Here is a 96,022-nt window from a genome sequence, read left to right on the forward strand (position 1 = left end):
AAGCCCTTGATGGTAGGGCAGCTTGGTCGGACTACGATGATTGGTTTTCCCGGCAACCCGGTCAGTTCCGCTGTCTGCGCCATTCTGTTCCTGCGCGCAGCACTGCGGACGATGCTTGCCATGGATCCGCTCCTGCCTGTCAGGTCGCTGCCGCTGGCAGGTGGGCTCGGGCAGAATGACCGCCGGCAGGACTATCTTCGGGCGCGCCTCGAAGCTATGCCGGATGGGCGGCTTGGGGTGCGCGCCACCAGCCGTCAGGACAGCTCCATGTTCGCGACGATGGCCAGTGCCGACGCCTTGGTCATCCGCCCGCCCCAAGCACCGCCGGCCGCCAATGGCGAGCTGGTCGAGGTAATGCTGCTGGCCGAAGTCCTCAGCGGCCTCGACCGCTTTCCTCTATAGTCTCTGCAGGATGCCATGGTCTGGATCAACCGGCCGCCCCGACGATTAATGAGACAGATCCGTTCATGAAATGTGCGCCCGCCGTTGACGCCTTTCTGGAACGTACATAGAACATGCATGACGGCCGCTGCCCAGGCGGACCGCACCACATCGAGGTCCTCGCCTGTGCTCACCGGCCGCCAGCGTCAGCTCGTGCTGTTCATCCAGGACTACCACCAGAAGAACGGCATCTACCCGTCTTATGACGAGATGCGTGAAGCGCTGAAGCTGCAGTCGAAGTCGGGGATCCACCGCCTGGTGTCGGGGCTTGAGGAGCGCGGCTACATCAAGCGCTTGGCCTATCGGGCACGTGCCATCGAACTGGTGCGCGATCCGAGCCAAGAAGCGGCTGCGCCAGCGCAGACGCCAGTCAATGTCGTGCGCGGCCAGTTCCGGCGGGAGGAACGGCCATCCGCTCCAAGCCGGCAGCAGCCACCGCCGCCTGCATCGAACGGGTTTGACCTGCCGCTCTATGGCAAGATCGCTGCCGGCACCCCGATCGAGGCGCTCGCCGATACGACCACGACCATCGACGTGCCTCAGTTCATGGTCGGTGACGGCGAGCACTACGTGCTGCAGGTCAAGGGCGACTCCATGGTCGATGCAGGCATCGCCGATGGCGACTTGGTCGTGATCCAGCGCTGCGAGACGGCCGAAAGCGGTGCCATCGTCGTGGCGCTGATCGAGGATCGCGAGGTCACGCTGAAGCGCCTGCGCAAGCGTGGTGCGTCCATAGCGCTGGAGGCGGCCAACCCGACCTACGAGACCCGGATCTTTGGGCCCCATCAGGTCAAGGTTCAGGGTCGCCTGGTCGGCCTGATGCGACGCTACTGAAGCCGCGTGCGGTCACCCGGCGTCGAGTGCCGCCTGAATGCGGCCGGGCGCGTCGGTGATGACCGCCGCCACGTTCGCGGCCTTCAACGCTCGTGCACGGTCCGGCTCGTTCACCGTGTAGACCAGGACCGGCACACCGTCAGCGGCGAGTTCAGCCAGGCGCGCCGGCTCGGCATATTTCTGGCTCATGTGCAGTGTCGCACATTCCAGTCGTTCCATCGCCACCCGCCAGTCGCGCGGCAGCCGCTCGACGAGGAGGCCGCGCGGGCAGTACGGCGCCACCCTGCGGGCGGCGTCCAGGGACGGCCGTGCGAATGACGAGAGGAGCGGCGGCGCCTTGGACTCGGGCCAGTGAAGCTTCAGTTCGCCACAGATCACCTCCGCAGTCTCAAGCTCCCGGCCGGGGCAAGGCTTGATCTCGATATTTGCTTGGAGGTCAAGTTCGACCAGCAGGCTGATCACTTCCTCCAGGGATGGCGGATGCTCGCCGGCAAACTCGGCCCCGAACCAGGACCCGGCATCCAGCCCGCGGATTTCCGACCAGTCGCGCTTGGCAGCCCAGCCTCGGCCGTTCGTTGTCCGCGACAGAGCCGAGTCGTGCATCAGGAACGGAACGCGGTCGCGGGTGAGCTTCACGTCGAACTCGACCATGCGGCAGCCCAGCTCGCCCGCCCGCCGTATCGACGCCAGCGTGTTCTCAGGTGCGTCGGCGGCCGAACCCCGGTGGCCTACCACGAAGGGTACCGGGACCGACGGCACTGCCGTGCGTCCCGGCTTCCAGGCCGGCCATCGTCCGTCCGTCATCTGCCGAATCTCCTACGCACGTCCGTCGACGATGGTAAGTAGCGGGCAGGCGCCGCAGCGCGCAACCTTCAAGAACGCCGAGGACGTGAGCCGACAGGCATGAGCGGAACGGAACCGGTGGCGGCCCAGCGCGAACTTCTGGGAACCGTCGACCGCATCGTCTTCCACAATGCCGAGACCGGCTGGACCGTCCTTCGTCTGACCACGGACGGTGGCGACACCGTCATTCTGGTCGGTACGGGGCTGGCACTCCAGGAGGGTGACGCGATCAAGGCGCTGGGCGCCTTCGAGGACGATCCCAGCTGGGGGCGTCGCTTCCGCGCGGCCGTGGTGCATGCCGCGGCACCGTCCACCAGGGAAGGCATGATCACATTTTTGGGATCCGGCCGGATCAAGGGCCTGGGACCGGTCCTCGCCCATCGGCTGGTGCGTGTATTCGGCGACCGTCTGGCCGACGTCATCGAGCAGCGGCCGCAGGAACTGGCCGCGGTGGAGGGAGTAGGCTCGATGCTGGCGGAGCGGATCGCCGAGACCTGGCGGTCGCTCGCAGGGGAGCGCGATGCGATCCTGTTCCTGAACAGTCATGGCCTTGGCGGGGCGAAGGCGGCCCGGATCCTGAAAGCCTACGGACCTCGCACCGTCAGCCAACTCGCGGCGAACCCTTGGTCGCTGGCAAGAGACGTCAACGGCATCGGCTTCATGACGGCTGATCGGTTCGCCCTTGCGATGGGGCGGCCGCACGAGGATCCTGACCGTGTCGCGGCGGCACTCCGTCATGTGCTGGAGGAAATTGCCCAGGGACAGGGTGACACCCAGGCAAGGCGTGCGTTCCTGCGCGGCCGCTTGATCGCTCTGCTCGATGTCTCGGAAGACTTGGCCGATCAGGGGATCGCCCGTGCGCTGGAAGCCGGGCATGTCGTCAGGCATGGCGGCGACGTGCTGGCGCTGGAGGAGTTGCACCGGGCCGAGCAGGCGATCGCGGAAAGGCTGGCGGCACTGGCGCACGGCATTCCGTCCTGGCGTACGGGAGATGCCGAGGCGGTGGTCGCCAGCGCCGCAAAGCACCTGCAGCTCGATCTGGCGGGCTCGCAGGCCGTGGCCGTGCAGACAGCACTCGTCAGCCGGTTGATGGTGGTGACGGGCGGGCCTGGTACCGGCAAGACCACCATCGTGCGCGCCATCCTAGCGGCCGTCGAACGCTGTGGCGGACGGGTCGTGCTGGCAGCGCCTACAGGCCGGGCCGCCCGGCGCCTGTCGGAAAGCACCGGTCACGAAGCCTCGACGATCCATCGCCTGCTGGAAGCGGAGCCTGGCCACGGATTCCGGCGCGATGCGGACCGTCCCCTGGAGGGCGACCTGTTCGTGATCGACGAAGCGTCGATGGTGGACACCGAACTGATGGCAGCCTTGGTCGATGCGCTGCCGGACCATGCCGCCCTTCTGATGGTGGGCGACGTCGACCAGCTGCCCTCGGTTGGTCCGGGCCGGATCCTCGGCGACCTGATCGAGTGCGGTTACATCACCGTTGTTCGGCTGGTCGAGATCTTCCGGCAAGCTGCTGAGTCCAAGATCGTCGCGAACGCCCATCGGATCGTGAACGGCCAGCCACCGGAAACCAGCCGCGGCGAGGGACTGGGCGACTTCTATGCCATCCGCGCCAGCGGTCCGGACGAGTTCCGGCAGAAACTTCGCCAGTTACTGATCGAGCGGATCCCGCGGGCATTTCACATGGACCCGGTCGAGGACGTGCAGATCCTGGTTCCTACCAATCGTGGCGCCGTCGGGACGATCGAGCTCAACCGCTTCCTGCAGGCACTCCTGAACCCGGAACCGGCAGGCGTGCTGCAGCGGGGCGAGCAGCGGTTCGCCGTGGGCGACCGGATCATGCAGATCGAGAACGACTACGAGCGGGAGGTGTCGAACGGCGATGTCGGGCGGGTCGTCAGCGTCGACAGCGAACGGAGCGTTCTGCAGGCGGCCTTCGACGACCGGCTACTGACCTATGAAGGGTCGGACCTGGAAGCGCTCACCCCGGCCTATGCCGTCACCGTGCACAAGGCTCAGGGGTCCGAGTATCCGGCGGTCGTCGTGCTTCTGTCACGCGAGCATGGTCGCATGTTGCGGCGCGATCTGCTTTACACCGCCGTGACCCGAGCGCGGCGGCTGGTGGTCCTCCTGGGCGAGCCCGAGGCTATCGGCAGGGCCGTCGAGAACGCTGACACCCGACACCGTCAGACCGGCCTGATCGCGCGCATCGAAGAAGCCTTCCAGGAGTACCCCTCGTCATGAGCTCGACCGAGCGCCGCCTTCAAGCTGGCATCGAAGCTGTCCGCAAGGGCGGCGCCCATGCGCTCGGCCTGTTCAACCGCCGCGACGAGCTGGTGATCGAGAAGAAGGGCCGCCAGGACCTCGTGTCGCGCGCGGACCGAGAAACCGAGACGATCATCCGCGACGTCATCTCCGCGCAGTTCCCCGAGGACGGGTTCCTGGGCGAGGAGTACGGCTCGACGGGCGGGACCGACCGCCTGTGGATCATCGACCCGATCGACGGCACCTCCAACTACCTGCAAGGGATCCCCTACTGGGGGATCCTGCTTGCCTATGTCGAGAACGGTCGCCCTCTCCTTTCCTTCACCTACGACGCCTGCCGTGACGAACTCTGGACAGCCGAGGCCGGCAAGGGTGCCAAGCGCAACGAGAAGCCGATCCACTGTGCTGGCACGGACAAGGCAGACGAGGCGATCATGGCGCTCTCGTTCAACTTCAAGACCGACCCGGAGGTCTACACCACCATGCTGGCTGCGGCCATCCGCAAGGGCATCGACCACCGTCGGATCGGCTCCACCGCGCTCAAGCTCGCCTATGTCGCGGATGGCCGCTTTGACGCCAGCGTGTCGATGCTAACCAATGCGTGGGACGTGGTGCCGGGCCTGCTGCTCGTGAAGGAAGCCGGCGGCTGCATCACCGACTTCACTGCAGGCGGCCATCCACTGACCAAGCCGGCGCCGGCTGCCGCCTGCGCGCCGGGTATCCGGGGTGTGATCGAGGAGATCACCGGGCTCACGCTCGACGGCTAATTGGGCCTCCGCGCGTCCGGGCCATTTTCATCGGCACGGAAACCACATCCTGAGTTTGTTGAGGACGGGCCAGAACGATCGCGTCGTTGCCCCGTTACGCCCTTGGTAGGGGCTTTCAGGCGGAATCCGCTCGCTAGAATCGATCGGGCTCCACTGCCAGCCAGCGGAGGGCTAGATGGACGCCGTGATCGATCTCCTGAACGAGATCTTCTGGGGGTATGTCCTCGTCTACGGCCTGCTGGCTGTCGGAATCTACTTCACGATCCGGCTGGCATTCATCCAGATCGTTCATTTCCCTGAGATGTTCCGCTCCGTTCTGGGCGCCAAGGTGGCGGACAAATCGGGTATCACGCCGTTCCAGGCTCTGTGCACCAGCCTTGCATCCCGGGTCGGCACCGGCAACATCGCCGGCGTGGCGGTGGCACTCTATCTCGGGGGTCCCGGTGCGATCTTCTGGATGTGGATGGTGGCAGCCGTGGGCATGGCCACCGCCTTCTCCGAGAGCACGCTGGCGCAGGTCTACAAGATCCGCGACGGCGAGGGCCGCTATCGTGGCGGACCCGCCTTCTATATCGCCAAGGGCCTGAACGCACCTTGGGCGGGAGCCATCTTCTCCGTCTGCTTGATCCTGTCCTTCGGGCTGATCTTCAACGCCGTGCAGGCCAATTCCATCGCGGATGCGATGGAGGGCGCTTTCGGCCTGCCCAAGCTGGCGACGGGTGTGGTCGTCGCCGCCCTCGCGGCCGTGATCATCTTCGGCGGCATTCAGACCATCGCCCGCTCAGCCGAGATCATCGTGCCGTTCATGGCGCTGGGCTACGTGCTGGTCGCGCTGTACGTGCTGATCATCAATATCGTGGACGTGCCGGGCATGCTGCTGCTGATCGTGCGCAGCGCCTTCGGGCTTGAGGAGGCAGTCGGCGGCGTAACAGGCGGGATGGCCGCCGCCATGATGAACGGCGTCCGAAGGGGTCTGTTCTCCAATGAGGCGGGCATGGGCAGTGCACCCAACATCGCAGCCGTGGCCACCCCGGACCCGCACCATCCCGTCAGCCAGGGCTTCGTGCAGGCGCTGGGGGTGTTCATCGACACAATCGTGATCTGCACGGCCACTGCGCTGCTGATCCTCCTGTCGGAAACGCTCGTGCCCGGCTCCGGCCTGACCGGTACCCAGCTGACGCAGGAAGCGGTCAGCGCGCATATCGGTGGCGCCGGCCACTATTTCATCGCCGTTGCCATCTTCTTCTTCGCGTTCACGTCGATCATCGGCAACTACGCCTATGCGGAGAACGCCATGACGTTTCTTGGCATGGGCAGCCGCACGGGCCTTCTCATCCTGCGCCTGGCCGTCCTGCTGATGGTCGTCTGGGGCGCCTATGAAAGCGTGGCCACGGTCTTCAACGCGGCCGATGCCTCCATGGGACTGATGGCCACGATCAACCTGATCGCCATCCTCCTTCTGTCGGGCCTCGTGGTGCGACTCGCCCGCCACTTCATCGCCCAGCGCAAAGCCGGGCTGCATCCGATCTTCCTCGCTGGTGACATGCCGGAACTGGCTGGACGGATCGACGCGGATATCTGGCGGCAACGCTAGGGGCATCTGGAGGGCTATGCCCATTGCAAGGTGCCTGCACCCTGTTATCGATCCGCCGGCATCTCCGTGCCTTGTTCGGCCGCCTTCTCCGCATCCCTGATCCGTTTGGTGTTGTCCAACGCGTAGGGCCAGACAAGGCCGATCAGAACCGCAATCACCACGACGGCCAGGATGATCATGCGGTTGCGGGTTTGCGTGCTCATCGCTCGTCCTTCCTCGTCAGATCAGCCGCATCCCGGCATGGGCCGCCTCATGGTCCAGCAGCCAGCGCTTGCGCGGGAGGCCTCCGCCATAACCACCCAGTTTGCCGTCATGGGCGATCACGCGGTGGCAGGGGACGATGATGGAGATCGGGTTGCGGCCGTTGGCGGCACCGACCGCGCGAAAGCCGGCTATGCTGCCGACCTGATCGGCCAACTGCTTGTAGGAGATGGTCTGGCCGTAGGGGATCGTCAGGAGCGTGTCCCAGACCCGGCGCTGGAACGGCGTGCCGTCCAGGCGCATCGGCAGGTCGAAATCCTGGAGGCGACCGATGAAGAAGGCGTCGACCTGCTCCGCGGTCGCGCTCAGGAGCGGCGTCTCCGCTGGCTCAGCCGTGATCCCCTGCTCCTCGCCTGTATAGAGCCCGACCAGCACGTCGCCGTCGCCGATCAGGCGGATCGGGCCGATCGGCGTCACGATGGTCTTCATCTGCATCATGGGCTGTTGATCCCGAGCGCCAGGGCGACCCGATCGGCAATGGCTGGGCTTGCGGTAAGGCCTGGGCTTTCGATGCCCAGCAGGTTGACCAAGCCAGAGATCCCATGCTCCGCGGGACCCTGGATCTCGAAATCCTCGGCGACCGATCCGGCGGGCGACAGCTTTGGGCGGATCCCCGCATAGCCCGGCTCCAGCGAGCCGTCCGGAAGGCCCGGCCAATAGCGACGGATGGCGTCGTAGAAGACCTCGGCGCGGCTTGGGTCCACCTGGTAGTCCAGGCTCTCGATCCATTCTGTGTCGGGACCAAAGCGGGCGCGGCCGCCCAGGTCGAGCGTGATGTGGACGCCCAGTCCAGCCTTTTCGGGCATGGGGTAGATCAGGGTCGAGAACGGCGCCTTGGCGGCCAGAACGTAGTAGTTGCCCTTGCAGAGGTAGCCGGTGCGCTGCCGTGCTTCAGGCAGCCCCCTGGTGACCCTGGTAAGGGCGGGCGCGTCCAGGCCGGCGGCGTTGACCACGATCGACGCCTCCAGCGTCATCGGTTCAGCGCCGCCGGTCTCGACGACGATGCCGCTTTCTCCCGCTTGCAGGCCGACGACCGGTGTCTCAAAGCAGAGCATGGCGCCCTCGTTCTCGGCGTCGCCCTGGTAAGCCAACATCAGCGAGTGACTGTCGATGATGCCCGTGGTCGGCGACCACAGGGCTGCGGTGGCGAACAGCTCGGGCTCCTGGGACATCGCCTCCTCGCCCGTTCGCCATTCGAGCTCGACGCCGTTGGCAGCGGCCTTGAGCTGGAGGTCCTTGAGCTTGGCTTCCTCGACCTCGTTGGTCGCCACGATCAGCTTGCCGCAACGGCGATACGGCACCCCGCGTTCGTCGCAGTAGCGGTAGAGGAACTCCTTGCCCTCGACGCAGGTCTGGGCCTTCAGGCTGCCGGTCGGATAATAGATGCCTGCGTGGATGACCTCGCTGTTGCGTGAGCTGGTCTCGGTTCCGATGGCATCGGCCTTCTCCAGGACGAGCACCTCGCGACCCGCCAGGGCCAGGCGCCGTGCCACGGCCAGCCCCACCACTCCGGCACCGATGACGACGGCATCCACCCTTTCCATGATGCCTCAGCCTTCGACGATCTGGCGAAGTTCCGCCTCGGTAAGCCCGACCGAGACACCGGCCGCGATGATGTCGCCGAGCGACTTGGGATCAATCGGGATGCCGTCGCGGCTACGTTGCGCGCGCGCATGGCTTTCCGGCTCGCCCGGCATCAGCACAGCCTCGAAGCCCGGTGCCGGCGGCGACGCTTTGATCCAGTCGATCACCGCCTGCACCTCCTGACGCATGGTATCGAGGTCGCCGAACACGGCAGGATCGACGATCAGCGAGAACATCGAGTTGACGATGCCGTCCAACCGCTCGTGGTGCGGTGCGATCGTCTGGCCGCCGATCATGGCACCACCCAGAATCTCGCAGAAGATCGCGAGGCCGCTGCCTTTGTGCAGGCCGAACGACAGGAGCGCCCCCTTGCGGGTATCGACATAGGTGGTGGGATCCGTGGTGGGCGTGCCATCTGCATCGATCAGCACGCCGACCGGCACCGGAAGACCCTTGTTGCGCGCGACCCGTGCCTTGCCGAAGGCGATCGCCGAGGTCGCCATGTCCAGGAGCAGCATCGGCTTGCCGTCCGCGCCCGGAATGCCGATGCAGAAAGGGTTGGTGCCGAGCCGGGCGCTGGAGCAGCCAAACGGCGCCTGCAACGGATCGTGGTCGGCGACGTTGACGAAATGGAGCGACATCAGACCTTCGGCGGCACACTGTTCCGCCCAAAAGCCGATACGGCCGACATGGCTGGAATTGCGCAGGCCCACCACCGCACAACCCAGCTGGCGGGCACGCTCCGCGCCCAGCTTCATGGCGTCCCGCGCCATGGTCTGACCGTAGCCGCGGCCTGCATCGAGCACCAGCACCGCGCCGACATCCCGCACGACCTTCAGCGTCTGGTTCGGGACAAGGACCTTGATCCGGGAGTTCTTCACATAGTCCGGCAGCATGCCGACGCCGTGGCTGTCGTGACCAGTTAGGTTGGCAACCACCAGATGGTCCGCCACGGCCTTGGCTTCGTCTTCGTTGGAACCAGCGGCCCTGACAATCGTCGATGCCAGTCGATGCAGCCGTTCGGCGGCGATATTGGGCAAGATGACACTCCCTGCGCCTGTCGGACGCTGCCTAGCACGGCAGTCAGCGGGCCGGAAACGTTCCCGCGATGCGCTCGACCAGCCTCTGGCGCAAGAGCCGAGGTGCCGCGATCAGGCCCTGATGCGACGGCCGCTCGTTGTCGTAGCGGATCCGCTCCCCCGACGGGTTCACCATCTCGATCCCGGCCTCCTGCAGGATGATGTCGGCCGCTGCGATGTCCCAGTCGTTGGTCCGGCGCAGGGTAACGTAGGCGTCGAACCGGCGGGCGGCTACGAAGACTAGCTTGAGCGCCAGCGAGCCCAGCATGGTCCAGGTCGCCTCGGGGGCGAGCCAGGCCAGTGGACGCTTCTTTACCTCGCCACGGCTGGCAGCGATCCGCGGTTTCTCCACGTCGACGTCACCCAGCGGCGCAAGCAGCCCTCCATTCAGGCGAGCGCCCTGCCCCAGCGTCGCCTCGAACGTCTCACCCGAGGCCGGGTTGACGACGAGGCCGAACACAGGCCGGTTCCGGATCATGTAGCCGATGCAGATCGAGAATTCGGGCGTTCCCTCCGCGAACGATCGGGTGCCGTCGATCGGGTCGACTACCCAGCAGGTCGGCAAGGCCAGCCGCGAGCCGTCATCGGCCGTCTCTTCCGACAGCCAAGCCTCGCCAGGCCGCTGCAGGTGGGAGCGGAGCAGCCGGTCGATCGTGATGTCGGCCTCCGTGACGATCTGGCCGGGTCCTTTCTCCCAGCCACCGGCCGCCAGACGGAAATGGTGCATGGCGATGGCCGAGGCTTCCGGCATGATCGCCAGGGCACGCTCGCGGATCTCCGTCAGGTTCACGGTCATTTCCATATCGGCTTGCCACTGCCCGGCAGGCCGTAGCTCGCCCATTTGCGCGTCACCTCGTCCACCACGTCCGCATCCATGCGGATTTCCTGGCCCCACTCGCGCTTGGTCTCGGGCGGCAGCTTGTCGGTCGCGTCGATGCCGAGCTTGCCGCCCAGGCCCGATTCCGGCGACGCGAAATCCAGATAATCGATCGGCGTATGCCCCAGCACGGTTAGGTCACGCGACGGATCGCACTTGGTAGAGATCGCCCAGATCACGTCCTTCCAGTCCCGGGCGTTGATGTCCTCGCCGACCACGATCACGAACTTCGTGTACATGAACTGGCGCAAGTAGGACCAAACACCCATCATGATCCGCTTCGCATGGCCAGGATAGGACTTGCGGATCGACACGACCGCAACCCGGTACGAGCAGCCTTCGGGTGGGAGCCAGAAGTCGACGACCTCCGGGAACTGGAGCTGGAAGAGCGGCAGGAATACGTCGTTCAGCGCCTCGCCCAGCACGGACGGCTCGTCCGGCGGACGGCCGGTAAAGGTCGACAGGTAAATGGGATCGCGCCGCATGGTGATGGCGCTGACATGGAACACCGGGAACTGCTCGACCGAGTTGTAGTAGCCGGTATGGTCGCCATAGGGCCCCTCGTCGGCCTGCTCGTCGAGCGAAACATGACCCTCGATCACGATCTCGGCCTGGGCCGGCACCTTCAGGGGCACGCTCACGCAGTCGACGAGTTCGACGCGCGAGCCGCGCAGGAGACCCGCGAACTGGTACTCGGACATCGTGTCCGGCACCGGCGTCACCGCTGCCAGGATGACGCCTGGATCTGCTCCGATCACCGCGGCGGCTGGCAGCGGCTCGCGCTTGGACTGCTTCCAGCGGCGATGGTGTTGGGCGCCGCCGCGATGCTTGAGCCAGCGCATGATCGTCGTCCGCGGTCCCGTCACCTGCATACGGTAGATACCGAGGTTGAACGCGTCCTCGCGCGTGTCCGACGGGCCCTTGGTCACCACGAGCGGCCAGGTGATCAGCGGCGCCGGCTCGCCGGGCCAGCAAGTCTGGACCGGCAGGCGGCCAAGGTCGATCCGGTCGCCCTGGAGTACCACCTCCTGGCAGGGCGCCCGGCTGGTGGTCTTCGGCCGCATCGACAAGGCGGCCTTGGCCAGCGGCATCATCTGCAGCGCCTCGCGGATGCCCTTGGGCGGCTCCGGCTGCTTGAAGAAGGCGAGCATCCTGCCGAGCTCGACCAGTTCATCCGGCTGCTTGCCCATCCCCCAGGCCACCCGCTCGACCGTGCCGAACAGGTTGACCAAGACCGGCATCGAGTGGTCCACCACGTTCTCGAACAGCACGGCCGGCCCGCCCTCAGCGAGCAGACGGGTCTGGATCTCGGTCATCTCCAGGACGGTGGAGACAGGTGTCTTTACCCGCACCAGCCTGCCCTGCCTTTCCAGATGAGCGATGAAGTCGCGAAGGCTTTCGAAGGCCAAGCCGATCAGTCCTCCCGCCACTTGATCGAGCAGCCCATGGACGGGATCTGCTCGGCTAGCGCCTCGCCGGTTTCCGCCACCTGCTTCATGGCGAGGTACAGTTCCCGCTTCGCGTCGGGAGCACCTGCCTGCCTGCCCGAACTGTCGAGACGCCCGCGGTAGCGCAGCGCCAGCTTGCCGTCGAAGCCGAAGAAGTCCGGCGTACATACCGCACCATAGGCACGAGCCACCTCCTGCGACTCGTCGTGAAGGTAGGGAAAGGTGAAGCCGTGCTCCTTGGCAAAACGCTGCATGCTCGGAAAGTCATCGTCCGGGTAGCGCTTGCCGTCGTTGGAGCAGATCGCGACCGTCGAGATCCCGATCTTGGCGAGGTCGCCCGCATCCCGGACCATGCGGTCGACGATCGCCTTCACGTAGGGGCAGTGATTGCAGATGAAGGCGACCAGCGTGCCATTCTGGCCGGCGAGTTCTGCCAAGCTCTTGGCCCTGCCGTCCACGTCGCGCAGGGTAAAGGGAGGCGCGGCGAAGCCGAGTTCGCCGGGTGGGGTAGTCAAGGATGGCATGGCGTTGCTCCACTGCGTGGTCGGCTGGAGCCTGATATGGATGCCACCCACCGGCCAGGGCAACGGGATACGAAATGACACGGGCGGCAGCACCGCGGACGCGTGAGCTTTGGGCCTGGGCTCTGTTCGACTGGGCGACCTCGCCCTTCGCGGCGATCGTCGTGACCTTCGTGGTCGCGACCTATGTGGCGAAGGCGGTGGCGGCGTCGGAGGTTGAGGGCCAGGCGGCCTGGGGCTGGGCGATGAGCGCCTCGTCGCTGGTGGCCGCCGTCCTGGGCATCATTCTGGGTGCCATCACCGACGTGGGCGGCCCACGCAAGCCCTGGCTCTTCCTTTGCGTCATGCTGCAGGCCGCCGGCACCGCCGCCATCTGGTTCATCCTGCCGGAGCCCTCGCTTCTGCTGTTCGCCCTGGTGGTCGTGGCGATCGCGAATGTTGGCAGCGAGCTTGGCAGCGTCTTCAACAACGCGATCCTGGCCGACCTGGCGCCCAGGGATAGCCTCGGCCGCTGGTCCGGCTTTGGCTGGGGCCTGGGCTATATTGGCGGGCTCGTCTGCCTCGTGGTGGCACTGGTCGTGTTCCTGCAGCCAGAGGTGCCCCTGTTCGGGCTTGACAAGAGCAGCATGGAGCAGGTCCGGATCGTGGGACCGCTGGTGGCTCTATGGCTGGTCACCTTCTCGCTGCCGCTGTTCCTGGTCGTGTGCGACCGCCCGGGGATTGTACTGCCGAACCGCCGGATCATCGGCACGAGCATCCGCAACCTTCGAACAACGCTCCGCGACGTGCTGCGCGACAGGATCCTCGCCCTCTTCCTCCTGGCCGCCATGCTATCGGCCGACGGCCTCGGCACACTGTTCGCCCTGGGCGGGATCTATGCGGCCGGCACGTTCGGGATGAGCCTTGCCGAAGTGCTACGGTTCGGGATCCTCCTGAACCTGACGGCCGGGATCGGTGCGTGGATGTTCGCCAAGGTGGACGACCGGCTGGGCGCCAGGACGACCATCCTGATCGGCCTGAGCGGGCTGCTCGTCTGCGGGCTGGCGACGCTGTTGGCGCCCAACCGTCTGGCCTTCGAGGTCATCGGCGGAGCGCTCGGCCTGTTCGTGGGGCCGGTGCAGAGTGCCATCCGCTCCCTGATGGCGCGGCTGGCACCGCCCGACCGGCGGGCGGAAATGTTCGGCGTACTGGCACTGACGGGCCGGGCGACCTCATTCCTGGGGCCGATGCTGGTGGCGATCGTGACTACAGTCAGCGGCAGCCAGCGGATCGGCATGGCGCCGATCCTCCTGTTCTGGCTTCTGGCGATGTCGATCTTCTGGCGGTTGCCGGCTAGTGCCGGAAGTGTCGGACCCCCGTCGTGACCATGGCGATCCCGGCCTGATCGGCTGCCGCCACGACTTCCTGATCCTTGACCGAGCCGCCCGGGTGGATGGCGGCCGTAGCACCGGCCTCGACCGCGATCATCAGGGCATCGGGGAACGGGAAGAAGGCGTCGGAGGCAACCACTGTCCCCTCGGCACCGCCGCCGGCCTTGGCCCGCTCCACGGCGATCCTGGCGGCATCCACGCGGGACGTCTGACCCCCGCCGATCCCGACGGTGGCGCCGTTCCTGGCCAGGACGATCGCGTTCGACTTCACGTGCTTGGCGATAGCGAAGGCGAACAAGAGATCGGCCCGTTCCTGCTCGCCGGGCGCGCGGGCGGTGACCGAGGTGAGCCTGGCCGCCGCGATCGGACTGATGTCCTCCTCCTGGATCAGGAAGCCGCCATCCACGGAGCGGAAGCTGCGGCGGGGCCGGTCCGGGGCCGGCAAGCCCGCGGTCAAGAGCAGGCGCAGGTTCTTCTTGCGGGCAAAGATCTCTCTGGCCGCCTCGTCGGCACCGGGTGCGATCACGACCTCGGTGAAGATGCCGGTCACGGCTTCCGCCGTGGCGGCGTCAATGGGGCGGTTGAACGCGACGATGCCGCCAAACGCGCTGGTGGGATCGGAAGCCAGGGCCTTGCGGTAGGCGTCGAGCGGATCGGTGCCGAGCGCTGCGCCACAAGGGTTCGCGTGCTTGACGATTACGCAGGCTGGCTCGCCGAACTCAGCGACGCAGGCCAGGGCGGCATCGGTGTCGGCGATGTTGTTGTAGCCGAGTTCCTTGCCCTGGACCTGCTCCGCGGAACCCACACCCGGCACGCGCAGATCCGAGACGTAGAAGGCCGCCTTCTGGTGAGGGTTCTCGCCGTAGCGCAGGGTCTGCTTCAACCGGCCGCCGAGCGGAAGGCTCGGCAGGAAGGTCTCGGCCTCAATTTGCCCAGCCAGCCAGGCAGAGATCGCGGCGTCATAAGCCCCCGTGCTGGCATAGGCTTGCAGCGCCAGCTGCCGGCGGGTCGCGAGGCTGGTGCCCCGATGAACCGCCAGTTCGCCGGCCACGCGCTCATACTGGGCCGGATCGGTCACCACCGCCACGGCTTCATGGTTCTTCGCAGCGGCGCGCACCATGGCAGGACCGCCGATGTCGATGTTCTCGATGCACTCCGCGTAGCCGGCGCCCGAGGCGACTGTGGCCTCGAACGGGTAGAGGTTCACGACCAGAAGGTCGATCGGCTGGATGCCGTGCGCTGCCATCTGGCGGCGGTGCTCGTCGTCCTCGCGCAATCCCAGCAGGCCGCCATGGATCTTGGGGTGGAGCGTCTTCACCCGGCCGTCCAGGATCTCCGGATGGCCGGTCACCTCGGCGACATCGGTCACGGCAAGCCCGGCCTCACGTAGCGTCCGAGCGGTTCCGCCGGTCGAGAGCAGGCGGACGCCGGCATTGGCCAGGGCGGTGGCGAACTCCACCAAACCGGTCTTGTCGCTCACGGACAAGAGGGCGGTGCGGATCGGCACGATGTCCATCGAAGGATTCCCGAGGGTTAGCTGGTTCGGCGCAAGCGGGCGGCGAAGAAGCCATCCATGCCGCCCTGCTCGATCAGGTGGCATGGCAGGGTGCGCAGGTTGCCCTCGGCGCTGATGCACATCTCAAGGCCCGGCATCTCGTCGGCGGTGACCGGCACGCGCTCGAACTCGGGGTGCCTGGCGAGGAAGCGCTCCAGCTGGACCGGCCCTTCCTCGGGCTGCAGCGAGCAGACGGCGTAGACCAGGAGGCCGCCGGGCTCGACGACGCGGGCTGCACCGTCGAACAGGCGGGCCTGCAGGTCCATGGTGCGGGTCACGTCGAAGGCGCGCTTGTGCCAGATGACGTCCGGATGGCGGCGGATCGTGCCGGTGGCCGTGCAGGGAGCGTCCAGGAGGACCCGCGACCAGGTGCGGCCGGGCGGCAGGAGGGCGGCATCCGACACGATGACCTCGGCCTGCAGCCGCAAACGCTGCAGGTTCTGCTTCAAGCGCTCGGCCCGGTTCGGGTCCTGCTCCACCGCAGTGACGATCCCCTGGCCGGCAGCGAGCTGGGCCGTCTTGCCTCCCGGTGCCGCGCACAGGTCTACGACCGTCTGCTTGCGCACGTCGCCCAGCAGCCTGACCGGCAGGCTCGCCGCCAGGTCCTGCACCCAGAACCGCCCCTCGCTGAAGCCCTTCAGCCGGTCGATCTGGCCGCCGGCCGTCAGGCGGACGGTGCCGTTCGGCATGGGCTGGCCGCCCAGGATCTCGGCCAGCGAGGCGGCATCGTCGCGGGCCGTCAGGTCGAGCGGTGGCTCGACCTGGTGCGCCTCGCCGATCGCCCTGGCCATAGGCTCGCCATAGGCATCGACCCAGGCGAACCACATCCACTCGGCGCTGTTGAGCCTCGCGGCATCCTGTTCGGCCACGATGGCCGGGCCTTCCTCGGCGACCTTGCGCAGGATGGCGTTGATCATGCCGCGCTCGCGGTCGAGCGGCCCGTGGGCCAGTTGCACGGTGGCGGACAGGGCGGCATGGGCGGGCGTGCCCAGGAACAGGAGCTGGGCCGCACCCAGGCGCAGCAGGTTGAGGGCGCGGGCCTTCTGCGGCGGGAAGCGCCAGAAGCGGGCCAGCGCGTCGTCGATCTGCCCCTTGTGGCGCAGGACCGTGGCCACCAGCGCGCGAGCGAACGCACGATCGCGCGGCTCCAGGCGCTGGAGGCCGCGATGGCTGGCCAGCGCGTCGTCCATCGTCCGCCAGCTCTGCCCGAGCACGGCGTCCAGGATGTCGAGCGCCATCATCCGGGCGTCCGGCCCGCCCGAGCGGGAACGGCCGGCCGTGGTCCGGTCGTCCGGTTTGGTCCAGGCGTTGCGGCGGGCGGGATCGACGTAGTGGGGGCGTTCAGCCACGGGGCAGACCTGCGAGCGATTGGGAGATCAGGGAGCGCGTTGCTCCAACACCATAGAGGGCCGCGAAGTTGCCAAAGCGCGGGCCCTGCGCCTGGCCGAGCAGGACCTCGTAGAGGGCGGTGAACCAGGTGCGCAGCGGCTCGAACCCGTGCTTCTTGCCGATGGCGTAGACCTCGTTCTGGATCGTCTCGCCCTCGGCACCTTCCGGCATGGAAGCGAGCACGTCGTGCAGCTCCTGAAGGGCGGCGCGCTCCTGCTCGGTCGGCTGGCGGTACTTCTTCTGGGGCTTCACGAAGTCCTGGTGGTAGGCCACCGCATGCTCGACCAGCTTGGCCAGCTGCGGCGCGCTGGCGGCGGTCGTGCCCGGTGCGTACTGGCTGATATAGCCCCAGATCACCTGCGGCTCCTCGGCGTTCACGACGCTGGCGAGGTTGAGCAGCATGGCAAACGAGAGCGGGAGCTTCGTCACCATCGGGTCGCCGGCATGGATGTGCCAGACCGGATTGCCGAGCTTCTCCTTGTCGTCCTGGCCGGGATAGGCCTCCAGCAGCTGCTGGTACTCGTCGACATGCTTGGGGATCACGTCGAAATAAAGGCGCTTGGCAGCCTTCGGGTCGCGGTAGAGGAAGAGCTGCAGGCTCTCCGGGGTGGCGTAGCGCAGCCACTCGTCGATGGTCAGGCCATTGCCCTTGGACTTGCTGATCTTCTGGCCCTGCTCGTCCAAGAACAGCTCGTAGGTGAGGTTCTCCGGCGGCAGGCCGCCAAGGGCCCGGCAGATCTGCGAGCCCAGCTTCACCGAATCGATCAGGTCCTTGCCGGACATCTCGTAATCGACATCGAGCGCATACCAGCGCATCGCCCAGTCGGCCCGCCACTGCAGCTTGCAGTGGCCGCCGGTCACCGGGACCTCGGTCAGCGTGCCGTCCTCGTCGCGGAACACGACCGTGCCGTCCTGCGGCTTCAGCTCCTCGATCCGCACCTGCAGGACCTTGCCGGTCTTCGGGGAGATCGGGAGGAAGGGGCTGTAGGTGGCGGCGCGCTCGGCACCCAAGATCGGCGTGACGATCTTCACGAGCTGGTCGTGGACTTCCAGTGCCCGCAGCAGGGCCTGATCGAAGCGGCCGGCGCGGTAGTGGTCGGTTGCGGACTGGAAGCTGTAGGCGAAGCCGAACCGGTCCAAAAACGCGCGCAGGCGGGCGTTCATGTGGTGGCCGAAGCTCTCATGCGTGCCGAACGGGTCGGGAATCGCGGTAAGCGGCTTGCCAAGGTATTCCCGGACCATGTCGCCGTTCGGGACGTTGTCCGGCACCTTGCGCAGGCCGTCCATGTCGTCGGAAAAGGCATAGAGTTCCGTCGGAACATCCGGCCGCAACAGCTTGAATGCATTGCGGATCAGGGTCGTGCGGAACACCTCGGCGAAGGTGCCGATATGCGGCAGGCCGGAGGGACCGTAGCCGGTCTCGAACAGCACGAAGCCTTTGGCCGGCGGACGCTTGGCGATGCGCTCGACAAGGCGGCGCGCCTCGACGAACGGCCAGGCTTTCGCCGACTGATAGAGCTCCTGCATGGGATGGACCTGCCATTTGACGCAACGGACGAGCAGCGGCCGGACTTGGCATCCGGCCGCTGGCGCGCGACGTCTAGCAGACTTGCCGCCTCCAGGTCACACCCTGCGTGCCGCAAACCCCTCATGCGTCAGGCACCGATCCGGCCGAACAGGTCGCCGGTGCCAAGTTGGACCGGAAAGTCCAGCACCTCCACCAGCGCTCTCTCGCTGCGGATTCCCGTGACGACCACCTCGACGCCGCAGCGCTGCATGGCCCGGATGTCGCGGATCAGGTCGCTGTCGTAGGCGCCGAGCGAAGCCTGGTGCAGTTCGTCGGCGGGAAGGCACACGAGGCTCAGCTTGCGCGCCGCGACCGCTTCCGGCGAGAGATGAGGCCGCTCAGCCAGCTCCAGGCCGATGCCCACCTGCGCCCTGCGCAGGATCGCGACCAGCTCCAGGCCGAAGCGTTCGGTGGGCCAGGCGTCCAGCACCAGATGCAGGGCGCAGGCCTGCGGCGGGCGCCGCCCCAGCAGGGTGGCAAGGGCCGTGCGCGCCTCCTCGGCGGCAAAGGACGCGGTGGACAATCTGGCTACGACCGGCAGGTTCTCCGCACCGGGCACCGGACGCTCCGCGTTCCTGGCCGCTGCCCGTACCATTTCCAGATCAAGGGCCGCACGCAGCTCGTCCGCCTCGCTGCCCAGGAGCCGGTGAGCGTCGGAGAGAGCGCCGTCGTGACGGCATTGCTGGTGGATCGCGACCATCCGGCGGCGGCGCTGCGGCAGGCTCACCACCGGCACCCGGACGACCGTCAGTGCATCCTCCTGCACGGCACGCGCCACGGCCTGCCGCCCGGCCGCTTCCTCGTCCGCGATCACGTCGCGACGGAACGGCTGGTTGATGGTGAGCCCGAGCCCGGCATGTGGCGCGCTGGCAGGGCGAGACGGTGCCGTTTGCCGGGACCGCTCAGGAAGCTCGTCCATTGCAGGGTCGGGAGCGCCGTCCAGCATGTCCGGTCCGTCCGGGGCCGGGCCGATGGACGCGGCCACCGGCGGCTCGGGTTCGTTCCTGCGTTCATTCGCTGCCTGGTTCCTGCGGAACAGGGTGAACGCGCCAAATTGCACCTTGGCCTCGGGTTCGTTCGTGTCGGCGCCGGCTGCCGCCAGGCCGGGGAGCAACTCCGGAGTGGGCGCGGTGCCGGACGCGTCTGCCGACATCTCGTCGGGAGGGATGAGGTCGACAGGCGAGAGGACGAGGTCGGGTTCGTTCGTGCCATCTGCCGGTTGGACCGCCACCTTGCGGTCCTTGCGCCGCCATGCACCGAAACCGGCTGCCGCTGCATGGCCGAGCAGGGTCCGCACGCCAGGGCCACGCTCGGCGGGATCGGCTGCGCTTGCCACCGGCGGCAGGTCGGGCTCGGGTTCGTTCGTGCCATCCGCCGCTGGCGGTGCGGGCGGGGCGTCGGCCGGCATTCGCCCTTGCCGGCGCTCGGTTCGTTTGTGCGAATCCATGGTGCGGTGCCGCCGGCCAGCAGGCGCTCGCGGCGTACCAGCAGCGTCGAGCCACCCAGGAGCAGGAGGAAGGTCAGGAGGCCAGGTGCCAGAGTCAGGCGCAGCGCCGGGTCCGGGACAGCCAGCAGGCCGCTGGCACCCGCGACCAGCGCGCTCGCCACCGCTAGGAAGTAGAAGAAACCGGACACCTTCCAGCTCCCGGATGTTGATCTACCCAGGGTTGTTAAACCATCCGCATACTTAATTGAAGCGAGAGAAACAGGTGAGACAGCGGGTTCCCCGACCGAGCAAGCAGCGCGTCGCCGACGTGCTACCGGTGGCTCGCGACCGCCTGCTCCGGCACGAGCCGGCGAACGACCCCACGGTGCTGCCGGCAGCGGTAGTGCCACCGTCCGAGAAGGGCGGGACGCCGTCCGGCGGCCTCCTGCCGGCGGCCCTGGAAGGCTGGTTCACCCAGCGGAACTGGACGCTGCGCCGGCACCAGGTCGAGATGATCCAGGCCGCCGAGCGGCAGCAGGACGCGCTGCTGATCGCGCCTACCGGCGGCGGCAAGACGCTGGGCGGGTTCCTGCCGAGCCTGATCGCGCTGGCCGGGCGCGGGCCGCGCCCGGTGGCGCGGCTCCACACGCTCTATGTCTCGCCGCTCAAGGCGCTGACCGCGGACGTGCAGCGCAACCTGATGCGTCCGGTCGAGGAGGCGGGCCTGCCGGTCACGGTGGAGAGCCGCACCGGCGACACGCCGCAGAACCGCCGGGCCCGCCAGAAGCGGACCCCGCCCGACATCCTGCTGACGACGCCCGAATCCCTGGCGCTGATGCTCTCGTGGACGGATGCCGCCGAGCGGTTCGCCCATCTGGATGCCGTCATCATCGACGAACTGCACGCGCTGGCCGATACCAAGCGTGGCCAGATGCTGGCGCTGTGCCTGGCCAGGCTGCGTGGCCTGGCGCCGCAGGCCCGCTTCTGCGGCCTGTCCGCCACGGTGGCCGACCCGCCTGCCCTGCTGCGATTCCTGTCGCCGGATCCTGAGCGGGCGGTGATCGTGAGGGGCGATCCCGGTGCCGACCCGGACGTCGCGATGCTGGTGCCGGACGCCTATGTGCCCTGGTCCGGCCATTTCGGGCTGTTCGCGGTCGACGCGGTCTACCGGCTGATCAAGACCGCGCGGACCTGCCTTTTGTTCGTCAACACCCGCTCGGCCTCGGAGGTGCTGTTCGCCCATCTCTGGCGGGCGAACGAGGACGGGCTGCCGATCGCACTCCATCACGGCTCCTTGTCGGTGGAGCAGCGCAAGCGGGTGGAGGCGGCGATGATCGCCGGGCAACTGCGCGCGGTGGTCTGCACAAGTTCGCTCGACCTCGGCATCGACTGGGGCGATGTCGACCTGGTCGTCCAGATCGGCGCGCCCAAGGGGGTCGCCCGCCTAGTCCAGCGGATCGGCCGCTCCAACCACCGCATGGACGAGCCGTCGCGCGCCGTGCTGGTGCCGGCCAACCGGTTCGAGTTCCTGGAGTGCATGGCCGCCCAGGAAGCGGTCCATGCCGGTGACCTCGATACCGGGATCGTCCTCCTGCCGGGCCTGGACGTGCTGGCCCAGCATGTGCTGGGGGTGGCCTGCTCCGGCCCGTTCGGTCCGGACGAACTCTATGCCGAGGTAATCCGGGCGCAGCCGTTCAACGACCTCAGCCGGAAGGACTTCGACGACGTCGTGCAGTTCTGCGCCAATGGCGGCTACGCGCTGGGCGAGTACGAGCGCTACCGGCGCCTCGAGCGGCTGCCGGACGGGCGCTGGAAGCTGGCCGATCCGCGCTTTGCCCGGCAGTGGCGGATGAACGTGGGCGTGATCGTCGAGGCACCCGTGCTCAGGGTGAAGCTCGGGCGGCGCACGCTGGGCGAGGTCGAGGAATTCTTCATCCAGACGCTCTCTCCCGGCGACAGCTTCATGTTCGCAGGCCAGACGCTGGAGTTCCTGGGGATTCGCGAGCACGAGGTGATGACGCGGATCGCCAAGGACAGCTCGAAGGCCGAGATCCCGCTCTATGGCGGCTCCAAGTTCCCGGTGAGCACCTTCCTGGCCAAGCGCGTCCGCCGGCTCCTGGGCGATCGGCAAAGCTGGAGCCGGTTTCCCGAGCCTGTCCAGGAATGGCTGGAGCACCAGCTGCGCCGGTCCTCCCTCCCGCCCGAGGAGGGCATGCTGGTCGAGACCTTCCCTTATCGCGGCCGCTGGTTCCTGGTGGCCTACGGGTTTGCCGGAAGAAATGCCCACCAGACGCTCGGCATGCTGGTGACGCGTCGCATGTCGCGCGCCGGCCTGGCACCGTTCGGCTTCGTGGCGTCGGACTATGCGATCTCGATCTGGTCCGGCGAGGAGGTGCGGGACGTCGACACGCTGTTCGACGTGGACATGCTGGGCGACGATCTGGAAGCCTGGATGGGCGACAGCTCCATGCTCAAGCGGACCTTCCGCAACGTCGCCGTCGTGGCAGGGCTGATCGAGCGCCGCCACCCCGGCCAGGAGAAGACCGGGCGGCAGGTCACCTTCAACGCCGATCTGATCTACGACGTCCTGCGTAAGTACGAGCCGAGCCACGTGCTGCTGCGGGCCACGCGTAACGAGGCGGCCGGCGGCCTCACGGACATCCGGCGCCTCGCCGACATGCTGGTCGAGGTGCAGGAGAAGATCCTGCATCGCCGCCTGCCGCGGGTGAGCCCGCTCGCCGTGCCGGTCATGCTGCAGATCGGCCGGGAGCGGGTGGGGCAGGACAGCATCGACATGCTGCTCGACCGGCATGCGACGGAACTGATCGACGAGGCGATGGCCGAGGATGACGGCGAGGCAACCGGGAAGCTCGAAGCCGACTGACGCTGCCCCTTTTGCGCCGCGCATTCGTAGTTTCGGGCGCGGCCCGGAAGCTCTAAGGGGTGGCTTCACGCGGCGCCGTGAACGAACTGGCAACGGGCCGAGGCAACGGCGGAGCGGGTGGTTGCGGCCGGCAGAGATCTTGTTCCATGGGCAGCGCCTGCTGCTGGACCCGGCCGGCGTACTGTTCTGGCCGGAACGGCGCGTCTTGGTCGTGGCCGACCTTCATCTCGAAAAGGGGGCCGCGTTCGCGCGCCGGGGCGCCATGCTGCCGCCCCACGATACGCTGGCCACGATCGAGCGCCTGGAACAGGTGACCCATCGGCTGCGGCCAGAGACGGTGGTCAGCCTGGGCGATGGCTTCCACGACCGGCACGGGCCGGGCCAGCTGCCCTCCCGCCTGGCCGACCGCCTGCGCGGCCTCACCGCCGGCTGCCGGTGGATCTGGGTGACCGGCAACCACGATCCCGAACCGCCGCAAGGGCTGGGTGGCACGGGGATGCCCTCGGTCGAGCTGGACGGCGTCATGCTCCGCCACGAGCCGGAGGATGGTGCTGGAGGCGGCGAGGTCGTCGGCCATCTCCATCCTTGCGCGAAGGTGCGGCTGGGACCGCGGACCACGCGCCTGGACTGCTTCGTGACCGACGGCAGCCGGCTGGTCCTGCCGGCGTTCGGCGCGTTCACGGGCGGGCTGAACGTGCTGGACGAGGCCGTTGCCGGCCTGTTCGGCCAGGGCTTCACGACCTACGTGCTGGGCGAGGCCAGCTGCCGGCCGGTGCCGCACCGGCTGCTGGTGGCGGATGTGGCCGGGCGGCAGCGCGCCAGGCAGCCGGTTCTGGGCGGAGCCGGCAAATGAGCGCCACGGGGCTGTGCTGGTTCCGCTGGGACCTGCGCCTCCTCGACCAACCGGCGCTGCTGGCGGCAGCGGAGGGGGCGGACCGGCTGGTCTGCGTCCATCTGCTGGACGAGCGGATGGGTGGCGCGCAACGCTGGTGGCTGCATCACAGCCTGACCCGGCTGCAGGCGGACCTTCAGGCGAAGGGGCAGCGCCTCGTTCTCCGCCGCGGTGATCCGGCGACCGTGCTGCGCGACTTGGTGGAGCGCCACAGGATTCAGCGAGTTGCCTGGAATCGCGCCTACGGGCCCGAGGACCGTGCCCGCGACCAGGCGCTGGCAGAAGATCTGGAAGGCAGGGGCGTCGAGGTCGCAACGTTCAACGGTTCGCTCGGCCGCGAGCCGCACGAGGTCACCCAGCCCAAGGGCCAGCCCTACAAGGTCTACACTCCCTATGCGAAGGCCTGGTTCAAGCAGGGCGAGCTACCGGCACCCCACCCTGCCCCGGACCGCCTGCCGCCACCGCCTGATAGCCTTAAGGCTGGCGACAAACTGGCCAGCTGGGCGCTCCTGCCGACCAGGCCGGACTGGGTCAAAGGCTTTCGGAAACGCTGGGGGAACGAGGTCGGCGAGGCAGCCGCGCACACGGCGCTGGACCTGTTCGTCGAGCAGTCTGCCGCCGGCTATGGGCGCGGGCGCGACCTGCCCGGAACCCGCGGGACGTCCAGGATGTCGGCGCATCTGCGCTTTGGCGAGATCTCGCCCCGGCAGGTCGTCCATGCCGCTCGTGCCGCTGCGGAAAGCGGCCAGGTCGGCCACGACCAGCTGTTCCCTTATCTGCGCCAGATCGTCTGGCGCGACTTCGCCTACGCCAATCTTTTCCATTTCCCGCAGCTGCCGACCGAGCCGCTGCGGCCAGCATTTAGGAGGCTGGTCCATGCCGAGGATCCGGGCGGGAGGCTGCTGCGTGCCTGGCAGACGGGGCGGACCGGGTATCCCATCGTGGACGCCGGGATGCGCGAGCTCTGGCACACCGGCTGGATGCACAACCGGGCGCGGCTGATCGCCGGCTCCTTCCTGGTCAAGGACCTCCTCCTGCCCTGGCAGGCGGGCCTTGCCTGGTTCGACGACACGCTGGTGGACGCCGATCCGGCGAACAACGCGATGGGCTGGCAATGGCTGGCCGGGTGCGGGATCGACGCCACCCCGTTCTTCCGGGTGTTCAGCCCCGTGCTGCAGGGCCGGAAGTTCGATCCCGACGGCGCCTATGTGCGCCGCTGGGTGCCCGAACTGGCCGAGCTGCCCGACCGCCATCTGCACGCCCCGTTCGAGGCGCCCGAGCAGGTGCTGCACGAGGCCGGTGTGACGCTGGGCAAGACCTATCCCCGGCCGGTCGTGGACCATGGCCTGGCGCGCGATCGGGCCCTTCGGGCGTTCCGGGCGATGCGCGCTGCCGCCTGACGATGACGCTTCCGTGATCCTAGTTCCTGGAAGCTGCCCGGACACCGCGATAAGCATGCGGCAGCGGGAAAGCTGAAACGGGGAAACGAACCGGTGATAGCTCAGGTCGGCGGCAAGGGCGGCATCAAGCTCCTGCTGGGCATGGCGGCGCAACTCCAGGCGGGCAAGCTCACCCTGGTCCTGCCGGACGGGTCGCGACATGCGTTCGAAGGCCGCCTTCCCGGCCCTGCGGCCGAGATGGTCCTGCATCGCGCCCGGGTCGTCCGGCGCTTTCTCACCGGCGGTGCCAACGGCTTTGCCGATTCCTACCTGGACGGCGACTGGGACAGCCCGGACCTGGCCGCCCTGCTCAAGCTGCTGGCGCAGAACGAGCAGCCCTTTGCCGACCGCTACTACGGCAGGTCATGGGTCCGCGTCGCTGCCAGGCTCACCCACCTGTTCCGCCCGAATACCAGGCGCGGCAGCCGGAAGAACATCCATGCCCATTACGACCTGGGCAACAGCTTCTACCAGCGCTGGCTGGACCCCTCGATGACCTATTCCGCCGGGGTCTACGAGCGGCCGGACGCCACGCTGGAAGAGGCCCAGCTCGCCAAGCTGCGCCGGATCGCCGAGCTCACCGGCATCCGGCCGGGTGCCCATGTGCTGGAGATCGGCTGCGGCTGGGGAAGCTTCGCCGAGCTGGCCGCCAAGGAGTTCGGCGCCAAGGTGACCGGCCTCACCATCAGCCAGGCCCAGGCCGAGTTCGCCCGCCAGCGCATCTTCGAGGCCGGCTTGGCCGACCGGGTGAAGATCGAGATCCGCGACTATCGCGACGTCGAGGGCCGCTTCGACGCGGTCACCTCCATCGAGATGTTTGAGGCAGTCGGCGAGCGTTTCTGGCCCACCTATTTCGCCAAGCTCCGCGACGTTCTGAAAGACGGCGGCAGAGCTGCGCTGCAGGTCATCACCATCCACGAGCGCAACTGGGAGAACTACCGCAAGAGCGCCGATTTCATCCAGCGCTACGTGTTCCCGGGCGGCATGCTGCCGACCAAGACCGTGCTGGACCGTCTGGCCAGCGCCGCAGGCCTGACCTGCCAGACGATGACTGGCCATGCCGAGGCCTATGCCGACACGCTGGCCGAGTGGAACCGGCGCTTCCAGGCGGCCTGGCCGGAGCTGGCGCCGATGGGCTTCGACCGGCGGTTCAAGCGGATCTGGGAGTTCTACCTGGCCTATTGCGAGGCAGGGTTCCGGACCGACAATATCGACGTGGTGCAGGTCGCCTACACACGCTGACCTGACAGCCTCAACCTTTCCTTAACCTCCGGGTGCTACAACGTCGGACGTGGCGGCAGCGGAGGTACCAGGATCGTCGAGACACCAACGATGTACCAGCTGGCGTCAGGCCGGAAGGGCGGTCAGGCTGCCTCTTGTCGCTGCTTGGCTGCCTGGACGACCAGATCGGCAAAGCGGCCGGCAATGGTACGGGCCGCCTCGGTTGCGGCGGCAAGATGGCTGTCCGTGGCGGCGCGCAGGAGTTCCGGGGCCTTCGGATCGCCGGTCAGCTCCATGCGCAGGCGACCCCAGCTCGTCAGGATCGGGCCGGTCACCTCGATATGCGGCTGGAACCCCCAGGTCGCGTTGCCGGCGCGCCAGACCTGGTTGGCGCAACCGGTGCCGCGCATCAGCAAGCTGGCCTCTGGCGGCAGGTCGAAGGTGTCGTCGTGCCACTGCATGAAGGCGATGCCGTCCGGGACCGCCTGGAGGAGCGGGTCGGCTGCGGCCGCGTCGGTGCGACGGACGGGCACGAAGCCGTATTCGGGCGCCCCGCCGATCCGGGAGCGCCCGCCCCAGGCGCGCGCCAGAAGCTGGGCGCCCAGGCAGATGCCCATGACCGGCCGATGGGCGCGGTCCATGGCGCGGGCCAGGGCCAGAAGTGAAGGGAAATAGGGGCAGACATGATCGGCCAGGGCGTTCATGGTCCCGCCCAGGATCAGGAGGCCGTCATGCTGGCCCGCGTCCTCGGGCAGGCGCAGCGCAGAGTCGCCATGGAGGACGCGGGGCTCGATGCCGCGTCGCAAGGCCTCTTCCTGGAGAAGTCCGGCGGGGCTCTCCAGATTGTTCTGGACGATCAGGATCCGAGGCGGCATCGGGCGGTTCCGGGCAGGTGCTGTCTCGACATGCCGGTTGCGCCGGCGGACGGGAAGAGGAGTTCTTCAGCGATCGTGACGAGATTTGCCGAGCGCGCCCAGGAGCTGCGCGACGAGTTCGCCCTGTTCGACGACTGGCGCGACAAGCTCGAGAACGTGATGGACCTCGGCAAGACGCTGCCGCCCATGGACCCCGCGCTCAAGACGGACGCGTCGCGCGTGTCCGGCTGCCAGAGCCAGGTCTGGATGGTGGGCGTGGACGAGGGCGGACTGGTCCATTTCTACGCCGACAGCGACGCGATCCTGGTCAAGGGCCTGATCGCGCTCCTGCTGCGGCTCTACGACCGCCTGCCCCCGGACGAGATCCTGGCCAACCCGCCCGAGGTGCTCAAGGAGATCGGCCTGGAGCGCTATCTCACCCCATCCCGCTCCAACGGGCTCTACTCGATGATCGGCCGGCTCCAGGCAATCGCCACCAGCCAGGCCGGCTCCGCCCGGCCGGGCTGAACCTCGAACGCTCAGGAGCGGCCACGACCGGCGGGCGTCCGCTGTCGAGCGCGTCGATGCGGCGGCCGGCCGGCGTCCGCATCCGGCTCGACGATCGGCGGCCGGAGCGGGGTCAGGCAGGGCTCCTTGGAAGTAGCGATCGGCGGCCGCGACAGGCCAAAGGCCTTGCCGCCCCCGAGTGGCTCCTTTGGCCGGCGTCGAGTGCGCAACCGCCAACCAGGGACGACATCTGCCGTTCGAGCATCTGGCATCTGGCCGGCCGAAGGCGACCCGCGGCGCCACTCATTCACGGATGAGCCTGCCGTTCCTTTGGAGACGGCCGCGAAACCCTGGTCCTGGCGCTGCTGGTGTGATTCGATCCTGCGCATCAGAGCGGGAGGCAGCCAGGTTGTGCCTGGCGGTGGGCCCGTTGAGCCTGGTGGAAGCTTTGTTGCCGGCGGCCTTTGGCAGCAACCAGCGCCTGGAGCGGTACAAGGCGCAGGTGGACTGGGCGCAGGTCGACTGGGCGCAGGTCGAGGCGCTACCGGGATCGATGCGCCGGGCACCGACCGGACGGCCTGCCTATCCGCCGCTGCTGCAACTCAAGGCCCTGCCCCCGGCAAAGCAGGCGGCCTTGCCGTTCCTGCTAAGCGGCAAGGATACCGGCTGTCGGATCGTGATCGCGACGAAGCCCTGGCCGGCCGGCTGAGCTTCCGCCGCCCTTGCGTCCTCGGGATGGAGGACGCGGTGCCGGATCCGACGACCGGCCATGAGACCGATCACCCGATTTCCAGTGGATCGACGGCAGGGCCGTTCATCAGCCAGGAGGTTGCGAAGGGACGCTCTCACGCTTCCTGATCGACCTGGCAGAGGCGGGTCTGGCTGAAGCCCCGTTCGCTGAAGTTGAACCAGCACCGCGAGCGGCGAGGGCAGCGCAGCTTCGTCGGTACCAAGCCCATCTGGTGGCGGGCCATCGATCGTCATGCTGCGATCGATCTGGCAAGCATGGCGCCGCGGCCGACCGGACAGCTCGCTGGTCGTCCAGCAAGATGGCCGGCCATGATCGGCGGCTACGGGTGGGCCATGCGGGAGGGCCTCCGTGAATGGCTCGCGGCCGATGGCCGAGCCGCGTGTCCACCCGGTAGCGGCGTCTCCAAGGCAAGCCGGCATGCCGCGTGGAACCGGAATCCGCCCAGGACGGCCACGGCCGATGCGGCCGGCCGACGCGGAACGAGTGGCGGAACGGGGCGTGCAGCGTTGACAACAAGCGGCCGGTTGCTTCCGCTTGACCGGCGACGCTGCTCGGGGGCCGGAAACGAATGGACCAGGAAACTAGCCGGCCGCTGGCGGCCGGGTGCCAGACCTTCACCTGGGAGATGCTGGGGCCGGCCTGGACCGGGGGCACCGACGACCTGCTGAAGGTGATCGCCGAGGCCGGCTATGCCGGGATCGAGATCACCGACACGATGATCGGGCCCTATGCGGACCGGCCGGCCGCGTTCGGTCTGGCGCTGCGCGCGCACGGCCTGAGCCTGGTGGCCTTTGCCTGCGGCAGCGCCAGTGGCTTTACGGAGGAAGCGGCGCTGGCCGAGGACCTGGCCATGGTCGACCGGGCGCTGGCCTTTGCCGGGACGTTCCCGGGCGCGCACCTGTCGCTTGGCAGCGCCACGGTCATGTCGGCGGGCCCCCGTCCGGACAAGTTCGCGGCAGCCGCCCGCTTCTATAACGCAGCCGGGGAACGCGGCCGGCGTGCCGGCGTACCCGCCGCCTTCCACCCGAGTTCGCACCACGACACGCTCCTGTTCGACCGTGGCGACTACGACCGGATCATGGCGCTGACCGATCCGGAACTGATCGGCTGGGTTCCCGATACCGGCCACATCATCCGGGGCGGCCAGGATCTCCTGGACACGATGGAGACCTATCGGGCAAGGATCCGCTACCTGCACCTCAAGGATGTTGACGCGGCCGGCCGGTGGCGGATGCTGGGTGCGGGCATCTGCGATGTGGACGGGGTGATCGCCATCGCCCGGGCGGCGCCGCATTTCAACGGCTGGCTGGTCCTGGAAGAGGAATCCGACGAGGCCGCCCAAGACCCGGCGCTGGCGGTCAGGCAGAACCGTGCCGCATTGCGCCGCTTCGGGAGCTGACGCGCCAACCAGGAGGCGACGCCTCGGACGGTCGTCGCCTCGGGCCGGCTACACCAGGTCCTTGAGGTAGTGACCGACGATATAGGCGAGGCCGGCGGCGGCGAGGCCGACCGTCAGGGTTTCGAGGCCGGAGCGCCACCAGCTGGCGGTGGTCCAGCGGCTCTTGATGGAGCCGATGCCGAAGAAGACGAGGGCCGTGGAAACGAGCGAGACCTCGACGGCGCTGGGGCTCTGCACGGCAAAGGGCAGCAGCGGGATGGCGCCGCAGACGAGAAAGGCGGCAAAGGTCGCGAACGCCGCCTTCCAGGGCGTGCGCAGGAGCTTGGGCTGGTTGTAGGCCTCGGACATCATCGTGCCGATCCAGCGCTCGCGGTCGGCCGTGAGCACGCTCACGACGCGTTCGAGGTCCAGGCCGGCAACGCCCTTGGCCCGGTAGATCCGGCGGACCTTGTCGCGCTCTTCGCCGGGCAGGCGCTCGATCCGTCCTTCCTCGCTGGCACGCAGCCAGGCGAACTCGTCATGCTCGGACTTGGTGCCGCTGAAATTGCTGGCGGCCATCGAAAAGCCGTCGCTCACGAGGTGGGCCACGCCCAGGATCAGGACGATCCGGGGCGACAGGTCGGCGGCGACCACGCCCGCGACGATGGCGAAGGTCGTCACGACCCCGTCGATGCCGCCATAGATGCAGTCCCGGAGGTAGCTGACCTGCGGGCTCGTCATGGGCAGCTCGCTATCGAGGCTGCCGTCAGGTTCATCCAACCCCAAACCTCCCGCCCGCTGGAGCGTCGGCCTGGCTGGCCGGCGCCTTCAAGCCGCCCGATCCTGCCGTGCCGATTGGCGGCGTGCCATGCGCGCTGGCCAACGGCCGTTCCATCACCACGCTCCTGAGGTATCGGCGCAATGGAGGAAGCCGCCTGCACCCGACCTCCCCGGGATGCCGTTGCGACGGCCCCGCCGGCCAGCCGTGCGACTCCATCGCCTGGACGCGCGTGCTCTGCGTGGGTTGCCGAAGGACGTGGCCGCCCCTAGTTTCCTCCGCGCTGCAGCGCAGTGACCATATCTCGTATGGTCCCTCCCTCGCGACAGGCCAATGTAGGATCGCATCCCATCCCGTGTGCATGCAGAGCGCAACCTGATCGGCAGGCTGCGAGTCTTTTCTGCATGTTGTCATGCGCTGGGCGTGCTGCCGCCGGTGGCACGTGGTTGTGTTGATCCTTTCGATGTCGCATCGGCGCGCATCTTCTTTCGATGGATGATTCTTATGGGCAGTGCCTGGCTGGCGCGGATGCACGCGGTGTGGTTCGGCAACATCAAGGCCGACCTGCTGGCAGCCCTGGTGGTAGCGCTGGCGCTCATTCCCGAGGCGATCGCGTTCTCGATCATCGCCGGCGTCGACCCGAAGGTCGGGCTCTACGCCTCCTTCTCGATCGCGGTGATCACCGCCATTGCCGGCGGCCGGCCGGCCATGATTTCGGCAGCCACCGCGGCCACGGCCGTATTGATGGGCACGCTGGTGCGGGAGCACGGGCTGGACTACCTGCTGGCGGCCACCGTGCTGGCGGGCGTGCTGCAGGTCCTGGCGGGGCTGCTGCGGCTGGACCGGGCGATGCGCTTCGTGTCCAGCTCGGTGATGACCGGCTTCGTCAACGCGCTGGCGATCCTGATCTTCATGGCCCAGCTGCCCGAGCTGATCGGCGTGCCGCCCCTGACCTATGTCATGGTCGCAGCCGGGCTTGCCATCATCTATCTCTTCCCGCGCCTGACCAGGTCGGTGCCCTCGCCCCTGGTCTGCATCATCGTGCTGACCGCGATCTCGCTGGTCCTGGGCCTGAACCTGCGCACGGTGGTCGACATGGGCGAGTTGCCCTCGGCCCTGCCGAGCTTCTTCGTCCCGAACGTGCCCTTCGACCTTGAGACGCTGAGGATCATCCTGCCCTACTCGCTGGGCGTGGCGGCCGTGGGCCTGCTCGAATCGCTGATGACCGCCCAGATCGTCGACGACCTGACCGATACCGGCAGCGACAAGCGCCAGGAGTGCTTCGGCCAGGGGATCGCTAACTTCTGCACCGGCTTCATCGGCGGCATGGCTGGCTGCGCCATGATCGGCCAGTCGATCATCAACGTGAAGTCGGGCGGCCGTGGACGGCTCTCGACCTTCGCGGCAGGGATCTTCCTCCTGTTCCTGATCGTGGTGCTAGGCGAGTGGGTCGCGGTGATCCCGATGGCGGCGCTGGTCGCGATCATGATCATGGTCTCGATCGGCACCTTCAGCTGGCGGTCGATCCGCAACCTGCGCACCCACCCGCGCTCGTCCAGCATGGTGATGCTGGCGACGGTGGCCGGGGTGGTGATCACGCACAACCTGGCGATCGGCGTGGTGATCGGCGTGCTGATGTCCGGGATCTTCTTCGCCTGGAAGATCGCCCGAATCTTCCGTGTGACCTCCGAGCTTTCGGAGGACGGCACCGCGCGGACCTACCGTGTGGAGGGCCAGCTCTTCTTCGCCTCGGCCGAGGCGTTCATGCAGGCCTTCGACTTCAAGGAGGTGCTGGACAAGGTCACGATCGATGTCGGCCGGGCGCATATCTGGGACATTTCGAGCGTGGCGGCGCTGGACCGGGCGATCCTGAAGTTCCGGCGCGAGGGTGCCGATGTCGAACTGGTCGGCATGAACGAGGCCAGCGAGACGATCGTGGACAGGCTTGCAGAACACGACAAGCCGGGTGCCCTGGAGCGCCTGGCCAGCCACTAGGGAGGCAAGCATGAGCGACACGATCCTCGCCCTGATCGACGGCTCGGTCTACGCCGCCAGCGTCTGCGACCTGGCAGGCTGGGCAGCTGGCCGCACCGGGCGATCGGTGGAACTCGTCCATGTGCTGGGCCGGCGCGACAGCGCCAGCACGCCCGTGAACCTGAGCGGCGACCTCGGCTTCGATGCGCAGGAAACGCTGCTGGCGGAGCTTGCTGCCCTGGATGCCCAGAAGGCGAAGCTGGCCCAGCAGCGCGGCCGGCTGATCCTGGCCCAGGCCAAGGCGCGGCTGGAGGCGGCGGGTGTCACCGTGCCGCCGCCGAAGCTCCGTGTCGGCGACCTGCTCGAGACGGTTCAGGAGTTGCAGGCCGATGCCGACCTGATCGTGATCGGCAAGCGCGGCGAGGCGGCCGATTTCGCGAAGCTGCACCTCGGCTCGAACCTGGAGCGGGTGGCACGGGCGGCGCACAAGCCGGTGCTGGTGGCTGCACGGAGCTTCCAGCCGATCCGGCGGGTCCTGATCGCGTTCGACGGCGGCCAGAGCGCCACCAAGGCCGTGTCGTTCATCGCTTATGGTGCGTTGCTGAAGGGGCTGGAGATCCACCTCCTTACGGTCGGCGGCGAGACGACGGCAGCGCGGGAGGCGCTGGAGCAGGCCCAGGGTGTGCTCCGTGCGGCCGGCTATGCGGCGGAGGGCTGGATCGTGCCGGGCGAGGCCGACAAGGTGATCGCCCGCCATGTCCAGGACCAAGCTATCGATCTGCTAGTGATGGGTGCCTTCGGCCATGCAAGGCTGCGCAACCTGTTCATCGGCAGCACGACCACCGAGATGATCCGGTCGTGCAAGGTCCCGATCATGCTGTTTCGCTGATGAAGGCCAGATTGCACCCAGTTTTGGCGGCATTGCGGAGAAGCTGACGACATGGCGTACTCCTCGACCCTGGCGCTGCCGGACGTTCGTGGCGAGCTGGGTGCCGGACAGGCCCATGGGCGTCTGGTGCCGCTGGACGGCCTGCGCGGCATCGCCGTGTTCCTGGTGATCCTGTTCCACTGGAAATTCCTGCCGTTCGGCTGGAGCGGCGTCTGGCTGTTCTTCATCCTGTCCGGCTTCTTCATCTTCCGGAACCTCGTGACGATCCGGCAGGCGAAGCCCTCGATGCCGCTCCGCCCGTTCTATGGCGGCTTCATGTACCGGCGCTGCATGCGCCTCTTGCCGCTCTACTACCTCCTGCTCCTGGTGATGGCCGTCGTCGTGGCAATCCTGGCCCGCTGGGACCTGCTGACCTACACGGTTCCCGGGCTCGCCTTGTTCCTCCACAACTTCGTCAAGCCCTTCTCGACCATCAAGCACTCCCTTTACTACGATCATTTCTGGAGTCTCGGCGTCGAGATGCATTTCTACTTGCTGGCGCCGCTGCTGGTCTTCTACCTCAGCATGTCGCGGCTGAAGGTGGTGCTGGCGGCGATCGTGGTCGCCTCGCCGCTGCTGCGCGGGGCCGCCGCCGCCATGCTCGAAGCGGACGCCAGCTGGCTGACCATCAAGCCGGGCGGCTTCATCTACGTCCTCTCCTTCTTCCACTTCGACGCCTTCGCCCTGGGCGGCCTGGCCGCGATCTACGAGCGCTCGCTCGTCCAGCTGCGCGCCAGGGCCTGGTGGCTGCTGCTGGTCCCAGGCGCCCTGTTCCTTGCCTATGGCGCCTATATCGCGCTGGTGCATCGCGACGTGCCCTACCAGCTCTTCATGTCCGGCCATCTCCAGGAGAGCGTCGGCTACACGCTGCTGATCATGGGCTGTGCCGGGCTCGTAGCCGTGGCGCTGGTGGACCGCGGCCTCCTGCGCTGGTTCCTGACCCTGCCGCCGCTCCTCCTGCTGGGCCGCATCTCCTATGGCGTCTACCTCATCCATGGCGCGCTGATCATGCTGACCTTCGCCTTATGGGAGACCTACTTCCCGGGCGCCGGCCGCTTCAGCCCCGTCGTCCTCGGCATGTTCGGCATCTACCTGGTCGTCACCATCGGGATCGCCTGGCTGTCCTTCACCTTCTACGAGAGCCGGTTCCTGGTGCACACGAAGCTTCCCGCCCAGCCGCTCAGCGCCGCGCCGGCCGTCGGCTGACCAAGCACGGGTCCGCTTTGGCATCGACGCTGCGTTCTGCTAGCGCAGCCTCGATGACACCCGACCTGCCCGACCTGCCGATCCGCCCGGTCCTGCCCGACCTCGCCCGGGCGCTGCAGACCCATGGGCAGGCCGTGCTGGAAGCGCCGCCGGGGGCGGGCAAGACGACGCTCGTGCCGCTGGCCCTGCTCGACGCACCCTGGCGTCAGGGGCGCAAGCTGGTGGTGCTGGAGCCGCGCCGGCTGGCAGCACGGGCGGCCGCCTCGCGCATGGCCGACCTGCTCGGCGAGAAGGTCGGCGGGACGGTCGGCTACGCCATGCGCTTTGAGCGGCGGATCGGGCCTGCCACGGTCGTGGAGGTGCTGACCGAGGGCCTGTTCCTGCGCAGGCTGCAGGGCGATCCGGAGCTGTCGGACGTGGCGGCGGTGCTGTTCGACGAATTCCACGAGCGTTCGCTCGATGCCGACCTGGCGCTGGCCCTCACCTTGGACATGCGGGCTGCGCTGCGGCCGGACCTCCGCCTCGTGGTGATGTCGGCAACACTGGACGGCGTGGCCGTGGCGCGGCTGCTGGGCGAGGCGCCGGTCGTGCGCAGCGAAGGCCGGATGTTCCCGGTGGCGACCAGGCATCATGGCCGGGATCCGGCCGAGCCGGTCGACCGGGCGGTGGCGCAGGCCTGCCTTGACGCGCTCGCCACCGAGCAAGGCTCGATCCTGGCCTTCCTGCCGGGACAGGCGGAGATCGGGCGGGCCGCCACCTACCTGCGAAACCGGATCGACGACCCGCGGGTGGAGGTGCATCCCCTGTTCGGCGACCTGCCGCGCGAGGCCCAGGACCGGGCGATCCGGCCGACGGCGGCGGGACAGCGCAAGATCGTGCTGGCCACCGACATCGCCGAGACCAGCCTCACCATCGAGGGCGTGCGGGTCGTTGTCGACAGCGGCCTTGCCCGCAAGCCGCGCTTCTCCCCGCGCACCGGCACGTCCGCCCTGGTGACCAGGCGGATCGCCCTGGCCAATGCCGAGCAGCGCCGCGGGCGTGCCGGGCGGCTGGAGCCGGGCGTGTGCCTGCGCCTGTGGCCCGTGGCCGAGGAGCGGGCGATGCTCCCGCACCTCCCGCCCGAGATCACCGATGCCGACCTGGTGCCCCTGGTGCTGGAGCTGCTGGTCTGGGGCGTGGCCGATCCGGCGCAGCTGGCATGGCTGGACCCGCCCCCGCCTGCCGGCATCGCGGTCGCGATGGCCATGCTGCGGGAGCTCGGCGCCGTCGGTGCCGACGGGCAGGTGACCGCGGCCGGACGACGGATGGCCGCCATGCCGGTGCATCCGCGGCTGGCGGCGATGATCATGGCGGCGGAGGAGGCGGGCCAGCTCTCCACGGGGATCGCGCTCGCTGCCCTCCTGGCCAGCCGCGACCTGCTGCCAGGCACCGCCTCGACCGACCTCTCGTTGCGCCTCTCCGCACTTCAGGAAGGCCGGGGCGATCCGGCCAGGCGGAGCCAGGCCCTGGACATCGCCCGGCAGCTCGGGCGCGGGCGGTTCGACCGCAGCCGGATCGAGCCGGGCCAGGCCGGTGCGCTGCTGGCCGCCGCCTATCCCGACCGGATCGGCAAGCGGCGCGGGCCCGGCTCGTACCGGCTGGCGAACGGGCGGGGCGTGAAGGTGGATGCGGGCGATCCCTTGGCCCAGCAGCCCTGGATCGTAGTGGCGGAGCTGGACGATCGGGGCGCGGACGGGACCTGCCGGCTGGCCGCCGCGATCGATCCCGCCGATCTCGATCCCATGCGGCTTCGCGAGGTGACCGAGACGCGGATCGACCCGCAGACCAGCCGGGTGGTGGCCAGGCGCGTGACGCTGCTGGGCTCACTCGAGCTGCGCGCCAGCGAGACCGAAGCGCCGGCCGAGGACGTCCAGCGGATCCTGGTCGAGGCGCTGGCCCCGCGCCTGCCCGAGTTGATCGCGGCAACACCTTCGGCGGACCGGCTGCGACGGCGGGTCTTGCTGCTGCGCTCGGTCGAAGGAGCAGGCTCGAGCCTGCCCGACCTGTCGGATGCGAGGCTGGCCCAGGATGCGCCCGTCTTGTTGGCGGGGTGGCTGGATGGCATCCGCTCGGTCGATGCGGCGTCGAGGCTGGACTGGCACGCGGTGCTGTCGGCGAGGCTGGATCACGCCAGCCGGACCCGGCTCGACACGCAGCTGCCGACCCATTGGACGACACCGGCCGGCACACGCCATGCCATCGACTATGGCGTCGAGCCGCCCGTGCTGGCGGTGCGGCTGCAGGAGATGTTCGGCGCCGGCCAGGGCCCCGTGCTTGCCGGGGGACGGATCCCCTGCGTGCTGCACCTGCTCTCGCCGGCCGGACGGCCGGCGGCGATCACCTCGGACCTGGCCGGGTTCTGGACGAGCGGGTGGCCGGCCACGAAGAAGGACCTGAAAGGCCGCTATCCCAAGCATTTCTGGCCGGACGACCCGGCCAGTGCCCCAGCGACGGCAAAGGTGCGGCCGTGCTAGGCGTGCGCCGCGGCCCTTCCCTGCATCCTAACACGATGATGACGTGTAGAATGGGCGTGGGATGGGTTTTGGCGAGGTCGCCAGGATGTTCGACGAGATCGTGCACGCCGACTGGAGCATGGCGCCGCAGGGGCGATGGTGGGCACAGGCCGTTCGGGTGGACGGGCGCTGGCAGGTGGATGCACCTCAGCCGGTACCGACGCCTGGGGCGCTGCTGGCCCGGGCCCTGCAGTCGGCAGCCAAGGGCCGGCGCGTCCTGCTCGGATTCGATTTTCCGATCGGACTGCCGGTTGCCTATGCGCGGCAGACCAAGCTTCCGGACTTTCTGTCCGCGCTGCAGGTGTTCGGCGAAGGTGAATGGTCCCGCTTCTTCACGATCGTGAACAGTCCGGCGGGGATCAGCGTTCACCAGCCCTTCTATCCGCGGACGCCGACGAAGGGCGTCACGCAGCAGAGCCTGGTGACCGGGCTGAAGGTCGCGGCCTTCGCCGACCTGCTACGGGAATGCGAGAAGGTTCAGGGGCAAAGGCCCGCCTGCAGCCTGTTCTGGACGCTCGGCGGCAACCAGGTTGGGCGGGCCGCCCTGCATGGATGGCAGAACATTGTCCTGCCCGGGCTTCTCGATCCGCATGTCAGGCTCTGGCCGTTCCATGGCCCGCTTGCTGACTGCGCCGCGCAGCCCGGCGTGGTCATCGCGGAGACCTATCCTGCCGCCGCGGGCCGGTTTCTCGGCGTCAGCTTCCCACCTGGCAGCAAGCTCGTTCAGGCGGATCGGCAAGCGAAGGGCAGCGCTATCCACAAATGGGTAGCTCAGAGAATGGTCGATCTTTCGCCGCAAGCCCTGCTGGCCGTCCAGAATGGCTTCGGTACCGGCAAGTGCGGTGACAAATTTGATGCCTTCATTGGCCTGCTCGGGATGATCGAGGTCGCGGATGGCCATCGCTGCGAAGGGCCAGTGACGCGCCAGGACGTGAAGCAGTGGGAGGGCTGGATCCTCGGGCAGGCCTAGCGGTCGCCCACTCACGGCCGCAGGAAGCGATCCTCGTCCGGCTGGTGGTTCATGTCGAGGCGGCTGGTTTCGAAGACGCGGGTGTCGATCCAGCCGGCCAGCAGCGGCCAGCCCTGCATGGCGTAGGCGCGAAAGGGGATCGTGCCGCAGTGGCGGCGGGCCAGCGGCAGCAGCTTCGGCTCGCTGCGCTGGAGGATGTCGACCGCGGCGACCAGGGGCGCGATCAGGGGACGGGTCCAGGCGGCGACCAGGGCCTCGCCGCAGGTCGTGTCCTGCAGGGTGAGGACGTAGTAGCCGCCCTTCTGGCCGGCCACCGTCAGGCGCTTGCCGCCCCAGTAGGTAAGGTCGTAGCGCGAGGTGGAGGCCGGGTCCGGCAGGTTGCCGAGATCGATGGCACGGGCGGGCTTGCCCAGCTGGAAGACCCGCTCCGCCTTCAGGTCGATCAGGCGCTCCGAGCTTGCGACGGTGGCGCGTACCAGGTTCGGGTCACGCCCGACCTCCAGGCGGATCGGGACGTCCAGGAGCCTGCCCTCCACCAACATGCCCGCCCGGGCGGCCCCGGCCGGCAGGAGGGCCAGGAGGATGGGAAGCCAGGCGAGCTGGGCGGGCCTCACCCCGGGGTGGTCCAGGCGACCTGGGCCGGGCCGAAGACCCGCTCGAAGATCGTGTCGACATGCTTGAGGTGGTAGTGGAGGTCGAACAGCCCGGCGAGGCGGGTCGGATCAATCCGCTCCACGACCTCGGGGTCGTTCTGCAGCTCGGCCAGGAACGGCCGCTCGGCTTCCCAGGAGCGCATGGCGTTCTTCTGGACCAGCTCGTAGGCGCGCTGGCGGGGCAGGCCAGTCTCGATAAGCGCCAGCAGCACGCGCTGGGCGTTCCACAGGCCTAGCGAGGCGTCGAGGTTGCGCTTCATCCGGTCGGGGTAGACGACCAGCTTCTCGATCATGCCGGCTGCGCGATGCAGGGCGAAGTCCAGCACGATGCAGGCGTCCGGCAGGAGGGTGCGCTCGACCGCGCTGTGGGAGATGTCCCGCTCGTGCCAGAGTGCCACGTTCTCCAGGGCCGGCACGACGGCGCCCCGGACGATGCGGGCGAGGCCCGTCAGGTTCTCCGAGAGGACCGGGTTGCGCTTGTGGGGCATGGCGGAGCTGCCCTTCTGCCCCTTGTGGAAGAACTCCTCGGCCTCGCGCACCTCGCTGCGCTGGAGGTGGCGCACCTCGATCGCGAGGCGCTCGATCGCCGAGGCGATGATGGCCAGCACGGTGGTGAAGTGGGCATGGCGGTCGCGCGGGATGACCTGGGTGGAAACCGGCTCAGGCGTGAGGCCGAGCCTTGCCGCCACCGCCGCCTCCACGGCGGGATCGATATTGGCGAAGGTGCCGACGGCACCGCTGATGGCGCAGGTGGCGATATCCGCACGGGCCGCCTGGAGGCGGGCGCGGCAGCGGTCGATCTCGGCGTAGTGGCCAGCGAGCTTGACACCGAAGCTGGTGGGCTCGGCGTGGATCGCATGGCTGCGGCCGATGGTGGCGGTGCTGCGATGCTCCTCCGCACGGGCCTTCAGCGCGGCCAGGAGCCGATCGAGCCCCTCCGTCAGGAGGTCCGCCGCCCGGCTCAACTGCACGGCCAGGGTCGTGTCCAGGAGGTCCGAGCTGGTCAGGCCCAGATGGAGGAAGCGCGTGTCCGCCCCGCAAAGGTTCTCCAGGTGGGTCAGGAAGGCGATGACGTCGTGCCGCGTCACCGCCTCGATCGCCTCGACCGCCGCCGGGTCGATGATCCTGTCGGCCTCATGCTCGGTAGCGGCCCGCAGGGCGGTGACCGCGTCCTTCGGCACCTGCCCCAGATCGGCCATCGCCTCGGCGGCCGACAGCTCGATCTCCAGCCACAGCCGCAGCTTCTCCTCAGGAGAAAAGATCGCCGTCATCTCGGGTCGGGCGTAACGAGGGATCATCTGAAGGGCGCTCCGGTCGGACAGGGGGATCCGATAGCGCTCATCGGCCACCATATGAAGGGCGAACGGCACTGCCAGGGGGACAGCCATGCATCGAAGGCCGGTCGAGGACATCCTTTCCTTCTGGTTCGGGGTGCCGGACCGCACTGCCTGGTTCAAGGCGGACGTCACGTTCGACCAGGCGCTGGGCGAGGCATTCGAGGAGCTGGTCCTGCCGGCCACCGCCGGGGGGCTCGACGACTGGACGACCACGCCTGATGGCGCCACCGCCCTCCTGCTCGTGCTCGACCAGTTTCCGCGCAACATCTACCGGGGTACGCCTCGCGCGTTTGCCTCCGACGCCAAGGCCCGCGAAGTGGCGCGGGACGTGCTGGCGGCAGGGCTCGACAGGCAGGTGCCCGAAGACCGTCGGCCGTTCCTCTATCTGCCGTTCGAACATTCCGAGCGGCTGGAGGACCAGGACCTGTGCTGCCGGCTGATGGCGACGCTGGAGGACCCGGAGATGCTGGACTATGCCGAGCGGCATCGCGTCATCATCAGGCGGTTCGGCCGCTTCCCGCACCGCAACCTGATCCTGGGCCGCGTCTCGACACCCGAGGAGGAAGAATTTCTGAAGGAGCCGGGCTCGTCGTTCTGAAGGAGCCTCAGCGCTGGTAGGCGCGGCTGATATAGTTGCTCCAGAAGCGCTCGAGCGAGCCCAGCAGCTCGTTCACGCCGGTCAGGTTGTCGGCGTTCATGCCGGCCCTGCCCAACTCCTCGGCGTTCTTCGCATAGAGCTCGTCGATCTTGGCCACCAGCTCCAGCCCCTTGGCGGACAGGCGGACCCGCGTCATTCGCCGGTCGTGGAAGGAGCGCTCCTGGATCAGGTAGCCAGTCTCGACCAGCTTCTTGACGTTGTAGGAGACGTTCGAGCCCAGATAATAGCCGCGAACCGTCAGTTCGCCCACCGTCAGTTGCTCGGCATTGATGTTCGACAGGATCAGCGTCTGGACATTGTTGATGTCCTCGATGCCGAGACGATCGAGCTCGGTCTTGATCACGTCCAAGAAGCGACGGTGCAAACGTTCGATCAGCCGGATCGAAGCGAGATATGCGTCCTTCACGTCAACCTCGTCCTCAGTCGCCCTCTGCCCAAACTCTGCGCGGACCTCGCTCGCCCGCCTCGATCGTCTTGGACCACGGTCACCCCAACGCCGCGAATGTGGCGGCGAACAACGCCACGCGTCAACGGTAGGTAAAGGCAGGCTGGAAAAAATTCGCGTCTAGGGTGATATTTGCGTCGGTTCTGCGCGCAGATGGCAGATCGCGGCGGCCGGTCGCAGTCAGGACAACCAGTGCTTATCCTGCCGCCCCGCACGCGCTATCTGTGGACCAGCAACCTCGTTTCGGAACGATCCGTGACAGCCTTCGCCGCTTTTCCGCGTTCCAGGCCCCGCCGCCTCCGGCGGACGCCCTGGATCCGTGCCATGGTCGCCGAGGCCACGCTGGCGCCGAGCGACCTGATCCTGCCGGTGTTCGTGCTGGACGGCGCGGACAAGCGCGAGCCGGTGGCGAGCATGCCGGGCGTCGAGCGCCTCTCGATCGACCATCTGGTCGGCGTAGCCGAGCAGGCGGCCCGTCTGGGCGTCCCTGCCCTGGCCCTGTTCCCGGTCACCCCGGTGGAGCGGAAAACCGAGGACGGCCGGGAAGCCTGGAACGAGGACAATCTGGTCTGCCGTGCGATGCGCCGGCTCAAGCGGGAGGTGCCAGAGGTCGGGCTGATCGCCGACGTGGCGCTGGACCCCTACACGACCCATGGCCAGGACGGCATCCTCCAGGATGGCCGGATCCTGAACGACGAAACGATCGTGGCGCTGTGCCGGCAGGCCTCCTGCCAGGCTGCGGCCGGCTGCGACATCGTGGCACCCTCGGACATGATGGACGGCCGGATCGCCGCCATCCGCGGCGCGCTGGACGAGCAGGGCTTCGCGGACGCGATCATCCTGTCCTACGCCGCCAAGTATGCCTCGGCCTTCTATGGGCCGTTCCGCGACGCGGTCGGCTCCGGCAGGGCGCTCGGGCGGGCGGACAAGAAGACCTACCAGATGGACCCGGCCAACAGCGCCGAGGCGCTGCGGGAGGTGGCGGTCGACCTGGCCGAGGCGGCCGACATGGTGATGGTCAAGCCCGGCCTTCCCTATCTCGACATCATCCGGCGGGTGAAGGAGACCTACGATGTCCCGACCTTTGCCTATCAGGTGAGCGGCGAGTACGCGATGGTGATGGCGGCGGCGCAGAACGGCTGGCTGGACGGCGACGCCGCGATGATGGAGACGCTGCTGGCCTTCAAGCGGGCCGGTGCCGACGGCATCCTCACCTACGCCGCCCTCGACATTGCGCGGCGGCTGCACGGCTGACCGCCGGCCCTGGCCGTCAGAGCCAGTGCTTCAGCTTGAACAGCAGCCAGGGCACCGAGGCGGACACCGCCATCAGGGTCAGCGCCCAGCCGTAGCCCCAGGGCCAGTGCAGCTCGGGCATGTGGCCGAAGTTCATGCCGTAGATGCTCGCCACCAGCACGGGCGGGGTGAGCACGATGCCGGCAATCGACAAGGCGTAGATGACCTTGTTCTGCTGCACGTCGATCAGGCCGACCGTGGCGTTGACCATGAAGTCCATGCTGTTGTTGAGGTCGCTGTCGTAGTCGGCGATCGCGCGCAGGTCCTCCTCGATCGTGTGAAACTTCCTGGCATCGTCGGCGTCGCCGTGATGGGCGCGGCAGAACACCAGGAGCCGCTGCAGGCTCTGGAGGCAGTCGCGGAGCCCGAAGCTGGTCATGTGGTGGATGCCGATCTGCTCGACGGCCCCCTGGAGGGCGTGGATGCGCTTGCCGATGCTGAGCGGCCGACGGGAGCTGCGCTCCTGCTCGCGGTGGAAGATCGCCCGCTCGATCATCTTCAGGTCGCTGCCGATGAATTCCAGCCGATCGGCGATCCGGTCCACGATGACATCCAGCAGTGCCGCCAGCACGTCGTCCACATGCCGGAGCTGCCACTCGCCTGCACCGGCACGCTGCACGAAATGGTCGACCGCTTCAGGCCGGCCATAGCGGACGGTGAGCAGCAGGCCGCCGGTGCGTACGAAGGTCACGGGGAGCGTCTGCAGGGGCTCGCGCTCCTGCCCATAAGGGAGGATGGCACTCATGTAGAGCGTGCCGCCCTGCACGCGCAGCCGGCTGGAGGTCTGGAGTTCGCTGGCCTCGTCGCGCGTCGGCACGTCGAGGCCCAGTGCCTTTTCCAGGAACCGCTCCTCCGCGTCGGTCGGCTCCACCAGGTCGATCCAGCTGGCATCTGGCGGCAGGCTGCCGGATGCGCCCGGCGAGAGCGGGATCAGGCGTTCCGAATCCAGTCGGTAGTAACGCAGCAAGGCTCACCTGCAGGCGAAGGTCCGGAGGCTCCAGCAGTAGCCCATGTCCATGACCTCGACCATCTAGGTCGTGGCATTCACCATGGTGAGCCAGGGGGAATGGGAGCCTCGGCCCTCCCCGCCCTTTAGTGCGCACGGGTTGTTGAAGAAGAAGGAGCTTTCCCGATGGCAAGCGACGGGCTGCGTTCATGAGCCTTGCAGCGATCGATGGCGATACGATGGCGGCGGCCGTCGTCACCGGCCCCGGCCAGCTACGGGTCGAGCAGGTGCGGCTGCCGTGCCCGGCTGCCGGCCAGGTACGGGTGAGGCTGGAGGGGTGCGGGGTGTGCGCGTCCAACCTGACGCCCTGGGCAGGACCCGAGTGGATGCAGTTCCCGACGGAGCCCGGAGGCCTCGGGCATGAAGGCTGGGGCATCGTCGACGAACTGGGCGAGGGCGTGCAGGGGCTGGCGGTCGGCGACCGGGTCGCGGCCCTCTCCTACCATAGCTATGCCGCTTACGACCTTGTCGACGCCGCCTCGGTGGTGCGGCTGCCGGCCGCCCTGGACGGGCAGCCGTTTCCGGGCGAGCCCCTGGGCTGCGCCATGAACGTGTTGCGCCGGGCTGGCATCGAGCCCGGACAGACCGTGGCGATCATCGGGATCGGCTTTCTGGGCGCCATCCTGACCCGGCTCGCCGCGAACGCCGGTGCCAAAGTCGTGGCGATCTCGCGGCGCCCGTTCTCGCTGGAGGTGGCGCGGCGCATGGGGGCGGCGGTGACGATCCCGATGGAGGACCACTACGCCATCATCGAGCAGGTGACGGAGTTGACCGGGGGTACCTTCTGTCCGCGCGTGATCGAGGCGGTGGGCCAGCAATGGCCGCTGGACCTGGCAGCGGAGCTCACGGCGGAACGCGGGCGGCTGATCATCGCGGGCTACCACCAGGACGGGCCGCGGCAGGTCAACATGCAGCTCTGGAACTGGCGGGGCCTGGACGTCGTCAACGCGCATGAGCGTGATCCCCGGCAGTATCTTCAGGGCATGCGCGACGCGGTGGAGGAAATCGTGGCCGGGCGGCTGGATCCGGGCCCGCTCTACACGCACCGCTTTCCCCTGGACCGGCTGGGCGACGCGCTGAACGCCACGCGCGACCGGCCGGATGGATTTCTCAAAGCATTGGTGACGATGTGATGGCGCCACGTTCGCAGCGCCTCCCCAGGCTGGGCTTTCTCGGCGTGGGCTGGATCGGCCGGCATCGGATGGAGGCCATCCTGGCCAGCGGTGCCGCCGAGGCGGCTTCGATCGCCGATCCGTCCCCGGAGATGCAGGCGGCAGCCTTGCTGCTGGCCCCTTCGGCCCGGACAGTGGGTGGCCTGGAGGAGATGCTCGATCTCGATCTGGACGGCATCGTGATCGCGACGCCAAGCGCGATGCATGCCGAGCAGTCGATCCGTGCCCTCGACGCCGGACTGGCGGTGTTCTGCCAAAAACCGCTGGGGCGCACGGCGGCCGAAGTGCGCGGCGTGGTGGAGGCGGCAAGGCGGGCCGACCGGCTCCTGGCCGTGGACCTGTCCTACCGCTTCACCCAAGGCATGCGGCAGGTGCGCGACCTCGTGCGCTCAGGCGAGTTGGGCCGGGTCTTTGCCGTCGACCTCGTGTTCCACAATGCCTACGGGCCCGACAAGCCCTGGTTCTACGACCCTGTTCTTGCCGGCGGCGGCTGCGTCATGGATCTGGGCGTGCATCTCGTCGACCTGGCTCTGTGGGCGCTGGACTTCCCGCAGGTCGGTTCCGTTGCCGGCCGGCTATTGGCCCAGGGTGGGCCGGTGGGTCTAGGGGAGGTCGAGGACTATGCCGTGGCGACGGTGGAACTGGCGGGTGGCACGGTGCTGCAGCTGGCCTGCTCCTGGCGGCTCCATGCCGGCTGCGATGCACGGATCGAGGCGGCCTTCTACGGCACGCAGGGTGGAGCTGCCCTGCGCAATGTCGGCGGGTCCTTCTACGACTTCATGGCGGAGCGCTATCATGGCACCGGCCGGGAGCAGCTTTCCGGGCCGCCGGACGAGTGGGGCGGCCGGGCGGCCGCGGACTGGGCGATGCGGCTGCGTGATGGAGCAGGCTTCGACCCGCAGTCCGCGCGGCTGGTCGAGGTGGCGGCGGTGCTGGACCGGATCTACGGGCGCTAGCTTCGGGCGGGACCTCCCTGAGTTGCGGCCGAGTTCAACGGGCGCGGGTGCGGCATTTCGTGGCCGTTCGTGCGAGCGCGTGGATGCAGGTGGTTCGCGCGGCCGCGGGATCTGCCTATATGGCGGCGGAAACGCTCACTGCCGTCAGGTCGATCGTGAGACAGTCGCAGGATATCGTCGCCACCCGGACCTATCGCCCGCCATGTGACGTCTGCGTCGAGTGCGACGTGCGCAAGCAGGCGGTCTGTGCCGCGCTGGACGACAGCGAGCTTGGCGCGCTGCAGGCGATCATGACCTCGACCAAGCTGGAGACGCACCGCACCCTGGTGGACCAGGGCCAGCCGCGCAACCGCGTGTACACGCTGACGTCGGGCATGCTGCGTCTTTATACCATGCTCCCGGACGGGCGCCGGCAGATCACGGCCTTCCTGCTGCCGGGCGACTATCTCGGCCTGGGCGACGAGGACGTCCACGACCAGACGGCGGAGGCCGTGGTCGACTGCAGCCTTTGCGGCTTCACGGTCGGCGAGATGGAAAAGCTGATGGACCGCTACCCGCGCCTGCGGCAGCGGCTCCACCAGATGACGCGGATTGCCTTGCGCCAGGCCCGCGACAGCCAGATGATCCTGGGCCGGCTGGCCCCTGTCGAGAAGGTGGCGAGCTTCCTCCTCGTGCTGTCGGCAAGGGCGGCCGAGCATGGCGGGGCGCTCAACCCCGTTCACCTGCCGATGACCCGTACCGACATCGCCGACTATCTGGGCCTGACCATCGAGACCGTCAGCCGCTCCTTCACCAAGCTGCGTGTCCAGGGCCTGATCCGCCTCCCGGATGCCCATCAGGTCGACATCGTCGACAGGCGGGCGCTGACCGCGGTGGCCGGCATCGAGGCGCGCTGAGGCACCAGCTTTCCGTCCCGCAGCCGCCAGATGGCGTCGGCCGTCCCGTCCGGCAGCTCGGCATGGGTGATCAGCAGCACGGTGCGGCCCTGCGTTGCCCGCGCCAGGTCGGCCAGGAAGGCCCGCTCGGTCGCCCGGTCCAGGCCGCTGGTGGGCTCGTCGAACACCAGGATGCCGGCCGGCGACAGCAGCGTGCGCGCCAGGCACAGGCGGCGGGCCTGCCCCGTCGACAGGCTGTGGCCGGCCTCGCCCATCGCGGTATCCAGACCATCCGGCAGGCTGCGCACCACGTCGCCCAACTGCGCGTCGTCCAGCGCCTGCCAGAGTGCCGCATCGTCGGCGTCGGGGCGTGCGATGAGCAGGTTGGAGCGGATCGTGCCGATGAAAACCGGTGCCGACTGGCCGAGCAGAGCGACATGGCGGTGCAGATCCTCCTGCCGGACGGTGTGCAGGTCCGTTGCGCCGATCAGCACCCGGCCCCCCTGCGGGTCGCGCAGCCGCAGCACCAGCTCGGCCAGGGTCGACTTGCCAGCGCCGCTGGGCCCGACGATCGCGACCCGGTGGCCGACCGGCACGTCCAGGCTGAGCCCGTCGAGCACGGGATGGTCCGGGTCATGGCCGAAGCGAACATTCTCCAGGAATAGCCGGCCGGGCTTAAAGGCGACCGGAACGGCGGGGTCCTGGATGGAGGCGGGCGCGGTGGCCAGGGCGAGCAGCCGGTCGGCGGCAGCGGCGGCAGCACCCAGCTTCGCGACGCTGCGCACGATCACGCTCAAGGCCTCGAAACTGCCAAGGCAGGCCAGGAGCAGGCCGACCAGCAGCGGCGCACCCAGCTCATCCCGCGCCAGCGCGTCCAGGCCGAACCAGAGCACGCCCAGCAGGGCCATGGCGGCGATCAGCTGGATCGATCCTGCCCCAGGCTGGCGATCCAGGCGAGATGCCGCCGGCCCCGGGCCAGCCGCTCGGCACAGGCATCGAAGGCCTGGCGATGCTCTGCGACGGCACCCAGCGCGATCAGGTCGGCATGGCCATCGATGCCGTCCAGCGCGGCGACTCGCAGGTCGGCCTGCGCATCGACCACCGCTTTGCCACTCGACCGGCCGGCCAGCACGAGCCCGGCCGGGACGGCCACGAGGGCCGTGGCGTAGAGGCCCGCATAGAGAATGGCTGCCGGGGGCAGCAGCATGGCGAGCGCCGTCGTCATGGCCGCACCGGCGATGGCGGCGGTCGCCAGCGGCCCCAGGGCTACCAGGAAGGCGCTGTCCAGCGCGTCGACATCGGCAGTCAGCCGGCTCACCAGATCGCCGTGGCGCAGGCTGCGGTCGTCGATCGGCAGGCGCGGGAACAGCCGGCCGAACAGCCAGACGCGGATGCGGGTGAGCAGGCGCAGCGTGGTGTCGTGGCCGGTGAGCTTCTCGCCGTAGCGGGACAGGATCCGCAGGAGCGAGAGCCCGCGTACCAGGGCGGAGGGGACGAAGAGGTTGAAGCTGGCGGCGACGACCACGGTGGCCGTGGCGGTCAGGAACCAGCCCGAGACACCCAGCAGCATCACCCCGGCCAGCAGCGTGACCGTGGAGAGCAGGAGGGTGGCGGCCAGGCGGCGCCACTCGGCCGCAAAGAGCGGGAAGAAGGTCCAGAGGCTGGTCACGCCACGCTCTCCATCGGCAGGGTCGGCTGGCGCTCGCGCCGCTGCGGCGTCGGCAGGACGCTATGGCCGGCGATGCGCAGGGTGCGGTCCATCCTGGCCGCGACCGTGGCGGAATGCGTCGCCACCAGCATGGTGCGGCCGCGGGCAAACGCCATCAGATTGTCCAGGAGGCGCTGCTCGGTCTGGAGGTCCAGGTGCGCGGTGGGCTCGTCCAGGAGGATCAGGCCGGGGTCGCGCAGGAACAGCCTAGCCAGCGCCACCCGATGCGCCTCCCCGCCCGACAGGCCCAGGCCGTTCTCGCCGAGCGGCATGGCGAGGTCAGGGGCGAACTCGGTCACCAGCGCCAGATCGGCGGCCCGCCGCACCTCCGCCTCGCTCGCCCGCGGGCGGCCTACCCGGATGTTCTCGGCGATGCTGCCGGCAAAGATCCGGGGCCGCTGGCCGACCATGGCGACCATCGCGCGCAGGCGGGCCTCAGGCAGGCCAGCCAGCGGGCAGCCGCCGATCGCGATGGTTCCCTCGGCGGAGCGCAGCCTCGCCAGCGCCTCCAGGAGGCTGGTCTTGCCGCTGCCGCTCTCGCCGACCAGCGCCACATGGCTGCCGGCCGTCATCCGGAGGTCGACCTCGTCCAGGACGATCGTTCGGCGGTCCGACGCGTGAAGGCGCAGTCCTTCGACCACGAGATCGAGCGCCTTCCCGTCGTCCGTCACCGTCTCCTCCTCCGCCGGACGCAGCCGGGCGCCGACGGCCGGCAGTTCGCCGAACTGCTGGGCAATCTCGGCCACCGCCGCCTTGGCGGCGGCACGGTCATGGTAGTGGGCGGCCAGCAGCCGGAGCGGCTGGTAGACTTCGGGCGCCATCAGCAGGCAGAACAGGCCGGCCTGCAGGCCGAGCGCGGTCCCGCGCAAATCGACCAGGCCGAGATAGCTCAAGCCCACGTAGAGAGCGACGCCGGCCACGCCGAGCGCGGCGAAGAACTCCAGCACGGCGGAAGACAAGAAGGCGATCCGCAGCACGCCCAGCGTGCGGCGGCGCAGGTCCTCGCTGCTGTCCCGCACCAGCCGGGTCTCGTCGGCGGCACGCCCGAACAGCTTGAGCGCCAGCATGCCGCGCAGCCGGTCGGCGAACAGCCCGGACAGGCGGGAGAAGGCCTGGGCGTTGGCCCTGGTCGCCGCCTCGGTACCCCAGCCCACCAGCGCCATGAACAGGGGAATGAGCGGGGCCGTCACCAAGAACAGGAGGCCCACCACCCAGTCCACCGGCAGCACCAATACGGCAAATGCGATCGGCAGGACGGCCGCCTGCACCATGGCCGGCATGAAGCGGGCGACGAACCCGTCCAGTGCTTCCACATGGTCGACCAGAGCGGCGCTAAGCGCGCCAGAAGGGCGGGCGGCGATCCAGCCGGGCTGATGGGACAGCATCCGGTCGAACAGCGTGCCGCGCAGCGCCACCTTGATCCGCTCGGCAGCCTGCGTCCCCGCCCGCTCGGCCACGAGGCCCAGCAGCACGCGCAGGCCGAACAGGCAGGCCAGGACGGCGACGGATGGCAGGAGCACCGTCCTTCCCTCGCCCGCCACGATCGCGCGCCCCAGGATGTCGGCCAGAAGCCAGGCCTGTCCCACGAGGACGACGCCGGCCAGGACCGGCAGCACCGTCGCCAGCAGCAGCCCGGGGCCGCCATGTCGGCGCAGGCCCATCATCCAGCGGCCGTGCTGGCGGGCCTGGTCCGCCGGGATCGAATGTCTCACTGAAGCAGCCTTTGGGAAGTGCGCCGGGCTGGCCAGGGATAGTCGGCGGGTACCCGGGCCGGCATTGATTGCAATCAAGGCAGTCTGCCCAGGCCAGGCCTAAGCCATCGTCATCCGGCGTACGGGCCGGCTTCGGCGAGGTGCTCTAGGACCATGATCAATTTCAGCGTGGTCGACCTGTCGCGACTGCAGTTCGAGGCGACGGCAATGTATCATTTCCTGTTCGTGCCACTGACGCTCGGCCTGTCGTTCCTCATGGCGATCATGGAGAGCGTCTATGTGATGACCGGCCGCGAGATCTGGCGGCGGATGACCCTGTTCTGGGGCACGCTGTTCGGCATCAACTTCGCGATGGGCGTCGCCACCGGCATCGTCATGGAGTTCCAGTTCGGCATGAACTGGAGCTATTACAGCCATTATGTCGGCGACGTGTTCGGGGCACCGCTCGCGATCGAAGGACTGATGGCCTTTTTCCTCGAGGCCACCTTCATCGGCATGTTCTTCTTCGGCTGGGACCGGCTGAGCAAGGTCGGGCACCTGTGCGTGACTTGGCTGGTGGCGCTGGGCGCCAACTTCTCGGCCTTGTGGATCCTGATCGCCAACGGCTGGATGCAGAATCCGGTCGGCTCGACCTTCAATCCCGACACAATGCGGATGGAGGTCGTCGACTTCATGGCGGTGATCTTCAATCCCGTGGCCCAGGCGAAGTTCGTGCACACGGTGAGCGCCGGCTATGTCACGGGCTCGATGTTCGTGATGGCGGTGAGCGCCATCTTCCTGCTCGGCCGCCGCCACCAGGATCTGGCCAAGCGCTCGATGGTCGTGGCCGCGAGCTTCGGCCTGGCCTCGGCCCTCTCGGTCGTCGTGCTGGGCGACGAGAGCGGCTACGTCACCACCGAGCACCAGCGGATGAAGCTCGCGGCGATGGAGGGCATGTGGGAGACCGAGCCGGCCCCGGCTGGCCTCACGGTCTTCGCGATCCCTCACCAGCAGACCCACGAGAACACCCATTCGTTCCAGATCCCCTATGCGCTGGGCCTGATCTCGACCCGTTCGATCTCGACTGAAGTGCCGGGTATCGTCGACCTGGTGGAGCGGGCCAAGGAGCGGATCCGCAACGGCATGACCGCCTATGCGGCGCTGCAGAAGGTCCGTGCCGACAAGAGTGACGCGGCCGCCCGCGCCGAGTTCGAGCAGCGCTGGCCGGACCTGGGCTACGCGCTCCTGCTCAAGCGCTACACCGACGACGTCGCGGCCGCCTCGGACGAACTGGTCGAGAAGGCGGCCTGGGACACGGTGCCGAGCGTGGCGCCGCTGTTCTGGAGCTTCCGCCTGATGGTCGCGCTCGGCCTCTACTTCATCGCCTTCTTCGCGGTGGCCTTCTGGCTGGCGTCGCGGCAACGGATCGGCGAGAGCCGGCCCCTGCTCTGGGTGGCGGTCGTGAGCCTACCGCTGCCCTGGGTGGCGATCGAGGCGGGCTGGCTAGTGGCCGAGTATGGCCGGCAGCCCTGGGCGATCGAGGGAGTGCTGCCGACCTTCTACGCCGCGTCGGGCCTGACCTTCACCGACCTCGCGATCAGCCTCGGCTTCTTCCTGACCCTCTACACCAGCCTCGCCGTCATCATGGTGTTCCTGATGGCCAGGGTGATCCGGCATGGGCCGTCACGTGACAACGCCCTGATCGATGGCATCGGCGGCTCCCGGCAGATCCCGGCCGGCGCCGCCGCGGCGCCCGAGCACTGATCCGACCGGCTGGCAAGGAGCTCACGTCATGATCCCCCTCGACTATGAAACCCTGCGGCTGATCTGGTGGGTGCTGCTGGGCATCCTCCTGATCGGCTTCGCGCTCACCGACGGCTACGACCTGGGCATCGGCGCGCTTCTCCCCTTCGCCGCCAAAACCGACGAGGAGCGGCGCATCCTGATCAACATCGTGGGCCCGGTCTGGGAGGGCAACCAGGTCTGGCTGATCCTGGGCGGCGGTGCCGTGTTCGCGGCCTGGCCAGCCCTCTACGCCGTGTCGTTCTCTGGCTTCTACCTCGCGATGATCGTGATCCTGCTGGCGCTGATCCTGCGCCCGGTGGGCTTCAAGTTCCGCGGCAAGATCCAGCATCCGACCTGGCGCGCGGTCTGGGACTGGGCGCTGTTCGTGGGCGGTGCGGTGCCGGCGCTGATCTTCGGCGTGGCGGTCGGCAACGTGCTGCTGGGCGTCCCGTTCGACCTGGATGAGACGCTGCGTCCGCATTACGCCGGCAGCTTCTTCGACCTGCTCACGCCCTTCGCGCTGCTGGCAGGCCTGGTCAGCCTGGCCATGCTGGTGGTCCACGGGGCGGTGGTCATCACGACCCGCACGAGCGGCCCAGTCGCGGAGCGGGCACGCCTGATCGGCCGGCAGGCGGCCCTGGCCACGATCGCCCTGTTCGGGCTGGCGGGGGTCTGGATGGCGCTGGTCGATGGCTATGTCGTCACGAGCGTCCAGGAGCATGCGGCCGCCTCCAACCCACTGGGCAAGGCCGTATCGCTCGCCAGCGGCGCCTGGCTTGCCAACTATGCCACGCATCCCTGGATGCTGCTGGCGCCGGTCCTGGGCTTTCTCGGCGCGATCCTGGCCTGGGCGGGCCTTGGCAGCCGGTGCTGGAAGCTGGCCCTTTCTGGCTCCAGCCTCTCCATCACCGGCATCATCGCCACGGCGGGCCTGTCGCTGTTCCCTTTCCTCCTGCCCTCGTCGCTGAACCCGGCCGCCAGCCTGACGGTCTGGGATGCATCGTCCAGCCACCTGACCTTGTGGACGATGCTGCTCGCGACGGTGGTCTTCCTGCCGATCGTGCTGGCCTACACGGCCTGGGTCTACCGGGTGATGAGCGGCCCGGTGAACGCCGCTTCGATCGGCCGCAACCCCAACGCCTACTGAGGACGATCCGCCATGTGGTACTTCTCCTGGATCCTGGGCGTCGGTCTCGCCTGCGCCTTCGCCATCCTGAACGCGATGTGGTTCGAGCTGCGCGAGGACCAGCGCCAGGCTGTCGTACGGGGCGACCGGTGACCACCGCCGAGACGTTGCGCCGCTACGCAGCGATGCCGGTGCCGCGCTACACCTCCTATCCCACGGCCGCGGAGTTCACCGCCGACGTGGGTCCGGCGGACCATGCGGCTTGGCTGCGGCGCCTGCCCCTGCAGGAGAGCGTCTCGCTCTACCTGCACGTCCCCTACTGCCGGGCGCTCTGCCATTATTGCGGCTGCCACGCGAAGATGGCCGTGCGCGACCATGTGAGCCGGACCTACCAGCGCGCCCTGGAAGCCGAGATCGCCCTGGTCGGCGGCCTGCTGCCGGGCAGGCTGAAGGTGGCGCGGCTGGCCTGGGGCGGCGGCACGCCAGGCATCCTCGGCAGCGCGGGACTGGCCTCGGTGCTGGGCGTGCTCCGTCAGCATGTCGACTTCGAGCCGGACATGGAGCACTCGATCGAGCTCGACCCGCGCCATGTCGATGCGGCCTCGGCCCGCGACCTGGCGGCACTGGGCGTCAACCGGGTGAGCCTGGGCGTGCAGGATCTGGATCCGGCGGTGCAGCGGGAGATCGGCCGGATCCAGCCAGGCGAGCTGGTGGCCAAGGCGGTCGACGACCTGCGCGCGGCCGGGCTTGGCAGCATCAATGTCGACCTGATCTATGGCCTGCCGGCCCAGACCGTGGATTCGATACGGGCGACCTGTGCTTCGGTCGTGGCGCTGCGGCCAAGGCGCGTGGCCTTCTATGGCTATGCCCACCTGCCCGAGCGCCGCGCCAACCAGCGGCTGATCGACCCGGCAAAGCTGCCGGGCACGGCTGAGCGCTTCGAGCAGGCGACGACGATCGCCGAGATCTTCCAGGCCAGCGGCTACGTCCCGATCGGGATCGACCATTTCGCGGTCCCCGACGACAGGCTGGCCCTGGCAGCGCCCAACGGGCAGCTCCGCCGCAACTTCCAGGGCTATACCGACGACGATCGGCCGAGCGTAATCGGCTTCGGCGCCTCGGCGGTGTCGCGCCTGCCCGATGGCTACGCGCAGAACATTGCCGACAACCCGCGCTATGTCCGCTGCATCGAGGCCGGCGGGCTCGCGACCTGCCGAGGCAAGCGGCTGGACGAGGACGATCGGGCGCGGGCACGCATCATCGAGGCGCTGATGTGCAACTTTCGCGCCGACCTGGCTGCCCTCGATCCGCAGCACGACTATGCTGACGAGCTGGCCCTGCTGCGCCCGCTGGCGGCCGACGGCATGCTGACCATCAAGGGCAGCAGGATCGAGATGACCGAGCAGGGGCGCCCGGTGGTGCGGGTGGCCGCGGCGATCTTCGACAGCTTCCGCTCGCAGACCGCCAACCGGTTCAGCCTGGCGGTTTGAGCAGGTACCGGCGAGGCGGGTGCAACGCTCAGCGCTCCGCCTCGGCTGCCTCACAATGCTGAGGACGGTGCCCTCGCCGTCATCGCCGAGGGTGGAGTCGCGGGCGAAGCCGGACGCCAGCGTAGCCAGGGCCGGCCGGGCTGCGCTGCCGGCTCCGTTCTACCCGAACCAGCTGGCATCCATGCCGGTCACGCCGGCGAGCGTGACCGAATGGGTCTGGTCGAGGGTGAGGATCGTGCTGCCGCCGACGATCCTTGCGCTGCCGATGGCGTTGTCGATCGTGTTGCCGCCGCCCCGCAATTCGAGCCTGTCGATGCCGATCTGGAAGTCGGCGATGGTGTCGGCGTCGCCGTCGGTGCGCAGGAGGATGAACCGGTCGGCGCCATCGCCGCCGGTCATGGTGTCGTCCCCGAACAGGCCGTTGATCTCGTCGTCGCCATTGCCGCCCAGGATGACATCGTCGCCCGTACCGCCGACCAGCCGGTCGTTGCCATCGCCGCCGTCCAGGCTGTCAATGCCCGAGCCGCCTTCGAGCAGGTCGTTGCCTTCCCAGCCTTCGATCGTGTCGTTGCCGATGCCTCCATAGAGCCGGTCGCCGCCATCCACGGTCCACTTGTCGCCATCGCCGCTGAGATGGTCGTCGCCGGCAGCACCGAAGATCACGTCGTCGCCGTTGTGGCCCTCGATCTCGTCGTCACCGTCGCCGCCGGTGATCGTGTCGTTGCCGGTGAAGCCGCCATGGAGCGTATCGTTGCCGGCACCGCCGTCGATATAGTCGTCGCCGAACTCGCCATAGACCTGGTCGTCGCCATCGCCGGCATAGACGCGGTCGGCGGCTCCCTCGGTGGGAACTGTCAGGACCTGCTCGCGATCGGTGAAGATGATGTCGTTGCCGGCACCTCCCCAGAGCGTATCGGACCCGCCGCCGCCATAGATCCGGTCGTCGCCGTCGCCGCCGGTCACGATGTCGTCGCCCAGGCGCGCGAAGATCCTATCGAGACCGCCAAAGCCGCGAATGAACTCGGCGGCGGACGTGCCATAGATGTTGTCGCCCGCGTCGCTACCGTTCCTGACGATCATCCATCACCCCTTCCTGCTCCCGACAGCCCTGGCGGCCGCCTTGACCGGTCCGACCTCAGCTGTCACGCGCCGCCTGTGCCGACTTCACGAACTGCGACACCCGGCCGACTTCCCGCGGATCGACCTGGACGCTGTCGCGCTCGCTCGGCAGCGAGCGCATGCCGTGATGCGCGGTTCTCCCGGCATCCGGATGGCGCCGCACCTGGTTGGCGCGCTTCATCGCCAGCGCGCGCCGGGCGATCTCGCCCTGGCCACTACGCCGCTCGAGCCTGTCCAGGCGCGCCATCTGCTGGTTCAGCCGCTTCAGTGCTGCGGCGAGCACCTGCTTCTTGCGCAGCGTGCCCGCTTCGCTGGGCGCCGGGCCGGCACCGCGCTGCTCTGCCTTGCCGCGATGCTCACGCCGCCTTTGTCGCGATACGTCGCTTGCCTTGTCGCGATAGGCTCGTACCCGCCGGACAAGGTCAACCAACTCCTCTTTCGGGAGTGTGCCCAGCTGCGGATGATGGGTGGCCGCCACCGCATCGAGCTCGGCGTCCGTGAGCATGTGGCGCTCGGCCTTGGTGGTGGTGGACATGATCACTCCCCCTGAATGTCCGCCTCCTTGCTGGCGGCGCCACAAGAACAACAGTCGCTCGCAAGACAGATGGAAGCTGAGCAGCCATAGTCACCGACGAACATCCTGGAGCGCAGGATAAGCGGCCGCTCTACCATGTAAAGCAAATTTAACTTATCGGGATCAGAAGTAACAGCAACATCTTCTGTAGCAGCATCTTCCTCGCATCTATTACAGGCGTCACCAGAAGCATTTCATGCCGCACCTGGTCGTCATGTCGATCGGCAGCCTTTGTTGCTCTGTGTCGCTGCCAGAAATCGCTCAATCCTGCCGACCGTGCCTGGACGCGGTTCAGGGATTCGGTGGGCCGGAGCCGGGAAGCGCGTCGCCTTCGGCTGCGCGCGAGAGCAGGTCGGTTTCCCGCAGCATCCGTACCATGGTCTCGTCGCCGATCCGGTCCTGCTCGCGCAGGCGGACCAGCGCCTGGCGTGCCGCATCGAAGCCGTTGGCATGCTCCCTGCCTGGCGAGCGCGAGGCATGTTCGATCGCCTGGCGTGCGATCTCCTCCTCACGCTCACGCTCGCACGGGTCGGCCAGCGCCGCTCCTGCCACGGCATGTCCGAGCGTCAGGCCCTGCAGGATCACCGAGCCCACAATGGTAAGGGCCGCCACGACCAGGATGAGGTCGCGTTCGGGGAACGGCGTTCCGTCAGGCAAGGTTGTCGGGATGGACAGGGCGATCACCAGGCCGATCACCGAGCGGGTCGAGGACCATGCCATCAGCGCCGCCACGGCACCGCGTGACGGCCGGGTGGCGGGCTCACGTCCGCGGACCACGCCCGCGACCGGCTGAAAGATGGTCGAGGCATAGCTGAACAGGAACTGGAGACCCAGCACCAGCAAGAGCAGCACGAAGGTCGCGCCGAACAGCTGCCAGAACGGCCGGTCGTCCAGGGCCCCTAGTGCTTCGGGCAGCGCGTGCCCGGCCAGGAACAACAGGCCGCTCGAGACCATCATGCTGATCTCTTCCCAAAAGGCGGTGGCGTTGATCCTTGTTTCCGACGACGAGATCGGCGCGCCGCTCAGCCGGTCGATTCGTACCGCCGAGACGGCCAGGGCCGCGGTCATGATCGCCGCGGCTGCGGAAACCCCGAGGGCTGTCGCCGCAAGGGCTGCCGCATAAGGTGTCGCGATGGAGACGGCGATCTCCGTCGCCGCGGGGCCGACATGGCGGCGTGCGGTCGCGATGGCATAGCCGATGGCGAAACCGATCAGGATGCCGGCCGGAATGTTGAAGCCGTAATGCTCGAGTGGCGTGAGAAAGGAGAAGCGACCGGTCACGGTCGTCTCGACCAGGAGCGCGAACGAGGCGAGCACGATGATGCGCGTCGGGAACTCGCGCGCCTTCAGCGTGTCGGCGATGGCGCGCGGAACGTGGGGCCGGCCCTTGGCCTCATGGAACAGGCGGGTGTCGAAGATCGCGGCGACCGTGCCGATCAGGAGCGCGCCGTTCCAGGACAGGCCCGGCAGGAGCAGGCGAGCCGCCATGGCGGCCGCACCGATCGTGGCCGGCACGAGCAGCGCTCCCAGGCAGATGCCCGGGACGAGGGTGAAGCGGAGAAGGTGCCAGGAGACCCGCACGGTCGACGCGTACAGCAGCGGCGGCAGGAACAGGTTGAGCACCAGCTGGGGATCCACGGCGGCCACGGGAACGCCCGGCAGGAAGGCCGACGCTAGCCCAAGGGCGAACAGCACCAGGGTCGTGGGCACGCGGATCAGACCGGCGAGCGCCAGCACCGGACCGATGCCGGCGAGAAGAAGGGCAACGAACTGATAGGTGCTCAAAGCCGGTGCTTTCTTGATGCCAAGTCGCCTGTACCGCCGTCACCGGGTCATGCCTCAGCGACGGCAGCCTGCCGCTGTGCCGGGCGGGCGGTCAGCTCTGCCTGAACCTGACATCGAAAATGGCGATGGGCGGTATCATCGCAGCGCCGTCTACGGCACCCACCGGAACATTGCGCGTGGACCGTGCGCACCGCGCCTGGAGAACCTGCGGGACGCCGGAGCCGCTCGTGCAGGCCGCTGCACAACCGGCATCGTCGAGGAGCGCCATGAATCAATTAGCCGAAGTGGCCGGTGAACGCGTCGCCGGAGAAGCGGTTCCCCCGCCGGCCAGGACCCATCCAAGCTGGCTCGCAAGAGCTCGCCGCCGGAGACGGCCGGGCATGCACCGCCTCCTGCTGCCGGAACTCCTGGCCTGGAAGAGCCGTTGCCTGAGCCCATGGCGTGCGAGAGAGCCGCCTTGCATCCCGGGGAGCAGATCGACGGTGGACGAGCAGGTCGAGCCAGCAGTCCAGAAGATCCAGGGCTATGTCGACGGCTTCTTCTGGATCCTTCCCAATCTCGGCATCGGGCTGGTGGTGCTGCTGCTGTTCCTGGTGGTGGCCTGGGCGATCAGGCTCGTCGTCATCAACCTGTTTCATCGCCGCCACCGCGACAATCTCGGCCAGCTGCTCGGCGACTTCAGCCGCTGGGCCCTGATCCTGTTCGGTGTCCTGACGGTCGCCACCATCGTCTTCCCGTCGATCAAGCCGGCCGATCTCCTGGCCACGCTCGGGATCGGTTCGGTCGCGATCGGGTTTGCCTTCAAGGACATCCTGCAGAACTGGCTCTCTGGCCTGCTCATCCTCTACCGCCAGCCCTTCCGGCCAGGTGACCAGATCGTCTCGGGCGGTTTCGAGGGGACGGTGGAGGCCGTCGAGGCACGGGCCACGCTGCTGCGGACCTATGATGGACAGCGCGTCGTCATCCCTAACAGCGACATCTATACCCGCGCGGTCGTGGTGCGGACGGCCTTTTCGCAGCGGCGCAGCGAGTACGATGTCGGGATCGGCTATGCCGACGACGTCGACCAGGCCTGTCGGGTCATCCTGGACGCGCTGCGCCAGGTGGAGGACGTTGCACAGGATCCTGCGCCGGAAGCCATTCCATGGGCCCTGGACGGGTCGTACGTCGCCATCCGGGTGCGCTGGTGGGCCAAGTCCCAGCAGAGCAACATCGTGTTGGCCCATGGACAGGTCATCGCAGCGATCAAGAGAGGCCTCACCGAGGCTGGCATCGACCTGCCGTTCCCCACCCAGGTCGTGCTGTTCCACGACCAGACGGAAGAGACGGATGGCGATCGCACCCGGCAGCGGGAAGGCTGGCCAGCCGGAAGGAATCCCCCTGCACCCCGGCGCCTCGAGACGCTGCTGGTGCCGAACGGGCAGGACGGGCAGGCGTCACCGGCCATGCATCGGTCGTCGCGGGCCTGACTTCGCGAGGAGCAGCGCCTCCGGTGGGCCCGGCAGCCCGGTGATGGAGAAATGATGCTTTCCCTCTTCGATCTGGTTGCCATCCTCCTCGTGCTGACTGCGCTGTTCGGCTGGCTGAACCAGCACATCATCCGCCTGCCGCACACGATCGGCCTCCTGGTGATGGGGCTGGTCGCCTCCCTCGTCCTGATCGGGGTCGAGCTGGCCTTCCCGGAGGAGATTTTCTACGACGAGCTGACTGCCCTTCTACGCCAGATCGACTTCCGGGCTGCGGTTCTCGACAGCATGCTGGCCTTCCTCCTCTTCGCCGGTGCGCTGCATGTCGATATCGGTTCCCTGCGCAATCGCGCCTGGGCGGTCGGCACCATGGCCACGGTCGGGGTGGTCATCTCGACCGCCACCGTCGGGATCGGGTTCTGGCTGGCGGCGGGCCTGCTGGGCCTGCCCATGCCCCTGGCCTGGGCGCTGGTGTTCGGTGCCCTGATCAGCCCGACCGACCCGGTCGCGGTCCTGAGCACGCTGAAGGAAGTTCGCGTCCCGCAAACGCTCGAAACGGACATGGCAGGCGAATCGCTGTTCAACGACGGCGTCGGCGTGGTGATCTTCACCGTGCTGGTCACGCTCGCCAGTGCCGCTGACGGCGGGGGCATCGAGTTCGACATGCTGCGCGTGGCGGAGCTGTTCTTTGTGGAGGCCCTGGGCGGCGCGGTGCTGGGGCTCGCCACCGGCTACCTCGCCTATCGGGCGTTGCGTGCCATCGACGACTATCCCGTCGAGGTCCTGATCTCGCTGGCCCTGGTCACCGGGACCTACGCGCTGGCGGCCAAGCTCCATATGAGCGGGCCCATCGCGGTCGTCGTGGCGGGTCTCCTGATCGGCAATCGCGGGCCACACGACGCCTTAAGCGACCTGACCCAGCGCTACCTGTTCGGCTTTTGGACGCTGATCGACGAGATCCTGAACTCGATGCTGTTCCTCCTGATCGGCCTGGAAGTCCTGGTGCTGGGCTTCGACGTGTCGTTCCTCTGGCTCCTGGTGACGGCCGTTCCGCTGGTCCTGGTCGGCCGGCTGCTGGCGGTAACCCTGCCGATCCTGGTGCTCACGAGGTGGCTGCCGTTCGTGCGCGGGACGATCCCCGTCCTCACCTGGGGAGGGCTGCGTGGCGGCATTTCGGTGGCCCTTGCCCTGTCGCTGCCAGACATGGCCGAGAAGCCCCTGATCCTGGCGGCGACCTATACCGTCGTCGTGTTCACCATCGTGGTCCAGGGGCTGAGCCTGCGCCCCCTGGTCGAGAGGGTGGTGAGATAAGGGACGAGGCCATCCGACATCTTCCCGGAGCCAGCCATGCCCCTGCGCGTTCGACGAGCAGGGCGAGCGGCTGACGCCGCCAAGGCGAACTCATGGCTGGAGTGGATCGGTGGCAGGAACCCCGGACGAACAGGCACCGTCGGGTACCGAGGACGAACGCTGGGCCGTCCTGGACGAGTTGGACGATTGGCTGCGGGTCCCGATGCTCGTGCTGTCCTTCGTGTGGCTGCTCCTCGTCCTGGCGGAGCTGACCTGGGGCACCTCCAGGGCGATGGAGACCTTTGGCACCGCGATCTGGATCGCGTTCCTGGCCGAGTTCGCCCTGCGCTTCGTCCTGGCACCGGCCAAGCTCGCCTTCCTGCGCCGCAACTGGATCACCATCATCGCGCTGGCGGTGCCGGCCTTCCGCCTCCTGCGGGCCTTCAGGGTGCTGCGCCTGGCCCGGGCCACGCGCGGGCTGCGTCTCGTGCGCATCGTTGGCACGGCCAATCGTGGCATGAATGCCCTGCGCGCCAGCCTGCGCCGTCGTGGCCTGGGCTATGTGTCCGGCACCACCTTGCTCGTCACGCTGCTGGGTGCTGGCGGCATGCTGGTGTTCGAGCCGGCCTCGGAAGTCGAGGGCGGGTTCGAGAGCTACGGCGATGCGCTTTGGTGGACCGGCATGCTGATCGCGACGATGGGCTCGGAGTTCTGGCCGCGCAGCGGCGAGGGACGCATCCTCTGCTTCCTTCTGGCGCTCTACGGATTCGCGGTGTTCGGCTACATCACCGCGAGCTTCGCCTCGTTCTTCGTCGGCCGGGATGCCGCATCCGAGGACGCCGAGGTGGCCGGGGCGAAGGACCTCGTCGCCTTGAGGAAGGAGATCGCAGACCTGCGCCGCGAGTTGCAGCAGCGCTGAAACGGGCTGCGCTTGAGTCAGCCCGTCGCCAGGAGCAGGGCCGCATATGCGCCGGTTCCGGCCGCGAACGCCCAAAAGCGGCTCTCCCGTTCCTCCGGCAGTTCCTCCTTCAGCACGTTAAGCACGACGCCGCCTGCCAGGAAGGCAAACAGCGCGGCGATGGCCAGGGCCGGCAGTTCCGTCACGAGCCCGATGCCCCAGCCCAGCAGCGGGGCTGCCGCCAGGATCCAGCGGCCCTGTTCGTCATAGGCTCGTCCATGGTGCTCGCGCAGGCCCTGGTCGTTGACGATGAAGTGCAGGCCCATCGCCACGCCGTAGATCAGCAGACCGCGCAGGTCGGTCTCTTCCCGGTGCAGCAGAAGATAGCCGATCAGCACGTTGTAGATCGCGAACGAGCCGAGATGCAGCCAGAAGGCGCCCTTGGAAGGCCGCTTCTCGCGACCGGCCCGCTCCTCCTGCCGGGCAGAGGTGCGCGCCAGCCGGTCCAGGCCGTAGAAGACCGCGAGGCCCAGCAGCGCGATCAGGTAGGTATGGCTCTCCATGCCTGCGAGCGGCCCGGGCCGGTGCTCCGTCTCCCGCCGGAAGGTCTCCTGGTGCTCCGCCAGTTCCGGCAGCAGGTGGACGAAGACATAGGCGACCGACACGCCGCCCGCGAGCGACAGCCAGGCGCTGCGCGGCGTAGACTGGAGGAACACCATGCCCTTGCCGAGGATGTGCACCGCAGCGAACAGGAGGACGATGACCAATGAGAGGACGGTCTGGGACAAGGAAGCTCCGTTCAGCGCTTGATCCAGGCGTTGCGGGGCCAATTCCTCGTGCCGAGGATCGCTTTGCGCCGTTGCCGTACCAGATCAAGTCGCACCGGCGGCAAGGGTTGCGGTTCTCTGCTGCCCGACATGAACAAGCAGGACCTTCGTGATGTTCTTCGATAGCTGGATGGGTCTGGCCCGCGTCTTGATCGTCGGCACGCTTGCCTATGTTGTGCTGGTGCTGTTCCTGCGGATCTCGGGCAAGCGCACGCTGACCAAGCTCAACGCGTTCGATCTGGTGGTCACGGTGGCGCTGGGCTCCACCCTGGCCACGGTCCTGCTGAGCAATTCAGTCGCCCTCGTCGAAGGCGTGCTGGCAATGGCGCTGCTCATTTCCCTCCAGTTCGCGATCACCTGGCTCTCCATCCGCCTCCCTTGGTTCAAGGCTCTGATCAAGAGCGAGCCGACCCTGATCCTGCATGACGGCCAGTTCCTGGACGGTGCCTTGCGCGACCAGCGGGTCACCCGGGACGAGGTACTCTCGGTGCTGCGTTCCCAAGGGGTAAGCGATGCCACCAAGGTCGCAGCCGTCGTGCTAGAGACCGACGGCTCGATGAGCGTCCTGCAGAGCGTCCATGCCAATGCCGCCATCGCCACGCTGCAGGACATGCCGCGGTCGAGCGGCGGCTAGCCGGCAACTGCGTTCCGGGTCAGCCCGCGTGGCCCAGCCGGTCCTCGATATACAGGCGGACGACAGCGATGCGGAGCACCGCCACCAGGGGCATGGCCAGGGCGATGCCGAGCGCGCCGAACAGGGCGCCGGCCAGCATCACCGCCACGAGCGTCAGCACGGGGGGCACGTCCACGGTCCGCTTCTGGATCAAGGGGGCCAGCACATAGCCCTCGACCAGTTGCACCGTGACATGCACGCCCAGCGCCCACAGCACCATGGCATGCCCATAGGCCATGGCGGCGAGCAGGATTGGCACGGCGCTGATGACCGGCCCGAGATAGGGAATGAAGTTTACCAGCCCGGCCTGAACGCCCAGCAGCAACGCGCCCGGCATCCCGATCAACGTGAGACCGGCCCACATGCTGGCAGCGATCAGCACGACCGCCACGAGCTGGCCCACCAGCCACCAGCGCAGCACCTCGGCCATCTCGTCCAGGACCTCGCCGACCCGTTGCTGGCGATGACCGGGCAGGAGGCTGAGGATGCCGCGCCGGTAGGTCTCCGGGCTGGCGGCCGTGAACAGGCCGATGAACGCCACGACAACCAGATTCCCCAGCAGCCCGGAGGCAAGGTTGAAGGCGGAATAGGCATGGCCGAACAGAGCTCCCGGATCCGGGAACAGGAGCTGGGTCAGCGTGCGCGGCCCATCCGGGCTCGGCGGGGGCGTGATCCCCATCGAGCGCAGTTCGCCCCGCAGCACCCGCAGCTGCTCGGCGATCAGCCGGATCAGGCTGTCGGCCTGCCCGACCAGGTTGGTGCTGCTCCAGACGAGCAGCCAGGCAATACCCACGGTCAGCAGGATGCAGACGATGGCGAGCCGCCAGCTGCGGCCGATCGGGAGCAGGTAGGCCAGCCCCCGGGTGCAGGCGTCGAGCAGGACCGCGAACAGCAGGCCCGCAAAGATCAGGAGCAGGGTACCGGCGGTCTTCCAGGCCAGGAACAGCCCAACGCCCACCGCCAGCACGGCTAGCATGGTGCTCAGGTTCGAGCGCCACGGGACGGCCACATGGCTCATGGGCGGATCGACCCGGGCGGGTCGAACGAGAGGATCTACCATCGCTGCTGCCGCCTCCAGCCGGCATCCGGTCGGCGAGGCCCGGAGCAGGCCCATCCATCGCTGCTTAACACGGTCGCCCTCCCCCTAGATCCCTCGCCTGCACGCCGCGCTGCGGCTTCGCTGGCAGCAGCCGGGGCCTTGCTTCATGAAGGGCCGGCAAAGGCGGAGCCCACAGATTTGGTGCGATCATGCTGTCACGGTGGAAATGGGTCGTCGTCCGCTTCAGCCGGCGTCTGTGGGTGCGCGCCTCCCTGTTCGCCCTGGTCGGGATCCTGACAGCGCTGGCGGCCATCGTGCTGGCCCCCTTCCTGCCGCTGGACTGGGCCAACAAGATCGGTGCGGATGCAGTCGGCAACATCCTGGACATCCTCGCCTCCAGCATGCTCGTGGTCGCGACCTTTTCGCTGTCGACCATGGTCGCTGCCTACAATGCCGCGGCGGCCGGAACGACGCCCAGAGTCGTACAGTTGCTGGTCGCCGATACGCGGGCGCAGAACGCCATCGCCACGTTCATCGGCGGCTTTCTCTTCAGTCTGGTCGGCATCATCGCGCTGAGCTCGGAAATCTATGGCCCGAGCGGGCGGATCGTCCTGTTCTTCGTCACCATTGTGGTCGCGGGCTTCATCGTCCTCACCTTCATCCGCTCGATCGACTACGTGCTGCGGCTGGGGCGGGTGGCGGATGCCATCGAGCGCGTGGCCGTGGCCGCGGTCAAAGCGATGAACGACCGCCACGACCATCCATGGCTGGGGGTCCGAGCGCAGCAAGGGCCATCGCTGGCCAAGCATGCCATCGTTCCATCAGGCATTGGCTATGTGACCTATCTCGACATGGCGGCGCTGGAGGAGGTGGCACAGCGGACGGGGACCGAGATCCAGGTGGCTGCCCTGCCAGGCGCCTTCGTCGATCCCTCCCGTCCCCTCGCATGGACGACTGTCGCGCTGGACGAAGCAGGCAGCCGCGAAGTGGAGCAGGCCTTTTCGCTCGGCAGCAGCCGCTCGTTCGATCAGGACCCGCGTTTCGGGGTCGTGGTGCTGGCGGAGATCGCCTCCAAGGCCCTGTCTCCGGGGGTGAACGACCCGGGCACCGCGATCGGCGTCATCACCACGCTGGTCCGGGTGCTCGCGACCTGGACCCGGCCGGCCTCCCCATCGGAGATCCGCTTTCCGCATGTGGTGGTTCCTACCATCGCCGTCGACGAGTTGTTCGACGACGCCTTTACTGCCGTCGGCCAGGACGCCGCCGGCTCGCTCACGGTCGGGATCAAGCTGCAAAAGGCCCTGGTGACGCTCGCAGCCCTCGGCCGCCACGATTTTCGAGAGGCGGCCCGGCATCAGTCGCGCCTGGCCCTTGCCAGGGCCGGCAGGAAGCTCGTGCTGCCCGAGGATGTCGACCAACTGGCCGCCGTGGCCGGACTGCTGGCCAACGACGACGTGCCTGCCGGTCCGGCTGCCGCCGGGCACGCTGCGCCCGCAGGATGCTCACGCCACAGTGCGCGCCAGGATCCCTAGCGGCGCCCCGGCGTCGGCCCGCAGCGATGCGGCTGTGCCGGATACCAGCGTCGCCGTCCGTCGGGTGGCCGCCGCTGGTCATGTCGGGCACGGCAAGCCGCATCATGCGCGCCAACCCGTCGGACCGGCAGGCAACCCGAAGCCTGGTGAGCGGATTATGGGGAGCCAGGGCTCGGCGTCGGCCTTGGGCAAGGCAGCGGCAGATCGTCGGCCCGCATCGCTAGGCGCCGCTTGGCTTTCACGGATGAGGAGATGGAACATGGCCGATGAACGCTACCGGCGCGACGATGAAGGCTCTCGCCGCGACCACGGCCAGGGTCAGGATCGACGGCGGCCGGAGGAAGGGCAGTACCGGGATTATGGATTCGGCCGCGAGAATGACGGGCCGTACGCCGAAGGCAGGCGCGATGACGGGCCCGGCGGCTACCGCAGCGAATCCTATGGCCATGCCCGGGAGCGCAGCGGCGGGGCCGGGCGCTCGCAGGGCCGGAGCGGATCCGGCTACGGCCTGTCCGGTGCCCTGGGGCCGGGCTACACGGGCCGTGGCGGCGACGAGGACTATGGCGGCGGCTATAGCGGCCACCGCGGCAGCCCCGGCCAGAATTACGGTCGCGAATACCGTCAGGAGCCCGGCCTGGGTGACAGGTTCGGCGGGTTCTCCCATGTAGGGGGAGGTGGTGGCGACTATGGAAGCTGGGGTGCGAAGGGCAGCTATCTCGGCAGCGGCGGCACTGGCCAGGAAGCGGGTACCGGCCGCCACGATCGTCCAGAGTTACAGGGCGAGCATCGCGGCCGCGGGCCACGCGGCTATCGGCGCTCGGACCAGCGCATCCTCGAGGATGTCAGCGACCGGCTGACCGAGGATCCCTCGCTCGATGCCTCCGACATCGAGGTCGGCGTCGACGGCAGCGAGGTCACGCTCAGCGGTATGGTGCGGCGGCGCGAGGACAAGCGGCGGGCCGAGGACCTGGCCGAGCAGGTGTCGGGCGTCAACCACGTGCAGAACAATCTCCGCGTGGGATGATAAGGCCGGCCCCATCGTTGGCGTTGAGCCTACCGGCAGGCGGCATGGCGGCCAGCTGCGCTGCCGTTCTTCCGGGGAATTGAGCAGCGGCCGGTGGCAGCGGACCATCGGCCGTCCATCGCCACCGCCAGTGCAACGGCACATTCGTCGCTGAACACTTCCCGCCTGATAGCATTCACGTCAATATTTCCGATATATCAAAGTATAAACTTGGAGTATGCTCCAACGTCGATGAACGTGAAAAGCATTTCGCCTTTTCACTTCAGAAGATACCAAAGCGGGTGGGGCTGCCGATCATGCGACATCTGATGTGGAGATGGGCGGCCGCTGCCTCGCTTCTCCTCGCCGGTTTGACGGCAACCGAGCCGGGCCGGGCTGCAGACGGCAACGCGCTGGCGACGCAGCTCGACGATCGGGTGAAGCTGCATCGCATCGCCCACCGGGGCATGGAGTTCGTGCCTCTGGCCCGCTCCGAACCGGCATCGTCCGGCAAGTCCTCCCTGGGGGTCACCATCCTCAAGCAGATCGAGCTCGATGGAAACGCGCTGGACAACAATTACTCCAGCCTCCTGCCGCTCGACTTTAATGCCAACGGAACCAGCGAGTTCCTGCACTGGAACGGCCATCGGATCATGCGGCTCTATGGCGGGGCCGGGAACAAGATCTGGCAGATCACCAACAGCACCGGCCGAAAGATGGGTTCCGAAGCCTATACCCATCGCGACAGCGCTGCGATCCTCGACCTGAACGGCGATGGCAAGGAGGACGTGCTGCATTGCTGGCAGTCCGGCTCGCAGAAGCTCCTGGTCGCCAGGCGCGGTGCCACGGGCACGGAGATCCGCCGGGTCAGCCTGAGCGGCCAGAGCAACTCAGCCGGCAGCTACTGCCTGATGTCCATCTATCGCCGGCAGTCCGACGGCAAGCCGATCATTCTGCTATCGCTGCAGCAGGCGGGGGGCAGTACCGCGTGCAACAAGAGAAACTATACGGACAACTGGGTCAGCGTAGCCGCCTATGATACCAGCCTGACGAAGCTATGGCAGACGAACACGTGCGATGCCGGCCATCACACCGCCGGCGTCGATGCCGACAATGATGGGCGCCATGAGTATGTCTTCGTCGGCAAGTATGCCCTCGACTTCAACGGCAAGATCCGCTGCACGCTCGCCGGCTGGAACGCATCCGATCATGTCGACGCAATCCGGATCGGCTCGCTCGACCCGGCCTCGCCGGCCATGACGGCCGTGGCGATCGGTCGGACCGGCGGCGGCGCCTTCGACGCCGGTACCTGCAAGCGGCTCTGGAGCCTGCCTTCGACCATCCTGAACCCGCAGGAACTCGCGATCGCCCAGCTCGACCCGGCGCCGCTGCCGCTGTCGATCACGGTGACGCAGCGCGGCTCGACCACGACCGAAAGCCACGTGCTCGACATCAAGGGGCAGGTCGTGCGCAAGATCGCGGCCAGGGTCGTGCCCATGCAGAACGCCGAGCTGGACGGCGACAAGCGCACCGACGAGCTCGTCGCCATGTTCGGCCTGATCTTCAACGGGAACGGCGAGTTGCTCCTTTCCAGCGACTGGTACTGGAACCTGAAGGGAACGAAGGTCACCGAGGTCGACAGCACCAACGAGTACGACCGTTGGGCGGCGTTCCCCCTGCTCTACGATACCGACCGTGACGGCCGCGAGGAGATCGTCACCTGGGGCCAGAGCCTGATCGTGGTCGGCCGGCCGAACTAGAAACGCCCTTCGGCTCCCGCTCAGGTCCGCCGCGCTGAACATCCGAGGATCGGGCTTCAGGCCGATGGTCATGCAGGATCGGGAGCCGGATGGCTCGAGATCCCGGCACAGCCTGCATCTGGATCTGCACGAGACTTTGCAAGCTGACGAAGGGACCGCCGTTGATGGCTCGTGGCAGAGGTTCGTTCGATAGCAACGTGCGGGGCGGGGTGCCCACGCTGCTTTCCGACAGCACCTTGGCCAATGCGGGTCGCTGGCCGGCACCCTGGCGTTGATATCTGGTTGTTTGGACGACCTGCCTTCACAATGGGAGTGCCAATGCCTGTTCTTCTGGTTCTGATTTTCATCGTTCTGATAGCTCAGATCGGCTTCTGGGATACGCTGGGCGCTGTGCTGGGCGGCGTCGCCATGATCGTGTTGCTGATCGTTTTGGCAGGGGCCTTGCTTCTTCTTGGTGGCCGCTACTTCCTGACGAGACGACGTCGAGGCTAGGAGCCTGCTGTCATCGGTCGATCAACGACCAACCTGGTGCCACTGCGCCCGCGGCCACCTCGTCGCAAGGCCGCCGAAGCGGACCAGGCGGACGGCTGGTTCAGACACCGGACGCCCGGGCGCAAGGTTCAGATGCGGGCCCTTGCTCCTGGGGCCCGACGCCAAGTCGCCTTCCTCGCCTCCTGGGCCTACCAGTCCGCCAGTGACGCGGCATGGTGGCGGTCGCTTCAATCCAGCCTCTTGAAGGCTTTGCCGACCCGGCGGCGCAGTTCCAGCTGGCGGGCCTCCAGGCGGCCGCTAGCCTTCCATTTCTTCAGCATGGCTGATGTCGGCGTGATGCTCGCGATCTTCGGGCGGCCCGGCGCCATCACGCCCTGGTTCCAACTGCGCAGCCAGGACCTGAAGCCGGCGCCGGCGGTGCTGCAGTCGATGGCGGGCGCCTGCCGCGGCTCGTCGGCGGCATAGTGGGTCATGAAAACATGGGCGCCGATCGTGGCCGTGCGCTTCAGCCGGGCGAACCAGGAGCAGTTGGCCGGGTCCATGATGAACGGGTTCACGAAGAAGACTGCACCACCTGTCGGGTCCGCGTCGAGTGCCTGTCCGGCGAGTTCACCGGCCTGGTCCAGCAAGCTCCGCTCGCGGGCCGTGTCGACCCGCAGCGCATCGGCCAGGTCCCGCGCCTCGTCGTCGAGGGCGGCCGCCAGCCGCGGCGACATCGCGATCGGCTGGAACTGACCGTCCTGCGCGACGACGGCGCAGGCTTTCTTTGGAAAGCGCGGGTCGGCCATCCTGTTCTGGACCACCCGGATCACCGCGGCCATGCCCGCCTCTCCCTCGCCCGTCGCCTCGGCATAGGCGATCAGCGCCAGGCACCGGCGCTCCTGCGTCCAGTCGGCCGCGGCCACGCGGTCCGACGGCAGCAGGAGCAGGAAGGCGATGATCGGGCAGGCACGGGCGAGCATGTTTGTGATCAAGCAGGTTTGACGGGGCTCCGTCCAGTTCCGCAAGATGAGCGCGGTCGGGAAAGCGGGACGGCGAGATGACGAGGTATGTGCGCGTCGCCAGCGCCGGGGGGATCGGCTGGATCGTCCTGGAACGGCCGGAGCGCAAGAACGCGCTCACGGCCGCCATGTGGTGCGACCTGCGCGATGCCGCCCTGCGGTTTCAAGGCGACGCTGCCAGGACCGTGATCGTCATGGGCAGTGCCGGTGCATTCTGTGCCGGCAACGACCTGCACGACTTCCGTGAGCAGTTGGCCGATCCGGCGTCGACCAAGGCCATGCACCGGCTGATGGACGACACGTTGGCGGTCCTGCGCGAGATTCCGGTGCCGACGATCGCCGCCATTGACGGCCCCTGCTTCGGCGCCGGACTGTCCCTGGCGACTGCCTGCGACCTGCGCCTGGCATCGTAGCAGGCCAGCTTCTGCGCGCCGCCCGCCAGGCTAGGCCTCGTCTACGGCATCGGCGAGATGCGGGCGCTTGCCCGGCTGGTGGGGCCGGCCAGGGCGAAGGAGTTGATCTTCACGGCCCGGGTGCTGGACCCGGCCGAGGCGGCGCGGATCGGCTTGGTCGAGCGGGTCGTGGAAGGGTCCGCCAGCGATGCCGCCCAGGCGATGGCCGCCGGAATGGCCGGCCTGTCCGGGGTCACCCTGCGGGTGAGCAAGCGGCTGATCGATGCGGCCGCGGCCGGCATGCCGGACCAGCCATGGATGGAGGATCTGCGCGAGGAGGCCGCGCGGCAGGCCGATCTCTCAGGCGTCCGGATCGGTAGCGGGCGACCGATCACATGATGGGGCCTTGCGCGTACCTCAGGCGGTGCCGTCCTGGCCTTGGGCGGCCAGAAAAGCTTCGACCTCGGGCCGCCGCGGGATCGGCGCGACTGCGCCATGCCCGAGCGTGGACAGGGCGGCCGCGGCATTGGCGTAGCGAGCGGCCGCGAACGGATCGCGGCTCTCCAGCCAGCTGGTGAGGAACGAGCCGTCGAACACGTCGCCGGCCCCGGTCGCATCCACCGCTTCCACCTTGCAGACGGGGATGACCTCGCAGCGCTGCGGCGTGGCTATCATCGTGCCGTTCTTGCCCATGGTCAGCGCCACCACGCCTGGCCCCATCGCCAGATAGTGCGCACAGATCGCTGCCGGCTCGTCCAGGCCGGTGAGCTGGCGGGCGTCGTCGAGCCCGGGGAGCAGCACGTCCGTCAGCCGGACGGTGGCATCGACAATCGCGCGGGCGCGGTCGATCGGCCAGAGCCGCAAGCGCAGGTTGGGATCATACGCGACCCTGGCGCCGGCATCGCGCGCGACGCGGATCGCGTGGAACACGGCGTCGCAGGCGCTGGTCGAGATGGCCTGGCTGATGCCGGAGACATGCAGGATGGCAGAAGCGCGGACCAGTTCCTCCGGCACGTCCTCCGGCGTCACCAGCGAGGAGGCGGAGCCGGCGCGGCGATAGGAAAACTCGTGGCCGTCCGGCCCGTAGGAGATGAAGTAGATCCCGGTGCTGCTGGCCCGCGGCACGGCGACGCCGGTCCGGTCGACGCCTTCGCGGTCCCACAGCTCGAGGAAGGCCCGCCCGAACGGATCGGCCCCCACCGCACCTATGAAGGCGGTACGCGCATCCTGCCTGGCGGCGGCAACGATCACGTTCGACGTATCGCCGCCAAGGCCCGGCAGATACAGGCGCTCCCCTGCCCGCTCGACCTCGGCGAACTCCATGAGCGGCTCACCGAACGCCACCAGGTCGAACTCGCGCCGCATCGCTGCCTCCCGGACGTCTGCCGCGGGACGCTCTTGAACCGATCGCGAGGGGATGCGCAAGCCAGGAGGTCACTTGAACGCTTGGCCGCATGCGTCCGGTCGGGGGAGCCGGACGCACGCGTCGTCAAGGAATCCTGCAGTCAATAGTACCGCTTGATCTTGCGGACGGCGGAGCGACGTCGCTCGTTCTCCAGCGTGTCGTAGTCGAGCGGCGTCCAGAACGGCTGCAGCGTCTCGCGCTCGACATCCGCCCGGGTAAGGCCGATGTCGCTCAGGACCTCGTCCGGGAGTTGCTGGAGGTCACGTCGTGCTTTCCAGTCGGCCCAGATACGCATGAGGTAAGACAAGATGCCGGCCACCCGACGCGGCTGCATGACCTTGCCCTTGCCACATGCAACATTGCCATACTTGTGCGCAATATTTGCGACCGGGGCATACTTTGCAGTGGACGACAGGGCGTGAGTGGTCACCTGCCGGTTGGTCTCGGCATACATAACACATCTCCAGATGTCTGAGGTCGGGACAACCTCACAGTCCAGAAGATGCCTTGTCGGGGCCTATCAATCCAACGCATAATGTTGATCGGTGGCTTCAACAAAGTTGATGCGAGATCTCGGATGGAGCGCGTCCTCGACCCCGACCTGCTGACGACGCTGGTCGCCATTGCGGAAACCGGCAGCTTCACGGGTGCTGCCGAGCGCGTCCTGCGCAGCCAGTCTGCAGTGAGCATGCAGATCAAGCGCCTGGAAGAGCTGGTCGGGCGACCGCTGTTCCTGCGCGAGGGCCGCGTCGTGACGCTCACGGCCGCCGGTGAGGCCTTGCTGCTGCATGCCCGGCGCATCCTGCGCGCCCATCGCGAGGCCATCGCCGAGTTTTCCGAGCGGGAGTTGGCCGGCGAGGTCACCATCGGCACGCCGGACGATTATGCGGCCACCTACCTGCCATCCATCCTGAGCCTGTTCAGCGAGGCCCATCCCAAGCTCACGCTGAACGTGGTGTGCGAGCCGTCGCTGAAACTGTCGCAGCGGGTCCGCGAAGGATCCGTCGACATCGCGCTCACCACGCGCGGCAACGGCGAGGTCGGCGGGACGATCGTCCATGCCGAGCCGCTGATCTGGATGGGCTCCAAGCAGCATTGTGTGCACGAGCGTGACCCCCTGCCCCTGGCCGTGTTCGGCGAGCATTGCTGTTTTCGGACGTCGATGTTGCGCGCCCTGGCGGAGCATGGCGGACGGCGCGCCCGCATCGCCGTTTCGTCGGTATCGATCGCCGGGATCTATGCGGCGCTGGAGGCGGGCCTTGCCGTGTCGGCGCTGGCATCCAGCAACCTGACGCCGTCCTTGCGTTCGCTGACGGGGAGCGAGGGCTTTCCACCCCTGGCCGACGTCGAGCTGCTGATCCAGCGCGCGGCTGGGCGGCGTTCGCTGGCGCTGGACGAGCTGGAGGAGAGGATCGTCGAACACTTTCGACGATGGCATCGCATGGCTCAAGCCGCCTGAACGGCCACCACCGCTGCAGTTGCCGCAGCCGGGCCGCCGGGATGCCGCGTGACCGCGAAGTCCTCTCGCCCTTGGCTGGAGAATGGGGCAGTACTGCCGTCAGCTGGTCTCGGGGAGGGATGTCATGCGTCTTGGCGTGGGCGCCATGGGTGGCTTGATGATGTCCGGTGTGGTCGCCTGCGCGCCGGCCCCGACGACTTCGGCGGTGGGCGACCCTGCGACCGTGGCACCGGCCTCCGTCATGGTGGAGGACCAGGAGCTGCTCGCCACGGTCCAGGACGTCGACATGGAGAGCCGCATCCTCACCCTGCGGCGGACCGACGGGACGGTGGAGAAGATATACGTGCCGGCGGACGTCCGGAACCTGACGCAGGTGCGTCTGGGCGACCAGGTCGTGGTCAGCCACGCCGCCTCCCTGGTCGTCGCCAGAGCAGCCGCCGGCGCACCGCAGGCGGTGGTCGACAGCGCCGTGATGAGGACGCCCGAGGGCTCCATGCCCGGCATCGCCGCCGGATCGTCGATCACCACGCTGGTCACGATCGAGAACTACGATCCGGCCACCCAGACGGTCACGTTCATCGGGCCGAACGGGACCCAGCGGATGGCCCAGCTGGAGCGCAGCGAGATGCAGGACTTCGCCGGCACGCTCAAGAAGGGCGACCAGGTCGAGGTGACCTACAGCGAGGCGGCTGCCATCACGATCCAGCCCCCAGGCCCCTGACCTCGTGCCCGCCGGTCAGGCTTCCTTGAAGCCCTCAATCGAGGTGGCGATGGCGGTCAGGATGATGGTGATGGAGATCGCACCCGGGTCGGGATGACCCAGGGCACGCTCGCCGAGTGTGCGGGCGCGGCCGAACTGGGCCACCATGTCCTTGGTCCGCTCTACTCCTTCCTCGGCGGCGGCCGCCGCGGCGCGGGCCGCCGCGAGCAGGCCGGCCCCTTCGTTGGCGCGAGCGGCTTCGGCGGCCGGCGCCAGCGCGTCCAGCATCGTCTTGTGGCCGGGCTCGGCCTTGCCTCGGGCCTGCACCGCCTTCTGCCCCTCCGCCAGGGCCACCGCATAGGTGCTGGCATCCAGCGTCTCGACGGTCAGGACCTTCGCCGCACCCGTGAAGAACGTGCCGAACACGGCCCCGGACGCGCCGCCGCTGGTGCTGACGATCGCCATGCCCACGGTCTTGAACAGGTCGCCGTGGTGGGCGGCCGGCTTCTTGTCGAGCGCCTCCTTGGCAGCCTTGAACCCGCGCGCCATTCCGAGGCCGTGGTCGCCGTCGCCGATGGCCTGGTCGGCCTTGGTCAGGCGGTCGGTGGCCGCGATGATCGCGTCGGCGGCAGCCAGCAGCGCGGCCTTGGTCTGGTCGAGGGACAGGCGTTCAGTCATGGACAGGGAATCCCCGAGGCGACGTTGAGCGGGTGGCGGGCATGGCAGCTCGACCGGACGGGCCGCTCTCCACCGAGCCGGAACCGCGCCATCGACTTGCCTCCCATCTCCTTGGCCACGGCATACGACGCCCTGGCGACGGGCGCCACTAAGGATGCCTGGGCGCACATTGGCGGCTGTCAGATCAGGGCCAGGGTTGCCGCCGTCCCCAGGGCCGCGGCCAAGGCGGACAGAAGGGTTCCCCAGGCCAGGTCCACGAGGGTGAGCGACAATGGCCAGCCTCGCAGCGTCGCATAGTTGGTCAGGCCGTAGGTGGCGTAGGCGAAGAAGCCGAACAGGGCGCCCTGGACGAGCGCCTTGGACCAGCCTCCATCCTCCGTGCCCGGAAGAACCGCGAACACCACGATGCCCAGCCCGTAGAGCCCATAGAACAGGATCGCCGCGACCGGGCGCGGCCGGTCCCGCAGCAGGGCGGCCAGTTGCCGGACATAGAAGCTCCTGGCGACCACCCCCAGCCAGGCCAGGTCCACCAGTAGGAATACCGTGACGGTGGCGAGATAGGCGACGAGGAAGCGCATGGCGGTCTTCTCGGGGATGGCAGGAAGATGCCGGCCGAAGCCTGGGCCGGGGGCGGCAGCGTTGCCCGTTTCCAAGCGGACGTCGATGGAACTACACAAGCCAGCCAGCCGCTATCGAACGCGCGCGATCCAGCACGAGGTCCCCATGAACGCTGCCATGACGTCTTCTCCCGACCGCAAGGAGGCGATGAACGCGATCCTGGCGAGCAACTGGTGGGCGGTCGCCCTGCGGGGCGTGCTGGCGATCCTGTTCGGGATCATCGCCTTCCTGCTGCCGGGCGAGACCATGCTGTCGCTGGTGCTGCTGTTCGCCGTGTTCAGCTTCGTCGACGGCGTCATCGCGATCGTGCTGGCCATCCGCGGCGCCAGTGCCGGCACGCGCTGGGGCTTTCTGCTGCTCAACGGCGTGCTGGGCATCCTTATCGGCATCGGCGCCTTCCTGTGGCCTGCGATCACCGTCCTGGCGTTCGTGCTCCTGGTCGCGGCCTGGGCCCTGGTATCGGGCGTGACGATGTTGATCTCGGCCTTCACGCTCAAGGCCAGCCATGGCCGGGGCTGGCTGGCCTTCGGCGGCATCGCCTCGATCCTCTATGGGATCCTGCTCGTGGTCAGCCCGCTCATCGGTGCCCTGGTGCTGACCTGGTGGCTGGGTGCCTATGCCCTCGTGTTCGGCATCGCGATGCTGGTGCTGGCCTTCCGCCTGCGCCGCCACCACGCGGTCGCCTGAGCCAGTCCCGCCTGTCAGGCCGATATGTCAGCCGGCCGCGGCCAGCATGTCGGGCGCAAGGTGGAAGCGGCCCCGTCCGCTGCCCTTGGCGGCATAAAGCGCCGCATCGGCCTCGCGGAGCAGTTCGGCGATCCCGGTCGTCCGGTCCTCCCAGACCGCCACACCGATGCTGGCGCCGACGTCGAGCGTCTCGTCCATCACGACCAGGGGCTCGCTCAAGGCCGCCAGCAGGCGCGATGCCGCGCGCTCCGCACCGGCACGGTCACGGATGCCTTCCTGGATCAGCGCGAACTCGTCGCCACCCAGGCGGGCACAGCTGTCGGCCTTGCGCGCAGCACCCAGCAGGCGCCGGGCCACCTCCTGCAGAAGCAGGTCGCCGGCCTCATGCCCGAGCGTGTCGTTGACCTGCTTGAAGCGGTCGAGGTCGATCAGCATCACAGCGATCTGCTCGCCGCTGCGGGCCGCCCGCTTCATCGCGTGGTCGAGCCGCTCGTTGAACATTGCGCGGTTGAGCAGGCCGGTCAGCGGATCGTGGAAGGCCATGTAGTGGAGCTTTCCTACGGCCTCCACCTGCTCGGTCGTGTCCTCCAGGAGCACCAGGATGGTCGGCGGCGCCTCCAGATGGGCTCTGTAGCAGGAGACCCACCATCGCCCGTGGCGGACTTCGCCGCTCCGGGTGACGAACCGCCGGTCGACCGTGAGCCTGGTCGCCTCGCCCGAGACCACCATGGCCGTGGTACGTTCCGCATCCTGCCGATCGTCAGGATGGACCAGCCCGATCTCGCGGCTCATCCGCCCGATGACCTCGTCCTTCTTCCACCCAATCATCGCTTCGGCACGGCCGGACCATTGGCGGATCCGCCAGCCGCGAAGATCTTCCTCATGGCTCATCTCGATGACAGCCAGCGGCGAGTGCTCGAGGTAGATGCTCTGCCGGCTCAGCGCGTCGGCCAGCTGCGCGTTGACCTGGGCAAGCTCCTCGGTCCGCTCCGCCACCCGCCGCTCCAGCTCCTGGTGGGCCTGCCGGAGATCCTGTTCGGCCAAGTGCTTGGCCCGGTTCTCGGCCAGCAGCTGCGCGTTGGCGTGGCGCAGCATGGCCGGGCTTGGCAGCGCCAGCGCCGCCGGAAGGATGCGCCAGAGTACGATAGCGGTGACGACCGACACGATGCCGGTCGCCAGCTTGATCAGGCCCTGCAACCCGTAGATCGGTTGCCACAGGGTGATCATGCCGACGAGATGGCTCAGGCCGCAAAGCGTGATGAACGCCACGAACAGCAGCAGCATCGCCCGGAACTCGAGGTCCTTGCGCCGACGCTGGAACATGAACAGGGCGGCGGGGATGGAGAAATAGGCCACAGCCGTCAGGATGTCGGCAACGACATGCAGTGCCACCAGATCCGGACGCCACAACAGGCAGAAGCCGTGCGGCATGAACGAAGCGGCGCCGAACAGATACTCCAGGAGGCCTTCAGCCATGCCCACTCCGTGTCGCTGTCCGAGGCGACGGGTGTTAGAGCTGCGCGAAGACTTCAACTAGCGCGATAATTTACGACATACAATTCCCGAAATCAGCGACATTCTCAACTTGCATGCGGCCGAGCGGCCAACGCCTAGTCGAAGAAGGCGGCATCCTCTTCGCGGAGGTAGCGGCGCGCTTCCTGCACCACGAAATCGACGCCCATGCCAGGGCTGTCCCAGACCTCGATGAAGCCGTCCCGCACGATTGGTGACGGCAGGCCCGTGACGATATCGCCCCACCAGTCGGGATCGGCGATCGGGCACTCGAAGGCGATGAAGTTGTCCGGCAGGGTCGCCGAGACCTGCAGGAGGGCGGCCAAGCCGAGGAGCCCGTTCGCCGTCCCGTGGGGTGCGAACAGGATGCCGTGCAGGTCGGCATATTCCGCCACCCATTTCAGCTCGGCGATGCCGCCGACATCGCAAGGATCGGGGCCCAGCACATCGACGGCGCGGCGCTCGATCAGCTCCTTGAAGTTCTGCCGGAGATAGATCTGCTCGCCGGTATGAATCGGCGTCGTCGTGCTCGTGGTCAGGTCGCGGTAGACCTCGGCGTTGACGAAGGGGATCTGGTCGCCGGTCAGCATGTCCTCCAGCCAGAGCAGGTTGAGGGGCTCGACCGCCTTGGCGAAGCGCTGCGCGTCCGGCAGCGTCCAGCCGGGCCCGCAATCGAGCGCCAGCCCGATCCGGTCGCCGGCCACCTCCTTCATCGCCTCGACGCAGGCCAGCGTGTGCTTAAAGCCGCGCTCGGTCATCAAGCCGGTGTCGCGCAGGCCGGGAAAGGCCTGCTGCGAGACCTCCCCGTAATGATAGTCCTCAACCTTGCGGGCCATCGGGCTGTGGAAGGAAATCGGCTGCTTGATGATGGTGAAGCCTTCCGGCAGGGCCATCATCCGACGCAAGTCCTCGGCATAGTCCTCCGGCTCCTGACCCGCGAACGGAAAGCGGCGCCCGCCATTATAGACGCGCACGCGGTCGCGCACCTTGCCGCCCAGCAATTTGTGCACCGGCAGGCCGGCCGCCTTCCCCGCCACGTCCCAGAGCGCCATCTCGATGGCGCTGATGGCACTCCCCCAAGGCTTGAAGGCGCCGCGGAAGCGGATGCGCCGCATGACGTTCTCGACATTGGTCGGATCGAGGCCCAGGAGCCGATCGCGCAGGCTCAGGACGTGCGGCTTGAGATAGGGCTTCCAGAACTCGATCTGGCCGTAGCCGGAGATGCCCTCGTCGGTGACGATGCGCACGATCGGATGCTTGTCGATGACCGCACAGCGCAGGTCCACGATCTTCATCTTGCCTCCCTTGGCCGCCCCCGTCGGAAAGCGGCATCATGATGCGGGAATTTCGGCCGAAATAGCCGCCGCCGTCTCCATCACGGCGCGCAGCAGCGCCTTGCGGGCGGCCGGGTCCTTGTCGGACAGGAAGGGCACGCTGAGTGCCGCGACGAAGCGGCCGTCCGGCTCGACAATGGGCGCTGCCAGGGCGTGGACGCTGGCGCCATGCTCGCCTCGGTCCTGCGCCCAGCCCTGTCGCCGGATCCGTGCCAACTCGCTGCGCAGCTTCGCCGGGTCGGTCACGGTGCGGGCGGTATAGCCCTCCAGCGGCCTGACCAGCAGCTGCTCCAGCTCGGCCGGCTCCAGATGGGCCATGACCATCTTACTGGCTGCACCGGCATGCAGCGGGAAGCGCTGGCCAACCGCGGGCGCCAGGCCATAGGGGCTCGTCGCGGCGGCGACGGCGATAGTGAGCACACGATCGCCGTCATGCACCGAGATCTTGTTGGCTTCCCCGGTCGCCTCGGCCAGCGCGTGGAGGTGACGCTGGGCCAGGGCCACCAGGTCGTAGCGCTTCACGTCGATGCGTACCTGGGCCGCCAGGGCCAGCAGGCGTGGGCCGAGCTGATAGGAGCCATCGGCCATGCGCCGGACGATCTCGCGCTCGGCCAGTGTGTTGAGGATGCGGTAGACGGTGCTGCGCGGCAGGTCGAGCTGCTGCACCAGATCGCGGATGCCGGCACCGGCTGCCCGCTTCTCCAGGATGTCCAGAATGTCGAGCGTGCGCTCGAGCACCGGCACGCCGTTGCGCGCCTTCTGGTCCGCCGGTCCTTCGTCGCTCATGCGCTGTCCGTCCGCCTCATGGCTGGCGCTCTATCATCCCCATTTGAATAGGTGAAGTTCTCATTTGAAAATGAACGTGGAAAAGGCGTTGACAGCCCTCTGCCGTGACTTCATCCTGATATGAATAGCAGTTGTTCATATTTGAACAGCATGCAGGACGATCAGGGTGGCCCACGCGGCCGCGAGCACGGAGGAATGCCGATGGCTGCGAGTGGCCGTCAGGGACGGATCATGCACACCATGATCCGGGTGGGCGATCTCGATCGGTCCATCGCTTTCTATGCCAGGCATTTTGGCATGGAGGTCATCCGCACGATCGACTTGCCAGAGGGCAAGTACACGAATGTCTTCATCGGCTACGGTGACGAGAAAACCAACCCGATGATCGAGCTCACCTACAATTACGGCGTCGAGAGCTACGAGCGCGGCAACGGCTTTGGCCATCTCGCGGTGGGCGTGGCGGACATCTACGGCACCTGCGAGCGGATGCGCGCCGACGGCGTCCCGATCGTCCGGGCACCGGGGCCGGTTAAGTTCGGCACCACCGTCATCGCCTTCGTCGACGACCCGGACGGCTACCGGGTCGAGCTGATCGAAGATCGCGGCTGACCCAAGGAAAGGACGGCAGCGATGGAGTTCACCCGGCTCGGCCGCTCAGGCCTCGAAGTGTCGCGCATCTGCCTGGGCTGCATGACCTTCGGCGAGCCCGCCCGCGGCAACCCGACCTGGACGCTGCCCGAGGACGAGAGCCGCGAGCTCATCCGCAAGGCGCTCGACCTCGGCATCAACTTCTTCGACACGGCGAACATCTACTCCAACGGCTCCAGCGAGGAGATCGTCGGCCGGGCGCTGAAGGACTTTGCCCGGCGGGACGAGATCGTCCTGGCGACCAAGCTCAACTCGCCCCTGCGCGAAGGACCGAACGCCGCCGGCCTGTCCCGCAAGGCCATCATGCAGGAGATCGACCACAGCCTTCGGCGGCTCGGCACCGACTATGTCGATCTCTACCAGATCCATCGCTGGGACCCGGTGACCCCGATCGAGGAGACGCTGGAAGCGCTGACGGACGTCGTGAAGGCCGGCAAGGCCCGCTATGTCGGCGCGTCCTCGATGCATGCCTGGAAGTTCGCCAAGGCCCTCTATCTGTCCGACCGCAGGGGCTGGTCGCGCTTCATCTCCATGCAGAACCACTACAACCTCCTCAACCGCGAGGAGGAGCGGGAGATGGTGCCGCTGTGCGCCGCCGAGGGCGTGGGGCTGATCCCCTGGAGCCCGCTCGCGCGCGGCCTGCTGGCCCGCGAGGAAGGGCAAGAGAGCCTGCGCAAGGACACCGACCTGCTCAGGCCCAAGCTCTATGGCGATACCGAGGAAGCGGACGGCAAGGTGATCGCGGCCGTCGCCAGGATGGCGGCGCGCCATGGCGTGCCACGAGCCCAGGTGGCGCTGGCCTGGCTGCTCGCCAACCCAGCGGTGACCGCCCCGATCGTGGGCGTCAGCCGGAAGGGCCAGATCACCGATGCGGTCGCGGCCGTGGCACTGCGGCTTTCGGCGGAGGACCTGGCCAAGCTCGCCGAACACTACGTCCCGCACAAGGTCGCCGGCTTCACCTGAAGGCAGGCGGCGCGTGCGATGGCTGAAGGATGAGGAAGGATCCCGCGTGATTGAGACGAAGGACATCGAGCGCCCGCCGGCAGAGCATTGCCGGGCCCTTCGGGAGATGGGGGCAGCGACGATCACGGGCACGCTCTACCGGATGGGCGTCCGCAACTCGCATATCTGCGGGCCCGTCGCGTGGACCAAGGGCAGGTGCATCGCCGGCCCGGCCCTGACGCTCCAGTTCATGCCCAAGCGCGAGGATCTCTACGGCGACGACGAGTATGCCGAGCCGGAAAAGCAGCTCCACCGCCACGTGCTCTACCACACCCAGCCCGGCGACATCGTCGTGGTCGACGCGCGCGGCGACATGCGCAGCGGCATCTTCGGCGAGATGATGCTGACCTTCTTCCAGGGCAAAGGCGGTGCCGGCGTCGTGATCGACGGATGCCTGCGCGACTACCCGAACTACGGCAATATCGAGCTGCCCCTTTGGATCCGCGGCCTCACGCCGAACTTCCACACCCAGACCGACATCATGCCGTTCGGGGTGAACATCCCGATCGCGTGCGGCGGCGTGCTGGTCATGCCGGGCGACATCATCGTCGCCGACGATGACGGGGCGGTGGTCGTGCCGAAGGCGCTGGCCCCGCGCGTGATCGCGGAAGCCGCGGTGCACCATGAATGGGAAGCCTTCTCCAAGGAGCGGCTGATGGCTGGCGGCGACCTGCGCCGTTACTACCCGCTCACCGAGGCCGCCCGCCCCGAATACGAAGAGTGGTTGAGAGCCCAGCCGGCGAAGTAGCCGCCGGAAGGATGTGGCCGCGCCTGGACGGCTGGCGGCCCGCGAGGAGGATCGGATGCCGAAGCCATCGGCGATCAAGGTCGGGATGACGCTCTCGGGGCCAAGGCTCGCCGAGCAGAACGCGCGCTTTGCCGCCCAGGCCGGTGCCACCCACATCGTCGTCCATCTCGGCCGCTACGCGCCCGGTCCCGATCCGTCACCCTACCAGACCGGCGGTGCCGTCGGGCCGATCCTTGGCGACTGCTCGGCCGAGCCGCTCTGGTCGTACGAGCGGATGGCGGAGGTCGTGGCGATGCTGCGCGCCCACGGGCTCCAGATCGCCGCGATGGAGAACTTCGCGCCGAACTTCTGGTCGGACATCCTGCTGGACGGCCCGCGCAAGACCGCGCAGATGGACGACCTGAAGCGCCTCGTGCGCGATGCCGGGCGGGCGGGCATTCCCGTGATCGGCTATAACTTCTCGCTGGCCGGCGTCTGGGGCTGGATGCGCCGACCGGTCGGGCGTGGCGGTGCGCTCACCTCGGTCTTCGATGCCACAGCCTTCGATCCCGATGCGCCGATCGCCGACGGCATGGTCTGGAACATGCGCTACCGGGCGGGCCGTCCGGAGGCGCCGCCGGTCACCGTGTCGGACGCGGAGCTCTGGCAGCGCCTGGAATGGTTCCTGAAGGAACTCGTGCCGGTGGCGGAGGAGGCGGGCGTGCGCCTGGCGGCCCATCCGGACGACCCGCCGGTGGAGCGGCTGCGCGGCACGGCCAGGCTGGTCAACCAGCCGCACAAGTACGACCGCCTGCTCGGCGTCGTCCGCAGCCCCGCCAATGCGCTCGAGTTCTGCCTGGGCTCGCTGCAGGAGATGACGACGGGCGACGTGTATGCCGCCACCCGCAAGCACGCGCGTGCCGGCGATATCGCCTACGTCCACTTCCGCAACGTCCGCGGCAAGGTCCCTTCCTACCAGGAGACCTTCGTCGACGACGGCGACATCGACATGACCGAGATCGTCCGGATCCTGCGCGACGAGGCCTATGACGGCGTCATCGTGCCGGACCATGTGCCGGAGCTGGACTGCGCAGCACCCTGGCATGCCGGGATGGCCTACGCGATCGCCTACATGCGCGCCCTGGTCGGCAACGCCGAGGCACTCGGTCCATCCAGAACCGCCCGAGAGCTGAAGATGGCGGGATAACGAGAACGAGGCGCCGATCCGATCGGCAAGAAGGGCGACATCCAGAATGGCGCCACCATCGCGCTGGCCGAGACCGGCGGCCTGGAGCCGGTCGGCGAGTACCTGACCCAGCAGGGCATGACGTTCGACGACTTCTTCCCCGCGGCCCTCGAGACCGCCACCTACCAGGACAAGCTCTATGCCCTGCCCTTCCAGGTCGAGGCGCATGCGCTGGTCTACAACAAGGGCGCGTTCCGCGAGGCCGGCCTGGATCCGGAGAAGCCGCCGCAGACCTGGGACGAGCTCGTCGTCGCGGCGCAGACGCTGACGAAGACGACCGAGCGCGGCCAGCAATACGGCTACGGCGTGGCCGGCGGCGGCCAGGACCAGCCGGGCAACACGCTGTTCCGCACCCTGCCGCTCATGTGGATGAACGGCGGCGGCATCCTGTCGGACGACTTCACCAAGGTCACCCTGAACCAGCCCGAGAGCGTGGCGGCGGTCCAGTTCTATGCCGACTTCTATACCAAGCATGCGGTAGCACCGCCCTCCACGCTCGAGAATGACGGCCTGGCGCTGCGCCGCCTGTTCATCGCGGAGAGCATCGCGATGATCCAGGCCTCGCAGGCGGACTTCCTGCTGATCAAGCAGGGCAATCCCGACCTCAACCTGGGCGTGGCCCGCCTGCCCCATCCCAAGGACCGCGATCCCGCCGTGATCCTGGGCGGCTGGAACTTCATCGTGCCCGCCGAGGCGCCGAACAAGGCGGAGACGCTGCAGTTCCTGCAGTTCCTGTCGAGCACCGAGAACATCGCCTACTACACGAACACCAGCCCCGCCCGCCGCAGCGGGTTCGACCAGCCCCAGCACCAGCGCCCCGACCTGGTCGGCTTCAAGCAGATGCTGGACTACGCGCGCCGCCAGCCGCCGCTGCCCGAGTGGTCGCAGATCGTGCAGATCTACTACGACCACTTCCAGGAAGTGCTGCTCGGCACCCCGGCGCAGGAGGCGATGGACGCTGCCGCCGCCGAGATCCAGCCCCTGCTGGAACAGTGACGAGATGGCCAGGCCGCTCGCCCCCGCCGCCGGGAATCTCGCTGACGAAAGCCGTCCGGCGCGACGCGCGTTCAGGATCGGCGCCGGGCCGCTGTTCATCCTGCCGACGATGGCGCTCCTGGCGATCCTGATCCTCTATCCGGTCGTCTCGACCGTGATCCTGAGCTTCACCGACGCTGCCGGCCGCTATGTGGGCGGGGACAACTATGCGGCCGCCTTCCGCTCGTCCTCGACGATCCGGGTCATCTTCAACACGATCTACTATGTCGCCGGCTCGGTGATCCTGCAGCTGGTGATCGGGGTGGCCGCGGGCATCCTGCTGAACCAGAAGTTCCGCGGCCGCGCCATGGTGCGCTCCTTGATGCTGATCCCCTGGGTCATCCCGGGCATCGTCGCGGCGATGACCTGGGCCTGGATGTTCCATACCGACTATGGCATCGTGAACTATGCCCTGGTGTCGCTCGGCATCATCGACCAGCCGGTCGGCTGGCTGACCAATCCGTCGACGGTCATGCCGGCGCTGATCGCGGTGAACGCGTGGAAGATGTTCCCGTTCGTCGCGGTCATGGTCCTGGCCGGGCTGCAGTCCGTCCCGGAGGAGCTGTACGAGGCAGCCAGGGTCGATGGCGCGCAGTTCCGCCACGAGGTCTGGCACATCATGCTGCCGCAGCTCCGGCCGGTGCTGGTGGCGATCACGCTGCTGCTGGTGATCTGGGGCCTGGACGGCATCACCATCATCTACTCGATGACGGGCGGCGGTCCTGCCGGCCGGTCGATGATCTTCCCGATCCAGATCTACGCGATGGCGTTCGAGTTCTTCGAGTTCAACCGGGCGGCTGCCCTGTCGGTCGTCTACTTCCTGCTCATCGTCGGGCTGATCGCGCTCTATCTTCGCGCCTTCGCACCGCAGGAGAACGACTGATGGCGCTCAAGACCACCGGTGCCAGAAGCTGGATCTACCTGCCGCTGGCCATCCTGCTCACGGTCAGCCTGTTCCCGTTCCTGTGGATGGCGACCTCCTCCTTCAAGCCGTTGCGCCAGCTCTACGCCGTGCCGCCGTCCTGGCTGCCCGATCCTGCGACCTTCGCCAACTTCGAGAAGGTGATCTTCAACAGCAACATTCCCCGCTACTTCCTGAACAGCACGATCATCTCGCTGGGCTCGACGGCCCTTGCCCTGTGCTTTGCGATCTTCGCCGCCTACGGCTTCGCCCGCTTCCGCTTCCGGGGAAAGATCCTGGCGCAGTCCTTTGTGCTCATCGGGCAGATGCTGCCGACGGCCACCATCATCGTGCCCCTTTACTTCGTGCTGAGCTATTTCGGCCTGATCAACACCTATCTTGGCCTGATCCTCGTCTACCTCATCCTCACCCTGCCCCTCAGCGTCTGGATGCTGACGAGCTACTTCAAGGGCATCCCGCGCGAGCTGGAAGAGGCCGCGATCATTGATGGCGCGTCACGGCTGACCATCCTCTTCAGGATCAACCTGCCGCTGATCATCCCGGGCATCGTCGCGGTGGTGCTCTACTCGTTCGTCGCGACCTGGAACGAGTTCGTCTTCGCCCTCTCCTTCGCGACCGACCGGAGCATGAAGACCCTGCCGATCGGACTGGCCGAGTTCTCGTCCGAGTTCGACACGGACTGGGGAGCGGTGATGGCCGCGTCCTTCATCATGACGCTGCCGATCGCCATCATCTTCCTGGCCCTGCAGCGCCTGTTCGTGGGCGGCGTGATGTCCGGCGCGACCAAGGGCTGACAGGCCGGCGACGGCGGATCACGAGATCTGCCGGCCCGGCGCTGCGGGCTTGCGTCGCTGCCTGTCGAGACCGTCGTCCCGCTGGCCCTGTCCGCGCCTGGGTGCCGAGCGGCGGCGCTGGGCAGACCAGCTGTAGCGGTGGTCGCCGCGGATCAGCTTGAGATGATCGCTGATCCGGTTGCGCTCCAGCCAGGCGAACTCGGCTTCGAGCTCGGCCTGGGTCATCGTCGCCCGGGCCTTGCCGAACAGCTGCTTCAGCACCGCGTTATAGGCATGGTAGCCGACCGGCGGCTCGATCCGTCCGCCGTCGCCATCCTCGATGACCTGGGTCGCGACCAGCTGTCCCACCTGCCGGCGCAGCCGGCGCTCGGCCTGAGTCGGCGTTTCCGGCAGGCCGTCGTCCTCCGGATCGATGACGGTGGCCGGCATCGGCTCTGCCGGGCGGCGCGGCTGGATGGTCTCGAAATGCAGCTCGGTCGCCTCCGAGCGCAGCGGCTCCAGGGCCGGGCGGGAGGGCAGGAAATCGAAGGCGTGCCGGTCGCCCAGCGGCAATTCCTCCTGCTCGCCCCTGCGCCGCGCCCGCGCCCGCCCGGACTGCTCCACCTCGACGGCGCGCCGGAACATCCGGAACATCGGATCGTCCGGGTGGTAGATCAGCGCGCGCTGCTCGTCATAGGCACCGCCATGCGGGTCGAACCGCGTGGCCCGTGCCACCATCTGTTCCAGCCAAGGCACGGAGCGGATCTGGGTCAGGCAGGCGACATGGCTGATCTCCGGTGCATCCATGCCCTCGTAGGCCATGCCGACCGTGACCAGCACGGACGGCTCGGGCCGCAGGCGGAAGCGGGCGATCCGCTCGATGGCATGGGATTCGTCGGAGATCGCCAGCGCCACGCCGGCTGCGGCGACCTCCGGATCGGGGCCCATCCAGCCGCGCAGGATCTCCGTATAGCGGCGCGCGGTCGCCTGGTCGGGTGCCACGACCAGGAGCTTGCCCAACCCGCGCACACCCTGCCCCGGTGCGGCGCCCAAGGCGTCGCGGCGCTGCGCCCGGTGCTTGCGGCAATCGGTGAAGGCACGGCGCAGGAGTGCTTCGGCGTAGCCGGTGCGAAGGGCGGTGAACAGCATGGGGCGCAGCTTGTCGCTCGCCTCCGAGAACGAGGTCGCCGCGAAGCGCTCGCCGCTCACCATCCATTCCGCTTCCCCGTCGAGCGCGCCGAAGCGGATCGGGATGATCGAACGCTCGGCCAGGGCGGCACGCCGGTCGTAGCCGATCACGGCCCAGCCTTGCGCGGCCAGCTCGACCCGCCGCTGGTTGCGGGCGAGATGGTCGCGCCGGTAGTTCAGCCAGAGGATCGGCCGCCGGTCCGAGCGCTCCAGCGTGCCGGACATGAGGAGGCGCAACCGGGCCGTCTCCAGCAGCGGCAGGAGGGCGCGCGACCAGGACGTGTCCTCGGCAGCATCGGCCGCCTCGTCCAGGTCGCTCAGCCCGGGCAGGTGATGGAGCTCGTCCACGCAGAGCAGATAGCGGTGCCGCTGGAACTCGGCGAGATGCAGGTCCGGTGCCGCGGCGATGGACTGGTAGGTGGTGACGTAGCCGGCAAGGCCGCGGCACAGGTCCGGAGCGTTCTCGGCTGCCCGCACGGCATGTCCATGGCGCAGGAACGCCCGCCAGGCCGGATCCACGAAGGCTTCCTCGGCCTGGCGCCGCAGGGTGTCGCGCGGCACCACCCAGCAGATCCGCTCCACGATGGGCCGGCCCTGGCCCGGCGGGATCGCCCCCAGCAGGCGGGCGGCCGCGATGACCGGTAGGGCCGATTTTCCGCCGCCCGGCGTGACGGCGGCCAGGATGTCGGTCAGGTGCCGCGAGCCCGCCGCGATGGCCCCGCAGAGGCGGTCGACCTCGTCCTGATGACGTCGAAGCCGCAAGGCCGCTACCCGGCGTGCGGACCGGGTTGCTGAGTCCGGCTCACGAGAAGTCTCCAGCGAGGACCATGCTCCTTGGACGGTCAGCGACCACCCGTGCCGGACCGTCGCCCGACAGCTCTCGCTCGTGCTTAAGCATGCTCGCCCATCATCATGTTGTGGCCGATGCCAGGAGAGCAACTATATGTGGGCGATGCGGAGCGTCAATGACCGCATACCTATTTTCTAGAACAAAATTGGTACGACCCGCAACCTCGGCCGCTGTTCGGCACGAGATCCGGCCTGAAATTGCCGTACTTCTGCCAGCCGGTGCCGGTCGCTAGGAGTTTGGCCTGCCGCTAGGAAGCGATGACGGCTAACATGGCACGGCTGGACCGGCCATCGTGAATCGATCCTAGCCGCGACGAAGCACGACCCCGTCCGCCTCGAAGCCGAGCGGTACGGTCAGCAGGGCACGGAACTCCTTGTAGCCGAGCCGGCCGGGGCGGAAGGCGTGCAGGAAAAGCTGGGGCCGCCCGTCCAGGCCCGGCGCGACCGACGGATGGCCGGGGCCGATCCATTCCCTGGTGGAGCGAAGCAGCGGCTGCTCCATCTTCCGGTAGGGACCCAGGACCTGCTCGGCGACGGCAACCCCGATCCCGTACTCGGCGGTGGAGAAGTCGTTGCCCGCGTAGAGCAGGTAATGCCGGCCCGCCTGCTCCGTGACCCAGATGCCCTCCACCAGGTGCGCCTCCCATGGCTGGTCGTTCTCGAGGACGGTGGTCGGCCGGCCGAGCAGGCGGGAGCCGTCGGCGGCCAGGCGCTGTGCTCGGACCCGCGTCCTCATCGCGATCAGCATGCCGTCGATCCGCTCCCGGACCGCCTGGTCCTGCCTCGGGCGCAGCTCGGCCAGCCGCCGCTGGAAGCCGGTGAAGTCGGAGGTGACGGCCTCGATGAGCACCTGCAGGACGAGGAACCTCTCCATGGGCTCCAGCGTGCGGATCCACGGCCAGAGCGCCTGGACGAGGGCAGCCGTGCGCTGGTCCTCGGGCAGCGGAAACAACGCTGCGATCAGGCCGCCATGCTCACGGATGAGTTCGCACAGATGGCCTGGCCAGAGGTCGTTTGTGTCCTCCTTCCAGAACAGATGAGCGATCCCGTCCCGGCCGACGAAGACATGGGGGTCGATGACGCCGCCCCGGAGCAGCGGCTCGTCGGCCGCAACGAAGGGGCCATCCGGCGCGGGCGCCCAGGCCATGCCGATGGCGAGCGTGCGGTCCTTCATCCTCGCCGTGAAGCAGGCGAGGTAGCAGTCGCCGAGCCTGTGGATCTCCGGGGCCCAGTAATCACCGATCCCCTCGCCGTCCGCGGCCCAGCCTGGCCTGCGTTCCCTGGGGAAGATGAACCCCCTGGGTTGCCAGTGCCGCAGGTCGTTGGAAGCGAGGATCGGGAAGGCATCCGGCGCATCGTTCGACGTCACCGCGAGGTAGTAGACGCCACCATTTTGGCTCCCGGGCACCTCCGGCACCCGGATGACTGCCGGGTCGCCGTAGCCGTACAGGATGCCCGGCCCGAGGTTCTCGGTGAGCAGCGGTTCATAAGGCGCGCTGAATGAAGGTGCTCCCACCTCCTGCCGGCTTCGCGGGACCCGCGTACCCATGTCCTGCGCCAGCCTGGCGAACAGGTCGAGATAGCTGGACTGCTGCCTGGTCGGCAGGTGGTACTCGCAGGTCCGCGCCAACCCGCTGCCAGCACTCCCCTCGCCAAGGGTGACCGTCCATGAGAGCCCGCCCTGGCAGGATTCAACGATCCTGATGTCGAATCGGAACGGCGCCTGGGGTGTCGAGGCCAGCGCCAGATCGCGTGCCGTCATCCCGGTCTCCTCCCGCTGGACTAGGGCGCATCCTGGACATGCCTCCTAGGAACGGCCTTGCGCCCGTTCAGTTCGGCGGCACGGCGTTCCGCGCGATCGCAGGCTGCCGGGCCGTTCGGCGCGCGGCGGAAAATCAGCGCCATGGCGCGTCATTTCTTCCCGATAGCCAGCAAGGTCCCGACCGGTCTAAGCGTGGCGCGGGGGAAGATCGGAACGTCCTGATGACCGAGGTTCGCGAAGGGGAAGCGCCGTTTAGGGAATGGCGCACCTGGTACCGGGTGACCGGCGACCTGCGTAGTGGCCGCCCGCCGCTGGTGGTCCTGCACGGCGGGCCGGGCTGCACCCATGACTATGTCGATTCGCTGAAGGACATCGCGGCCACTGGCCGGGCGGTCGTGCATTACGACCAGCTCGGCAACGGGCGCTCGACCCATCTGCGCGACCGGGGTCCGGCGTTCTGGACCGTCCGGCTGTTCTTGGACGAGCTCGACAACCTCCTGGACCATCTGGGGATCGCCGGCTCCTATCATGTGTTCGGCCAGTCCTGGGGCGGCATGCTGGGCTCCGAGCATGCGGTGCGCCGACCGGCCGGCCTGCGCTCGATCGTGATCGCGAACTCGCCGCCCTCGATGGAGCTTTGGGTCGAGGAGGCGAACCGGCTGCGCGAGGAACTGCCGCCGGCACTCCAGGCGACCCTCCTGGCGCACGAGGCGGCCGGCACGACGCTGTCGGCCGAATACGCCCTGGCGATGAAGGGCTTCTACGAGCGCCATGTCTGCCGGATCGTGCCGATGCCCGAGGAGGTGGCGCGCACCTTCCAGGCGATCGAGGACGATCCCACCGTCTATTTCACCATGAACGGCCCGAGCGAGTTCCACGTGATCGGCACGCTCAAGTCCTGGTCGGTGATCGACCGGCTGCACCTGATCGACGTGCCGGTCCTGCTGATCTCCGGCCGCTACGACGAGGCGACGCCCAAGGTGGTGCAGCCCTTCGCGGACAACATCAAGGACGTGCGCTGGACGATCTTCGAGCAGTCCAGCCACATGCCGCATGTCGAGGAGCGGGAGGCCTGCATGGCGCTGGTCGCCTCGTTCCTGGACGAACAGGACGCACGCGGTTGAAGGAGAGCATCTGCATGTGGCGTGAGATCGAGCCGGAAAAGACCCACGAGGTCCCAATCGATGGCGGCTTCAAGGTCGTCGCCTACGAGTTCGGCTCAGGGGACGAGACCGTGTTCTGCCTCAACGGCGGCCCGGGCCTTGCCTGCGACTACCTGCGGGAAGCGCATTCCTGCCTGATCGACCATGGCTATCGCGTGGTCGCGTTCGACCAGCTCGGCACCGGCAAGGCCGACCATCCGACCGACACCGCCCTTTGGACGATCGGGCGCTATGTCGAGGAGACCGAGCAGGTCCGCCAGGCGCTGAACCTCGGCAAGGTTCACCTGCTCGGCCATAGCTGGGGCGGCTGGCTAGGCATCGAGTACGCGCTGACCTACCCGCAGGCGCTCAAGACCCTGATTCTGGAGGACACGGTCGGCGACATGCCGCACCTGATCTCAGAGCTGGAGCGGCTGCGCGCGGCACTCGGGCCGGAAACGGTCGCGATGATGCAGCGCCACGAGGCCGAGGGCACGCTGGAGCATCCGGAATACCAGGCGGCCGTCACCATCCTGAACTACCGCCACGTCTGCCGGCTGGACGAGTGGCCGGCCCCGGTCAAGCGCTCGCTCGACAGCTGGAACATGGGGCCGTACGGGACGATGCAGGGCCCCAACGAGTTCCTCTACACCGGCAACCTGAAGGACTGGAACCGGATCCCGCGCATGCACAAGATCACCGTGCCGGCGCTGATCACGACAGGGCAGCACGACGAGCTGACGCCGGCCTGCGCGCTGAAGATGAAGCTGGCCCTGCCGGATGCGGAGCTGCACTGCTTTCCGAACAGCAGCCACATGCCGTTCTACGAGGAGCCGCACGCCTACTACCCGGTGCTGCTGGACTTCCTGAACCGTCACAAGGGACGCTGATGACGGAGCGCTCGGTCCTGGCCGACGGCTTCGTCGTCTGGGAGGAACGGCCGGCCGACGCGACCTTCGAGGTCGCGCTCGGCGGCGGCCACAAGGTCAAGGCCTACGCCTATGGCGATGGTTCGGAGGTCGTCTTCCTCCTGAACGGCGGCCCGGGCCTTCCCTGCAACTACCTGCGGGCACCCCACCTGCCGATCGTCGAGGCCGGCTACCGGGTGGTGGTCCACGACCAGCTCGGCACCGGTGCTTCGGACCATCCGGACGACCCGTCGCTCTGGACGCTGGAGCGCTATGTCGAGGAGGTCGAAGCGGTGCTGGATGCGTTGGACCTCGAGCGCGTCCACTTTCTCGGCCATAGCTGGGGTGGCTGGTGCGGGATCGAGTATGCCCTCACCTACCCGCACCGGATCGCGTCGATGGTGCTGGCCGACACGGCCGCTGACATCCCGCATCTGCTGCAGGAGATCGAGCGGCTGCGCGCAGCGCTCGGCAGCGAGACGGTCGCGATGATGCAGCGCTTCGAGGCGATGGGGAACCATGCGCACCCGGCCTACAAGGCGGCGGTCGACCTGCTCGACTTCCGGCACATCCGCCGCCTGCCCGAGCGCCCCAAGCCGGTGGCCGACAGCCGGGCCGGCTTCAACCTTCCGATCTACATGGCGGTGCAAGGGCCGAACGAGTACCACTATACCGGTTCGATCAGGGACTGGAACCGGATCGACCAGTTGCATCGCTTCACCTGGCCGACCCTGGTGATCCAGGGCCAGCACGACGTGCTCACGCCGGCCTGCGGGATGCACATGCTGAACGCGCTGCCCAACGGAGAGATCCGCATCTTCCAGAACAGCTCGCACTCGCCGTTCTACGAGGAGCCGCGGGCGTATCGCCGCGCGCTGCTCGACTTCCTCGACCGCCAGCGAGTCTGACCAACGATGCATCGGTTCCGCTTCGTCCTCTGGCGGCCCCTTCAGCTTCTCCCGGTGCTGTTCGGCATCAGCGTCATCACCTTCGTGCTGATCCGGATGATCCCGGGCGATCCGGCGCGGCTGCTGCTGGGCGCGCGCGCCACGCCCTCGGCCCTGGCCCGAATCCGCGAGCAGTACGGCCTGGATGAGCCGCTTTGGGCCCAGTACGCCTATTTCCTCTCCAACCTCTCCCAGGGAGAGATGGGCCGCTCGATCGTCTACAAGATCGGCGTGCTCGACCTGATGGCGAACCGGATCCTGCCGACCGTGTGCCTCGTGGTCGGCAGCGTCCTGCTCTCGCTCCTGATCGCGATCCCGCTGGCCTCGATCGCGGCGCGCCAGCGCGGCCGGACGGCCGACCATGCCATCCGGATCGTGTCGACCGCCGGGCTGGGCCTGCCCGCCTTCTGGCTGGGGATCATGCTGATCATCCTGTTCAGCGTGAAGCTCGGCCTGTTCCCGGTGGCCGGCTGGGGCGACACCTGGCTGGAGCGGCTGCACCACATGGTCCTGCCCTGCCTGACCGTGGCGCTGGCGCTCTCGGCCGTGCTCACCCGCAACCTGCGCGCGGCGATGATCGCCGAGATCGGCTCGGACCAGGCGATGGCGGCGCGCTCGCGCGGCCTGCCGGAAAGCGTCGTGTTCCGCCGCCACGTCCTGCCGAACTCGCTGGTGCCCACGGTCAACCTCCTGGCCGTGAACATCGGCTGGCTGATCGGCGGCTCGGTCGTGGTCGAGACGGTGTTCTCGCTCCCAGGCATGGGCCAGCTCCTGGTCCGCGGGATCTTCGCCCGCGACTACATGGTGGTGCAGGCCGTCGCGATGGCCTTTGCGGTCGCGACCGTGCTGATCAACTTCCTGGCCGATCTTCTGACCGTCGCGATCGACCCGCGGGTGCGGCTGTGAGCGCCCTCGCCGCGTCGCGGCCGGGGCCGGCCAGCCTGCCGAAGCTGCCGCTGCCGCTCGTTCTTGGCATCCTGCTGGTCGGCGCCTGGGCGCTCCTGGCCCTGGCCGCTCCCTGGGTGGCGCCCTTCGACCCGATCGCGCAGAACCTGGCCGTGGCCCTGCAGCCGCCATCGGCCGCGCACTGGCTCGGCACGGACAATTTTGGGCGGGATGTCCTGTCCCGGGTGATCTGGGGAGCCAGGGTCGATCTGCAGATTGGCATCATCGGGGTCGTGTTCCCGTTCATCATCGGCACCAGCATCGGGGCCGTTGCGGGCTATGCCGGCGGGATCGTCGACACCGTGCTCATGCGGGTGATCGACGTGGTGCTGGCCTTCCCGTTCCTGGTCCTGATGATCGCGATCATCGCCATCCTGGGGCCGGGCCTTGCCAGCTTCTATATCGCCATGGCGCTGGTCGGCTGGGTCTCCTATGCGAGGCTGATCCGCGCCCAGGTCCTGGTCCTCAAGCACGCCGACTTCGTGCTCGCCGCCAAAAGCCTGGATTTCGGCCATGCGCGCATCCTGTTCCGCCACATCCTGCCCAACGCCATCACCGGCTCGATCGTGTTCTCCATGTCCGACGTGGTGCTGGTCATCCTGTCCGGCTCGTCGATCTCCTATCTGGGCCTGGGCGTGCAGCCCCCCACCGCGGAATGGGGCATCATGATCGCCGAGGGACAGGGCTTCATCACCACCGCCTGGTGGATCTCGGCATTTCCCGGCTTTGCGATCGTGATCATGGCCTTCGGCTTCTCGCTATTGGCCGACGGGCTGGCCGAGTTCCTGGGAGTCCGCGAATGAGCGCGCCGCTGCTCGACGTGCAGGGCCTGACCGTCGCATCCGCCCGTGGGACGGTGGTCGAGGACGTGTCCTTCACGATCGGACAAGGCGAGGTGCTGGGCCTGGTCGGCGAGAGCGGTTCCGGCAAGACCGTCACCTGCCGGGCCCTGATCGGCCTCCTGCCGGCAGGCTCGCTTGCCGTCACCGCAGGCTCGGTACGGCTGGAGGGACGCGAGATCACAAGGCTCGACCCGGTGGCGCTGGGCAAGGTGCGCGGCCGGCAGATCGGGATGATCTTCCAGAACCCGTCGAGCCACCTGGACCCGGTCATGCGGATCGGCGACCAGATCGGCCTAGCGGTCCGGCACCATCTGGGCCTTGGCCGCCGCGAGGCGCGCGCCCATGGCATCGAGCTGCTGCGCCAGGTCGGCATCCCCGATCCCGGTGCCAGGATCGACAGCTATCCGCACGAATTGTCCGGCGGGATGCGGCAGCGCGCCATGATCGCCACGGCGCTGGCCTGCGATCCGAAGCTGGTGATCGCCGACGAGCCCACGACGGCGCTGGATGTGACCGTGCAGGCCCAGATCCTGCGCCTGCTGCTGGATCTGCGCGACCGGCGCGGCGTCTCGATGCTCCTGATCACCCACGACCTCGGCGTCGTGGCGCAGACCTGCGACCGGATCGCCGTGATGTATGCTGGGCGGATCGCCGAGAAGGGCCAGAAGCGGCGTGTCCTGGCCAGCCCGCACCACCCCTACACGCAGGCGCTGATCCGCTGCCAGCCGGCCAGCGGCGGCGGGGTCGGCCTCCTGCCGAGCATCCCGGGCCAGCCGCCGATGGCCGGCTCGATGCCGCGCGGCTGCCGCTTCCATCCCCGCTGCGAGCGGATGCGGCCGGCATGCCGGGAGCGCCAGCCTGACCTGCTGCAACAGGCGGATGGCAGCGAGGCGGCCTGCTTCTTCCCGGTATCGGAGCCGGTGCTGGAGGCGGCGTCGTGAGCGTGCCGTTGATCGAGGCCAGCCAGCTGGCCGTCCATTTCCGGACCGGTGCCGGCACCGTGCGCGCGGTGAACGACGTGTCGCTCATGATCCGCCCGGGCGAGACGCTGGGTCTGGTCGGCGAGAGCGGCTGCGGCAAAAGCACGCTCGGCCGGGCGATGATGGGGCTGATCCCGCCAACGGGCGGCACGATCCGCTTCGACGGCCAGGAGGTGGCCGACCGCGCGGGCTGGTCGAGGCTGCGCCGGCAGACGGCGATGATCTTCCAGGACCCCCTGAACTCCTTGAACCCGCGCGCCCGCGTGGGCGACATCATCGCCGAGGTCCTGCAGGTCCATGGCAAGGCGTCGGGCGGCCAGTTGCGCAGCCGGGTCGGCGAGCTGCTGACCCTGGTTGGCCTTCGCCCGGAGTTCGCGGAGCGGCGCCCCGGCACGCTGTCGGGCGGCCAGTGCCAGCGTGTCGGGATCGCCCGGGCGCTCGCGATCGAGCCGAAGCTGGTGATCGCCGACGAGTGCGTGGCGGCCCTGGACGTGTCGATCCAGGCGCAGATCATCAATCTCCTGATCGAGCTGAAGGAGAAGATGGGCCTCGCCCTCGTCTTCATCGCGCACGACCTGGCCCTGGTCCGCCGCTTATGCGACCGGGTGGCGGTCATGTATCTCGGCCGGATCGTCGAGGAAGGACCGGTCGAGCAGGTCTTCCGCCGTCCGCTTCATCCCTATGCCGACGCCTTGATCCAGGCGATCCCGGAGATCGATC

General features: G+C 68.0%; 87 protein-coding genes and 2 pseudogenes. 53 read left to right on the top strand and 36 right to left on the bottom strand.

The annotated features are described in order from the left end of the window. Together VHL31_RS13485 and lexA are read left to right on the top strand one after the other, a co-directional pair. A pseudogene (locus tag VHL31_RS13485) lies at positions 1–402 on the top strand (molybdopterin molybdenumtransferase MoeA); the annotation flags it as partial. Positions 403–567: 165 nt separating this feature from the next. Then, a complete protein-coding gene (gene lexA / locus VHL31_RS13490; protein ID WP_349262439.1) occupies positions 568–1,275 on the top strand; it encodes a transcriptional repressor LexA in 708 nt (235 codons plus the stop codon). A gap of 12 nt (positions 1,276–1,287) precedes the next feature. Here lexA and ugpQ read toward each other — a convergent pair whose 3' ends face one another. After that, on the bottom strand, positions 1,288–2,079 hold the full coding sequence (ugpQ, locus tag VHL31_RS13495; RefSeq protein WP_329661742.1) for a glycerophosphodiester phosphodiesterase: 792 nt from the start codon (positions 2,077–2,079) through the stop codon (positions 1,288–1,290). Between the two features lie 99 nt (positions 2,080–2,178). Between ugpQ and VHL31_RS13500 the strand changes: the two genes are divergently transcribed. From VHL31_RS13500 to VHL31_RS13510, 3 genes are all read left to right on the top strand, one after another. Continuing rightward, positions 2,179–4,368 (top strand): ATP-dependent RecD-like DNA helicase, encoded by a 2,190-nt coding sequence (locus VHL31_RS13500; RefSeq protein ID WP_329661743.1) that lies wholly within the window; start codon positions 2,179–2,181, stop codon positions 4,366–4,368. Continuing rightward, on the top strand, positions 4,365–5,156 hold the full coding sequence (locus VHL31_RS13505; RefSeq protein WP_329661744.1) for an inositol monophosphatase: 792 nt from the start codon (positions 4,365–4,367) through the stop codon (positions 5,154–5,156). The genes VHL31_RS13500 and VHL31_RS13505 overlap by 4 nt, the downstream gene beginning before the upstream one ends. Before the next feature lie 175 nt (positions 5,157–5,331). Next, positions 5,332–6,750 carry a sodium:alanine symporter family protein gene (locus VHL31_RS13510; protein ID WP_329661745.1) on the top strand — a complete coding sequence of 473 codons (1,419 nt, stop codon included), beginning with the start codon at positions 5,332–5,334 and terminating at the stop codon, positions 6,748–6,750. A 44-nt stretch (positions 6,751–6,794) separates the two neighbouring features. Here VHL31_RS13510 and VHL31_RS13515 read toward each other — a convergent pair whose 3' ends face one another. The 7 genes from VHL31_RS13515 to VHL31_RS13545 are packed head-to-tail and all read right to left on the bottom strand — an operon-like array spanning position 6,795 to position 12,523. Further along, positions 6,795–6,953, bottom strand: a complete 159-nt coding sequence (locus VHL31_RS13515; RefSeq protein WP_329661746.1) for a hypothetical protein — start codon at positions 6,951–6,953, stop codon at positions 6,795–6,797. Between the two features lie 16 nt (positions 6,954–6,969). Next, positions 6,970–7,449 carry a methylated-DNA--[protein]-cysteine S-methyltransferase gene (locus VHL31_RS13520; protein ID WP_329661747.1) on the bottom strand — a complete coding sequence of 160 codons (480 nt, stop codon included), beginning with the start codon at positions 7,447–7,449 and terminating at the stop codon, positions 6,970–6,972. Beyond that, the gene (locus VHL31_RS13525) at positions 7,446–8,555 is read right to left on the bottom strand and encodes an NAD(P)/FAD-dependent oxidoreductase (RefSeq protein ID WP_329661748.1); all 1,110 of its coding nucleotides are present in this window, start codon (positions 8,553–8,555) and stop codon (positions 7,446–7,448) included. Before VHL31_RS13525 ends, VHL31_RS13520 begins: the two co-directional genes overlap by 4 nt. Positions 8,556–8,561: 6 nt before the next feature. After that, positions 8,562–9,635: a malate/lactate/ureidoglycolate dehydrogenase gene (locus tag VHL31_RS13530; RefSeq protein ID WP_329661749.1), complete on the bottom strand. Its 1,074-nt coding sequence runs from the start codon at positions 9,633–9,635 to the stop codon at positions 8,562–8,564. 43 nt (positions 9,636–9,678) lie between these two features. Further along, a complete protein-coding gene (locus VHL31_RS13535) occupies positions 9,679–10,464 on the bottom strand; it encodes a 3'(2'),5'-bisphosphate nucleotidase CysQ (RefSeq protein ID WP_329661750.1) in 786 nt (261 codons plus the stop codon). A 2-nt stretch (positions 10,465–10,466) separates the two neighbouring features. Continuing rightward, on the bottom strand, positions 10,467–11,960 hold the full coding sequence (locus VHL31_RS13540) for a UbiD family decarboxylase (protein ID WP_329661751.1): 1,494 nt from the start codon (positions 11,958–11,960) through the stop codon (positions 10,467–10,469). A gap of 5 nt (positions 11,961–11,965) precedes the next feature. After that, positions 11,966–12,523, bottom strand: coding sequence for a thioredoxin family protein (locus tag VHL31_RS13545; RefSeq protein WP_329661752.1), 558 nt, complete (start codon positions 12,521–12,523; stop codon positions 11,966–11,968). 74 nt (positions 12,524–12,597) lie between these two features. On the opposite strand from VHL31_RS13545, the gene VHL31_RS13550 reads away from it, so the two are divergent. Further along, positions 12,598–13,884, top strand: coding sequence for an MFS transporter (locus VHL31_RS13550; protein WP_329661753.1), 1,287 nt, complete (start codon positions 12,598–12,600; stop codon positions 13,882–13,884). Here VHL31_RS13550 and purH read toward each other — a convergent pair. The 4 genes from purH to VHL31_RS13570 form a co-directional block, all read right to left on the bottom strand. Next, a complete protein-coding gene (purH, locus tag VHL31_RS13555; RefSeq protein WP_329661754.1) occupies positions 13,853–15,406 on the bottom strand; it encodes a bifunctional phosphoribosylaminoimidazolecarboxamide formyltransferase/IMP cyclohydrolase in 1,554 nt (517 codons plus the stop codon). The two genes, VHL31_RS13550 and purH, sit on opposite strands and share 32 nt — an antisense overlap. Before the next feature lie 17 nt (positions 15,407–15,423). Next, positions 15,424–16,794, bottom strand: a complete 1,371-nt coding sequence (locus VHL31_RS13560) for an RsmB/NOP family class I SAM-dependent RNA methyltransferase (RefSeq protein WP_329661755.1) — start codon at positions 16,792–16,794, stop codon at positions 15,424–15,426. Continuing rightward, complete coding sequence (locus tag VHL31_RS13565; protein WP_329661756.1) at positions 16,787–18,361, bottom strand: lysine--tRNA ligase; 1,575 nt, start codon at positions 18,359–18,361, stop codon at positions 16,787–16,789. The genes VHL31_RS13560 and VHL31_RS13565 overlap by 8 nt, the downstream gene beginning before the upstream one ends. 128 nt (positions 18,362–18,489) lie before the next feature. Further along, on the bottom strand, positions 18,490–19,809 hold the full coding sequence (locus tag VHL31_RS13570) for a hypothetical protein (RefSeq protein WP_329661757.1): 1,320 nt from the start codon (positions 19,807–19,809) through the stop codon (positions 18,490–18,492). Positions 19,810–20,230: 421 nt separating this feature from the next. Between VHL31_RS13570 and VHL31_RS13575 the strand changes: the two genes are divergently transcribed. The 4 genes from VHL31_RS13575 (at position 20,231) to VHL31_RS13590 (ending at position 26,284) form a co-directional block, all read left to right on the top strand. Then, complete coding sequence (locus VHL31_RS13575) at positions 20,231–22,711, top strand: ligase-associated DNA damage response DEXH box helicase (RefSeq protein ID WP_414653730.1); 2,481 nt, start codon at positions 20,231–20,233, stop codon at positions 22,709–22,711. Between the two features lie 121 nt (positions 22,712–22,832). Next, positions 22,833–23,564, top strand: a complete 732-nt coding sequence (gene pdeM, locus VHL31_RS13580) for a ligase-associated DNA damage response endonuclease PdeM (protein WP_329661759.1) — start codon at positions 22,833–22,835, stop codon at positions 23,562–23,564. Further along, the gene (locus VHL31_RS13585) at positions 23,561–25,003 is read left to right on the top strand and encodes a deoxyribodipyrimidine photo-lyase (RefSeq protein ID WP_329661760.1); all 1,443 of its coding nucleotides are present in this window, start codon (positions 23,561–23,563) and stop codon (positions 25,001–25,003) included. The genes pdeM and VHL31_RS13585 overlap by 4 nt, the downstream gene beginning before the upstream one ends. A 93-nt stretch (positions 25,004–25,096) precedes the next feature. Beyond that, positions 25,097–26,284 carry a cyclopropane-fatty-acyl-phospholipid synthase family protein gene (locus VHL31_RS13590; RefSeq protein ID WP_329661761.1) on the top strand — a complete coding sequence of 396 codons (1,188 nt, stop codon included), beginning with the start codon at positions 25,097–25,099 and terminating at the stop codon, positions 26,282–26,284. Between the two features lie 122 nt (positions 26,285–26,406). Here the strand turns inward: VHL31_RS13590 and VHL31_RS13595 are convergent, their stop codons facing one another. Further along, a complete protein-coding gene (locus tag VHL31_RS13595; protein WP_329661762.1) occupies positions 26,407–27,138 on the bottom strand; it encodes a type 1 glutamine amidotransferase in 732 nt (243 codons plus the stop codon). 75 nt (positions 27,139–27,213) lie between these two features. Between VHL31_RS13595 and VHL31_RS13600 the strand changes: the two genes are divergently transcribed. The 3 genes from VHL31_RS13600 (at position 27,214) to VHL31_RS13610 (ending at position 29,774) form a co-directional block, all read left to right on the top strand. Next, positions 27,214–27,645, top strand: coding sequence for a SufE family protein (locus VHL31_RS13600; RefSeq protein WP_329661763.1), 432 nt, complete (start codon positions 27,214–27,216; stop codon positions 27,643–27,645). Between the two features lie 430 nt (positions 27,646–28,075). Continuing rightward, complete coding sequence (locus VHL31_RS13605; protein ID WP_329661764.1) at positions 28,076–28,333, top strand: hypothetical protein; 258 nt, start codon at positions 28,076–28,078, stop codon at positions 28,331–28,333. 610 nt (positions 28,334–28,943) lie between these two features. Further along, positions 28,944–29,774 (top strand): sugar phosphate isomerase/epimerase, encoded by an 831-nt coding sequence (locus VHL31_RS13610; RefSeq protein ID WP_329661765.1) that lies wholly within the window; start codon positions 28,944–28,946, stop codon positions 29,772–29,774. 48 nt (positions 29,775–29,822) lie between these two features. Here the strand turns inward: VHL31_RS13610 and VHL31_RS13615 are convergent, their stop codons facing one another. Beyond that, positions 29,823–30,533, bottom strand: a complete 711-nt coding sequence (locus VHL31_RS13615) for a VIT1/CCC1 transporter family protein (protein WP_329661766.1) — start codon at positions 30,531–30,533, stop codon at positions 29,823–29,825. A gap of 526 nt (positions 30,534–31,059) precedes the next feature. Between VHL31_RS13615 and VHL31_RS13620 the strand changes: the two genes are divergently transcribed. The 5 genes from VHL31_RS13620 (at position 31,060) to VHL31_RS13640 (ending at position 38,161) form a co-directional block, all read left to right on the top strand. Continuing rightward, the gene (locus VHL31_RS13620) at positions 31,060–32,526 is read left to right on the top strand and encodes a SulP family inorganic anion transporter (protein WP_414653731.1); all 1,467 of its coding nucleotides are present in this window, start codon (positions 31,060–31,062) and stop codon (positions 32,524–32,526) included. A gap of 10 nt (positions 32,527–32,536) precedes the next feature. Beyond that, the gene (locus VHL31_RS13625) at positions 32,537–33,394 is read left to right on the top strand and encodes a universal stress protein (RefSeq protein ID WP_329661768.1); all 858 of its coding nucleotides are present in this window, start codon (positions 32,537–32,539) and stop codon (positions 33,392–33,394) included. Positions 33,395–33,445: 51 nt separating this feature from the next. Next, entirely contained in the window at positions 33,446–34,639 is a 1,194-nt protein-coding gene (locus VHL31_RS13630; protein ID WP_329661769.1) for an acyltransferase, read from the top strand. A 53-nt stretch (positions 34,640–34,692) separates the two neighbouring features. Then, on the top strand, positions 34,693–37,152 hold the full coding sequence (gene hrpB, locus VHL31_RS13635) for an ATP-dependent helicase HrpB (protein WP_329661770.1): 2,460 nt from the start codon (positions 34,693–34,695) through the stop codon (positions 37,150–37,152). Positions 37,153–37,213: 61 nt separating this feature from the next. After that, a complete protein-coding gene (locus VHL31_RS13640; protein ID WP_329661771.1) occupies positions 37,214–38,161 on the top strand; it encodes a hypothetical protein in 948 nt (315 codons plus the stop codon). A gap of 11 nt (positions 38,162–38,172) precedes the next feature. Here the strand turns inward: VHL31_RS13640 and VHL31_RS13645 are convergent, their stop codons facing one another. Next, the gene (locus tag VHL31_RS13645) at positions 38,173–38,775 is read right to left on the bottom strand and encodes a hypothetical protein (protein WP_329661772.1); all 603 of its coding nucleotides are present in this window, start codon (positions 38,773–38,775) and stop codon (positions 38,173–38,175) included. After that, a complete protein-coding gene (purB, locus tag VHL31_RS13650; RefSeq protein WP_329661773.1) occupies positions 38,772–40,112 on the bottom strand; it encodes an adenylosuccinate lyase in 1,341 nt (446 codons plus the stop codon). Before purB ends, VHL31_RS13645 begins: the two co-directional genes overlap by 4 nt. 88 nt (positions 40,113–40,200) lie before the next feature. On the opposite strand from purB, the gene VHL31_RS13655 reads away from it, so the two are divergent. Then, the gene (locus VHL31_RS13655) at positions 40,201–40,749 is read left to right on the top strand and encodes a DUF924 family protein (protein ID WP_329661774.1); all 549 of its coding nucleotides are present in this window, start codon (positions 40,201–40,203) and stop codon (positions 40,747–40,749) included. 7 nt (positions 40,750–40,756) lie between these two features. Here the strand turns inward: VHL31_RS13655 and VHL31_RS13660 are convergent, their stop codons facing one another. Then, entirely contained in the window at positions 40,757–41,215 is a 459-nt protein-coding gene (locus tag VHL31_RS13660) for a MarR family winged helix-turn-helix transcriptional regulator (protein WP_329661775.1), read from the bottom strand. A 294-nt stretch (positions 41,216–41,509) separates the two neighbouring features. On the opposite strand from VHL31_RS13660, the gene hemB reads away from it, so the two are divergent. Then, positions 41,510–42,508 carry a porphobilinogen synthase gene (gene hemB, locus VHL31_RS13665; protein ID WP_329661776.1) on the top strand — a complete coding sequence of 333 codons (999 nt, stop codon included), beginning with the start codon at positions 41,510–41,512 and terminating at the stop codon, positions 42,506–42,508. Between the two features lie 16 nt (positions 42,509–42,524). Here the strand turns inward: hemB and VHL31_RS13670 are convergent, their stop codons facing one another. Then, positions 42,525–43,514, bottom strand: coding sequence for a CorA family divalent cation transporter (locus VHL31_RS13670; protein WP_329661777.1), 990 nt, complete (start codon positions 43,512–43,514; stop codon positions 42,525–42,527). Positions 43,515–43,702: 188 nt separating this feature from the next. Here VHL31_RS13670 and VHL31_RS13675 point away from each other — a divergent pair, with 188 nt between their 5' ends. The 3 genes from VHL31_RS13675 to VHL31_RS13685 all read left to right on the top strand — a co-directional run bounded on the left by VHL31_RS13675 (position 43,703) and on the right by VHL31_RS13685 (position 46,577). Next, a complete protein-coding gene (locus VHL31_RS13675) occupies positions 43,703–44,686 on the top strand; it encodes an MDR/zinc-dependent alcohol dehydrogenase-like family protein (RefSeq protein WP_329661778.1) in 984 nt (327 codons plus the stop codon). After that, positions 44,686–45,681: a Gfo/Idh/MocA family oxidoreductase gene (locus tag VHL31_RS13680; RefSeq protein WP_329661779.1), complete on the top strand. Its 996-nt coding sequence runs from the start codon at positions 44,686–44,688 to the stop codon at positions 45,679–45,681. The genes VHL31_RS13675 and VHL31_RS13680 overlap by 1 nt, the downstream gene beginning before the upstream one ends. A gap of 119 nt (positions 45,682–45,800) precedes the next feature. Beyond that, positions 45,801–46,577, top strand: a complete 777-nt coding sequence (locus VHL31_RS13685) for a helix-turn-helix domain-containing protein (protein WP_414653732.1) — start codon at positions 45,801–45,803, stop codon at positions 46,575–46,577. On the opposite strand, the gene VHL31_RS13690 is transcribed toward VHL31_RS13685, so the two are convergent. From VHL31_RS13690 to cydD, 3 genes are read right to left on the bottom strand one after another with little or no spacing between them, the layout of a single operon-like run. Then, complete coding sequence (locus VHL31_RS13690; protein WP_329661781.1) at positions 46,517–47,464, bottom strand: ABC transporter ATP-binding protein; 948 nt, start codon at positions 47,462–47,464, stop codon at positions 46,517–46,519. The two genes, VHL31_RS13685 and VHL31_RS13690, sit on opposite strands and share 61 nt — an antisense overlap. A gap of 8 nt (positions 47,465–47,472) precedes the next feature. Then, entirely contained in the window at positions 47,473–48,225 is a 753-nt protein-coding gene (locus VHL31_RS13695) for a hypothetical protein (RefSeq protein ID WP_329661782.1), read from the bottom strand. Then, a complete protein-coding gene (cydD, locus tag VHL31_RS13700; protein ID WP_414653733.1) occupies positions 48,222–49,925 on the bottom strand; it encodes a thiol reductant ABC exporter subunit CydD in 1,704 nt (567 codons plus the stop codon). The genes VHL31_RS13695 and cydD overlap by 4 nt, the downstream gene beginning before the upstream one ends. Before the next feature lie 204 nt (positions 49,926–50,129). On the opposite strand from cydD, the gene VHL31_RS13705 reads away from it, so the two are divergent. Genes VHL31_RS13705 through hemN form a run of 4 tightly spaced genes read left to right on the top strand, consistent with a single transcriptional unit; the run spans position 50,130 to position 54,356 of the window. Next, entirely contained in the window at positions 50,130–51,719 is a 1,590-nt protein-coding gene (locus tag VHL31_RS13705; RefSeq protein ID WP_329661784.1) for a cytochrome ubiquinol oxidase subunit I, read from the top strand. Between the two features lie 28 nt (positions 51,720–51,747). Next, a complete protein-coding gene (gene cydB, locus VHL31_RS13710; RefSeq protein WP_329661785.1) occupies positions 51,748–52,887 on the top strand; it encodes a cytochrome d ubiquinol oxidase subunit II in 1,140 nt (379 codons plus the stop codon). 12 nt (positions 52,888–52,899) lie between these two features. Further along, positions 52,900–53,019 (top strand): cytochrome bd-I oxidase subunit CydX, encoded by a 120-nt coding sequence (gene cydX, locus VHL31_RS13715; RefSeq protein ID WP_329661786.1) that lies wholly within the window; start codon positions 52,900–52,902, stop codon positions 53,017–53,019. Then, entirely contained in the window at positions 53,016–54,356 is a 1,341-nt protein-coding gene (hemN, locus tag VHL31_RS13720) for an oxygen-independent coproporphyrinogen III oxidase (RefSeq protein WP_329661787.1), read from the top strand. The genes cydX and hemN overlap by 4 nt, the downstream gene beginning before the upstream one ends. 159 nt (positions 54,357–54,515) lie before the next feature. Here hemN and VHL31_RS13725 read toward each other — a convergent pair whose 3' ends face one another. The 3 genes from VHL31_RS13725 to VHL31_RS13735 all read right to left on the bottom strand — a co-directional run bounded on the left by VHL31_RS13725 (position 54,516) and on the right by VHL31_RS13735 (position 57,834). Beyond that, on the bottom strand, positions 54,516–55,436 hold the full coding sequence (locus tag VHL31_RS13725) for a calcium-binding protein (RefSeq protein ID WP_329661788.1): 921 nt from the start codon (positions 55,434–55,436) through the stop codon (positions 54,516–54,518). A 55-nt stretch (positions 55,437–55,491) separates the two neighbouring features. Then, a complete protein-coding gene (locus VHL31_RS13730; RefSeq protein ID WP_329661789.1) occupies positions 55,492–56,010 on the bottom strand; it encodes a hypothetical protein in 519 nt (172 codons plus the stop codon). A 330-nt stretch (positions 56,011–56,340) separates the two neighbouring features. Then, entirely contained in the window at positions 56,341–57,834 is a 1,494-nt protein-coding gene (locus VHL31_RS13735) for a cation:proton antiporter (RefSeq protein ID WP_329661790.1), read from the bottom strand. 482 nt (positions 57,835–58,316) lie between these two features. Between VHL31_RS13735 and VHL31_RS13740 the strand changes: the two genes are divergently transcribed. From VHL31_RS13740 to VHL31_RS13750, 3 genes are all read left to right on the top strand, one after another. Beyond that, complete coding sequence (locus VHL31_RS13740; RefSeq protein WP_329661791.1) at positions 58,317–59,303, top strand: mechanosensitive ion channel family protein; 987 nt, start codon at positions 58,317–58,319, stop codon at positions 59,301–59,303. 54 nt (positions 59,304–59,357) lie between these two features. Beyond that, complete coding sequence (locus tag VHL31_RS13745) at positions 59,358–60,611, top strand: sodium:proton antiporter (protein ID WP_349262441.1); 1,254 nt, start codon at positions 59,358–59,360, stop codon at positions 60,609–60,611. 109 nt (positions 60,612–60,720) lie between these two features. Then, positions 60,721–61,509: an ion transporter gene (locus VHL31_RS13750; protein WP_329661793.1), complete on the top strand. Its 789-nt coding sequence runs from the start codon at positions 60,721–60,723 to the stop codon at positions 61,507–61,509. Between the two features lie 17 nt (positions 61,510–61,526). Here VHL31_RS13750 and VHL31_RS13755 read toward each other — a convergent pair whose 3' ends face one another. Beyond that, positions 61,527–62,276: a hypothetical protein gene (locus tag VHL31_RS13755; protein WP_329661794.1), complete on the bottom strand. Its 750-nt coding sequence runs from the start codon at positions 62,274–62,276 to the stop codon at positions 61,527–61,529. A gap of 151 nt (positions 62,277–62,427) precedes the next feature. Between VHL31_RS13755 and VHL31_RS13760 the strand changes: the two genes are divergently transcribed. Beyond that, positions 62,428–62,949 (top strand): DUF421 domain-containing protein, encoded by a 522-nt coding sequence (locus tag VHL31_RS13760; RefSeq protein WP_329661826.1) that lies wholly within the window; start codon positions 62,428–62,430, stop codon positions 62,947–62,949. Positions 62,950–62,968: 19 nt separating this feature from the next. On the opposite strand, the gene VHL31_RS13765 is transcribed toward VHL31_RS13760, so the two are convergent. Then, entirely contained in the window at positions 62,969–64,006 is a 1,038-nt protein-coding gene (locus tag VHL31_RS13765) for an AI-2E family transporter (protein ID WP_329661795.1), read from the bottom strand. Positions 64,007–64,236: 230 nt separating this feature from the next. Between VHL31_RS13765 and VHL31_RS13770 the strand changes: the two genes are divergently transcribed. From VHL31_RS13770 to VHL31_RS13785, 4 genes are all read left to right on the top strand, one after another. Beyond that, positions 64,237–65,559: a DUF2254 domain-containing protein gene (locus tag VHL31_RS13770; protein WP_329661796.1), complete on the top strand. Its 1,323-nt coding sequence runs from the start codon at positions 64,237–64,239 to the stop codon at positions 65,557–65,559. Between the two features lie 259 nt (positions 65,560–65,818). Further along, a complete protein-coding gene (locus VHL31_RS13775; protein WP_329661797.1) occupies positions 65,819–66,583 on the top strand; it encodes a BON domain-containing protein in 765 nt (254 codons plus the stop codon). A gap of 296 nt (positions 66,584–66,879) precedes the next feature. Continuing rightward, positions 66,880–68,322 carry a hypothetical protein gene (locus tag VHL31_RS13780; protein WP_329661798.1) on the top strand — a complete coding sequence of 481 codons (1,443 nt, stop codon included), beginning with the start codon at positions 66,880–66,882 and terminating at the stop codon, positions 68,320–68,322. Between the two features lie 318 nt (positions 68,323–68,640). After that, positions 68,641–68,814 carry a hypothetical protein gene (locus VHL31_RS13785; protein WP_329661799.1) on the top strand — a complete coding sequence of 58 codons (174 nt, stop codon included), beginning with the start codon at positions 68,641–68,643 and terminating at the stop codon, positions 68,812–68,814. Between the two features lie 227 nt (positions 68,815–69,041). Here VHL31_RS13785 and VHL31_RS13790 read toward each other — a convergent pair whose 3' ends face one another. Continuing rightward, positions 69,042–69,776, bottom strand: a complete 735-nt coding sequence (locus tag VHL31_RS13790) for a cell wall hydrolase (RefSeq protein ID WP_329661800.1) — start codon at positions 69,774–69,776, stop codon at positions 69,042–69,044. Between the two features lie 77 nt (positions 69,777–69,853). Here VHL31_RS13790 and VHL31_RS13795 point away from each other — a divergent pair. Next, positions 69,854–70,606 (top strand): annotated as a pseudogene (locus tag VHL31_RS13795) (enoyl-CoA hydratase/isomerase family protein). A gap of 18 nt (positions 70,607–70,624) precedes the next feature. Here VHL31_RS13795 and VHL31_RS13800 read toward each other — a convergent pair. Both VHL31_RS13800 and VHL31_RS13805 read right to left on the bottom strand, forming a co-directional pair. Beyond that, positions 70,625–71,572 (bottom strand): sugar kinase, encoded by a 948-nt coding sequence (locus VHL31_RS13800; protein ID WP_329661801.1) that lies wholly within the window; start codon positions 71,570–71,572, stop codon positions 70,625–70,627. Positions 71,573–71,712: 140 nt separating this feature from the next. Next, positions 71,713–72,066 carry a DUF1127 domain-containing protein gene (locus VHL31_RS13805; protein ID WP_329661802.1) on the bottom strand — a complete coding sequence of 118 codons (354 nt, stop codon included), beginning with the start codon at positions 72,064–72,066 and terminating at the stop codon, positions 71,713–71,715. A 123-nt stretch (positions 72,067–72,189) separates the two neighbouring features. Between VHL31_RS13805 and VHL31_RS13810 the strand changes: the two genes are divergently transcribed. Continuing rightward, positions 72,190–73,071 carry a LysR substrate-binding domain-containing protein gene (locus VHL31_RS13810; RefSeq protein WP_329661803.1) on the top strand — a complete coding sequence of 294 codons (882 nt, stop codon included), beginning with the start codon at positions 72,190–72,192 and terminating at the stop codon, positions 73,069–73,071. 124 nt (positions 73,072–73,195) lie between these two features. Beyond that, a complete protein-coding gene (locus VHL31_RS13815; RefSeq protein WP_329661804.1) occupies positions 73,196–73,792 on the top strand; it encodes a hypothetical protein in 597 nt (198 codons plus the stop codon). 15 nt (positions 73,793–73,807) lie between these two features. Here VHL31_RS13815 and dhaL read toward each other — a convergent pair whose 3' ends face one another. Both dhaL and VHL31_RS13825 read right to left on the bottom strand, forming a co-directional pair. Next, positions 73,808–74,449, bottom strand: a complete 642-nt coding sequence (gene dhaL, locus VHL31_RS13820; RefSeq protein WP_329661805.1) for a dihydroxyacetone kinase subunit DhaL — start codon at positions 74,447–74,449, stop codon at positions 73,808–73,810. A 179-nt stretch (positions 74,450–74,628) separates the two neighbouring features. After that, a complete protein-coding gene (locus tag VHL31_RS13825; RefSeq protein WP_329661806.1) occupies positions 74,629–75,102 on the bottom strand; it encodes a DUF2177 family protein in 474 nt (157 codons plus the stop codon). A gap of 70 nt (positions 75,103–75,172) precedes the next feature. Between VHL31_RS13825 and VHL31_RS13830 the strand changes: the two genes are divergently transcribed. Then, the gene (locus tag VHL31_RS13830) at positions 75,173–75,754 is read left to right on the top strand and encodes an HdeD family acid-resistance protein (protein ID WP_329661807.1); all 582 of its coding nucleotides are present in this window, start codon (positions 75,173–75,175) and stop codon (positions 75,752–75,754) included. 27 nt (positions 75,755–75,781) lie between these two features. On the opposite strand, the gene VHL31_RS13835 is transcribed toward VHL31_RS13830, so the two are convergent. From VHL31_RS13835 to VHL31_RS13845, 3 genes are all read right to left on the bottom strand, one after another. Continuing rightward, positions 75,782–77,230, bottom strand: a complete 1,449-nt coding sequence (locus VHL31_RS13835) for a diguanylate cyclase domain-containing protein (RefSeq protein ID WP_329661808.1) — start codon at positions 77,228–77,230, stop codon at positions 75,782–75,784. Between the two features lie 134 nt (positions 77,231–77,364). Next, the gene (locus VHL31_RS13840; protein WP_329661809.1) at positions 77,365–78,561 is read right to left on the bottom strand and encodes a mandelate racemase/muconate lactonizing enzyme family protein; all 1,197 of its coding nucleotides are present in this window, start codon (positions 78,559–78,561) and stop codon (positions 77,365–77,367) included. 36 nt (positions 78,562–78,597) lie between these two features. Beyond that, complete coding sequence (locus tag VHL31_RS13845) at positions 78,598–79,386, bottom strand: IclR family transcriptional regulator (protein WP_329661810.1); 789 nt, start codon at positions 79,384–79,386, stop codon at positions 78,598–78,600. 201 nt (positions 79,387–79,587) lie between these two features. On the opposite strand from VHL31_RS13845, the gene gloA reads away from it, so the two are divergent. From gloA to VHL31_RS13880, 7 genes are read left to right on the top strand one after another with little or no spacing between them, the layout of a single operon-like run. Further along, a complete protein-coding gene (gene gloA / locus VHL31_RS13850; protein ID WP_329661811.1) occupies positions 79,588–79,995 on the top strand; it encodes a lactoylglutathione lyase in 408 nt (135 codons plus the stop codon). A 21-nt stretch (positions 79,996–80,016) separates the two neighbouring features. Further along, on the top strand, positions 80,017–80,997 hold the full coding sequence (locus VHL31_RS13855; RefSeq protein ID WP_329661812.1) for an aldo/keto reductase: 981 nt from the start codon (positions 80,017–80,019) through the stop codon (positions 80,995–80,997). Positions 80,998–81,043: 46 nt separating this feature from the next. Next, the gene (locus VHL31_RS13860; protein ID WP_329661813.1) at positions 81,044–81,784 is read left to right on the top strand and encodes a ribonuclease activity regulator RraA; all 741 of its coding nucleotides are present in this window, start codon (positions 81,044–81,046) and stop codon (positions 81,782–81,784) included. 55 nt (positions 81,785–81,839) lie between these two features. Further along, on the top strand, positions 81,840–82,970 hold the full coding sequence (locus VHL31_RS13865; RefSeq protein WP_329661814.1) for a mannonate dehydratase: 1,131 nt from the start codon (positions 81,840–81,842) through the stop codon (positions 82,968–82,970). Between the two features lie 39 nt (positions 82,971–83,009). Next, positions 83,010–84,005 (top strand): ABC transporter substrate-binding protein, encoded by a 996-nt coding sequence (locus VHL31_RS13870; RefSeq protein ID WP_329661827.1) that lies wholly within the window; start codon positions 83,010–83,012, stop codon positions 84,003–84,005. 4 nt (positions 84,006–84,009) lie between these two features. Beyond that, entirely contained in the window at positions 84,010–84,927 is a 918-nt protein-coding gene (locus VHL31_RS13875; RefSeq protein WP_329661815.1) for a sugar ABC transporter permease, read from the top strand. Then, positions 84,927–85,760, top strand: a complete 834-nt coding sequence (locus VHL31_RS13880) for a carbohydrate ABC transporter permease (RefSeq protein ID WP_329661816.1) — start codon at positions 84,927–84,929, stop codon at positions 85,758–85,760. Before VHL31_RS13875 ends, VHL31_RS13880 begins: the two co-directional genes overlap by 1 nt. A gap of 18 nt (positions 85,761–85,778) precedes the next feature. Here VHL31_RS13880 and VHL31_RS13885 read toward each other — a convergent pair whose 3' ends face one another. Next, on the bottom strand, positions 85,779–87,689 hold the full coding sequence (locus VHL31_RS13885) for a DEAD/DEAH box helicase (protein ID WP_329661817.1): 1,911 nt from the start codon (positions 87,687–87,689) through the stop codon (positions 85,779–85,781). Between the two features lie 391 nt (positions 87,690–88,080). Continuing rightward, the gene (locus VHL31_RS13890; protein ID WP_329661818.1) at positions 88,081–89,538 is read right to left on the bottom strand and encodes a family 43 glycosylhydrolase; all 1,458 of its coding nucleotides are present in this window, start codon (positions 89,536–89,538) and stop codon (positions 88,081–88,083) included. Positions 89,539–89,759: 221 nt separating this feature from the next. Between VHL31_RS13890 and VHL31_RS13895 the strand changes: the two genes are divergently transcribed. The 7 genes from VHL31_RS13895 to VHL31_RS13925 all read left to right on the top strand — a co-directional run. Further along, positions 89,760–90,662 (top strand): proline iminopeptidase-family hydrolase, encoded by a 903-nt coding sequence (locus VHL31_RS13895; RefSeq protein ID WP_329661819.1) that lies wholly within the window; start codon positions 89,760–89,762, stop codon positions 90,660–90,662. 14 nt (positions 90,663–90,676) lie between these two features. Further along, on the top strand, positions 90,677–91,570 hold the full coding sequence (locus tag VHL31_RS13900) for a proline iminopeptidase-family hydrolase (RefSeq protein WP_329661820.1): 894 nt from the start codon (positions 90,677–90,679) through the stop codon (positions 91,568–91,570). Next, the gene (locus VHL31_RS13905) at positions 91,570–92,496 is read left to right on the top strand and encodes a proline iminopeptidase-family hydrolase (protein WP_329661821.1); all 927 of its coding nucleotides are present in this window, start codon (positions 91,570–91,572) and stop codon (positions 92,494–92,496) included. The genes VHL31_RS13900 and VHL31_RS13905 overlap by 1 nt, the downstream gene beginning before the upstream one ends. A 6-nt stretch (positions 92,497–92,502) precedes the next feature. Further along, positions 92,503–93,441 carry an ABC transporter permease gene (locus tag VHL31_RS13910; protein WP_329661822.1) on the top strand — a complete coding sequence of 313 codons (939 nt, stop codon included), beginning with the start codon at positions 92,503–92,505 and terminating at the stop codon, positions 93,439–93,441. Positions 93,442–93,476: 35 nt separating this feature from the next. Then, complete coding sequence (locus tag VHL31_RS13915) at positions 93,477–94,283, top strand: ABC transporter permease (RefSeq protein WP_349262442.1); 807 nt, start codon at positions 93,477–93,479, stop codon at positions 94,281–94,283. Beyond that, on the top strand, positions 94,280–95,263 hold the full coding sequence (locus tag VHL31_RS13920) for an ABC transporter ATP-binding protein (protein WP_329661824.1): 984 nt from the start codon (positions 94,280–94,282) through the stop codon (positions 95,261–95,263). The genes VHL31_RS13915 and VHL31_RS13920 overlap by 4 nt, the downstream gene beginning before the upstream one ends. Positions 95,264–95,265: 2 nt before the next feature. Beyond that, positions 95,266–96,022 (top strand): ATP-binding cassette domain-containing protein (locus VHL31_RS13925; RefSeq protein WP_349262443.1); only part of this gene is annotated, 757 nt, incomplete at its 3' end.

The sequence above is a fragment of the Geminicoccus sp. genome, assembly GCF_036263595.1.
GTDB lineage: Bacteria > Pseudomonadota > Alphaproteobacteria > Geminicoccales > Geminicoccaceae > Geminicoccus.

Coding starts and splice junctions, on each gene's coding strand:
- ugpQ (WP_329661742.1), bottom strand. CDS start 2,079: ATGACGGACGGACGATGGCCGGCCTGGAAGCCGGGACGCACGGCAGTG.
- VHL31_RS13500 (WP_329661743.1), top strand. CDS start 2,179: ATGAGCGGAACGGAACCGGTGGCGGCCCAGCGCGAACTTCTGGGAACC.
- VHL31_RS13505 (WP_329661744.1), top strand. CDS start 4,365: ATGAGCTCGACCGAGCGCCGCCTTCAAGCTGGCATCGAAGCTGTCCGC.
- VHL31_RS13510 (WP_329661745.1), top strand. CDS start 5,332: ATGGACGCCGTGATCGATCTCCTGAACGAGATCTTCTGGGGGTATGTC.
- VHL31_RS13515 (WP_329661746.1), bottom strand. CDS start 6,953: ATGAGCACGCAAACCCGCAACCGCATGATCATCCTGGCCGTCGTGGTG.
- VHL31_RS13520 (WP_329661747.1), bottom strand. CDS start 7,449: ATGATGCAGATGAAGACCATCGTGACGCCGATCGGCCCGATCCGCCTG.
- VHL31_RS13525 (WP_329661748.1), bottom strand. CDS start 8,555: ATGGAAAGGGTGGATGCCGTCGTCATCGGTGCCGGAGTGGTGGGGCTG.
- VHL31_RS13545 (WP_329661752.1), bottom strand. CDS start 12,523: ATGCCATCCTTGACTACCCCACCCGGCGAACTCGGCTTCGCCGCGCCT.
- VHL31_RS13550 (WP_329661753.1), top strand. CDS start 12,598: ATGACACGGGCGGCAGCACCGCGGACGCGTGAGCTTTGGGCCTGGGCT.
- purH (WP_329661754.1), bottom strand. CDS start 15,406: ATGGACATCGTGCCGATCCGCACCGCCCTCTTGTCCGTGAGCGACAAG.
- VHL31_RS13565 (WP_329661756.1), bottom strand. CDS start 18,361: ATGCAGGAGCTCTATCAGTCGGCGAAAGCCTGGCCGTTCGTCGAGGCG.
- VHL31_RS13570 (WP_329661757.1), bottom strand. CDS start 19,809: ATGCCGGCCGACGCCCCGCCCGCACCGCCAGCGGCGGATGGCACGAAC.
- VHL31_RS13585 (WP_329661760.1), top strand. CDS start 23,561: ATGAGCGCCACGGGGCTGTGCTGGTTCCGCTGGGACCTGCGCCTCCTC.
- VHL31_RS13595 (WP_329661762.1), bottom strand. CDS start 27,138: ATGCCGCCTCGGATCCTGATCGTCCAGAACAATCTGGAGAGCCCCGCC.
- VHL31_RS13610 (WP_329661765.1), top strand. CDS start 28,944: ATGGACCAGGAAACTAGCCGGCCGCTGGCGGCCGGGTGCCAGACCTTC.
- VHL31_RS13620 (WP_414653731.1), top strand. CDS start 31,060: ATGCACGCGGTGTGGTTCGGCAACATCAAGGCCGACCTGCTGGCAGCC.
- VHL31_RS13625 (WP_329661768.1), top strand. CDS start 32,537: ATGAGCGACACGATCCTCGCCCTGATCGACGGCTCGGTCTACGCCGCC.
- VHL31_RS13630 (WP_329661769.1), top strand. CDS start 33,446: ATGGCGTACTCCTCGACCCTGGCGCTGCCGGACGTTCGTGGCGAGCTG.
- hrpB (WP_329661770.1), top strand. CDS start 34,693: ATGACACCCGACCTGCCCGACCTGCCGATCCGCCCGGTCCTGCCCGAC.
- VHL31_RS13640 (WP_329661771.1), top strand. CDS start 37,214: ATGGGTTTTGGCGAGGTCGCCAGGATGTTCGACGAGATCGTGCACGCC.
- purB (WP_329661773.1), bottom strand. CDS start 40,112: ATGATCCCTCGTTACGCCCGACCCGAGATGACGGCGATCTTTTCTCCT.
- VHL31_RS13655 (WP_329661774.1), top strand. CDS start 40,201: ATGCATCGAAGGCCGGTCGAGGACATCCTTTCCTTCTGGTTCGGGGTG.
- VHL31_RS13675 (WP_329661778.1), top strand. CDS start 43,703: ATGAGCCTTGCAGCGATCGATGGCGATACGATGGCGGCGGCCGTCGTC.
- VHL31_RS13680 (WP_329661779.1), top strand. CDS start 44,686: ATGGCGCCACGTTCGCAGCGCCTCCCCAGGCTGGGCTTTCTCGGCGTG.
- VHL31_RS13685 (WP_414653732.1), top strand. CDS start 45,801: ATGGCGGCGGAAACGCTCACTGCCGTCAGGTCGATCGTGAGACAGTCG.
- VHL31_RS13690 (WP_329661781.1), bottom strand. CDS start 47,464: ATGGCCCTGCTGGGCGTGCTCTGGTTCGGCCTGGACGCGCTGGCGCGG.
- cydD (WP_414653733.1), bottom strand. CDS start 49,925: ATGGGCCTGCGCCGACATGGCGGCCCCGGGCTGCTGCTGGCGACGGTG.
- VHL31_RS13705 (WP_329661784.1), top strand. CDS start 50,130: ATGATCAATTTCAGCGTGGTCGACCTGTCGCGACTGCAGTTCGAGGCG.
- cydB (WP_329661785.1), top strand. CDS start 51,748: ATGATCCCCCTCGACTATGAAACCCTGCGGCTGATCTGGTGGGTGCTG.
- cydX (WP_329661786.1), top strand. CDS start 52,900: ATGTGGTACTTCTCCTGGATCCTGGGCGTCGGTCTCGCCTGCGCCTTC.
- VHL31_RS13725 (WP_329661788.1), bottom strand. CDS start 55,436: ATGATCGTCAGGAACGGTAGCGACGCGGGCGACAACATCTATGGCACG.
- VHL31_RS13730 (WP_329661789.1), bottom strand. CDS start 56,010: ATGTCCACCACCACCAAGGCCGAGCGCCACATGCTCACGGACGCCGAG.
- VHL31_RS13745 (WP_349262441.1), top strand. CDS start 59,358: ATGCTTTCCCTCTTCGATCTGGTTGCCATCCTCCTCGTGCTGACTGCG.
- VHL31_RS13760 (WP_329661826.1), top strand. CDS start 62,428: ATGTTCTTCGATAGCTGGATGGGTCTGGCCCGCGTCTTGATCGTCGGC.
- VHL31_RS13765 (WP_329661795.1), bottom strand. CDS start 64,006: ATGAGCCATGTGGCCGTCCCGTGGCGCTCGAACCTGAGCACCATGCTA.
- VHL31_RS13770 (WP_329661796.1), top strand. CDS start 64,237: ATGCTGTCACGGTGGAAATGGGTCGTCGTCCGCTTCAGCCGGCGTCTG.
- VHL31_RS13775 (WP_329661797.1), top strand. CDS start 65,819: ATGGCCGATGAACGCTACCGGCGCGACGATGAAGGCTCTCGCCGCGAC.
- VHL31_RS13780 (WP_329661798.1), top strand. CDS start 66,880: ATGCGACATCTGATGTGGAGATGGGCGGCCGCTGCCTCGCTTCTCCTC.
- VHL31_RS13785 (WP_329661799.1), top strand. CDS start 68,641: ATGCCTGTTCTTCTGGTTCTGATTTTCATCGTTCTGATAGCTCAGATC.
- VHL31_RS13790 (WP_329661800.1), bottom strand. CDS start 69,776: ATGCTCGCCCGTGCCTGCCCGATCATCGCCTTCCTGCTCCTGCTGCCG.
- VHL31_RS13800 (WP_329661801.1), bottom strand. CDS start 71,572: ATGCGGCGCGAGTTCGACCTGGTGGCGTTCGGTGAGCCGCTCATGGAG.
- VHL31_RS13805 (WP_329661802.1), bottom strand. CDS start 72,066: ATGTATGCCGAGACCAACCGGCAGGTGACCACTCACGCCCTGTCGTCC.
- VHL31_RS13810 (WP_329661803.1), top strand. CDS start 72,190: ATGGAGCGCGTCCTCGACCCCGACCTGCTGACGACGCTGGTCGCCATT.
- VHL31_RS13815 (WP_329661804.1), top strand. CDS start 73,196: ATGCGTCTTGGCGTGGGCGCCATGGGTGGCTTGATGATGTCCGGTGTG.
- dhaL (WP_329661805.1), bottom strand. CDS start 74,449: ATGACTGAACGCCTGTCCCTCGACCAGACCAAGGCCGCGCTGCTGGCT.
- VHL31_RS13830 (WP_329661807.1), top strand. CDS start 75,173: ATGAACGCTGCCATGACGTCTTCTCCCGACCGCAAGGAGGCGATGAAC.
- VHL31_RS13835 (WP_329661808.1), bottom strand. CDS start 77,230: ATGGCTGAAGGCCTCCTGGAGTATCTGTTCGGCGCCGCTTCGTTCATG.
- VHL31_RS13840 (WP_329661809.1), bottom strand. CDS start 78,561: ATGAAGATCGTGGACCTGCGCTGTGCGGTCATCGACAAGCATCCGATC.
- VHL31_RS13845 (WP_329661810.1), bottom strand. CDS start 79,386: ATGAGCGACGAAGGACCGGCGGACCAGAAGGCGCGCAACGGCGTGCCG.
- gloA (WP_329661811.1), top strand. CDS start 79,588: ATGGCTGCGAGTGGCCGTCAGGGACGGATCATGCACACCATGATCCGG.
- VHL31_RS13855 (WP_329661812.1), top strand. CDS start 80,017: ATGGAGTTCACCCGGCTCGGCCGCTCAGGCCTCGAAGTGTCGCGCATC.
- VHL31_RS13865 (WP_329661814.1), top strand. CDS start 81,840: ATGCCGAAGCCATCGGCGATCAAGGTCGGGATGACGCTCTCGGGGCCA.
- VHL31_RS13875 (WP_329661815.1), top strand. CDS start 84,010: ATGGCCAGGCCGCTCGCCCCCGCCGCCGGGAATCTCGCTGACGAAAGC.
- VHL31_RS13880 (WP_329661816.1), top strand. CDS start 84,927: ATGGCGCTCAAGACCACCGGTGCCAGAAGCTGGATCTACCTGCCGCTG.
- VHL31_RS13890 (WP_329661818.1), bottom strand. CDS start 89,538: ATGACGGCACGCGATCTGGCGCTGGCCTCGACACCCCAGGCGCCGTTC.
- VHL31_RS13895 (WP_329661819.1), top strand. CDS start 89,760: ATGACCGAGGTTCGCGAAGGGGAAGCGCCGTTTAGGGAATGGCGCACC.
- VHL31_RS13900 (WP_329661820.1), top strand. CDS start 90,677: ATGTGGCGTGAGATCGAGCCGGAAAAGACCCACGAGGTCCCAATCGAT.
- VHL31_RS13905 (WP_329661821.1), top strand. CDS start 91,570: ATGACGGAGCGCTCGGTCCTGGCCGACGGCTTCGTCGTCTGGGAGGAA.
- VHL31_RS13910 (WP_329661822.1), top strand. CDS start 92,503: ATGCATCGGTTCCGCTTCGTCCTCTGGCGGCCCCTTCAGCTTCTCCCG.
- VHL31_RS13920 (WP_329661824.1), top strand. CDS start 94,280: ATGAGCGCGCCGCTGCTCGACGTGCAGGGCCTGACCGTCGCATCCGCC.